The sequence below is a fragment of the Belnapia sp. F-4-1 genome (assembly GCF_000802185.1).
In the GTDB taxonomy this organism is placed as follows: domain Bacteria; phylum Pseudomonadota; class Alphaproteobacteria; order Acetobacterales; family Acetobacteraceae; genus Belnapia.
This window is the reverse complement of the sequence record NZ_KN676113.1, coordinates 5011982-5122314: the sequence shown is the minus strand read 5'-3', so window position 1 is coordinate 5122314 and position 110333 is coordinate 5011982. Positions and strand designations below refer to the sequence as shown.

Below are 110333 nucleotides of genomic sequence, written 5' to 3'. Positions count from 1 at the left end.
ACGCCTTCAGCGCCGAGATGTACAGCCAGGCCGGCTGGGACAGCGTCACCGTCGACATGCAGCACGGCGTGCAGGACTACCTTTCCTGCGTCGCCTGCTTCCAGGGCATGCAGCCCTCGGGCGTGCTGCCGATGGTCCGCGTGCCGTGGAACGAGCCGGGCATCATCGGCAAGGTGCTGGATGCCGGCGCCTATGGCGTCATCTGCCCGATGGTGAACACCGAGGCCGAGGCGCGCCAGCTCGTCCAGTACTCCAAGTATCCGCCGCGCGGCACCCGCAGCAACGGCCCGATCCGCGCCGGCGTCTATGGCGAGGCGGGCGGCTACCAGAAGACCGCGAATGACGAGATCCTCGTGATCCCGATGATCGAGACGCAGACGGCGCTCGACAACCTCGAGGCCATCCTCGACGTGCCGGGGATCGACGCGATCTATGTCGGCCCCTCCGATCTCGGCCTGTCGCTCGGCATGCCGGCGATCCTCGACCGCGAGGAGCCGGAAATCCTGAAGATCTACGAGCGGCTCATCAAGGAAACCTCGAAGCGCGGCATCGCGGCGGGGCTGCATAATTCCTCGCCGAAATACGCGAAGAAGATGATCGACATGGGCTTCAAGCTCGTGACCGTCGGCGGCAACGAGGTCGGGCTGATGGTCAATGCGGCGAAGGCCGCGATCAAGGAAACCCGCGGCGGTTAATCCGCGGGGAGCCTTCGCCCGGCCTGACGGGGAGTTGCCATGCTGCGCCTCATCGCCGGCAGGCTGGTGCAGATCGGGGTGGTGCTTGCCATCCTCTCCGCGCTGGTCTGGCTGGCGATGGGGCTGATGCCAGGCGATCCGCTCGACCTCGCCATGGCGGCCGACCCGCGGCTGACGGCCGCCGACGCCGCGCGCCTGCGCGCGCTGCACGGCCTCGACCGCCCGCTCGCCGAACGCTATCTCGCCTGGGCGGCTGCCGTGCTGCGGGGCGAATTCGGCTTCTCCCGCCTCTACGCCCTGCCGGCGACAGCGGTGCTCTGGCCGGCGCTGCGCTCCACCCTGGTGCTGCTCGGCTGGGCGCTGCTGCTTTCGGCCGGAATCGGCATCGCGCTCGGCGTGCTGGGTGCGACACGGCGGGGCATGGGCGCGCTCGCCGATGGCCTGGCGCTGCTGGCGCAATCCCTTCCAGGCTTCTGGCTCGGCATTCTCCTGGTCATCCTCTTCGCCGTCGAACTCGGCTGGCTCCCGGCGGGCGGGACGGGAGAGGGCGGCAGCCTCGCCGAGGCGGCGCGCTTCCTCCTGCTGCCCGTGGCGACGCTCGCCTTCGTCAACGTCGCCGCCTATGCGCGGCACAGCCTCGCCGCCATGCGGCAGGAGATGGCGCAGCCCTATATCCGCACGGCGCGAATGAAGGGCCTCCCGGAGCGGCAGGTGGTCTGGGGCCATGCTTTCCCCAATGCGGCGATCCCGGTGGTGACCGTTGCGGCGCTCGATGCCGGCAGCCTCGTCTCCGGCGCTTTGGTGACCGAGACGATCTTCGCCCGGCCGGGGATGGGCAAGCTGATCTATGACAGCATCATGGGCAACGACTACAACCTGGCGCTGCTTGCCCTGCTGCTGGCGGCGTTGGTGACGATGCTGGCGACACTCGCGGCCGATTGCGTGCAGCGGCTGATCGATCCGCGGCTGGCGCATTGATGCGGCTGGCGCTGGGGCTGCTGCTGCTCGGCCTGCTCGGGCTCGGGGCGGCGGGCGCGGGCTGGGCGCAGGGCTGGCTCGGCGCCGACCCCTTCAGCCCCGACCTGCTGGCGCGCTACGGCGAGGCCACCGCCGCCCACCCACTCGGCACCGACGAACTGGGGCGGGACCTCCTGCTGCGGCTGCTGCATGGCGCGCGGGTTTCGCTCAGCGTCGGGCTTGCGGTGGCGATCGGCGCGACGGGCCTCGGCACGGCGGTCGGCCTGCTCGCCGCGTGGCGCGGCGGCTGGGCCGATGCCGTGCTGATGCGGCTGGCCGATGGGCTGCTGGCCCTGCCGGCGCTGCCGCTGCTCGTCGTGCTGGCGGCGGTCGATACCGGGCGCTTCGGCCTGCCGCGCGGCGAGGCCGCCTTCGACATTCTCCGCATCGTCGTGATCCTCGTCGCCTTCGGCTGGGTCGGCACCGCCCGGCTGGCGCGGGCGGCGGCGCTGACCCAGCTCTCGCTCGACTACGTGGCGGCAGCGCGCGTCTCGGGCGCCAGCGAGGCGCGGGTGCTGCTGCGCCACGTGCTGCCGAATATCGCGGGGCCCATCGGCGTCGCCGCGGCGCTCGCCGTCGCCGGGGCAATCCTCGCCGAAAGCACGCTGAGCTTCCTGGGCTTGGGCATCCAACCGCCCGCGCCGAGCTGGGGCAACATGCTGTCCAACGCCCAGGAGATGGTCTTCTCCGCGCCGATGCAGGCGGTCTGGCCGGGCCTCTGCATCCTGCTCGCCGTCGCCGGCGCGACGCTGGTGGCCGACGGCCTGCGCCGGGGGTGAGCGCTGCCGCCTCGCAGCGGTCACGGCCCGGCTTTGGTGATCCGCCTCGACCCGGCCGGGGCTGGGCCGTCCGGCGACAGCGGCGTGCTCACGATGAAGCGGCGATGGCCATGGCCCGAGGTCATCGGGTGCTGCGCCGTCGTCTGCGCCTCCGATTTCGCGGAGACAATGAGGCAGACGCCGACGACGACGACGGCCGTGGCCAGCATCGCCTGCCAGGTGAGGGGTTCGGCGAAGAGCAGCCAGCCCAGCCCCAGCGCCACCACCGGGTTCACATAGGAGAAGGTGGTCGCCACCGAGGACGTCACATTGGCCGCGAGAAAGCCGAAGGCGGTGAAGCCGACCACGGCGGTGAGGATCAGCCAGCAGAGGCCGAGCCAGGATTGCGTCGAGACGGCATGCCAATCGAGCCCGGTCACGTCCCCCATCAGGCCGGCCGCGAGGAGCAGGACGGCGCCGCCGCAGAGCAGCTCCATCCCGGCCGCCAGGCGCGGGTCGTCCGGCAGGCCGGCGCGCGGCGCCAGCACCGCGCCGAGCGCCCAGGCGCACTGGCTGGCGATCAGCAGCGTGACGCCGAAGAGATCGAGATCGGCTCCAGGCCGGAGCAGCAGCCCGAGGCCTGCGATGCCGATCACCAGGCCGATCAGGGCGCGTCGGGCCGGGCGCTCACGGAAGAGCAGGTAGCCGAGGCAGGCGGCGACGATCGGCAGCAGGGCGGACATCACCCCGGCGATGCCGGAGGGCACGGTCTTCTGGCCGAAGGTGCCGCCCCCGGCGCCGAAGACGAGGATCAGCAGGCCGATCCCAAGCGCGGCCAGCCAGTGGCGGCGGGTCGGGCGAGGTCCGCCGGAGGCACGCGACCAGAGATAGAGGACCGCCCCCGCCACGATGCCGCGAATGCCGACGAGGAGCAGCGGCGGCAGCGTATCGAGCGCCGCCCGCGCGCCGGCCGGGCCGGAGCCGAAGCTTGCATAGGTGGCGGCGAGGGCGAGGGGGATGCGCCAGTCCATGGCGCGGGGCAGCAGTCGGGCGAGGGAGGCCGGGAAGCTCGCGCCGCTCAAGGCGTGGCGGCTCGGCCAGGGCCCTGCCGGGGTGGAGTGTTCAACCTTTGGGCCATCGGTGCCTCCGGCAGTCAGCGCAGGCAAGGGCGAACACGGGAGGCTCGGGAAAGTTCGGACCGCAAGCGGCGCGATGCGCCACCTGCAGCCTCCGATGTCGCTCTGAGCGCAGGGAGCAGCGAGGCCCTGGCGCCCACCGAAGACCGGCTTTCGAGCAGGCCAGGAAGGCTCTAACGCCCCTGTTCCTTCCGCCAGGCGGCAAAGAGCTCCCGGTTCTTCGGGTCGGTCATCGGGTAGAGGCCGCGGATGGTGTGGCCGGCGGCAACGCGCTCCTGCACGAAGTCCTCGCCGACCGTCTGCTCATGGGCCTCCTGCGCCACCTGGTCGGCCAGATGCGCGGGGATGCAGACCACGCCCTCGCCATCGCCCACCATGATGTCGCCGGGATAGACCGGCACCTCGCCGCAGGCGATCGGCAGGTTGAGGTCGACGGCGTGGTGGCGGATCAGGTTGGTCGGGGCGCTTGGCGCGGCGTGATAGACCGGCCAGGGCATCTCCGCGATCTCCGGCGTGTCGCGGAAGCCTCCATCGGTGATGGCGCCGGCGGCGCCGCGCGTCATCAGCCGGGTGAGCAGGATGCCGCCGGCGCTGGCCGCCCTGGGGTCGCCGCGGCTGTCGATGACGAAGACGCTGCCGGGCGGGCATTCCTCCACACCCTTGCGCTGCGGATGGTCCGGGTCGAGGAAGGCGTCGAGCGTGTCGAGATCCTCCCGCGCCGGGATGTAGCGCAGCGTGTAGGCCGGTCCGACCAGCCGTGGCGCCGCCGGGTTCACCAGCTGCGGCCCTTGCAGGAACAGGTTGCGGAAGCCGTGCTTGAACAGCGCGGTGGTGAGGGTTGCGGTGCTGACCTCGGCGAGCTTGCGGCGGGTGTCGGGGTTCATGGCTGTCCTGGCGCGGTGGTCGGGGCGGCGCAGTCTGGCGCCGGGCTGCCATGGCTGTCGAGGAAGGGCGCTAGTCAGGCGCCACCGGGCAGGCGCCACCGGGCAGCGCGGCGTCCGGCAGGCCGGGAGGATGGGCCGCTACCGGTCGGGGAGCCAGATCTCCAGCATGCCGGTGCTTGGCGCCGGCTCGAAATTGCGGAAGTCCTGGATCGCCCAGCCTCGCCCGAGGCGGCCGGCGAGGCGGGCGGCGGCCGGCGCATCCTCGCCATGGAAGTAGCGGACGACGCGCTGCGAGGGGGTGGCGGTGACGACGCGCGGCTCCCCGAGGTCGAAGCCGGCCTCGCGGAGCTGCGGGGCCAGCTCGGCCGCAGCGTTGGCGGCGGCCGAGGAACCGGCGCGGAGATGGATGTAGACGCGCGGCTGGCCGGGCGCGGCGGCCACCGTCTCCGGCAGGCGGAGCGGCCGGGGCGGTGGGGCGAGTATCTGTGGCGTGGGCGGCTGGGCTGCGGCAAGGTCGCGCCGACCAGAGGCGAGGTCGCGGCGAAGCGCGGCGAGCTCCGCCTCGGCGGCGGTGCGGGCCTGACGCAGGGTCGCCAGCTCGGCTTCGGCCGAAGCGCGGCCCTGGCGCAGCGTGGCCAGCTCCGCCTCCGCCGTGGCGCGGGCTTGGCGCAAGCTGTCGAGCCGGGCCTGCTCGGCGGCAACATCGGCCCGGAGGGCAGCGGCATCGGCTGCCGAAGGAGCGGCAGGGGTGGAGGTGGGGGCCGGCGCCACCGGAGGCGGGGCCGGCTGGGGAGCCGGCGCGAGGCTTGCCACGGGCGCCGCGGGACGCGGCGGCGCCCGCAGGCCGATGCCGATCGTGACGCCGCCTGCCAGCCCGGCCAGGGCCAGCACCAAGCCGGCCGGGGCCATCCAGGAATTGCGCTTCCGCGGACGCAGGAGCGGGGGGGCAGGCGGACGCCTCGACACGATCAGCAAGCTACCTCAAGCCGGAGAGAAGGCGCCTCAGTGGCGCTCTTCCGTCTCAACGGCCAGCTCGCGCTCCGGGTTCTCGGCCAGACTCTGGGCGGCCAGGGCCCGGGCCATCTGGCTCAGCGCCTCCTGGTGCTTCTCGTTGTCGATCAGCGCGAAATTGCGGGCCAGTTCCAGGCACATGCGCTGACGCGGGGAGATCTCGCTCGGCTCGCTCTCATCGGCCAGGCCCTCGAAGAACCAGGAGACGGCGACGTTCAGCACCTGGGCGATCTCGAACAAGCGGCCGGCGGAGATGCGATTCAGGCCGCGCTCATATTTGTGAGCCTGCTGATAGGTAACCCCGATCATCCGGGCGAGTTGCTGTTGGGAGAGGCCCATCATCACCCGCCTCTCCCGGATCCGGGCGCCGACATGGCGATCCGCCGCATTGGCCCGCTGACCCATCTTGGCGGCAGCGGGGCGCGGCGTACCGGTTTCGGTGCTGGCTGGCATATTGTATCCCTCGGAGCCCGTGGTTGTCTCACCTTGGGCAATGCCGTGGGATGGTCCCCGTTCCACCGCAGCGCGTGACGAACGCGTGATGGAGGCAGAACGGTCCGATTCACCCGGAGCGCGAGGAGTCCGTCTTGCCGCGTTGCAATTCGGTCAGTTGCTGGCGCAGGGATTCGACCTCGGCCTTCAGGGATTCAATGGTTTGACCGGAGGGGCCGTGCCCCGGGGCCTGGCCGGTGCCGTGCGGCGCGTCGCTGGGACGGAAAGGCGAGAAGAGGCTCATCGCCCGCTCCATCATCGCCATGTTCTGCTTGCTCACTTCCTCGATGCTTGGAAAAGGCATGAAGCCCCCCATCGCCTGTTCCATCGAACGGCGCATCTGCGACTGCTGGCGTGCGAAGCCGTTCATCGCCACGTCGAGGTAGCGGGGCAGCACGGTCTGTAGGCTGTCGCCGTAGAAACCGATGAGATGGCGAAGAAAGCCCTCGGGCAGCAGGTTGCGGCCCTTGGACTCTTCCTCGACGATGATCTGGGTAAGGACGGAACGCGTGATCTCCTCGCCCGATTTAGCGTCGTAGACCACGAAGTCGCGGCCCTGCCGGACCATTCCGGCCAGGTCTTCCAGGGTGACGTAGCTCGAGGACTCCGTGTTGTAGAGGCGGCGGTTGGCATATTTCTTCACCACCACCGGAGGGGCGGCGGGAAGCTCGGGCGCAGGTTCGGCGCGGGCGGTGCTGTCGGCCATGGCGTTTCCGATGCGGCTCTTGCGTGAAAGGCCGGACAGCGTAGCACGCCCGAATGGCCCGCGCGGAAGCGGGTTTTTGCATTGCACACAATCGCGCGCGGGGATGCGGCATGGCGGGAGGGGACGGGCTCGACCGGCTGGCGGAGGAATGGATCGGGCTTTGGCAGGAGGAGGTCACGGCGCTCTCCGCGGATGCCGACATGATGGCGGCCTGGCGGCTGGTGCTGGCCGGATGGCCAAGGGAATGGCCCGGGGGCGCGCCGCGTGAGGCGGGGGCCACGGCCGCTGCCGCTGCATCTCGGCCTGCTGGGGATGCGGCGGTGGCTGGCGATGACGGCGTTGCCGCTGGCCTCCTTGCCCGGATCGCCGAGCTCGAAGCCAGGGTGGCCGCGCTCGAGGCCGGCGCTGGAGAGCCTCGCCGGCCGGCTCGCCGCCGCCGGCCACCCGCCTGAGGCCTTCGCCCGCGCCGTCTGGCGCGCGCTCGACCGAGAGGATGCCGCGCTGCTCGTCGGGATCCGCGCCTATCGCCGGCATCCCTGGCAGCGGGAGGCGCCGGCGCTGTCGGTGCCCTGGGCCGAGGGCGGCAGCCGGCTGCTCGACTATGGCGGCGAGGGGCCTACGGTCCTCGTCGTGCCCTCGCTGGTGAACCGGGCGGATATCCTCGACCTGATGCCGGAGGCCTCCATGCTCCGCTTCCTGGCCGGGCAGGGGCTCAGGGTGCTGCTGCTCGACTGGGGCGAGCCCGGCCCTGTCGAGCGACGCTTCGCCCTCACCGACTATGTCGCCGGGCGGCTGGAGCGGGCGCTGGCTGCGGCCGGAGAGCCGGTGGTGCTGGTCGGGTACTGCATGGGCGGGCTGCTGGCGATGGCCGCGGCCCAGCGCCGGCCGGAACGGGTGCGGGCGCTCGGCCTGCTGGCGACGCCGTGGGATTTCTGGGCGGAGGATGCGGGCCGGGCGCGATCGCTCGGTGCGCTGCTGCCGGGTCTGGAGCCGCTGCTGGCGGCGACGGGGGCCATGCCGGTCGACGTTCTCCAGGCGCTCTTCGCCGCGCTGGATCCCTTCGCCGTCGCCGGGAAATACCGCGGCTTCGCGGCGCTCGACCCGGACAGCCCGCGGGCCCGGCGCTTCGTCGCGCTGGAAGACTGGCTGAACGACGGCATCGCGCTGGCCGCGCCGGTGGCGCGGGAGGTGCTCGGCCAATGGTATGGGGCGAATGCGCCGGCGCGGGGCGAATGGCGCATCGCCGGCGAGGCGGTGGAGCCGCGGCAGCTCGCCATGCCCAGCTTCCTCGCCATTCCGTCGCGCGACCGGATCGTGCCGCCGGCCTCGGCCCTGGCGTTGGCCGGGGCGCTGCCGGGAGCCCTGGTGCATGGGGCGGCGGCCGGCCATATCGGCATGGTGGCCGGGCAGGGGGCCGAGGAGGCGCTGTGGCGACCGCTGCGACGCTGGCTCTCGGGGCTCGGCTTGTAGCCAGGGCCGGTGTGGGTTCAGACTGCGCCGGATTGCATAAAACGGGTTAGGGAAGCCAGATATGACCGATATCGTCATTGCCGCCGCGGCGCGCACGCCGGTCGGCAGTTTCTCCGGGGCCTTTGCCAGCCTGCCGGCGCATGCGCTCGGCACCATCGCGCTGAAGGCGGCGATGGAGCGGGCCGGCGTGCGGCCTGAGGAGGTGGACGAGGTCATCCTCGGCCAGATCCTGACCGCGGGCGCCGGGCAGAACCCGGCCCGCCAGGCCGCCGTCGCCGCCGGCATCCCGGTCGAGCGGACCGCCTTCGGCATCAACCAGCTCTGCGGCTCCGGCCTCCGGGCGGTGGCGCTGGCGGCGCAGCAGATCGCGACCGGCGATGCGAGCATCGTTGTCGCCGGCGGCCAGGAGAGCATGACCCAGGCGCCGCACGCCCAGCAGCTCCGCGCCGGGCAGAAGATGGGCGACCTCCAGCTCGTCGACACCATGATCAAGGACGGGCTGTGGGATGCCTTCCACGGCTACCACATGGGCACGACCGCCGAGAACGTCGCGCAGAAGTACCAGATCACCCGCGAACAGCAGGACGAGTTCGCCGCCGCCTCGCAGCGCAAGGCGGGCGAGGCGATGAAGGCCGGGCGCTTCCGCGACGAGATCGCCCCGGTGACGGTGAAGACGCGGAAGGGCGAGGTGACGATCTCCGACGACGAGTACCCGAAGCCCGAGACCACGCTCGAGGTGCTGCAGAAGCTGCGGCCGGCCTTCAGCAAGGACGGCACGGTGACGGCGGGCAATGCGAGCGGCATCAACGACGGCGCCGCGGCGCTGGTGGTGATGTCGGCCGAGGAGGCGCGCAAGCGCGGCATCACCCCGCTGGCGCGCATCGCCTCCTGGGCAACGGCGGGCGTCGATCCCTCGATCATGGGCACGGGGCCGATCCCGTCGAGCCGCAAGGCGCTGCAGAAGGCGGGCTGGGACATCTCGACGCTCGACCTGATCGAGGCGAACGAGGCCTTCGCGGCGCAGGCCTGCGCGGTGAACAAGGACCTCGGCTGGGACACCTCGAAGGTGAACGTCAACGGCGGCGCCATCGCCCTCGGCCACCCGATCGGCGCCAGCGGCGCGCGCGTGCTCAACACGCTGCTCTTCGAGATGCAGCGGCGCGAGGCCAAGCGCGGCCTGGCGACGCTTTGCATCGGCGGCGGCATGGGCGTCGCGATGTGCCTGGAGCGGGTGTAAACTCGCGGCGGGGCCCGGGGGGAAGCTTTCCCCCCGGCGGGGTGCAGGGGCAGAGCCCCTGCAAGCCTTTCAGCAGAAATGCGCCCCCTTGGTCTCCACCGGCACCATGTAGAGCGACTGGCTCGCCGTCATATAGAGAAGGTTCCGCCGCGCGCCGCCGAAGCAGAGATTGGCGCAGATCTCCGGCAGCCTGATCTGCCCGATGCGCTGGCCGTCGGGGGCGAAGACATGCACCCCGTCGTAGCCGTCGCCGACCCAGCCGGCGCCGACCCAGACATTGCCCTGCTCGTCGCAGCGGAGGCCGTCGCCGAAGCCCGACTTCCCGTTGAGATCCATGTCGCAGAAGGTGCGCGGATTGGAGAGGCGCGGCCCGTCAACGTCGAACATCCAGATGATGTTCTTCGCCGCCTCGTAGTGGGACTTGCCGCTGTCGGCGACGTAGAGGCGGCGGTAGTCGGGCGAGAAGCAGAGGCCGTTCGGCTTGAAGGGCTCGTCGGCGACCTTCGCCACCTGCCCGGTCTGCGCGTCGATGCGGTAGATCGCTTCCTTGATGAAGGGGCGGGGGCTGTTGGCGGATTCGGGGACGCGCTGACCCTCGTAGTTCATCAGCGCGCCATAGCCCGGGTCGGTGAACCAGATCGCGCCGTCCTGCGGATGCACCACGCCATCGTTCGGCGCATTGAAGGCGCCGTCGGGGCCGCGCGCCGCGAGCACGGTGGTGCTGCCGTCCGGCTCGTAGCGCAGAACGTCGCGGTGGAAGTGGCGGAAGGCGATCTGCCGCCCCTCGCGGTCGAAGGTATTGCCGTTGGAGAAGCCGGAGGGGCTGCGGAAGCGCCGATGCACCGATTGGTCTTCCTCGACCAGCCGCAGGCATTCGTCGTTCGGGATGTCGGACCAGATCAGGAAGCGGCCGGTGGCGTGCCAGGCCGGCCCCTCGGCCCAGCCATAGCCGGTGCCGAGGCGGCGGATGGTGGTGTTGCCGAGCTTCGCGGTGAAGCGCTTCGGGTCGATGGCGACGATGTCGGCATCGGGGTAGCGGGTCGGCGCGGCGCCGCGGTCGTAGCCGCGCTGGGCCTGGGCCGGAATGGCGGCGCCGGCCGCGAGCGCGCCGGCGAGCGCGCCGAGCGAGCGGCGCCCGATGATGGGGTCTGCCATGGGTTTCCTCTCCCCCGCCGCTTCGGGTGCGGCGAGGGATCACGCTGGCACGGCCGCTGCCGCTCCGGGCTTCGCGATGGCGTGGTTACGCCAGCGTGGTGAGGTCCTGGAACCAGTGCTGCGCCTGGGTGTAGCCGCGCACCTTGCTCGTCGCGGCATGCGGGTTGGTGTCGTGGACGACGAAGACCAGCAGCGCCTCGTCCACCGCCTTCTCGTGGACCTTGGCCATCAGCCGGTCCACCTCGGCGGGGTCGAAGGTCTGCATCGCGGTCTCGATCAGCCGGTCCATCTCCGCATCGCGGTAATGGCTCCAGTTCACCCCGGTCGGGGCGATCTGCTTCGAGTGGAAGAAGCGGATCAGCGCATAGAGCGGGTCGCTCGTCACATAGGCGACGTTGTTGGCGGTGACGTTCCGCGCCAGCTCGCCGGCTGCGCCCTGGCGCCAGCAGGTGTAGAGCACCTCCAGCTCGACAGGCTCGAACTCCACCGCGATGCCGACCTCGCGCCAGCTCTGCTGGATGTACTCGTTCATCGGCATCGACAGCATCTGCCCGCTGCCGCCCGTGGCGACGAGGAAGCGCGTCCTCAGCGGGTTGCGCGGCGAGAAGCCGGCCTCCGCCAGCAGCCGCCGCGCCTCGGCCGGATCGTGCCGGATCTTGAAGCTCGGGTTGCCGAACCAGGGCGAGGAGGGATCGACCACGCCGACGGCGGGCTTCGCCAGCCCGTTCATCAGCGCCACCACCCCGTCGCGGTCGATGGCGAGGTTGGCCGCCTTGCGCAGCCGGATGTCGCGCCAGGGCGAGTTCTCCAACAGGCTCAGATGGTAGTTCCACACATGCGGCGTGACGTTCTCGATGATCCGCGCGCCGGACTGCTTCAGGCGCGGCACCAGGTCCGGCGCCGGCGTCTCGATGAAATCGACCTGCCCGGTCAGCAAGGCATTGGTCCGCGTCACCGCATCCGGCGCGCAGACCAGGATGACGCGGTCCGCCTTCGGGATGCGCTTGGGATCCCAGTAGCCGGTGTTGCGCGCCAGCTCGGCGCTCGCCCGCGGCGTCAGCTTCGCCAGGCGGAAGGGGCCGGTGCCGGAGGGCTCGGCGGCGAACCTTTCCCAGCTCCGCCCGAGCTTCTCGTACTGCGCCGGCGAGGAGATGAGGAACCAGAGCATCTGGTAGGGAAAGATGCTGTCGACGGATTTGGTGGTGACCTCGACCGTCATGGCGTCGAGCTTCCGCCAGCTGGCGACGCTGGGCAGGCGGGGGCGGACCTGCGCTGCCTGCCGGTTGTCGAAATGCGGCGCCTGCGGGTTCAGCACCTTCTCGAAATTCCAGATCACCGCATCGGCGTCGAAACCCGAGCCGTCGTGGAAGCGCACGCCCTCGCGCAACCGGAAGACCCATTTCGTGCGGTCGGCCGGATCGGCCTGCCAAGTCGTGGCGAGGCCGGGGACCAGCTTTCCGGGCCGGTCGGCGACGTCCATCTCCCAGGCGACGAGTGGGTCATAGATCGTATGGCCGGTGAACTGGTAGGCGCCGGCTCCGCGATCGGGCTGGCCGGTCGTCTGCGGGATATCGGCCATGGAGATGCCATAGCGGATCACGCGCTCGGCCTGGGCGGCGGCCGGTGCGACTGCCCAATCATTGGGCGCGAGGGCGAGGCCAGAAGCGCCGAGAAGGGCGCGGCGGGAAAAGGACATGCGGAAACCCCGGGCTTGCGTATCGCCCGGCAGCTGCAATTCGCGTGCCGGAAAGACCGGTCCGTGATCCTGCAAGCGGCCGGTGATTGGCCGCTAGTGTCCTGCCCGCGAAGTTCGCGGGTTTACCCACGGCTTCGTGAATAAGCAGGCCACTGAAATAATGGCGACTGGACTGAGAGCGAAATCCGCAGGATGTCGAGATCAGGACACTAGCAGCCTGTCGGATTTGCACTTGGTGTCAGGCCGAGGGTTGAGGCGCGATCAGGCTGCGAGCCGCAGGTTGTGGAGCCTGCGGCAGTTGTAGGCGAGGGCGACGAGGGTCCACTCGCTGGTGACCTTGGCGAGGCCGCGGAGGTGGAAGCGGGTGAAGCCGAGGGCTGACTTGATGGTGCCGAAGACGGGCTCGACGGTCTGCTTGCGACGGGCGTAGCGGGCTTTGGCATTAGGGGTTTCGAGCTTGGCCACCATGGCGAGGCGCCAGGGCTCGGTGATGCGGCGTGGCGTCCTGGGCTGGGGTGGCGGCCGGAAGTCGTAGGCGCGGTGCGGCTGGGTCCGGCCGATGGCGACCAGCGGCTCGATCCCGTGCGCCTCGAGGGCGGCAACTGCCTCGCCTGAGGCGAAGCCGGTGTCGGCGAGGACGGTCTGTGGCAGGCCGATGCCGCCCTCCATGCCGAGGATGGTTGCGGCAAAGCTCGGCGCATCGGCCGAGGTGGCGACGACGCCGGTGGCGAGGATCAGCTGCGAGCCCTCGGCGCAGACCACAGCCTGGGCGTTGTAGGCCTGGCGGTACTCATGGGCGTCGGAGCGGCGCATCAGCGCGCTGTCGGGGTCGGTGAGGTTGGACTGCCGCTCGGGCGGCGGATCGTCCTTGGGCGGCTTGGGCGGGCGGCCCCGCCGGCCCGTCTTGGCCTCGTAGGCGGCGCGCTTGGCGTCATACTCGGGTCGGGCGGCCTCGGCTTCGGCACGGGCCTCGGCCTCCAGCCGGGCGCAGGCGGCATCGAGCTTGGCCTTGAGCGCCTCGCGCCTGGCGATCTCAGCGGGCAGCGCCTGCGGGTCGGGCTGGGCCTCAGCGTCGGCCGCCTCGGCGCGGTTGGTCAGGTCGGTGATGTCGGCAGCGAGCCTGACGCGCAGCGCCTTGGCGCGGTCATACCGCACCGAGCGGATCTTGGAGGCGTTGGCGTCGAGCTTGGTGCCGTCGATCGAAACCGTCCCGAGCCGCAGCAGGCCGCTCTCGCGCGCCAGCAGCAGCACCTGCAGGAAGGCCGCCTCGAAGGCAGCGCGGTTGGCCCGGCGGAAGGCGGCAATGGTGTCGTGGTCGGGGTGCAGGTTCGCCGCCACGTAGCGCACCCCAATGTCGCGGTGGGTCGCCCGCTCGATCCGCCGCGAGGAGAAGATGCCGTTCGCATAGCAGTAGATCAGCAGCGCCAGCAGCAGGCGCGGGTGATACTGCGCCTTGCCGCCCGGGATCGGCCGCACCGCAAAGGCGCCGAGCGGCACCCGGTCCACCGCCGCCACTACGAAGTGCGCCACGTCGTCCGCCGGCAACCAGTCCTTGGCATCCGGCGGCAGCAGAAAGGCCTGCTCGCGGCTGAACGGAATGAACCCTGTCATGCCCGCCAGATTCGCCCATTTCAGGCCAGATGGGAATCCGACAAGCTGCTAGGCCGTCTCCGCCACCACGACGCGCCGCCGCCGGCCCACCGCGGGCACCGCCCCGGCCGGGATCAGCTCCGAGAAATCCTTCGTTGCCTCCATCAGCGTGACGCCGCCGAAGCCGGGGCAGAGCCGGCTGCCGAGCCGGTCCCAGGCGCCCGCGCCGCGCAACAGGAGGCGGGTGCGGAAGGGCGGGATGAAAAGCGCCGAGTCGCGCCGCGTCACCGCGAAAAGCTGGCGGCGCAGCAAACGCTCCAGCTGTCCCGTCGAATAGGGCTCGCCATGGCCGAAGGGCGTGCGCTCCAGATGCGCCCAGAGGCCGAGGCGGTTGGGCGCCACGATCAGCAGCCGGCCATCATCCTTCAGAACGCGCCAGGCCTCGCGCAGCAGGCGGCGGCCATTCTCGGCATGCTCCAGCCCGTGGACCAGGAGGATGCGGTCGAAGAACAGGTCGGGGAAGGGCAGGGCCTCGCCCTCGCCGATGGCGGTGCGGCTGCGGGCGCTGCGCGGCCAGCGCCATTCCGGCAGATGCGGCGGCAGCAGGCTGACACAGCGCGCCCCGCCTCGGTGCCAGATCCGCAGGAAGGGGCTGGCATAGCCGAGGCCGAGCAGCGCCGCCCCGCGCGGCAGGTCCGGCCAGGCCAGGCGCAGCCGCTCGCGCAGCAGGCGCGCGGCGACAAGCCCCGCCGGGGTGGCATAGAAATCCCGCAGGCCGTGGACCTCGTGGCGCATGGGGAGGATATAGGACGAATCGGCCCCGGAGTTCACGGGGCAGCGTGAAGGAGGTCCCCGCCATGCCGGTCTCGGCCACTGCGATTCCCTGCCTCTCCGACAATTACGCCTGGCTGCTCCGCGACGCGGCGACCGGGACCGTCGCCGTCTGCGACCCGGGCGAGGCAGCGCCGGCGATCGCTGCGCTGGAGGCGGCAGGGGGGCGCTGCGACCTCATCCTTCTGACCCACCATCATGGCGACCATATCGACGGCGTCGAGGAGGTCCGCGCCCGCTTCGGCGCCAAGGTCGTGGGCGCCGCCGCCGATGCCCACCGCCTGCCGCCCCTCGACCTCGCCCTCAAGCCCGGGGAGACGGTGGCGGTCGGCGCGACGAAGGGTGTGGTGATCGACACGCCCGGCCACACCGTCGGCCATATCGCCTTCCATTTCGCCGAGGGCGACGTGCTGCTCTGCGGCGACACGCTCTTTTCCCTCGGCTGCGGCCGGCTTCTGGAGGGGACGGCGGCGCAGATGTTCTACTCCCTCGAAGCCCTCGCCGCCCTGCCGGAGGCGACGCTCGTCTGCTGCGGCCATGAATACACCGAGAGCAACGCCCGCTTCGCCCTCACCGTCGAGCCGGACAACGCCGCCCTCCAGGCCCGCGCCGCCGAGGTGAAGGCCGAGCGTGCCGCCGGCCGCGCCACCGTGCCGACAACCATCGGCGAGGAGAAGGCCGCCAACCCGTTCCTCCGCGCCGACGACGTGGCTCGCCTCGCCGCCATCCGCACCGGCAAGGATAATTTCCGCTGAACCTCCGCGACCTGGGGCTGGAGGCTGCGGCGGTGATCGCCGCGCTTGGCCTCCGCCCGCATCCCGAGGGCGGGCATTACCGCGAGACCTGGCGCGATGCGCCCGGGGATGGCGCGCGCGGTGCGGGAACCTCGATCCTCTACCTTCTCGCCGCCGGGGAGCGAAGCCACTGGCATCGGGTCGATGCCGCCGAGGGCTGGCATTGGCATGCCGGCGCGGCCCTGGCGCTCGGCCTCTCGGCTGATGGCAGGGCCGTCGAGGAGATCGGCCTCGGGCCTGACCTCGGCGCCGGGGAGCGGCCTTTCGCCCTGGTGCCGGCGGGCTGCTGGCAGGCGGCGCGAAGCCTCGGCGCCTGGACGCTGGTCGGCTGCACCGTCAGCCCGGCCTTCCGCTTCGAGGGATTCGAGATGGCGCCGCCCGGATGGGCGCCGGGCTGACGGCCCGGCTGCTGGTGGCAAGGACGTTCCAGGCGGCGCCCGGCGCGGTTCGGCTGAGCTTCAGCCCGGCGCGGGATATTCGGTGGGCCTGCGCAACCGGCCCGGCGCGGCGGCCTTGGCTCTGTCCCGCTGGCGCAGCCCCTCGGCCCACATCTCGCCTACCCTGAGATCCTTCTCGTAGGAGCCCAGCGAAATCGAGGCGGCGCCGGTATAATGCGTCAGCTCGCCGAAGTAGGGGCGCCCGTCGATCAGGTAGAAATCGACGCGGACGGCATCGAAGGGCGCGGCGAGCCGGGCGGCAAGGTCGCAGAGCCCACGCGCTTCGGGCGGCGGAGGCGGGTCACTGGGGAAATCGGCCGGGTGGAAGGCGCCGAGGTCGAGCGGCTCCAGCGTCTGCGGGTCGTAGTAGAAATGCCGGTCGGCCGGGGTGAACCGACCATGGATCACCTTCAGCAGCCTGGGCTGGCCGCCGAAGCAGAAGAGCTTGTAGTCCTCGGGCACGCCGCCGTCGCGGCCGTGCAGGAACTCCTCGATCAAGATGCGGCGCGGGATGTCCCGGTAGCCCCATTCCCGTGCGCGCTCATAGTAATTCTCGGCCATCCAGCCATCGAGAGTGCGGATGGCCTCGGCACGGTCCTGCTTCGCCTTGTCGGGCACGATCAGGTTGTAGGCGCTGCCGTGGTTGGTCTTGGCAACGAAGCTGCCGGGCAGGTCGTCCCAGGGGATGTCCCGCGCCCGCTCCCAGATGCCGAGCAGCGGCACGAGGTAGTCCGGGCTGATGCGCTCCGCCACCCAATCGCGCACCCGCACCTTGTCGAGGGTCAGCGGGATCAGCGGGTTGCGGTCGTTCAGGATCTTGTGGGCGATGCGCTCGTTGAAGGTCCGTGGGTGACGGAAATCGGGCTCGTAGCCGAGCGAGGCGCGCAGCGCCCTACGCAGGCGCCGCTTCACGCGCAGGCGGTCAAGCCAGGGAATCCGGTCGGCCGCAAAATGAAGGGCAGGGCGCAAGGAGTGCGCCAGCCAGCCATGAATGCGGCTGGGCTTGTCGACGTGCAAAGCTCTCTCCCGAATCAGGGTGCCCGGCCCGCGCTCGCCGGGCCTGCGACCGCACCAACGGCCGGGGCTCCTCCCTGTTCCCTGACGGCCGGATTACGCCAATGCAGCCGAGGCGTCTGGCCAGCGCGGCGTGGCCGCGCCACCATGCGGGAAAGCGCCGGGAGGAATCGATCCGCGTGACCGCATCCGCGGCGGGAGAGCCGCAGCTCTTCGCCATGCCGGACTTCCGCCGACTCTGGTTCGTCGGGCTCGTCATCTTCCTGGTTCGCTGGCTGGAGACGCTGGCCGTCGCGCTCTTCGCCTGGCAGGCCACCGGCTCCGCCTTCCTCGTCTCGATGCTGGGGATGTTGCGCGTCCTGCCGATGGGCCTGTTCGGTGCCGTGCTCGGCGCGGTGGCGGAACGGGTCGAGGCCTGGACGGCGCTGCTCGGCATCGTCCTCGTCAGCCTGGTGACCTCGCTGGCGCTTGCCCTGCTGGCCCTGGCCGGGATGCTGGAGGTCTGGCACCTCGCCGTGGCCAGCTTCATCAACGGCCTCTCCTGGGCGGCCGACAACCCGGTGCGGCGCGTGATGGTGGGCGAGGTGGCGGGCGCGGCGCGGATGGGCGCCGCCATGTCGGCCGATGTCGGCAGCAACAATGCCAGCCGCATGCTGGGGCCGACGCTCTCCGGGCTGATCTTCGCCGCAGTCGGCATCAGCGGGACCTTCATCGTCTCGGTCGGGCTGTATGGGCTGGCGGTGGTGGCGATGCTGCGGCTCCGCTACCGCAGCGGCGTCCGCGCCGCGGACGGAACCGGCGTCGGCGCCCGCATCCGCGAGGGGCTGGCGGCGGTGCGGGCCGACCCGCGGCTGTCCGGCACGCTGCTCGTCACCGTCATCTTCAACATCTTCGGCTGGCCCTTCACCAGCCTGATCCCGGTGGTGGCGGCCGACCGCCTGCAACTCGGGCCGGAGGCGGTCGGCGTGCTCGCCAGCATGGACGGCGTCGGCGCCTTCCTCGGCGCGCTCGCCGTCGCCGCCTGGGTGCGGCCGCCGGTCTATGGGCGGTGCTATCTCGGCGGCATCACGATGTTCTTCCTGATGCAGATGCTCTTCGCGCTGGCGCCGCACCCCTGGGCGGCCGGGGCGGCGCTGCTGCTGACCGGCTTCGGCCAGGCGGGGTTCAGCATCATGCAGGCGACGCTGGTCTACCGGCTGGCGCCGATCGCGCTGCGCAGCCGCGTGCTCGGCCTGCTCTCGGTCTGCATCGGCATCGGGCCGGTCGGCTTCGTCCATATCGGCCTGCTGGCCGACTGGCTGGGCGCGCCGGTGGCGGCGGCGATCAGCGGGGCGGAGGGGTTGCTGGCGCTGCTGCTGACGCGCAGGCTTTGGCGGCACATCCCGAACGGGGAGGAACGACCTTGAACGACCTGACCATCCGCGCCCTGCGGACGACCCTGCTGCGCCTGCCCTGGCCGGAGGACCCCTGGCTGGCCGGGCATCCGCTCGGGCCGATGCGGGACCTGGTGGTGGTCGAGGTCGAGACCGCATCCGGCATCACCGGGATGGGCTACCTGCACCTGCTGACGCTGCCCCTGCAACGCACCATCGGCCTCTGCATCGAGGAGGCGATGGCGCCGCGCGTGATCGGCCGCAGCGCGACGGAGGTCGAGGGCATCTGGCAGGATCTCTGGCGGATGAGCGTCACCGGCGGGCGCGGCGGCGTGACGATGATGGCGCAGTCGGCCATCGACATCGCGCTCTGGGACATCCTCGGCAAGTCGGCCGGCCTGCCGCTGCACCGGCTCTGGGGCCATGTGCGAAGCACCATCCCCGTCTACGGCAGCGGCTGCTTCCGCGGCTCGCTCGGCGAGGGGATGGCGGCAAAGGCGCGGCATTTCGTGGAGGGCGGCTACAAGGCCATCAAGATGCAGGCCGCCCATATCGGCGACTGGCGGCAGGACGTGCGAAACCTGCGGATGGTACGCGACGCGGTCGGGCCCGACGTCGAGATCATGATCGACATCAATATGGGCTGGACGGCGGACCAGGCGATCATCGCCGGCCGCGCCTTCGAGGAGTACGACCCCTACTGGATCGAGGAGCCGGTGCTGCCGGACGACTTCGCCGGCTATCTCCGCTGCGCCGAGGCGCTGACGACGCGGGTGGTCGGCGGCGAGACGCATTTCGGCCGGGCCGACCTCAAGCCCGTGCTGGAGAATCCCAAACTTCCGATCCTGCAGCCCGATCCGATGCGCGGCGGGCTGACCGAGCTGCGCAAGATCGCAACCGTCGCCGACACTTGGGGGATGACGATCGCGCCGCATCTCTTCCCGGAGCTGAACGTCCACCTGCTGGCCAGCATCCCGAACGCGGCCTGGGCGGAGCAGATGGGGCTGCTCGACGACCTCTGGGTCGAGCATCCGCGGATCGAGGCGGGGATGATCCATGCGCCGGAAACGCCCGGGCACGGCCTTGCCTTCAGGCCGGAGGTGATGCGGGACTTCGTGCTGCGCTGAGGCGGGCTCCGTTGGCGCCGGCTCGCGCGCGCCGCTCCAGGTAGTCGTCCTGGCGGGCGATCGCTCCGATCGGATGATTCCCTCCGGTCGGCGTCTGCTCCAGGGCGCTTCCGCTCGGCTGTCGCCGGGCCGGCGACTTAGGCCCCGGGGGCTTCCACCGAGGGCGTTTGCGCGGTGGCGATGGGGCCGGCGGCATCGTCCTCCTTCCGAAGCTCGCCGATGGCCGTGGCGAGCGAGGCCAGGGCCAGCAGGCCGGTGGCGACGGCGCCGAGGATCAGTCCGAATTCGGCATCGCGGCTTGCCTCGGCGCGGTCCAGCAGCAGGGCGTGTTCCTCGTCCGCAAGGCGGTCGAAAACCAGCTTCACCTGGGCGACCTCGGCATCGAGCCTGGCCCAGAGGGTGCCCGCCTCCTCCCGGTCCACCTCGCCCGCATGGCGGCGGGCGACGCCCTGAGCGACCAGGCGCAGGGCGCCGTCGAGGACGGGGCGGCCCTCGGCGATGCTGGCCTGCTGGCGCGGGTTGTCGGCCGTGAGCCGCGCGATGGCGCTGAGGGAGGCGTGGAGGCGCTCGAAGGTCACGTAGAGCAGGGCGAGGGCGCTGCGGTCGCCGGTGAGGATGTAGTTCTGCTGCCGCCGCACCGCCTCGTCCAGGGTCTGAGTCGCCGCCGAGATCGACTGCAGGACCTCGTAGGTGTGCAGCTCCCACCGGCGCGAGGTGGAGAGGGCGATGCAGGCATGCACGAGGATGGCGGCGGACAGCACGGGGGCTGCCACCGGCTGCAGCAGCCGCGTCACGCGGCGCCGGATCGTTTGCTTCGCCGCCTGCCGCACCGGATCGGTCCCCAGCATCATAGTCACGTTGCTGTGAATAAGCTGGGATGGCTGGCTCGGCCAGCGAAAAAGCGGCGTCCCGCCCGCGGCCCGGCCGCAGGCGGGGGGCGGGGCCTATTCCGCCAGCGCCGCGATCGCCGCATCCACGCCGCCCGGCGCATGCGGCACGCCGGCCACCCGCATCGCCAGCTCGACCGTCGAGAGCGTGCCGAGGATCATTGGCTCGTTCAGGTCGCCGAGATGGCCGATGCGAAACACCTTCCCGCCGAGCGGGCCGAGCCCGCCGCCGAGCGAGACGTTGAAGCGCTTCAGCGCCACGCCGCGCAGGTCGTCGGCATTGAAGCCTTCCGGCATCAGGATGGCCGTCACGCTGTCGGAGTAGCGGGCGGGGTTCAGGCAGAAGAGCTGCGGCCCGTTGTTGCCCGACCAGTGCTGCACCGCCGCCCGCACCGCCCCTGCAAGGCGGTGGTGACGGGCGAAGACGTTCTCCAGCCCCTCCTCCTGCTCGATCAGGCGGAGGCTCTCCTGCAAGGCGTAGAAGAAGCTGACGGGCACCGTGCCGACGAAGCTCTTGTGCGGCCGGGCCAGCATGTTGGTCCAGTTGAAGTAGTGCTTCGGCAGGCGCGAGGCTTTGTGCGCCTCCATTGCCTTGGCGGAGACGCCGTTGAAGCTCATGCCCGTATGCAGCATCAGCCCCTTCTGGCTGCCGCCGACCGAGGCATCGACGCCCCACTCATCCATGCGGAAGTCGAGCGAGCCGAGGGAGGAGATGGTGTCGGCCAGCAGCAGCGCCGGGTGCCCGGCGGCGTCGATGGCGGCGCGGATCTCCTGCACCGGCAGCGTCATGCCCGTCGCCGTCTCGTTGTGGACGACGCAGACGGCCTTGACGCGGTGGTCGCGGTCGGCGGCCAGCGCCGCCTGCACCGCCGCCGGGTCGGCGCCGCGGCGCCAGTCGGCCGCCACGGTCTGCACCTCGAGGCCGAGGTCGCCGGCCATCTTCGCCCAGGACTCGGAGAAGTAGCCGCTCTCGACGATCAGCACCGTGTCGCCCGGCGAGAGCAGGTTGACGAGGCAGGCTTCCCAGGCCGCATGGCCCGAGCCGGTGTAGAGGAAGATGTTCTGCGTCGTCTTGAGGACGCGCTTCAGCCCGTCGATGCAGGCAGTGTAGACCTCGATGAAATTCGGGTCGTTGAAGTCGACGGTCTGATGCGCCCCGGCCAGCAGCACGGAATCCGGGATGTTGGTCGGGCCGGGATTGGCGAAGAACTGGCGGCCGCGGGGCTTCCGGGCAGGCTGCGTGGCGCTCATGGCGTCCTGATCCCCCAAGATGATGTTATCCCATGGTCATCCCATGACAGGGGGGCGGTTGCCCAGGGGGTAGATGGCGCCTCAGCCGGCCGGAAGCGGGAAGGCCTCCAGATACGGCTGGTAGCTCTCCTCCACATCGATCTCGAAGCTGGCGAGCAGCCGCACCACCGCGCAGTAGAAGCTCGCCGTCATCACCATGTCGGTGAGGCTGGCGGGATCGAGCTGCCCCGCCAGCTCGGCGAAGCTGGCGGGGGCGATGGCGCCGTCATACAGCTCGCGCGCCGCCCGCAGGCAGAGCCGCGCCAGCGGCTCCAGCGCCGAGTCCTCGCCCCGGCTCTCGGCGATCAGCCCCCTGATGTCGGCATCGGTGACGCCGAAGTCGTAGCCGATCTTGATGTGGTGCGACCACTCGTAGGGCGAGCGCGCCTGCCAGCCGATCTGCAGGATCACCAGCTCCCGCAGCCGGGCATCGAGCGTCGTGCCGTGCCGCAGGTACTGCCCGAGCGTGCCGAAGGCCCGCGCCGCCGCCGGGTTGTGCGCCAGGATCTTGTGCAGGTTGATGTCGCGGGCGAGCAGCGCCTGGTCGTCGGGCGCGAGGTCGGCCTTCTCCAGATAGGGCAGGCGGGCCATGCGCTTACTCCTTGAGGAAGTTGTAGTGGAAGCCGTCGGCCGCCGCCGTCACCCGCCCGGCGGTGCGGCCGGGGAAGTGGATCGGCAGCACCACGGTCGGCGTATCCGCCACCTCGGCGAGGAAGCCGCGGCGGGAGGCGATGCCCTGCTCGGCGTTCCAGTCGAAGATGGTCGACCAGGCCGGCTCGCGGATCTGCAGCGCGTGGTGCATCAGGTCGCCGGTGACGACGGCGCGCTGGCCGCCCGAGGTGATGTTCACGCAGCAATGGCAGGGCGAATGGCCCGGCGTCGGCGAGAGATGGATGCAGTCGTCGAGGGCGAAGTCGTCATCGACGAGCAGCGCCTGGCCGGCCTCGACCACGGGCTCGCAGTTCATCCGCCAGACCTGACCGGGCGGGCTGGCGCCGCGCCGCGTCGCCTCCTCCCAGGCGGCGTATTCGCCCTTGTGGAAGACATACTTGGCCTTCGGGAAGGTCGGCACCCAGCGGCCGTTCACCAGCCGGGTGTTCCAGCCGCAATGGTCGATGTGGAGATGGGTGCAGAAGACGTAATCGATGTCCTCGAAGCGCAGCCCCTCGGCGCGGAAGCCCTCCAGCCACGGCGCCTTCGGGAAGTCCATCGGCGGCGGGAAGCCCTTGTCCTCGCCGGTGCAGGTGTCGACGAGGATGGTGTGCTTCGGCGTCCGGACCACGAAGGTCTGGTAGGTGATGACCATCCGCCCGCTCGCCGGGTCGAAGACCACCGGGTCCATCCCGGCGAGGTATTGCCTGCCCCGCTCCGGGTCGTAGGCCGGGAACATGTCCTCCGGCCGCCGCCAGGGCCCGTCCCGCTCGATGATGCTGGTGATGGTGACGTCGCCGATCCTCAGGCTCTGCATGGCCGCGCTCCCCTCAGGCGTCGATATGGGCGGTGGCCTGCACGGCCGGGCGGGCGCTGAAGGCCGCATGCCAGGCGGCCAGCCGCGGGCTCGGGCCGCGCCAGTCGAATTCCGGCCAGCGGAAGTCGAGATAGGAGAGGCTGCAGCCTATCGCGACATGGCCGATGTCGTAGGGCGTCGCGTCCAGCTGCGGCACCAGCGCCTCGAGCGCCGGGATCACCGCGGCGCGCTTGATCTCGAAATTCTCGATGACGACGGCGGAGGGCTGCTCCCGCAGCACCTCGCCGCGCCAAAGCAGCAGCATCTCCATGAAGCCGGTGCCGAGCGCGTGACGCTGCATGGCGTCGATCCGCTTCGGGCCGGGCGCCGGGAAGAGCGGCGGCGCTTCGCCGAGCCCGTCCAGATATTCGCAGATGACGATGGAATCGAAGAGCACCCCGCCACCCGGCAGCACCAGGGTCGGGATGCGGCCGAGCGGGTTGCGGGGGAGGAGGCTGTGCTCCGTCTTCGTCAGCGCGACGACGGTCGGGATGCGCTCGATGCGGTCCGCGAGGCCACGCTCATGCGCGCAGACCATCACCTTCCTGACGAAAGGCGAGCGGCTGGACCAGTAAAGCTGCAGGCTGGGCGGCGGTGGCGCCATGGAACTCTCCCCCCCATTCGTTGAGGGGAGTGTGCCCTGACGCGCCGCGAATGCAATCCGGCGAACCGGATTTCGGGCTTAGAAGCCCTCGCGCTCCAGGCGCTTGCGCTCGACCTTGCGGGCGCGGCGGACGGCCTCGGCGGCCTCGCGGGCGCGGCGCTCGGACGGCTTCTCGTAATGGCGGCGCAGCTTCATCTCGCGGAACACACCCTCGCGCTGAAGCTTCTTCTTGAGCGCCTTCAGCGCCTGATCGATGTTGTTGTCACGAACGACGACTTGCACGCGGCCTTGCCTCCATGGGCTTGACGAAGGAAACAGGAATCGCCGCTCAGGGGGCGCAGTTGCGGGTGGCTCGGTCGAAACCGGCCACCCTCGCCATCCCCACCCTGATGCGGAGGGAGGCCTCCCTAGCACGGCGAGACCCATCGCGGGAAGCCCCCTCCCACTATGGCCCGCACGCCCCCAATTCGGGCGGTGAATGCCGGAGGAGGTCAGCCTTGGCCATATTGAAGATCGCCCGCATGGGCCACCCGGTGCTGCTGCGCGAGGCCGAGCCGGTGGACGACCCGACCCATCCCGAAATCCGCCGGCTGATCGCCGACATGGCCGAGACCATGCTGGACGCCTCCGGCATCGGCCTCGCCGCGCCGCAGGTCCATGTGCCGCTCCGCCTCTTCGTCTGGCGCGGCCCGACCGGCGTCGCCGCCTTGGTCAACCCGGAGCTGGAGCCCCTCGGCGAGGAGGCGGAGATGGCCTGGGAGGGCTGCCTCTCGATCCCCGGCCTCCGCGGCGCAGTGGAGCGGCCGCGCCGGATCCGCTATCGCGGCCTCGATGCCGAGGGCAACCCGGTGGAAGGCGAGGCGGAAGCGATGACGGCGCGGGTGATGCAGCACGAGACCGACCATCTGGACGGCATCCTCTATCCGATGCGGATGACCGACCACTCCCTCTTCGGCTTCACCGAAGAACTGGCCCGCGCCGCCGGGAGCCCCGCGCGATGACCGAGCGCAGCGACATCCGCGACGCCGCCATCCGCGCCATGCTGCCCATCGCCGCCGACGAGGGCTGGAACTGGGGCACGCTCCGCGCCGGCCTCGCCGCCATCGGCGAGGACCCGGCGCTCGCCGAGAGCCACTTCCCCGGGGGCCCGGTCGGGGCCGTCGCGCATTGGATCGACCTCGCCGACCGCGAGATGGAGGCTGCCGCCGCGGCCGAGGACCTGGCCGCCCTCCGCGTCCCGGCCCGCATCCGCCGCCTGGTGGAGCTCAGCCTGCGCGCCACGGCGCCGCACAAGCGGGCGCTGCGCCGGGCCTTCAGCCTGCTGGCGCTGCCCTGGAACACGCCGGTAGCGCTCCGCACCACGGCGAAGTCGGTGGATGCCATGTGGTACGCCGCCGGCGACACCTCGGCCGACTTCTCCTGGTACACCCGCCGGGCGACGCTGGCCGGCGTCTATGGCGCGACGCTGGCCTACTGGCTGCGCGACGACGACCCCGAGGTGGAGGACGCGCTCGACTTCCTCGACCGCCGGCTGGCCGATCTTGCCCGGCTCGGCAAGCGGCGCCGCGCCGCCTGATTGACCATGGGCACCGGGCATGGTGCGCTTCCCGCCAACAAAACGGAGGAAGGCGCCATGCCCATCGTGCCCAATCACGCGCGGCAGCGGATGCTGGCCGGCGAGGTCTCGCTCGGCTTCGGCGTCCACCACCTGCGCGGCAGCGCGGTCGGGATGATGGCCGCCGCCACCGGCTATGACTGGCTCTTCATCGACATGGAGCACGGCGCCGCTTCGGTCCATGAGGCGACGCAGATCGCCATCGCCGCGCTCGGCCAGGGCATCACCCCCATCGTCCGCTGCTGCAAGGACGCGCTCCACGAAGGCACGCGGGCGCTCGACAACGGCGCCATGGGCGTGGTCGTCCCGCATGTCGATACCGAGGCGGAGGCGCGGGCGGTGGCGGCCGCCTTCCGCTTCCCGCCGCTCGGCACCCGTTCCTGGGGCGGGCCGCCCTTCGCCTACAACTTCCAGCCGCCCCCGGTCGCCGAGGCGCAGGCCGAGCTGAACCGTGAGATCATCGTCGCCTGCATGATCGAGACGCCGGAGGCGGTGGAGAATGCCGAGGCCATCGCCGCCGTCCCGGGGGTCGACGGGCTGATGATCGGCACCTCGGACCTCACCGCCTCCATGGGCATCGCCGGGCAGATCGGCCATGAGCGGGTGCAGGCGGCTTATGCCAAGGTGGCGGCGGCCTGCGCGGCCTCGGGCAAGGTGCTCGGCATGGGCGGCGTCTACGACGAGACCTGGGCCGCCGCCTACATCAAGCTCGGCGCCCGCTTCATCCTCTCCGGCTCGGACCACACCCTGCTGATGGCCGCCGCCGCGGCGCGCAGCCGGTTCCTCCGCGGCCTCCGCCCGGCGGATTGAGCCAGATCAAGGCGGGGCGGAGGGTGCTGGGGCAAGTTCCCTCCCGTCGCGCTGCGGAAGTGACTTGCGAATGGTTCTCACTTCCATTATCAACGCCGCAGCGCCAGTCCGGAGAAGACGTCCGCATGCCTGCCCGTCCAACGCGACGCCTGCTTGCCCTCGCCGCCGCCGCCTGCTTCGCCGCCTGGTCCGGGCCGGCCGCCGCCGCCGAGGAGGTGAACCTTTATTCCTCGCGCCATTACGACAGCGACCGGGCGCTCTATCAGGAATTCACCCGTGAGACGGGCATCCGCATCCGCCTGATCGAGGGCGATGCCGACCAGCTCATCGAGCGCATCCGCAACGAGGGCGCCAACAGCCCGGCCGATGTCTTCATTACCGTCGATGCCGCCCGGCTGGCCCGCGCCGGCGCGGCTGGTATCCTGGCGCCGCTGCGCTCGGCGGTGATCGAGCAGCGCATCCCGGAGGGGCTGCGCGACCGCGACGGCCAGTGGTTCGCCGTCTCCACCCGCGCCCGCGTCATCATGTACGACAAGGAGAAGGGCGCGCCGCAGGGCCTCGCACGCTACGAGGACCTCGCCGACCCGCGCTTCCGCGGCCAGATCTGCGTCCGCACCGCGAGCCACCCCTACAACACCAGCCTCGGCGCCTCGATCCTCGCCGCCAACGGGCCGGAGCGGACGGAGCAATGGGCGCAGGGCTTCGCCGCCAACCTCGCCCGCCCGCCGCAGGGCGGCGACCGCGACCAGTTCCGCGCCATCCCCTCCGGCCAGTGCGGGCTCGCGATCGCCAACACCTACTACCTCGCCGCCATCGGCGCGTCGGAGCGCGAGGAGGACAAGGCGCTGTTCTCGCGCATCGGCGTCATCTTCCCGAACCAGGCGCCGGGCGACCGCGGCGCGCATGTCAACATCTCTGGCGCCGGCCTGGTGAAGACCGCGCCGAACCGCGCCGCCGCCGTGCGCTTCCTTGAGTACCTGACGAGCGGCTCGGCGCAGGAGCGCTTCGCCCTCGGCAACATGGAATACCCGGCCGTCGCCGATGCGCCGCTGCACCCCGCGCTGCGCGCCATGGGCAGTTTCCGGCCCGAGCCGGTCGATGCCGAGCGCACCAATGCGAATGCCACGCAGGCGCTGCAGATCATGCAGCGCGCCGGCTGGCGCTGAGGAGGCGGCGATGATCCTCTGTCTCTGCAACGCGCTCTCCGACAAGCAGGTCACCGAGGCGGTCGAGAAGGGCGCGAGCAAGCCGCGCGACGTCTATGCCCACTGCGCCTGCAAGGCGCAGTGCGGGACGTGTACGCGAATGATACTCAATATGATCCGTGACTTAGCCGCGCCTGCCGTGCAAACTCCGGCTTCCTGACGCCGCGTTCTGCTATACAAGTCGGCCCATCCTCAGCGCCCGCCAGGAGCCAATGGCACCTGGCGCCCTTTCGTGCCGGAGCCGCCATGAAGGCCGACCCCAAGGTCATCGAGCATCTGAACACCCAGCTCACCAACGAGCTGACGGCGATCAACCAGTACTTCCTGCACGCCCGCATCCTGCGCCATTGGGGTGTCACCAAGCTCGGCGCGCACGAGTACAAGGAATCGATCGAGGAGATGCGCCACGCCGACTGGCTGATCGAGCGCATCCTCTTCCTCGGCGGCCTGCCCAACCTGCAGCGGCTGAACCAGGTGCTGGTCGGCCAGACCGTGGAGGAGATCCTCCGTGCCGACCTCGCCATCGAGGAGAAAGCGACGGGCGACCTGCGCGAAGGCATCGCCTATGCCGAGAGCGTCCGCGACTTCGTTTCGCGCGACCTGCTGCTGAAAATCCTTGCGAACGAGGAGGAGCATGTCGACTTCCTCGACCGCCAGTTCGACCTCATCAAGCTGATCGGCATCGAGCGCTACATCCTGCTCAACAGCGCCGCCGCCCCGGACCAGCACGAGGCGGACTGACCGCAGCGCCCGGCCGATGGCCCTCCCGCCCGCCTTCCTCGAGGAGCTGCGGGCCCGGACGCCGCTGCCGGGCCTGATCGGCCGCAAGACCCGCCTCGCGCGGAACGGGCGGCAGTGGAAGGGATGCTGCCCCTTCCACAACGAGAAGACGCCGTCCTTCTACGTCTATGACGACCACTTCCACTGCTTCGGCTGCGGCGCGCATGGGGATGCGATCACCTTCCTCATGCGCGCCGAGGGCGCCAGCTTCCCCGAGGCCGTCGAGCGCCTCGCCGGCGAGGCGGGGATGCAGGTGCCGAAGGCGACGCCCCAGGCCGCCGAGCGCGAGCGCCGTGCGAAGGACCTGTACGGCGTCTGCGCCGCGGCCGAAGCCGCCTTCCGCCGCCGCCTGATGCTGCCCGAGGGCCGCGCTGGCCTCGACTACCTCCGCAAGCGTGGCCTCACCGAGGCGACCATCGCCCGCTTCGGCCTCGGCTGGTCGGGCGAGGGGAGGGGGGCGCTCGCCGCCGACCTCAAGGGCGAGGGCATCACCCCCGAGCAGCTCGTTGCCGCCGGACTGATGAAGCCGCGCGACCCGGACCGGCCCGAGGGGGGGCTGGTCGACATGTTCTTCAACCGCGTGATCTTCCCGATCCGCGACCGGCGCGGCCGGACCATCAGCTTCGGCGGCCGCATCCTCGGCGACGGCCAGCCGAAATACGTCAACGGCCCGGAGACGGAGCTCTTCTCCAAGCGCCGCAGCCTCTACGGCCTCGACCTTGCGCGCGAGGGCGCCTTCCGCGGCGCCACGGTCGTCGTCGTCGAGGGCTACATGGATGTCATCGCCCTGCACCAGGCCGGCTTCGGCGGTGCCGTCGCACCCTTGGGGACGGCGCTGACCGCCGAGCAACTGGACGCGCTGTGGCAGGTCTCCCCCGAGCCCGTGCTCTGCTTCGACGGCGACGCCGCCGGCGCCAAGGCCGCCTTCCGCTCCGCCGAGCTGGCCCTGCCCCTGCTCGCCCCCGACCGCAGCCTGCGCCTGGCGATGCTCACCGGCGGCGAGGATCCCGACACGCTGGTGGCGAAGGCCGGCCCGCCCGCCTTCGAGGCCGTGCTCGCCGGCGCCAAGCCGCTATCGGCCGCCCTCTACGACCTACTCGCCGGCCCGACCCCGCCCGCCACGCCCGAGCAGCGCGCCGCCTTCCGCCACCGCCTCGGCGCGGCGGCGAAGAGCATCCCCGACAAGACCCTTTCCAGCGAATACCGCCGCGCTTGGCTCGACCGCTTCTTCGCCGAGGGCCGCAGCGCCCGCCCGGCCCCGGCCGCGCGTCCCGCCTGGACGCCTCGCGGGAAGCCGGGCGAACTCGTCTCCATCCGCGGCCTGCAACGCGCCGCCATCGACCATGAGGCGATTCGTCTGGAGCGCGCCCGCAACCTTTTGGCGATCCTGCTCCACCATCCGGCCCTGCTGTCCGGGGTGGAGGAGGCCCTGGCCTCGCTCGACCTGCCCTCCGGCGACTGCTCGCAGCTCAGGGAGGCACTTCTCGCATGGCTTCCCGATGCCGATCACCTTGACTCGATGAGCCTGATGGACCACCTCCGACAGGCAGGATGGGAGTCTGCTGCTGCCTGGGTGACCAGGAAGCAAGGCCTCTCCCAGGCCGCCGATCCCGAGGCCCAGCCAAAGGAGGCGCTCGAGGCTTGGTGGCATTTTTTCAGCCTGCTGCGGGGCAAGGCGGAGTTGGACCACGATCTGGCCGAGGCTCGGAGAATGCTGGAAGAAACCAACGACCCGCAAGCCCAGCATCGCTACGTGCTGCTGCTCGAAGCGCAGCGCGCCCTGCTGAGCGGCGAGGCCGGGGATCAGGCCCAGCCGAATAGCATAATATAGAAGGATCGTCGCACGGGTGACCGCCCCCCACGGGCCGCCCGTCGCAGGCATGGAGCGCAGGCATGGCGAGCAAGGCCGCAGGTGGTACGGATACGGTCGAGACGCGCGACGAGGTGGTGGAGGGCGTCCTCCTCGACACCTTGACGGCCGCGGTCAAGAAGCTGATCGCCCGCGGCAAGGAGCGCGGCTACGTCACCTATGACGAGTTGAACGCGGCGCTGCCCTCCGACCAGGTTTCCTCCGAGATGATCGAGGACACCATGGCGATGCTGAGCGAGATCGGCATCAACGTGGTCGAGTCCGAGGAGAGCGAGGACGGCGAGGGCACCGCCGTCGCCAAGCCCGCCGCCGAGGACAAGGAAGAGAAGGACGAGGAAGAGGGCGGCGGCAACGTCGACGAGGAAAGCCTCGGCCGCACCGACGACCCCGTGCGGATGTACCTGCGCGAGATGGGCAGCGTCGAGCTGCTGTCCCGCGAGGGCGAGATCGCGATCGCCAAGCGCATCGAGGCCGGGCGCGACATGATGATCGGCGGGCTTTGCGAGAGCCCGCAGACCTTCAAGGCCATCATCGCCTGGCACGAGGCCGTCCGCGCCGGCAAGATGCTGCTGCGCGACGTCATCGACCTCGAGGCGACCGCCGCCGCCGACAGCCCCGAGGGCGCCGCCCCGCCCGACCCGGACGAGGAGTTCGAGGAAGGCGAGGAAGGCGAGGGGCTCGGCCTCTCCCTCTCCGCGCTTGAGGAGAAGCTGAAGCCCGAGGCGCTCGCTGCCTTCGAGGCCATCGAGCAGGGCTATTCCCGCCTGCACAAGCTGCAGGCGAAGCGCATGGAGGCCTATTCCGCCGGCGAGGACCTGCAGGGCCGCTCCGAGAAGACCTACGAGAAGACGCGCCAGGAGCTGGTCGCGCTGGTGCAGAAGGTCCACCTGCACAACAACCGCATCGAGGAACTGGTCGAGCAGCTCAAGACCATCAACCGCAAGCTCACCAGCCTCGAGGGCCAGGTGCTGCGGCTGGCCGAGGGCGCCAAGGTCAAGCGCGAGGAATTCCTCCAGCACTGGCGTGGCTCCGAGCTGGACCCCGCCTGGTTCGACCGCCTGACCAAGCTGACGGGCAAGCCCTGGAAGGCCTTCATCGCCCGCTCGCGCGACGATGTGGAGACGGTGCGCGCTCAGATGGGCGCCATCGCCAACGACACCAACCTGCCGATCGCCGAGTTCCGCCGCGTCTACGCCACCGTCTCGCGCGGCGAGCGCGACATGACGCAGGCGAAGAAGGAGATGATCGAGGCCAACCTCCGCCTCGTCATCTCGATTGCCAAGAAATACACCAACCGCGGCCTGCAATTCCTCGACCTGATCCAGGAAGGCAACATCGGCCTGATGAAGGCCGTCGATAAGTTCGAGTACCGCCGCGGCTACAAGTTCAGCACCTATGCGACCTGGTGGATCCGGCAGGCCATCACGCGCAGCATCGCCGACCAGGCGCGGACCATCCGCATCCCGGTCCACATGATCGAGACGATCAACAAGCTGGTCCGCACCTCGCGGCAGATGCTGCACGAGATCGGCCGCGAGCCGACGCCGGAGGAGCTGGCCGAGAAGCTCGGCATGCCGCTCGAGAAGGTGCGCAAGGTCCTCAAGATCGCCAAGGAGCCGATCTCGCTGGAGACGCCGATCGGCGACGAGGAGGACAGCCATCTCGGCGACTTCATCGAGGACAAGGCGGCGATCATCCCGCTCGACGCCGCCATCCAGTCCAACCTGCGCGAGGCGACGACGCGGGTGCTCTCCTCGCTCACGCCGCGCGAGGAGCGCGTGCTGCGCATGCGCTTCGGCATCGGCATGAACACCGACCACACGCTGGAAGAGGTCGGCCAGCAGTTCAACGTCACGCGCGAGCGCATCCGGCAGATCGAGGCGAAGGCGCTGCGCAAGCTGAAGCATCCCAGCCGCTCGCGGAAGCTCCGCAGCTTCCTCGACAACTAGGATGAGCGTCGCGGCGGAGCGGACGGCAGCGGTCGCCGTCGACGTCACCTTCCTGCGGATGGACCGGCGCCCTGCCGGTCCGCCGCCGCCGCTGCCGCTCGGGGTGCGCGTGACGCAGGCTACGCGCTGCACCACGGCCTTCTACCGCTACCTCTACGACACGGTCGGCCACGACTATGTCTGGTGGCTGCGGCGCACGCTGACCGAAGCCGAGCTCTCCCGAATCCTGGCCGATTCCGGCGTCACCATCCATGTGCTCTACAAGGATGGCGAGCCGGCCGGCTTCTACGAGCTCGACCGCCGCAACCGCCCGCTGGTCAACCTCTCCTATTTCGGGCTGATGCCGCATGCCATCGGCGCCGGGCTCGGCCGCGCCTTCCTCGGCCACGCGGTGGATGAGGCCTGGAGCCAGGGCACCCGCGCCCTCACGGTGAACACCTGCACGGCAGACCATCCCCGCGCGCTGCCCAACTACCTCGCCGCCGGCTTCGGCCGGTTGCGCACGGTGCGCGAGGTGTGGAATGTGCCGCTGCATCTCGGCCTTCCCATCCCGTCGCGCCTGCGGATCGGCTGACGCACCCCATTGCAATGTCGGCGGGATAGGCCCATATCTTAGGTGTCAACCCGTCTGGTTCGGCCCGTTTCGTTTGCTCCCCTGGGAGCCCGAGCCTGGTTTCCGTCCCTCAAAGGCAGATTGGCCCGCCCCGCGATGGCGTGGGACGGCACCCTTGCATGATGGGATTCCCCGCATGTCTACCGGCACTGTTAAGTGGTTCAACGCAACCAAGGGCTACGGCTTCATCCAGCCCGAGGACGGCACCGCTGACGTTTTCGTCCACATCTCCGATGTCCAGCGCTCCGGCCTCCAGGGCCTGCAGGACGGCCAGCGCCTCAGCTTCGATGTGCAGCGCGGCCAGCAGGGCAAGCTCTCCGCTTGCAACCTGAAGCTCGACTGAGCGACTGGGGCGGGCTTCGGCCCGCCTCTTTTTTGCGGTGGCAAGAGGAGGCCAACATGGCAACGCATCTCTACACCGTCGGCCAGAATGTCGAATTCATCGCCGGCCGCTTCGACGGCAATGTGCCGCGCGGCCTTTATACCGTGGTACGGCAGCTCCCTGGTCCGGCGAATGTCCGTGAGTACCGGGTGAAGCACCAGCAGGACGGGCATGAGCGCGTGGTGCCGGAGAACCAGCTCCGTGGCGGACCGCCTGCCGTCTTCAGCTGAGCCGACCACAGACGCTCATCGAAGCCGCTGCGGCATGATGCCGTCAGCCTAGAATCACGTCCGGGAGCAGCCGATGGCGCGCAGACCGAATTACGGCCAGCAGCGGGCCGAGGTGAATCGCGGCAAGCAGGCGAAGCAGGAAGCGAAGCAGCGCGAGCGCGAGGAAGCCGTCGCCCGCCGCAAGGCCGAGCGCGAGGCCCAGGGCCTGCCGCCCGAGGAAGAACCTGCGGAGCAGGAACGATAACCACCGCTGCGGCGGCATGAGGACAGTATCATGGCCAAGCGCCGCGATGACGGAAAATACGTGCTTTTCGATGTCGCCTATGCGGATGGCAGCCGTGCCTCCAACCGCAAGGTGCCGACCGAGCTGCTGGGTGGACTTGATGGCGACGAGCCGGCACGGGACGAAATCGAGGCGCAGGACCGCCGAATCGCCGAAGCCTCCGGCAAGCCCCAGCGGGCGATACTGACGCTGGCCCGGGCGGGCCGGTAGGTAGGAGAAGGGCCGGCGGAGCGATCCGCCGGCCCTTTCCGTTTCAGCTGTGGGCGAGGATCGCCAGCAGCAGCAATGCCACGATGTTGGTGATCTTGATCATCGGGTTCACGGCGGGGCCCGCGGTGTCCTTGTAGGGGTCGCCGACGGTGTCGCCCGTCACCGCGGCCTTGTGGGCCTCGGAGCCCTTGCCCCCGTGGTGGCCCTCCTCGATGTACTTCTTCGCATTGTCCCAGGCGCCGCCGCCCGTGGTCATGGAGACGGCGACGAAGAAGCCGGTGACGATGACGCCGAGCAGCATTGCCCCCAGCGCCTCGAAGCCCGCCGCCTTCCCGGCGATCGCCTGCACGCCGAAGTAGCAGACCAGCGGCGAGAGCACCGGCAGCAGCGAGGGGATGATCATCTCCTTGATCGCCGCTTTGGTGAGGATGTCGACGGCGCGGCCGTAATCCGGCCGGTCCGTGCCCTGCATGATGCCGGGCTTCTCGCGGAACTGCTTCCGCACCTCCTCCACCACCGCCATGGCGGCGCGGCCGACCGCCGTCATCGCCATGCCGCCGAACAGGAAGGGCAGCGCCCCGCCGAACAACAGCCCCATCACCACATAGGGGCTGGTCAGGCTGAAGGTGAGCGCGCCGATCCCGGCGAAGTAGGGGAAGGTCGCCGCATTCGCCGAGAAATAGGCGAGATCCTGCGTATAGGCGGCGAAGAGCACCAGCGCGCCGAGTCCCGCCGAACCGATCGCATAGCCCTTGGTGACGGCCTTCGTCGTGTTGCCGACCGCGTCCAGCGCATCGGTCGTCACGCGGATCTCCTTCGGCAGCCCGGCCATCTCGGCGATGCCGCCGGCATTGTCCGTCACCGGCCCGAAGGCGTCGAGCGCCACCACCATGCCGGCCAGCGCCAGCATCGTCGTCACCGCGATGGCGATGCCGTAGAGCCCCGCCAGGTTGAAGCTGAACAGCACGCCCGCGATGATGATGAGCGCCGGGATCGCCGTGCTCTCCATGCTGACGGCGATGCCGCGGATGACGTTGGTGCCATGGCCCGTCACGGAACTCTCGGCGATGGCCTTCACCGGGCGGTAGTCGGTGCCGGTGTAGTACTCCGTCACCACGATGATGAGGCCGGTGACGATGAGGCCCACGAGGCCGCAGAGGAAGAGCGAGAAGGCGGTGAAGTTGGCGCCCGCCGCGCTCAGCGTGCCGCTGCCGAAGACGAGGTAGCTCAGCGGCAACAGCACGACGAGCGAGAGGATGCCGGTGACGATGAAGCCCCGGTACATTGCCCCCATGATGGAGTTGTTGGCCGGCAGCTTGACGAAATAGGTTCCGGCGATGGAGGTGACGACGCAGACCGCGCCGATCGCCAGCGGGAAGAGCATGCCCTGCGCCAGCATGTCGGCCGGGAAGGCGATGGCGGCCAGCACCATCGTCGCCACCATGGTCACCGCATAGGTCTCGAACAGGTCGGCCGCCATGCCGGCGCAGTCGCCCACGTTGTCGCCCACGTTGTCGGCGATGGTGGCCGGGTTGCGGGGATCGTCCTCGGGGATGCCGGCCTCGACCTTGCCGACCATGTCGCCGCCCACATCGGCACCCTTGGTGAAGATGCCGCCGCCCAGGCGGGCGAAGATCGAGATCAGCGAGGCGCCGAAGCCGAGCGCCACGAGGGCGTCGATCACGGGCCGGCTGTTCGGCGCATGCCCAACCAGCACGACCAGGATGAAGAAGTAGATGGCGACGCCGAGCAGGGCGAGGCCTGCCACCAGCATCCCGGTGATGGCGCCCGACTTGAAGGCGACGTCGAGCCCTGCGGCGAGCGAGCCGGTGGAGGCCTGCGCGGTACGGACATTGGCGCGCACCGAGACATTCATGCCGATGAAGCCCGCAAGGCCCGAGAGCACCGCGCCGATCACGAAGCCGATCGCGACGCCGATGCCGAGCCACAGCACGATCGCCAGGAAGAGCACGATGCCGACGAGGCCGATGGTCATGTACTGGCGCTTCAGATAGGCCTGCGCGCCCTCCTGGATCGCCTGGGCGATCTCCTGCATGCGGGCGGTGCCCGGATCGAGCGCCATCACCTGCCGGGCGGTCACCACCCCATAGGCGAGGGACAGCGCCCCCAGCAGGATCACGAGCAGCAGCGACACTGTCATCAAGACGGAAGCCTCCCTGTGGTTCGCCGCGCCCTTCGAGGGGCGCTGGTGGGGCGAGGCTAGGCGGGCAGCGGTAGCGGCGCAACGGTATCCCTGTTGCATTCCGCTGGCATATCAGCGGTTGCGAGGCTTGCCGGCCAGGGCTGGCCCCGCCACCATGCGGCCAAGGCGAGTCCTTGGGGGAAACACGGATGATGCGGCGTGCTTTGCCGGCGCTGGCTTTGGCGCTCGGCCTGTTGGCGGGGCCGGCGATGGCGCAGGAGTTGGTCGAGAAGCGCGTCTTCGAGGGCGGCGCCTACCAGACCCGTGGCGGCGCCACGATCAGCAATCTTCGCATCGGCTACCAGACCATGGGCCGGCTGAACGCGGAGGGCACCAACGCCATCCTCATCTGCCACTTCTTCAGCGGCAACAGCCATGCCTTCGGCCGCCTCGCGGCCGGCGGCCCGGCCGGCTACTGGGACGCGATCATCGGCCCCGGCAAGCCGATCGACACCGACCGCTACTTCGTCGTCTCGGCGGATACGCTGGTCAACGTCAACGTGCCCGACGCGAACACGGTGACCACCGGCCCGGCCAGCATCAACCCGGATACCGGCCGGCCCTATGCCATGACCTTCCCCGTCGTCTCCATGCGGGACTTCGTCGAGACGCAGAAGCGGCTGCTCGACAGCCTCGGGGTGCGGCGCCTCGCCCTCGTCGCCGGCCCCTCCAATGGCGGGCTGCAGAGCATCGAGTGGGCCGCCGCCTATCCCGGCTTCGTCGAGCGGGTGATGCCGGTCATCGCCGCCGATATCGATGCCTGGATGCAGGGCTGGCTCGACATCTGGGAGGCGCCGATCCGGCTCGACCCGAATTGGGCCGAGGGCAACTATTATGGCCAGGGGCGGGAGGCGCCGCTGCGCGGCCTGGCCGAGGCCTGGAAGGTCGTGACGCTCCATGCCCGCGACCGGCTCTGGGCGAAGCAGTACGACCGCCAGCTGCCGGAGGGGCAGGACCCGGCGCGCCGCATCGGCGACCGCTTCGCCATCGAGCGCTGGCTCGACGAGGCGGCGATGGCGCGGGCCCGCACCTCGGACGCCAACGCCTTCATCTACATGGTGCGGGCCAACCAGCTCTTCCTCAACGAATACCCAAGCTTCGCCGCAGCCCTCGCTGGCGGCCCGGCACGTTGGCTGGTGGTTTCCGCGCCGACCGACCGTGTCTTCCTCGCCGATGGCGTCCGCGACTTCGTCGAGGTGCTGCGCGGCGCCGGCAAGCAGGTGGAGACGGCCGAGCTGGCCGGGCCGCTCGGGCACCTCAACGGCGTGGTCGGGATGGCGCCGGCCGGCGACCGGCTCCGCGCCTTTCTGGCACGATGAGGCGGCGGCTCCGCCCCAGCCGTCCGAAGGTATAAGCGGAATCGTAATGTTTGGCCCGCAGATTCCACCGCCGAGGCCAAGCGCAATCCGGCGCCGGCTGCCCAGCGTGGATGCAAGCAGTGCCGACACTCCAGTTCCGTTCCGTCCGCACCAGGATTGCCGCCCTCTCCGGCGTCTGCCTCCTCGCCACCGGGATGAGCCTGACCGGCTGGAACCTCTACACCGCCTTCCGCACCGCGGGGGTGGTCGAAACCCGGACGGAGGCCCTGCTCGACCAGGGTGCCGTCGACTATCTCGGCAGTGTCGCCGCGGTGCAGGCCAACCGCATCCGCCTCGAATTCCGCACCGCTCTCGATGCCGCCCGTGCCCTGAGCTCGACCTTCGCCGTCCTCGCCGCGCCCGACTCCGGCCTGGAGCCGGAGCTTCGGCGCAGCCAGATGAACCGCGTCCTCGCCTCCGTCCTCTCCAACGAACCCAACCTCAACGGCACATACACCGCCTGGGAGCCGGATGCGCTCGACGGGGCCGACGCCTTCTACCGCGGCCAGCAGAGGACCGGGACGGACGATACCGGCCGCTTCGTTCCCTATTGGAACCGCGACGCCACGGGCCGCATCGGCCTGCAGCCGCTCGTCGAGTATGAAAGCCGCGACCTCCACCCGAACGGCGTGATGAAGGGCGGCTGGTATCTCGGCCCGCGCGAGCATGGCCGCGAAAGCGTGCTCGACCCGCTGCCCTATGTGGTGCAGGGGCGCAATCTGCTGCTGGCGACCCTCTCGGTGCCGATCAAGCGGGAGGGTCGCTTCCTCGGCGTCGCCGGCGCCGATTTCAACCTCGCCTTCGTGCAGAAGCTGGCGACCGATGTGGCCGCCCAGCTCTATGGCGGCCGCGCCGCCGTCACCATCGTCAGCAACATGGGCCTCGTCGTCGCCAGCTCGAACCACCCGGCGCAGATCGGCCAGACCTTCGCGCCGCTGAGCCCCGACTGGCAGGCGGATCTCCGCACCGTGCAGGAAGGCCGCGCCGTCGCCGCCCTCGATCGCTCGACCGACTCGCTGCGCGCCTTCTCGCCCATCATCCTCGGCAATACCGGCAAGCCGTGGAGCGTGCTGGTCGAGGTGCCGCGCACCGTGGCGCTCGCCGCCGCCACCCAGCTCGGCACCGAGCTCGCGGCCCGCAACCGGACGGATGCGCTGCTGCAGCTCGCAGCCGGCATCGCGGTCGCGGCGTTCGGCATCGGCGCCATGGTGCTCGCCGCCGGCGGCATCGTCCGCCCGGTCCGCGACTGCGTCGCCTTCGCCGAGGGCATCGCGGGCGGCCACCTCGACCAGCGCCTTGCCGTCGCCGGCCGGGACGAGATCGCCAGTCTGGCCGCCGCGCTCACCCGCATGCAGACCGACCTGGTCGAGGCCCGCATCCAGCGCGAGCGCGACCAGGAAGCCACCGAAGCCGCCCGCCGCGCCGCCATGCTTTCCGCTGCCGAGGAGATCGAGGCCTCGGTCCAGCGCACCGCCCAGGGGGTGCTGCAGATCGCCCAGCGCGTGGGCGAGAGCGCCCAGGCGATGGCGGAGGCGACGGGCCGCACCGCTGGCCAGTCCGAGGCCGCCGGCCAGGCCGCCGATCGCGCCAGCGGCAATGTCCAGACCGTGGCCGCCGCCGCCGAGGAGCTGGCCTGCTCCGTCGCCGAGGTCGGCCGCCAGATGGACCGCTCGACCGAGATCGCCGCCGAGGCCGTGCGCCTTGCCCAGGAGGCGGACCGCCAGGTGATCGGCACCACCGCCAGCTCGGAGCGCATCGGCGGCGTCGTCCAGCTCATCCAGGACATCGCCGGCCAGACCAACCTGCTGGCGCTGAATGCGACGATCGAGGCGGCCCGCGCCGGCGAGGCCGGCAAGGGCTTCGCCGTCGTCGCCTCCGAGGTCAAGAACCTCGCCGCCCAGACCGCGAAGGCGACCGAGGAGATCGCTGCCCAGGTGACGGACATGCAGCGGGCCACCCAGGATACGGCAACGATGATCCGCCGCGTGGCCGAGGTGATCGGGCAGATGGACCAGGTGGCGACCGCCATCGCCGCAGCCATCGAGCAGCAGGGCGCGACGACGCAGGAGATCGCCCGCAGCGTCCAGAACGCCGCCGGCGACACCCGCTCCGTCACCGCGAATATCGGCGAGGTGAACGGAGCCGTCCTCGGCGTCGGCCGCAGCGCCGGCGAGCTGCGGGAGGTCGCCGATCAGCTCTCCCGCGACGCGACGGCGCTCGGCGGGGTCATCGACACCGTCCTCCGCCGCCTCCGTGCGGCCTAGCCCTCCGGCCGCATCGCGCTCTCGTGCCAGCGCCGGAGCAACAGATGCTGGACGAGGCCGAGCACGGCGAAGATGGCGATGCCGAGCGCCGAGATCAGCGCAAGGGCTGCGAACATGCGGGGGATCTTCAGCTGATACCCCGCCTCCAGGATACGGAAGGCGAGGCCGGAGCCCGTCCCGCCCGCACCCGCCACGAACTCGGCGACGACCGCCCCGATCAGCGCCAGCCCCCCCGCTACCCGGAGCCCCGCGAGGAAGAAGGGCAGCGCCCCCGGCAGCCGCAGCAGCCACAAGGTCTGCCACCGCGTCGCGCCATAAAGGCGGAACAGCTCCACATGGTTTCGGTCGGCGCTGTTCAGCCCGAGCACGGTGTTCGACAGGATGGGGAAGAAGGCGACGATCCAGGCGCAAATCAGCAGGCTGAGGGTGACATCGTCCACCCAGATCAGGATCAGCGGCGCGATCGCCACCACCGGCGTCACCTGCAGCACCACGGCATAGGGAAAGAAGGCCCGCTCCACCCAGCGCGACTGCGCGAAGATTACCGCGAGCAACCCGCCCAGCGTCACCGCCAGCAGCAGGGCGAGCAGTGCGATCCGCAGCGTCACCAGCATGGAGGAGCGGAAGAGCGGCCAATCCTCCGCCAACGCCCGCGCAATGGCTGCGGGCCCCGGCACTTGGTAGGCCGGCACCTCCAGCAGCCTGACGGCCGCCTCCCACCCCCCGAGCACGAGCAGCCCGACCAGGGTTGGGGCCAACCAGTCCGCCCATCGCCTCATGCCCGCATCGCCCCTTCCAGCGCCTCGGTCGCCCGTCGGCAGAGCGCCGCATAGCCGGCCGAGGTGCGGAACCCCTCCGGCCGCGGCGCCGGCTCGTCGAGGCGCACCTCCGCCGCCACCCGCCCTGGCCGCGCCGCCATGACGAGGATGCGCGAGGACAGGTAGACGCTTTCGAAGACCGAATGGGTGACGAAGACCACCGTCACCCCGCTTCCCGCCCAGAGCGCCAGCAGGTCGTCGTTCAGCCGGTGCCGCGTCAGCTCGTCGAGGGCAGCGAAGGGCTCGTCCATCAGCAGCAGGCTCGGCCGCGTCACCAGCGCGCGCGCGATGGAGACGCGCATCCGCATCCCTCCCGACAGCTCCCGCGGATAGGCCCGCTCGAAGCCGCCAAGCCCCACCTGCGCCAGCGCCTCCGCCGCCCGCGCCTCCTGCTCGGCGCGCGCCACGCCCGCCAGCCGCAGCGGCAGCCGCACATTGGTGATGGCATCCGACCAGGGCAGCAGCGTCGCCTCCTGGAAGACGAAGCCGACCTGGCGCGAGGCCGCCCGGGCGATCCGCCCACTGCTCGGCTCGGCGAGGCCCGCGATCAGCCGCAGCAGGGTCGACTTCCCGCAGCCCGAAGGACCCAGCAACGAGAGGAATTCCCCCGCCTCGATCTTGAGGTCGATGCCTCGCAGCGCCTCCGTCCCGCTGGCGAAGCGCTTGCCCACGCCATCCAGGGCGACGAGCGTCACGCGAGGGGGAAGGGCAGGGGCGGCATCGGGGCAGGATGAAGGGAGGAAGGCGCGGGCGGCAAGGGCGGGATACCCCTTACCTCCAAGCCTTCATTCGAGTTATAGGAAAATAATCAAATTCCTGCTTTGCGCCGCCGCGCCTCGATCACCCGCATCGCCTCCCACAGCACCTCCTTGGTGATTCCCTGCGGCGCGAACTGGCTTTCCACCCAATCGGCGGAGGAGGCGATGACCGGCCGCACCATCAGCACGCCGTTCTCCATCCGCAGCTCCGCCTGCCTAGTCTGGCCGAAGCGGGCGCGGAGCGCGGTGGGGATGGTGATTTGCCATTGCGGCGAAACCCGGACGAGCATGCGATCCTCCATCCCGGCCCCATGCCGGGACCAGCATAAAAGACTAAATTCCTAAAATTGTCAAACCAGAACGAGGTGCGGCAAGGGCTTGGCAGGGCCCGATCCTCAAGGATTTAGGCTTTCCCGATGCCCTTGTTGACCAGCCCCAGGTCGAAGGCCCGCCGCCATTCCATCCCCCGCGGCACCACGCCCACCTGCGTCGCCGCCTCGTGGAGCGCCGCCCAGCGCGCCTCCGTCATCGCCCCGATGCCGAGGGCGAGTGCATCGCCCGAGCGCACGATGCCCTCCCGGTTCATCATCTCCGTCCCATAGGCGATGAGGTCCTCGCCCATCTCCGGGTTCTGCTGGCGGATCAGACGGTTGGCGCCGTCGGTGTCGAAGCCGCCGGCCTTGCCCTTCAGGTACTGGTCCCAGCCCTGGAGGCTGGCCTCGACGAAGCGCCCGATCACCTCGCGCCGCTCGGCGAGCGTCTTCGCCCCGACATTGATGGTGGTGCCATAGTCCTGGAAGCCGCTGTCATGCACCAGCAGCACCACCGGCTCCACACCCTGCTGCCGGATGGAGAAGGGCTCGCTGCCCAGATAGCCCTGCTGCACCACCCGCTTGTCGGCCAGGAAGGGCGCCAGGCTGAAGGTATAGGGCCGCACCTGCTCGTCGCTCAGCCCGTACTTCTGCCGCACATAGGGCCACCAGGTGACTCGCGGCTCGGCGCTGATCAGCACCGGCCGCCCCTTCAGCGAGGAGAAATCCGTGATCCCCTGGCCCGGATGCCCGATCAGCACCACCGGGTCCTTCTGGAACACGGCGGCGACGCAGAGGAAGGGGATGCCCTCCCGCACGAAGCCCAGCGCCCCGAGCCCGTTGCCCATCGCCATGTCGACCCGCCCGCCGATCAGCAGCTGCGCCGGGTTGATCTGCGGCCCGCCCGAGCGCAGCTCCACCTCGAGCCCCGCGGCGCGGTAGAGCCCCGCCGCCTGCGCCTGGTAGAAGCCGCCATGCTCCGCCTGGGCCCGCCAGTTGGTGACGAAGCTCACCCGGTCGAGCCGCGGCTGCGCCCGCACCGGGCCCGCCGCCACCAGCAGCGGCCCCGTGGCCAGCCCCAGCGCCACCCGGCGCGAGACGATGAAGCGTTCTGCGGCCATGCCCTTCTCCCCCGGCTGCGCAACAGCCTGCCATGGGCCGCCCCATCTTGCCCACTGCCGCAAGCCCCTGCACCCTGCGCCCATCAAACGAGAGGACCGCGCCGTGAACGGAGCCGAAAGCCTGGTGAACACCCTCCTCGGGGGAGGGGTGGATGTCTGCTTCTCCAACCCCGGCACCAGCGAGATGCATTTCGTGGCCGCGCTCGACCGCATCCCCGGCATGCGCTGCGTGCTCGGCCTGCAGGAGAACATCGTCACCGGCGCGGCGGATGGCTACTGGCGCATCGCCGGCAAGCCGGCCTCGACCCTGCTGCATTGCGGCCCGGGCCTCGCCAACGGCCTTGCCGGCCTGCACGATGCCCGCCGCGCCCGCTCCGGCATCGTCAACATCGTCGGCGACCAGGCGGTCTACCACCGGCCTTTCGACGCGCCGCTGACCGCAGACACCGAGGGCTGGGCCCGCGGCGTCTCCGCCTGGACCCGCACCACGACCCGCTCGGAGGATGTCGGCGCCGATGCCGCGACGGCCATCCAGGCCGCCCGCACCTCGCCCGGCCAGATTGCCACGCTGATCCTGCCCTCCGACTCGTCCTGGAACGAGGGCGGCGTCGTCGCGCAGCCGCTGCCCGTCCCCGCCGCCCCCGTCGCCGACCCGAATGCGGTGAAGCAGGTTGCCCGCATCCTCCGCGAGCAGCGCGGCGTCCTGCTGCTGCTCGGCGGCCTCGCCCTGACCGAGGGCGCGCAACGGCAGGCCCACCGCATTGCCGCCGCCACCGGCTGCCGGCTGCTGGCCGAAGGGTCGAATGCCCGCACCCAGCGCGGCCAGGGCCGCCTGCCGCTCGACCGCGTGCCCTATGTGGTGGACCAGGCGCTGGCCGCGCTGGCGGACGTGCAGCACCTCGTGCTGGTCAATGCCAAGGAGCCGATCGGCTTCTTCGGCTATCCCGGCAAGCCGAGCCGCCTCTACCCGGCCGATGCCGCCGTCCACCTGCTGACCCGCTACGAGCAGGATGCGGAGGCGGCGCTTGCCGCGCTGGCCGACGAGCTGGGCGCCCCGGCGGCGGCCATCCCTGCAGCCGGGCCGCGGCCCGAGGCGCCGCGCGGCGCCCTGTCGCCCGAGGGCCTCGCCCGCGCCGTCGCCGCGCTGATGCCGGAGCATTCGATCGTGGTCGATGAGTCCGTCACCTATGGCCGCGGCTTCTTCCCCGAGACGGTGGCGGCGCCGGCGCATGACTGGCTGCAGAATTGCGGCGGCGCCATCGGCTACGGCATCCCCGTCGCGGTCGGCGCGGCGATCGCCGGCGGCGGCCGCCGCGTCATCGGCCTGCAGGCCGACGGCAGCGCCATGTACACGGTGCAGGGCCTCTGGACCCAGGCGCGCGAGAAGCTGCCGGTGACGACGGTGCTGCTCTCGAACCGCAAGTACCAGATCCTGCTCGGCGAGTACCGCAATGTCGGCGCCAATCCGGGGCGGACGGCGATGGACATGCTCGACCTCGGCAACCCCGATATCGGCTGGGTCCAGCTCGCTAACTCCATGGGTGTCGAGGCCGCGCAGGCGACGACGCTCGAGGCGCTCGGCGACCTGATGTCGCAGAGCTTCTCGCGCCCCGGCCCCTTCCTCATCGAGCTGATGATCTAGGGGATGGAGGGGCCGCGCCTCGAGACCGCGCGCCTCCTGCTCCGCCCGCCGCGCGAGGAAGACCTCGCCGGCTGGACCGAACTGATGGGCGACGAGGCGGCGGCCCGCTTCATCGGCGGGGTGCAGACCCCGCTCGGCGCCTGGCGCGGCCTCGCCACCGTCGCCGGCTCCTGGGCGCTGCACGGCTTCGGCATGTTCTCAGTGATCGAACGGGAGACGGGCCGCTGGATCGGCCGCGTGGGCCCCTGGCGGCCGCATGGCTGGCCGGGGCCCGAGATCGGTTGGGCATTGATCCGCGCCGCCTGGGGCCAGGGCCATGCCGAGGAAGCCGCCCGCGCCGCCATCGCCTGGAGCTTCGGCACGCTGGGCTGGACAAAGGTCATCCATGTGATCCGGGCTGAGAATCTACCCTCCAAGGCGTTGGCCGCGCGCCTCGGCTCCACCTTTCGCACCCTCGGCAGCCTCCCCGCCCCGCATGAGGGCGAGTACGAGATCTGGGGCCAGTCGCGCCGCTGAGGGCTCAGCGCGCGAGGAAACGCCGGGCCCCCTCGAACAGCACTTCCATCCCGAGCGCCAGGTCCTCCCGCTTGGTATCCTCCGCCCAGTGGTGGCTGATGCCGCCGATGGAGGGCACGAAGAGCATCGCCACCGGCATGACGCGGGCGAGGATCTGGCTGTCATGAATCGCCCCGCTCGGCATCTCCGTCCAGGCGCCGGGGCAGAGTTGCTCGGCCGCCCCGCGCAGCGCCGCCCGCATCGCCGGGTCGCAGGGGGAGGGGGCGGTGTGGCCGATCGGCTCCAGCACCGCCGGGCAGCGCTCGCGCCGGTTGCTCTCCTGCACCACGCGGCGGAGGCAGTCCTCCATCCGGTCCATGATCTCGGGCGAGAGGTCGCGGAAGGAGAAGGTGATCTCCGCCCGACCGGGGATGATCTGCGGCGCGTTCGGCTCCAGCAGGATGCGCCCGGTGGTCCAGACGCTGCGCGGGCCGGCCGCCATCGGCATCGCCTGGTCGAGCGCCGCCAGCAGCCGAACCGTTGTCAGCCCGGCATCGCGCCGCTCGGCCATGGTGGTGCCGCCGGTATGGTCCTGCTGGCCGGTGATGGTGATCCTCCACTGCCGGATGCCGACGATGCCGGTGACCACGCCGATACGCATCCCGGCCTGCTCCAGCTGCGTTCCCTGTTCTATGTGCAGCTCGAAGGCCCCCCTGTACCGCCCGGGCTCCAGCCGCAGCCGCTCGCGCCCGGCAAGCCCGGCCTCCCGCAGCGCCTCGCGCAGCGGGCGGCCGTCATGACGGTTGCGCGCCGCGTCCAACTCCGCCTCGTCCACCGCGCCGATGAGGCTGCGGCTGCCGAGGAAGTCGCCCCAATGCCCCTCCTCATCCGCATAGGCGCAGACATCGACCGGGAGGCCGGCGCGGGCAAGGGCGAGGGCGGCGACGACGCCGAGCACGCCGTCCAGCCAGCCTGCCTGGTTCTGCGTCTCGATATGGCTGCCCGCCAGCACATGCGGCCCTGGCCCGCGATGGCGGCCGAGGACATTGCCGATGCCGTCGATCCGCGCCTCCAGCCCCGCCGCCTCCATGGCCGCGGCGAGCCAGTGCCGACTTTCCATGTCCTCGGAGCCGAAGGTCGGACGGTGCACGCCGGTGCGGTAGGCGCCGATCTGCCGCAGTCGGTCTAGGTCGGCGAGGAATTGGGCGGCATCGAGAGACAAGGACGCTTTCCTTCACGGCAAGGGACGCGGCCATGTTACGCGCTGCGCCATGCCCTGCCGCAAGCCGTGTTTTTTAAGAGATTTTTCGCTGCTAAAACGGTTAAGAGATGGCCTAGGTTTCAGGTTTCCCCCCATGTGGGCGTAAGTTGAGGCAGTGCATGATGCATCGTGACGGAGCCGGACCAGCCCGGCCGCCAGGCGATCCCTAGGAGGGTACGCCAGGGGTTTAGACGGTTGACGACGCTTCGCCAGGTCCGGGAACACCATGAACGCCACTCATCTGCCGCCGCCAAAAGGGACTGATGGTTTCGCCTCGACGGTGGACGTCCTGAGTCTGCAGGCGGCTGCGACCCAGAAGCCCTTGCCGGGGGCCAGCGCCGCCGCCCAACCAGCCCAGGAACCAGGCGAGGCGCCGCCGCGCGGCCGTGGCAGGCTCTGGCTGGCGCTTGGCCTCGCCCTCGCCGCAGCGGCCGGCGGCTATTACTGGTACGACCAGTCGCGCAAGGCCGCCGAGGTGGTCCCGACCTCCCCCGCCGCCACCCAGACCGAGCCGCTCACCCAGGGCGAGTTCCGCCTCTCCGACACCGAGGTGCGGGCGCTGCGGATCGAGGAGATGCACTCCCGTGCCTTCCGCGCCGAGCGCATGGCCGAGGGGCGCATCGCCTATGACGAAGACCGCTCCACCCCCGTCTTCTCGCCCTACAATGGCCGCGTCGTCCGCGTGCTGGTCCGCATGGGCGACGAGGTGAAGGCGGGCGATACCCTGCTCGAGATCGAAACCACCGACCTCGCCGGGGCCGCCAACGACCTGCTCTCGGCCGCCGATGCCGCCAACAAGGCGCGTGCGACGCTCGATCAGGCGCGGCGCGAGGAGGCTCGGCAGATCAGCTTGTTCGGCGCCCGCGCCGCCTCGCAGCGCGATGTCGAGCAGGCCCGCACCGGCGCGATGACGGCCATGGCCGATCTCCGCAGCGCCGAGGCGACGCTTTCGGCCGCACGCGACAAGCTGCGCGTCCTCGGCCGCAGCATGGACGAAATCAGCCGGATCGAGCAGACCCGCATGGTCAATGCCGTGGTGCCGGTGACGGCGCCGATCGGCGGCACCGTGGTGCAGCGGCGCGTCGGCCCCGGCCAGTGGCTTTCGACCGGCGCCTCCGACCCGGTCTTCACCATCGCCGACCTGTCCACCATGTGGCTCGTCGCCGCGGTGCGGGAGCTGGACGCGCCGCTCATCAAGACCGGCCAGCCGGTCGATGTCAGCGTCGGCGCCCTGCCGGGCCACCGCTTCGAGGCGCGCATCGCCACGGTGGGCGCCGGGCTCGACCCGGCCACGCGGCGCCTCACCGTCCGCGCCGAGGTGAAGGACCCCGAGCACCTGCTGAAGCCCGAGATGTTCGCCACCTTCCGCATCTCGGTCGGCGAGGGCGAGCAGAATGTCGGCGTGCCGGTGAACGCCATCATCTACCGCGGTGCCGAGGCCAGCGTCTGGCTGGCCCTCGACGACAACCGCTTCATCCTCCGCCGCATCCAGCCCGGCATCCGTTCGGGCGACATGGTGGAGGTCACCACGGGGCTGAACCCGGGCGACCGGGTGGTCACCGGCGGCGCTCTCTTCATCGACCGGGCCGCGCGGATCGACTGAGGCACGGGCATCTGGCGACGGGCCGGGGTTCCGGGGCAAAATAGCACGCCGGCGATCCCGGCCATTCGGGAAGGCCAGCATGCGCCAGATCGTCGCCTTTTCTCTCCAGCGCAGGCCGCTGGTCATTCTCCTGTTCTTCACCTTCATCGTCGTCGGCCTGGCCGCCTTCACCCGGCTGAACATCGAGGCCTACCCCGACCCGGTGCCGCCCCAGGTGGTGATCATCACCCAGAATCCGGGGCAAAGCGCGGAGGAGATCGAGCGCTACGTCTCCATCCCCGTCGAGGTGGCGATGGCCGGGCTGCCCAACCTCACCTCGGTCCGCTCGACCAGCCTGTTCGGCCTCTCCGACGTCAGGGTACAGTTCAACTTCAACTACACCTACGACCAAGCCTTGCAGCAGGTGCTGAACCGGCTCGGCCAGCTCAACGGGCTGCCGGAGGGCGTGCAGCCGCAGATCAGCCCGCTCTCGCCGATCGGCGAGATCATGCGCTACCGGCTGGTCGGCCCGCCCGGCTATTCGCTGGCCGACCTCAAGACCCTGCAGGAATGGGTGCTCGACCGGCGCTTCAAGCGCGTGCCCGGCGTTGTCGACGTCACCTCCTTCGGCGGCCTCTCCAAGAGCTACAACGTGGTGGTGGACCTCCGGCGGATCGCCGCACTCGGCCTCACCCTGCCTCAGGTGATCCAGGCAGTGCGGGCCGGCAATGCGACGGTCGGCGCCGGGACGATCCGTATCGGCCCGCAGGCGGCCGTGGTGCAGGGGATCGGGCTGATCCGCGGGCTGGACGACATCCGCAACGTGGTGGTCTCGGCCGAGGGCGGCGTGCCGGTGCTGCTGGGCGACGTGGCGACGGTCGAGATCGGCAACCTGCCGCGCCTCGGCATCGCCGGCCAGGAGAACGACGACGACGTGGTGCTGGCCACCGTGCTGATGCGGCGCGGCGAGCAGACCCTGCCGACCATCCGCGGCGTGCAGGACGAGGTGGCGCGGATCAATGCCGGGGGCGTGCTGCCGCCGGGGGTGAAGATCGTCCCGCTCTACGACCGCGAGGACCTGGTGAAGATCACCACCCGCACGGTGGTCCACAACATCATCGAGGGCGTCGCCCTCATCCTCATCATCCAGTGGCTCTTCCTCGGAGACTTCCGCGGCGCGCTGGTGGTGGCGGCGACGGTGCCCTTCGCCTTCCTCTTCGCCATCCTGCTGATGATGGCGCGCGGCGAGAGCGCCAACCTGCTCAGCCTCGGCGCGCTCGACTTCGGCCTGCTGGTGGATGCGACCGTCATCATGGTCGAGAACATCTACCGGCATCTGGGGCTCAGCCGGAATCCGGCGCACCGCTACATCGCGCCTACTGGCTCGAAGGAACTGTCCGGCCTCTCGCTCACCGTGCTGCGGGCAGCGGGGGAGGTGGACAAGGCGATCTTCTTCTCGGCGCTCATCATCATCGCCGCCTTCATCCCGCTCTTCACCCTGGGCGGCATCGAGGGCCGCATCTTCGGCCCGATGTCGAAGACCTATGCCTATGCGATCATCGGCGCGCTGCTGGCGACCTTCACCATCACCCCGGCCCTGGCCGCCGCCTTGCTGCGCGAGGACAGCAAGGAGCGGGACACGCTGCTGGTGCGCGCCCTGCGCTGGGTCCACAGCCGGCTCTATGCCGCGGCGATGCGGGCGCGCGCCGTCTGCCTGCTGCTGGCGGCCGGGCTCTTCGCCGCTTCGCTCCTGCTGATGTCGCAGCTCGGCGCGGAGTTCCTGCCGACGCTGGAGGAGGGCAACCTTTGGGTCCGTGCCTCCATGCCGGGGACGATCAGCCTCGAGGAGGGCAACGACACGGTGAACCGCATCCGGCGGACGCTGATGGAGTTCCCGGAAGTCGTCACCGCCACCTCGCAGCAGGGCCGGCCGGATGACGGGACGGACAGCGCCGGCTTCTTCAATGCCGAGTTCTTCCTCCCCCTGAAGCCGCCGCAGCAATGGACCACGGCGCGGCACCGCGACGGGCTGGTGCGGGCCATGCACGAGCGGCTGTCGAGCCAGTTCGTCGGCGTCGAGTTCAACTATTCGCAGGCGATCAGCGACAACGTCCAGGAGGCGGCCTCCGGCGTGAAGGGCGCCAATGCGGTGAAGGTCTACGGGCCGGAACTCGACATCATCGCCCGCAAGGCGGAGGAGATCCGGCAGGTGATGGCGGGCGTCGAGGGCGTGGCCGACCTCGCCGTCTTCCGCTCGCTCGGCCAGCCGACGGTCGCGGTGCAGATCGACCGGGCGCGGGCGGCGCGCTACGGCCTGGCGGTGGACGACGTGAACGAGGTGGTGCAGGCGGCGATCGGCGGGCGCGAGGCGGGGCGGCTCTACGAGCCGGGCGGCGACCGCAATTTCCCGATCGTCGTGCGGCTGGACGCGCCCTACCGCGACAGCCTGGAGGCGATCGGGCGCATCCCCGTCGGCGGACCGCGCGGGGCGACGCTGTCCGACGTGGCGGAGGTCAAGCTGGTCTCCGGTGTCTCCTACATCTACCGCGAGGATGCCTCGCGCTACGTGCCGATCCGCTTCAGCGTGCGCGGGCGGGACCCGGCAAGCACCGTCGCCGAGGCGCAGGCGCTGGTGGCCGCCCGGGTGGAGCTGCCGCCCGGCTACCGGCTCGACTGGCTGGGTGAGTTCCGCAACCTGCAGGAGGCGATCGGGCGGTTGCTGGTGGTAGTGCCGGCGGCGCTCGCCTTGATCCTCGTTCTGTTGTACGTGCAGTTCAATACGCTGCGCGAGACGCTGCTCGTTTTTGGCATCGTTCCGATGTCGACTACTGGTGGGATCGCGGCACTGGCCGTGGCGGGGCTCAATTTCAGCGTGCCGGCGGCCATTGGCTTCCTCGCGCTGTTCGGCATCACCGTGATGGAAGGCATCATCATGCTCTCCCATTTCAACCATCTGCGGCTGGAAGGGATGCCCTGGCGCATGGCCCTCGACCAGGCCGGGCGGGACCGGATGCGGCCCGTCTTCATGACCTGCTTCGCCAGCTTCACCGGGCTGCTGCCGATGGCGCTGGCCACCGGCATCGGCGCCGATGTGCAGAAGCCGCTGGCGCTCGTCGTGGTGGGGGGGATCGGGCTGGTGCCGCTCTTCATCCTGGTGGTCTTCCCGGCGATGATCGACCTCTTCGGCAAGCCGCGGCATATCCGCCGCGCCGAAGCCGCGGCGCATGGTGCGGCGGTGCGGGCATGAGGCTGAGCTTCCGCGCGGCCCTGCTCGGCTGCGCGCTGATCGCCAACCTGCCGGCCCAGGCCCAGACGCAGGCCACCCCGCCGGCCGCCCCGCCGCCGGGGATGGCGCCGTTGCCGATCGGGCCGGGCGCGAGGCCGCTCTCGCTGGAGGAGGCGGAGGTGGCGCTGGTCGAGCGCAACCTCGCCGTCATTGCGGCGCGGCGCGGGGTGGACGTGGCGCGGGCACAGCGGCTGGTGGCCTCCTCGCGGCCCGCGCCCACCGTCTCGGTCGGCAATACCTTCGCCCAGTTCGGAGAGACGCGGAACGGGGCGCTGCGCGGGGCGCGCTACCTAAGCCCGGCGAAGAACATCAGCGTCGGGCTGACGGTGCTGGTGGAACGCGGCAACAAGCGGACGCTCCGCACCCGCTTCGCCGAGCGGCAGGTCGAGGGGGCGGAGGCGCAGGTGCTGGATGCGCTGCGCACCCAGCTCTTCCAGCTGCGCCAGGCCTTCCTCGGTGCGCTGCTGGCGCGGGCCAATCTCGAGGTCGCGCTCGGCAACCGGACGAGCCTCGACCGGACGGAGCAGCTGCTGCGCCGGCAGCTGCGCGACGGCGCCATTCCCGAGGGCGACCTGCTGCGCTTCCAGGCAAGCCGGCTGCAGTTCGAGGGCGACGTGACGACCAACGCCCAGGCCTATGCGGCGGGCGTCGCGGCGGTGGCGGCGCTGCTCTCGGCCGATCCGGCGGCGTTCCAGCAGGGGGCGGGGACGCTCTCCTCGCTCGGGATCAACCCGGCGGTGCGGGGCCCGCTGGCGCCGCCGCCGGGGCAGCAGGGGCGGACGGGGACGCCGGCGGGGCCGGCCAGCGCGCCGACCGCGGTGCGGACCATCCTTTCGCCCGTGGCCTTCGATGTGCGCGGGCGGTTCGACGCCATCCCCGATCTCGGAATCGGCCGGGAGGAGCTGGCCAGGGGCGTCGCCAGCCGGCCGGATGTGGTGGCGGCGGAGCGCCAGGCGGCCGCCGCGGGGGCCAACCGGCAGCTGGCCGAGGCGGGCCGCTCGCGCGACGTGACCGTGGATGCGGGCTGGAGCCGCTCGGCGCTCTCGCAGGACCTGCCGGATTCGCGCGACCGGCTGAGCGCGCTCAACAGCTTCGGCGTGCAGCTCTCGGTGCCGATCTTCACCTCGCGCATCGTCGAGGGGAATGTCGCGGCGGCGACCGCGCAGCAGGGCCAGGCGGATGCCGTGGCGCGGGCGACGGTGCTGCAGGCGCGGGCGGAGTTCGCCGCGGCCTGGGCGGCGGTGGAGCAGTCTCGCGCGTTGCTGAACCTTTATGCCGGCGGCGCGCTCGGCCGGGCGGAGGAGGCCTATCGCAGCACCGAGCAGGCCTATGTCGCCGGCGGGAGAACCCTGCTCGACGTGCTGGACGCGCTCCGCGTGCTGAACGTGACGCGCGTCCAGGCCAACCAGGCGCGCTATGCCTACCTGTTGGCTCTGTCCCAGCTGGAGCAGGCAAGCGGGGTGTCGGGCGTCGCGCCGCGGCTGTAGGCTTCCCTCCGTGAACGGGGGGACGACGTCATGGAGATGGGAATCGCCGGCAAGCGGGTGCTGATCACCGGCGGGTCGAAGGGGATCGGCCTTGCCTGCGCCGGGGCCTTCGCCGCCGAGGGCTGCGACCTGGTGCTCGCCTCGCGGGACGGGGCGGCGCTGGAGCGGGCGGCGGAAGGCATCCGCGCGCGGCACAACGTCGCCATCGCCATCCATGCCGGCGATCTCGGCGATGCCGGGGCGCGCGAGGCGCTGGCCGCGGCCCATCCTGAGATCGACGTGCTGGTGAACAATGCTGGCGCCATCCCGGGCGGAACGTTGGCCGACATCGACCTCGCGCGCTGGCAGGAGGCCTGGGCGCTGAAGGTCTTCGGCTACATCCATCTCTCGCGGCTCTATCTGCCGCGGATGGAGGCGAAGGGTGACGGCACCATCGTCAACATCATCGGCATGGCCGGGCGGGCGCCGCGGGCCGACTATATCTGCGGCGCCTCGGGCAATGCGGCGCTGATTGCGTTCACCGCGGCGCTCGGCGGCAAGTCGACGGACAAGAACGTCCGGGTGGTCGGCATCGCGCCGGGCGCGACGATGACGGACCGGATCATTACCCTTTCGAAATCGCGGGCGAAGACCAAGTTCGGCGACGAGAACCGCTGGGAGGAGATGCTGGCCGGCCTGCCGCTCGGCCGGGCGGGGAAGCCGGAGGAGATTGCCGACCTCGCGGTGTTCTGCGCCAGCCCGCGCGGTGGATATCTCTCCGGCACCACCATCGACGTGGATGGCGGGGCGCAGTTCAGGGGGTAGCGCGCGTCCCGAGCAGGGCGAAGAAGGCGCCCTGCGGGTCGAGGCCCTGGAGCACCCAGGCCTCGCCGGGAGCGGCCATCGGTCCGTTGATGACCTGGCCGCCAGCCTCGGCCACCCGCGTCCCGGCGGCGTCGATGTCGCCGACGGCGATGTAGAAGCACCAGAAGGGGCGGGGGATAGCCGCAGGCTTGTCGAACATCCCGCCCATTGCCGGGCCGCCGAGGCCGAAGGTCTGGTAGGTGCCCATCGGGCCGATATCCACCGCCTCCGCCCGTTGCCAGCCGAAGAGCGCGGCGTAGAAGTCGAAGGCAGCGGGCCAGTCGCCGGCCGCCAGCTCGTTCCAGCCGACATGACTGGGCGTGCCGATGGGCTGCGGCTCGGGCAGGGTGCCGGCGAAGATGGCGAAGACGGCGCCCTGCGGGTCCCCAAGCACGGCGAAGCGGCCGATCTCGACGCTGCGGGGCGGGACGTGGACCACGCCGCCGAGCGCCGTGGCGCGGGCGAGGGTCGCGTCCACGTCATCGACCAGGATGTGGCCAATCCAGCCGGGGAGGGCGCCTTTGGCCATATCCGCCGGCCGCAGCGGCAGCAGGCCGGCGGCGGGACGGTCGCCGGCGGTCAGCAGGGTGTAGGGCTGGTCCGGCGTCGAGGCGTCGCGGGTGCCCCAGCCGGTGACGGCGCCATAGAAACGGGCGGCGGCCTCGGGGTCGGGCACCATCAGCTCGTGCCAGGCGAAGTATCCGGTCACGGCGCGGCCTCCAGCGCCTCGACCAGCAGGCCGAGCAGGCGTGCGCCGAATTCACGCATGTTGACGACGCGGTCGCCATGGCCGGTCTCGACCGTGAGCGTCCGCGACACGGGGCCGGCGACGGCGAGGCAGGCATGGCCGGCCGGAAAGCCGTAGCGGTTGCCTGCGGGGCCCGTTGCCCCGGTTTCGCCGAGGGCCCAGACGGTGCCGAGGCGCTGGCGCATCCCCTCCGCCATCATCGCCGCATAGGCCTCGGTGGAGGGGGGAACGCCGTCCAGCCGCTCGGGCGGGATGGCCAGCAGCGCCTCGCGCGCCACGCGCGTGTAGACCACGGTGCCGCCAAGGAAATAAGCCGAAGCGCCAGGCACCGCGAGCAGCGCGGCCGAGACCAACCCGCCGGCCGAAGATTCGGCGACCGCGATGGTCTCACCGCGGGCCTTCAGCAGGGCGCCGGCACAGGCGGCGATGGGCAGCAGGGTTTCCATGGCGGTCCTCCTTAGCAGCAGGAAAGCGGCCGGGGTGGCGGGCGGCAAGTGAAGATTGACCACGGCGCCCGGCGCCATCACCTTCCCGCCGCGTCCGGGGGATATGCGTGCAGGATCTGGGCTCCGCCTTCATGGCCGCCATTGCGCTGGTCCGCGACGGGGATGCGGGGATGCTGGCCATCCTCGGCCTGTCGCTAAGGGTGAGCCTCGCCGCGCTCGGCATCGCGGCGGTGGTCGGGCTGCCGCTCGGGGCGCTGCTGGCCGTCGCGCGCTTCCCCGGGCGCCGGGCGGTGGTTGTCGCGCTGAATGCGCTGATGGGGCTGCCGCCGGTGGTGGCCGGGCTGTTGATCTACCTGCTGCTCTCGCGCTCCGGGCCGCTCGGGCATTGGGGGCTGCTGTTCACGCCGGGGGCGATGGTGATTGCCCAGGCGGTGCTGATCACGCCGATCCTCGCCGCCCTGTCGCGCGGGGTGCTGGAGGCGCTCTGGGAGGAATATGCCGAGGCGCTGCGCTCCTTCGGCGCCGGGCCGTGGCGAGCGGTGCCGACGCTGCTCTGGGACGGGCGCTTCGCCCTGCTCACCGTGTTGCTCGCCGGCTTCGGGCGGGCGAGTGCGGAGGTGGGGGCGGTGATCCTGGTCGGCGGCAATATCGAGGGCTTCACCCGGACGATGACGACGGCGATCGCGCTCGAAACCAGCAAGGGCGACCTGCCGCTGGCCCTCGCCCTCGGCCTGGTGCTGATGGTGATCGTGCTCGGGGTGAATGCGCTGGCGCAGGGGCTGCGCGACGTCGCGCTGCGCCGGGCCGGCTGATGCTGCCGATCCGGGCTGAGGCGGTGTCCTATGTGGCAGGCGGTGCGGCGATCCTCAGCGGGGTCTCGCTTACCATCACGCCTGGGGCGCCGATGCTGATCCTCGGGCCGAATGGCGCGGGGAAGTCGGTGCTGCTGCGGCTGCTGCACGGGTTGCTGCGGCCGGAGGCGGGGCGGATCACGCCGGCGGCCGCGATTCGCGGGGCGATGGTGTTCCAGCGGCCGGTGCTGCTGCGGCGCTCGGTGCTGGCCAATCTCCGCTATCCGATGGCGCTTGCGGGGGTGCCGAGGCCAGCACGGGTGCGGCGGGCGGAGGCGGCGCTGGCAGAGGTCGGGCTCTCGGCGCTCGCCGGGCGGCCAGCGCGGCGGCTGTCGGGTGGCGAGCAGCAGCGGCTGGCGCTCGCCCGGGCGGCGGCGCTGGAGCCGGAGGTGCTGTTCCTTGACGAGCCCTGCGCCAGCCTCGACCCGGCGGCGACGCGGGCGGTGGAGGAGATCATCCGCCGCATCGCGGCGCGGGGGACCAAGATCGTCATGACCACCCACGACCTCGGCCAGGCGCGGCGGCTGGCGGGGGAGGTGGTGTTCCTCCATCGCGGGCGGGTGGTGGAATGCGCGCCTGCGGAGCATTTCTTCGCCGGTCCCGCCAGCGTGGAGGGGGCGGCCTTCCTTCAGGGGGAATTGCTGTGGTGAGACGCCATCTGCGGCGCGGTCTGCTGCTGGCCGGCTTCGCCTTGCCGGCGGCGGCGCAGGAGCGCTTCATCACCCTCGCCTCGACGACCAGCACGGAGCAGTCGGGGCTGTTCGGCCATATCCTGCCGATCTTCACCCGCGACACCGGTATAGGCGTGCGGGTGGTGGCGCTCGGGACGGGGCAGGCGCTGGATGTCGGGCGGCGCGGCGATGCGGATGCGCTGCTCGTGCATGACCGGGCAGCGGAGGAGCGCTTCGTCGCCGAAGGCCATGGCGGGCCGCGTCGTCAGGTCATGTACAACGACTTCGTGCTGATCGGGCCGGCAGCAGACCCGGCCGGCATCGCGGGCATGCGCGACGTGGGCGAGGCCTTGCGACAGATCGCGGCGCGGCGGGCGCCCTTCGTCTCGCGCGGCGACCGCAGCGGGACCCATGCCGCGGAGCTGCGGCTCTGGCAGGAGGCGGGCATCGACCCGGTCCGGGGGCGCGGGCAGTGGTATCGCGAGATCGGGCAGGGGATGGGGCCGGCGCTCAACACGGCGGCGGCGCAGGAGGCCTATCTGCTGTCGGATCGCGGAACCTGGCTCGCCTTCCGCAACCGGCAGGCCCTCAAGCTCTTGGTGGAGGGGGATGCGCGGCTGCTGAACCAGTATGGCGTGCTCGCCGTCAGCCCGCAGCGCCATCCGGGCGTGAAGGTCAAGGAAGCGCAGGCCTTCATCGACTGGATCACTGGTGCGGCGGGGCAGGCGGCAATCGCCGGCTACCGGATCAACGGAGAGCAGTTGTTCTTTCCCAATGCCGCCCCACCGAACTGAACGCGAAGTCGGTTCAGTTTCGTGCAAGGGTCTGGCACTATTCCGTGAGGACTGCGGCGGTGCCGCCATGGTCTCTGTAAAGGTAGGTCGCCCCGTGGACACGCTGGCCAATTCATACGTTCCCCTGCCGGCCGAGGCGCTCGATGCCGACTCCCTGCGGGCGGCGATCGTGCGGAAGCTCACCTACGACCTCGGCAAGAGCCAGGCCGGGGCACGCGACCGCGACTGGTTCATGGCGACCGCGCTGGCGGTGCGGGACCGCATCATCGACCGCTGGCTGAGCGTGACGCGGGCTGCCTACGAGGGCGGGCAGAAGCAGGTCTACTACCTCTCCCTCGAATTCCTCATCGGCCGGCTGCTGCGGGACGGGGTGACGAATCTCGGCCTCGATCATCTGGTGGCCGAGGCGCTGGCGCCGCTCGGCGTCGATTTCGAGAAGGTGCGCCAGGCGGAGCCGGATGCGGCGCTCGGCAATGGCGGCCTTGGGCGGCTCGCGGCCTGCTTCATGGAGAGCATGGCGAGCCTCGCCATCCCCGCCTTCGGCTATGGCATCCGCTACGAGCACGGGCTGTTCCGTCAGATCATCCGCGATGGCTGGCAGCAGGAATACCCGGAGGACTGGCTGAATTTCGGCAACCCGTGGGAGTATGCCCGGCCGGAGATCGCCTACGACATCGGCTTCGGCGGCAGCGTCGAGGCGGTGATCGTCTCCGAGGCGCGGATGCGGCATGTCTGGCATCCGGCTGAGACGGTGCAGGCCGTCGCCTATGACACGCCGGTGGTCGGCTGGCGTGGCGAGCATGTGAACACGCTGCGGCTGTGGTCGGCGCGCGCGGCCGATCCGCTGAAGCTCGATGCCTTCAACTATGGCGACCATGTCGGCGCGCTGGCCGACCGGGTGCGGCAGGAGAGCATCTGCAAGGTGCTCTACCCGTCCGACGAGAGCCCGGCGGGGCAGGAGCTGCGGCTGAAGCAGGAGTATTTCTTCGCCTCCGCCGCGCTGCAGGACCTCGTGCGGCGGCATCTGCGGGTCTATGGCGACCTGAAGTCGCTGCCGGACAAGGTCTCGATCCAACTCAACGACACGCATCCGGCGATCGCGGTCGCCGAGCTGATGCGCATCTGCGTCGACCTCCACGGCATCGCCTGGGACGAGGCCTGGGAGATCACCCAGGGCACCGTCAGCTACACCAACCACACCCTGCTGCCGGAGGCGCTGGAGAGCTGGGCGGTGCCGCTGATGGAGCGGCTGCTGCCGCGCCACATGCAGATCATCTACCTGATCAACGCCTTCCACCTCGACCGTGTCCGGGCGAAGCATCCGGGCGACATGCGCCTGCTCTCCTCCGTCTCGCTGATTGAGGAAGACCATGGGCGCCGGGTGCGGATGGGGCATCTCGCCTTCGTCGGGTCGCACAAGGTGAACGGCGTCTCCGCGCTGCACAGCGACCTCTTGAAGAAGACGGTGTTCAAGGACTTCCACGCGCTCGAGCCGGGGAAGGTGGTCAACAAGACCAACGGCATCACCTTCCGGCGCTGGCTGCAGCAGTGCAACCCGGCGCTGACCGGGCTGCTGACGGAGGCGATCGGGCCGCGCTTCCTCGACGAGCCGGAGGCGCTGAAGGCGCTGGTGCCGCTGGCGGGCGATGCCGGCTTCCAGGCGAAGTTCCTCGGCGTGAAGCGGCAGAACAAGGAGGCGCTGGCGGCGCTGATCCGCAGCCAGCTCGACATCCGCGTCGACCCGCACGCCATGTTCGACGTGCAGATCAAGCGCATCCACGAGTACAAGCGCCAGTTGCTGAACGTGCTGGAGACGATCGCGCTCTATGACGCCATCCGCTCGCAGCCGACGCGGGACTGGGTGCCGCGCGTCAAGATCTTCGCGGGCAAGGCGGCGGCGAGCTACCACCGGGCGAAGCAGATCATCAAGCTGGCGCATGACGTGGCGCGGGTGGTCAACAGCGATCCGACGGTGCGGAACCTGCTGAAGGTCGCCTTCCTGCCCAACTACAACGTCTCGCTCGCCGAGATGATCGTGCCGGCGGCCGACCTTTCCGAGCAGATCTCGACGGCGGGGATGGAGGCGTCGGGCACCGGCAACATGAAGCTCGGGCTGAATGGGGCGCTCACCATCGGCACGTTGGACGGCGCCAATGTCGAGATGCTGGAGCATGTGGGCGCGGAGAACATCTTCATCTTCGGTATGACGACCGAGGAAGTGGAGCAGCGGCGGCGCGACGGCATCCAGGGTTCGGCGGCGGTCGAGGCCTCGCCGCGCCTGGCCGAGGTGCTGGAGGCGGTGCGCTCGGGCGTCTTCTCGCCGGACGACCGCAACCGCTACACGGACTTGGTGGATGCACTCTGCGGCAGCGACTACTTCATGGTCGCGGCCGACTTCGACGCCTATTTCGAGGCGCAGCGCGACGTGGCGGGGCGCTGGGCGGAGGGGGCGGCCTGGCAGCGCTCGGCCATCCTCAACACCGCGAATATGGGCTGGTTCTCCTCCGACCGGACGATCCGGGAATATGCCGAGGAGATCTGGCAGGTGCCGGTGCGGCGCTGACCGCCCGGATGGCGACGCGGGCGTGATCGCCGTGATGTCGATTCGCAACTGTCGCGCGGATCGATTTCCCGGCAATCTCCCCCCGCCGCCACCGGGGGAAAGACAGGCATGCCGAACAGCCGTGAGTATGGGCCCGAACGCGCTCATGGGCCGCTGGCCCGCACGGCCATGGCCTTCGTCCTCGCCGGCGGACGCGGCAGCCGGTTGATGGAGCTGACCGACCGGCGGGCCAAGCCGGCGGTCTATTTCGGCGGCAAGTCGCGGATCATCGACTTCGCCCTCTCCAACGCCATCAACTCCGGCATCCGGCGCGTAGCGGTCGCGACGCAGTACAAGGCGCACAGCCTGATCCGCCACCTGCAGCGGGGCTGGACCTTCCTGCGGCCGGAGCGGAACGAGAGCTTCGACATACTCCCCGCCAGCCAGCGTGTCTCGGAGCAGAACTGGTATCTCGGCACGGCGGATGCGGTGTTCCAGAACAGCGACATCATCGCCGACATGGCGCCTCGGCACATCGTGCTGCTGGCCGGCGACCATATCTACAAGATGGACTACGAGAAGATGCTGGCGCAGCACGTCGAGAGCGGCGCCGACGTCACCGTCTCCTGCATGGCGGTGCCGCGGCTGGAGGCGCGCGGCTTCGGCGTAATGAAGGTCGACCAGACGGCGCGCATCGTCGAATTCCTTGAGAAGCCGGCTGACCCGCCCGGCATCCCGGACCGGCCGGAACTCGCGCTCGCCAGCATGGGCGTCTACGTTTTCGAGACGCGCTTCCTGCTCGACCTGCTGCGGCGGGATGCGGAGGACCCGAACTCCGAGCACGACTTCGGCAAGGACATCATCCCCTGGCTGGTGCGGAACGGCACGGCCGTGGCGCATCGCTTCGAGCGGTCCTGCGTGCGCTCCTCCTCCGAGTTCCAGCCCTATTGGCGGGACGTGGGGACGGTCGATGCCTATTGGGAAGCCAATATCGACCTCACCGACATCGTCCCGCCGCTCGACCTCTTCGACCGCGACTGGCCGATCTGGACCTATGCTGAGATCAACCCGCCGGCCAAGTTCGTCCACGACGTGGTCGGGCGGCGAGGCGAGGCGATCTCCTCCCTGGTTTCGGGCGGGTGCATCATCTCGGGCGCCTCGGCGCATCGCTCGCTGCTCTTCACCGGCGTGCATCTGCACAGCTGGTCGAAGGTCGAGGGCGCGGTGCTGCTGCCGCAGGTCGATGTCGGGCAGTATGCGCGGCTGACCAATGTGGTGGTGGACCGCGGCGTCCGCATCCCGCCCGGCCTCGTCGTCGGCGAGGACCCGGTCGAGGATGCGCGTCGCTTCCGGCGGACGGAGAAGGGCATCTGCCTGGTCACCCAGGCCATGCTGGACAAGCTGCAGGGATGAGCCTGCGTATCCTGGCGGTTGCCTCCGAGTGCTTCCCGCTGGTGAAGACGGGTGGGCTCGCGGATGTGGTGGGTGCCTTGCCGGGGGCGTTGGCCGGGGAGGGGATCGGCGTCACGACGCTGCTCCCGGGCTATCCGGCGGTGATGGCGGCGCTTGAGGAAGCGGAGGCGGTCCGGGACTGGCCGGAGCTCTTCGGCGGGGCGGCGCGGCTGCTGCGCGGCCGGGCGGCGGGGCTCGACCTGCTAGTGCTGGAGGCGGCGCATCTCTTCGGCCGGCCGGGCAACCCGTATCTCGGGCCGGACGGGCAGGATTGGGCGGACAATGCGCTCCGCTTCGCGGCGCTCGGCCGGGCGGCGGCCGACGCGGCGGAAGGCTTCGATGCGGTCCATGCGCATGACTGGCAGGCCGGGCTCGCGGTGGCCTATCTGCGCGGGGCGCGTCCGGTGGTCTTCACCATCCACAACCTCACCTTCCATGGGCGCTTCCCGGCGGAGGTCTTCCCGCAGCTCGGCCTGCCGCCGGAGGCCTATTCGATTGAGGGGGTGGAGTTCTACGGCGGGGTCGGCTTCCTCAAGGCCGGCCTCTACCATGCCGACCGGATCACCACCGTTTCGCCGACCTATGCGATGGAGATTTGCACGCCTGAGGGCGGTTGGGGGCTCGACGGGCTGCTGCGGCATCGCGCAGCGGCGGTGAGCGGCATCCTCAACGGCCTCGACACCGCCGAGTGGAACCCGGCCACGGACCGGCACCTGGCGGCGCGCTTCTCGGCAGCGGAGCCGGAGAGGCGGGCGGGAAACAAGGCGGCCTTGCAGGCGCGATTCGGGCTGGGAGAGGGCGGGCCGCTCTTCCTTTTCGTCGGGCGGCTGGCCTGGCAGAAGGGGATCGACCTGGTGCTGGATGCGCTGCCGGCACTGTTGGCGGAGGGCGGGCAGCTTGCCATTCTCGGCACCGGCGACCGCGGGCTGGAGGCGCGCTGCCGCGAGGCGGCGGCGGCGAGTCCCGGGCGGGTCGGGGCGGTGATCGGCTTCGATGAAGGGCTGGCACGGCTCGGCTATGGCGGGGCGGATGCGGTGCTGGTGCCCTCGCGCTTCGAACCCTGCGGTCTCGCACAGCTCTGTGCGCTCCGCTACGGGGCGCCGCCGGTGGTGACGCGGGTCGGCGGGCTCGCCGACACGGTGATCGATGCCAACGAGGCGGCGCTGGCGGCCGGCGCGGCGACGGGAGTTCAGTTCGCCCCGCCTTCCGCCGAGGCGCTGGCGAGGGCGCTGCGACGGGCTGCGGCGCTTTGGCGCGATGCGCCGGCCTGGGCGGCGATGCGGCGGAACGCGCTGGCGGCCGATGTCTCCTGGGCACGCTCGGCCGTGCGCTATGCGGACCTGTTCAAGGAATTGGTGAATGGCTGAGCCGCAGCCGGGAGTCGTCGCCGACGGCGATGGGGTGCGTGTCGGCATCGTCGCACCGGATGCGACGGCCGTGGAGTTCTGCCTTTTCAAGGGCGAGCGGGAGATGGCGCGGCACCGTCTGACGGCGCGCACCGGGGCCTTGTGGCACGGGTATGTGCCGGGCGTCGGCCTCGGGGCGCGCTACGGCTTCCGTGCGGAGGGGCCGTGGGCGCCGGAGGACGGGCACCGGTTCAACCCGGCGAAGCTCCTGGTCGACCCTTGGGCGGTGGCGCTGGACCGGGGCTTCCGGTTGCATCCGGCGCTGCTCGATACGGGCGAGTGGCCGGATGGGACGGACAGCGCACCCTTTCTGCCGAAAGGGATCGTCGCCGGGCCGGCGGTGGCGCCGGTGCAGATGATGCCGCTGCCGGCAGGGCCGCGGGTGATCTACGAGGCGCATGTCCGCGGCTTCACCATGCGTCACCCGGCAATCCCCGAGGCGATCCGTGGCACCTTCGCCGCGCTCGCCCACCCGGCGGCGATCGCGCATCTGCACAGGCTCGGGGTGACGCATGTCGAATTGCTGCCGGTGGCGGCGGGGATCGACGAGCGACACCTGCCGCCGCTCGGGCTGACCAATTACTGGAACTACAACCCGGTCGCCTTCCTCGTGCCCTGCCCGCGCCTGGCGCCGGGCGGGATGGCGGAGGTGCGGGCCGCGGTCGCGGCGCTGCGGGCGGCGGGCATCGGCACCATCCTCGATGTCGTCTTCAATCACAGCGGCGAGGGAGATGCCGAGGGGCCGACGCTCTCGCTGCGCGGGCTCGGCAACCGCGCCTTCTACCGGACCCGCGGAGCCGGCTACGCGAACGATGCGGGAACGGGGAACACGCTGGCCCTCGACCGGCCCTGGCCGCTGCGGCTGGTGATGGATGCGCTGCGGCACTGGGCGGTCCAGGCGGGCGTCGCCGGCTTCCGGCTCGACCTGGCGGCGACGCTCGGGCGGCGGGAAGGCGGGTTCGACGCGCAGGCGCCGCTGCTCTCGGCCATGCGGCAGGACCCCGTGCTGCGCGAGTTGCTCATCATCGCCGAGCCCTGGGATATCGGCACCTATGAGCTTGGCCGCTTCCCCGCCGGCTGGGGCGAATGGAACGACCGATTCCGCGATACCACCCGGCGCTTCTGGCGCGGGGATGGCGGGCTGCTTGGGGAGTTGGCGACGTGCTTCGCCGGTTCGGCAGATGTTTTCGGCGCCGACCGCCCGGCTGAGGACAGCGTCAACTTCATCACCGCGCATGACGGCTTCACCATGGCCGATCTCACCGCCTATACCGCGCGGCGCAACTGGGCGAATGGCGAGGAGAACCGCGACGGCACGGGGGAGAATTTCTCCTGGAATCATGGCGTCGAGGGGCCGACCGACGACCCCGGCGTGCTGGCCCGCCGGGGCAGCGACGTGCGCGCGCTGCTCGCCCTGCTGCTGACCGCGCGGGGGACGCCGATGCTCTCGATGGGTGACGAGGCGGGGCGCAGCCAGGGCGGTAACAACAATGCCTACGCGCAGGACAACCCCATCTCCTGGTTCGATTGGGAGGAGATGGACGAGTGGCTGGTCGAGTTCACCGCGGCGCTCGTGCGGGCGCGGCTCGCGCATCCGGCGCTGCATGACGGGCGCAGGCTGACCGGCGCCGCCACCGATGCGAGCGGCATCCCCGATGTGGAGTGGCTGCGGCCGGAGGGCGGGGCGGCGGATTGGGGCGACGGCCGCGCGCTGGCGGTCGCGCTCTATGCCGAGGGGGACCGGGTCTTGGTGGCGCTGAACGGCGACGAGGCACCGGTGCCGCTGGTGCCGCCGGCGCCGCGGGACGGCTTCGCCTGGCGCTGCCTCGCCGACAGTGCCGGGGCGGAGGGTGACCTCGCCCCGCGCAGCATCCGCCTGCTGGCGGAGGCCGCGTCCGTATAAGGGCTACTTCGCCGCGACCGGCAGGCCGAGCGGCGCGGTCGCGCTGCGCCGCTTCCGCTCTGCGATGCCGACGATGCCACGCGGCAGGTAGATCATGAAGAGCACCAGCAATATGCCGTAGATCAGCGGCGCGCCGCCGGTGAACTCCGTGCCGAAGGCGATGCGCAGCACCTCCTCGAGGCCGATGGTGATGATGGCGCCGACGGTCGGGCCGAGCGGGGCATACATCCCGCCCGCGATGGCGCCGAAGACGATCTGCAGCGAGATGCCGAGGCCGGCCAGCGATTCCGGGTTCAGGTACATGCGGTACTGCGCCATCAGCGTGCCGGCCAGGGCGGCGAGCGCCGTCGAGATGAGGGTGACGCGCAGCTTCTCCCGCGTGACGCGAATGCCGATGGAGGCCGCGGCGTCCTCATCCTCGGAGATGGCGGCCAGCGCCTTCGAGGCCATGGAGCGGTCGAGCAGCCACCAGGCGAGCAGGCCGGCGGCCCAGGCGAGCAGCGCCAGCCACCAGAAGCCGGACTTGTCGAACTGCATCGCCAGCAAACCCTGTTCGGGCGGGACGCGGTCCGGCGTCATGCCGAGCGATCCGCCGGTATGGTCGCGGAGCGCGACGATGAGGATGCGGACGATCTCGCCGGCGGCGAGCGTCACCAACGCGAAGTAGTGGCCGACGACCTTCAGCCGGAAGCAGGGATAACCGAGCAGGACGCCGGCCAGGGCCGCCACGGTCACGGCGATGGGGATGCCGACCCAGGGCGTGAGCCCGGCCATGTTCCAAAGCAGCGCCATGGTATAGGCGCCGATGCCGAGGAAGGCGCCATGGCCGAAGGAGACGAGGCCGTAGCGCCCCATCATCGCCCAGCCCGTGCCGGCGACGGCCGTAAGCAGCACGGTCACGCCGAGATGGAGGAAGTAGTCGGGCGGCGACAGCAGCGGGACGCAGGCGAGCGCCAGCAGCAGGGGGATGGCGTATCTCATCGTGCGAAGAGCCCCCGCGGCCGGGCGAAGATGGTGACGATGAAGAAGCCGAAGGCGACGACATAGGAGAATTCGGTCGTGCCCCAGAAGCCGCCGACCGAGACGATGATCCCCATGATGAAGGCGGCGAGGAAGCCGCCCAGCATGTTGCCGAGCCCGCCCATGACGCAGATCATGAAGGTGATCGGCCCGAAGGAGAGGCCGACGAAGGGGTGGACGTCGAGCTGCACCACGAGGAGGCAGGCGGCGAGCCCGGCCAGCGCCCCGCCGACCGCGGAGGCGATGAGGTAGATGCGCTGCGGGTCGACGCCCATCAGCGGCATCACCTCCCGGTCGCGGGCGATGGCGCGGATGGCGGTGCCGACATAGGTGAATTTCAGGAAGGCCCAAAGCAGCGCCGCCCCCACCAGAGCGGCGCAGAAGGCGGCAAGCTTGGTGCCGCTGACGAAGATCTCGCCGACCTCCATCGGCGGCATGTCGACGCCGAGGCTGCGGAAGTCGGTGCGGAAGATGAGCGTCATCGCGCCTTGCAGCAGGAAGAGCACGCCGCCCGTCGCCAGCACCTGGTTGATCGGCGGCGCCGTGAGCAGCGGCCGCACCACGAGCAGGTGCAGCAGCAGGCCGAGCAGCGAGACCACCGGCAGGCAGGCGGCGAAGGCCAGCCACAGCGGCCAGCCGAGCTGGGTGTAGAGGAACCAGACGGCATACATGCCGACCATCACCAGCTCCGCGTAGCAGAGCCAGACCACGTCCACGACGCCGAAGACGAGGTTCAGCCCGAGCGCCGGCAGGGCGAAGACGCCGCCGAGGAGGATGCCGTTGACCAGTGCTTCGAGGAGAAAGGGATCCATGGCTCAGTGCCCCCCGAGATAGCTGCGGCGGATGACCGGGTCGGCGACGAGCTCGGCCGAGCGCCCCTCGGCGGCGACGCGGCCGGTTTCCAGCACATAGGCGCGGTCGACGACGCGGAGCACCTGGGCCACGTTCTGCTCGACGATCAGCACCGTCAGCCCCTCCTCGCGGATGCGGCGCACCAGGTCGAAGACCTGCTGCACGACGATGGGGGCGAGGCCGGCCGAAGGCTCGTCGAGCAGCAGGATGCGCGGGGCGCACATCAGGGCGCGGCCGATGGCGCACATCTGCTGCTCGCCGCCCGACATGGTGCCGGCGAGCTGGTGCCGGCGCTGCTTCATGCGCGGGAAGAGGTCGTAGACGCGGTCCCGCCGCTCGGCGAAATGGGCGCGGGCGGAGGGGGAGAAGGCGCCGACCTTCAGGTTCTCCTCGACGGTGAGGTGCGGGAAGAGGCGGCGGTTCTCCGGCACATGGGCGATGCCGAGCGAGGGCAGCAGATGGGCTGGTGTCGCCGCCAGATCCTGGCCGCCGAAGCGGAGGCTGCCGGCGGTCGGGCGGATCAGGCCGGAGATGACGCGGAGCAGCGTCGTCTTGCCGGCGCCGTTCGGCCCGACGACGCCCACCGCCTCGCCCGGCTCGACGCGGAGGCCGATGCCGAAGAGCGCCTGGAAGTCGCCATAGCCGGCATGGATGCCGGAGAGTTCCAGCGCGGCGCTCATGCGGCGCGGCTTTCGGGCGGGCCGAGATAGACCTCGGCGACGCGCTCGTCGGCCTGCGCCGCCTCCGGGGTGCCCTGGAAGATGACGGCGCCGTGGTCGAGCACCACGACCCGGTCCACGACCGAGAGCAGCACGCCCATGATGTGCTCCACCCAGACGATGGTGATGCCGCGCTCGTCGCGGATGCGCTTCAGCATGGCGGCGGCCTGGTGCATCTCGGCCGTGTCGAGGCCGCCGAGGCTCTCGTCGGCCAGCAGCAGCCGGGGCTGGGTGGCGAGCGCCCGGGCGAGTTCCAGCTTCTTCAGCCCCGCGGCGCCGAGGCCATGCGCCGTCGCATGCGGGTCGTCGGGAAGCTGGGCGAGGCGGAGGGCGTCGCGGGCGTGCCCCTCCGCCTGCTCGCGGGTGATGCTGCCGCCGGCGCCGTAATGCGCGGCGAGCGTCGCGTTCTCCAACAGCGAGAGGCCGCGGAAGGGGCGGGGGATCTGGAAGGTGCGGCCGATCCCGCGCCGGCAGGTCTCGTCCGCCGTCAGCCCGCCGATCTCCTGGCCGGCGAGCCGCACCGAGCCGGAGGTCGGGCGGAGCATGCCCGCGACGCAGTTGAAGGTCGTGCTCTTGCCGGAGCCGTTCGGACCGAGCAGGCCGAGGATCTCGCCCTTGCCGACCGCGAAGGAGACGTTGTCGACCGCGGTGAAGCCGCCGAAGCGCTTGGTCAGCCCGGCGACCTCCAGCAGCGGGGCCGTGTTCATCGCGCGGCGTAGGCGTTGCCGGCGGGCAGCGGCATGACGATCGGCTGCCCGAGCGAGGCCGGCCAGACCACCTTCGACTTGCCGTTCTCGAACTGCATGACCACCGCGATGCTGCGCTCGTTCTGCCCGGCCATGGGATTGCCGGGGGGTGCGAATTTCACGCCATAGCCCTGGATGGTGCCGCCGGTCGGCACGTCCACCTGGAGCGCCGCCTCGCGCAGGGCATCGGCGGTCATTCCCCCGGTCTTGCGGACGGCGGGCTTCAGCACATGCTCGAGGAAGATCCAGGTGTTGTTGAAGCCCATGGAGGCATGGGTGGGTGGGTCGCTGAGCTTATGCTTGGCCTGGAAGCGGTCCATGAAGGTCTTCGCCAGGTCGCCGACGCCGGGCTGCAGCTTGCTCCAGTCGAGCATCTGCGTCGCCGCCGGGTCCACGTTGCACATGAAGTTCACGTCCTGGCCGAAGGTCTCGGTCAGGCGGTCGATCTGCGACCAGCCGGCGCCGTGGCCGATCAGCATCTTGAAACGGAGGCCGCCCGACTTCGCCTGGCGCAGGAAGAGCGTGATGTCCGGGTTGTAGCCGACCTGGAGGACGATGTCGGGCCGCTCGCGCCGCAGCTTCGTCACCAGCGTCGAGAGGTCGGGCGCGGTCGAGGAATAGGCTTCCTTGAGGACGATCGGCATGTTGCGGTTCTTGGCATTCGCCTCGATCGCCGCGGCGACGCCGGTGCCGTAGGGCCCGTCCTCGTAGATGACGCCGAGCTTCACCTTGTCCGGCGCGATGCCGAGCTTCGCCTGGGCATTGTCGGCGATGGCGGAGATCGAGCCCTCGCCATACTGGTCGGAATGCACGGTGGGGCGGAAGACGTAGCGGAAATTCTTGTCCTTCAGCACCGCCGTTGCGATGGCCGAGGTGATCCACATCATCTTCTTCGACTGCTCGAAGCGGCCGGAGAGCGGCACGGCATGGGCGGAGGAGTAGATGCCCGTTACCACCTCCAGCCGTTCCTGGCCGAGCAGGCGCTCCATCTCGTTGATGGCGACATCAGCCTTGCTCTGGCTGTCGGCGGTGACGGCCTGGACGGGGCGTCCATCGACGCCGCCGCGCTCGTTGAACAGCTCGATCGCCACCTCGGCGCCCCAGAACAGCGGCTGGCTGCCGGCGCCGGCGAACGGGCCGGAGAGGTCGGTCATCACCCCCACGCGGAGCGGGTCGCCGCCGCGGGCCGGCCCTTGGGCGCGTGCGACGCTGGCGGGGATGGTAAGAGCGGCGCCGGCCCCCAACAGGCCGCGCCGGGTGATCCCGAATGCCGTCATCTGGCGTCTCTCCCTGGTGCCGCCGCCCTCTGTCGGGGCGCGTGCACCATGAGCCAAGCCGTCCTGCGCGGCGGCGTCAAGCGGGACCGTTATTCCAGCGGAATTCCCGCTTGCCTGATAATGTCGCGCCAAAGCGGCACCTCGCGGGTGATGCGCTCTGCGAGCGCTGCCGGACCGCGCGCCTCGACGCCGAACCCGGCGGCACGCAGCTTGGCGCGGGTCGCCGGCTCGGCGAGGGTGGCAAGGCTTTCCCGCGCCAGGCGGTCGACGATGGCGGGCGGGGTGCCGGCGGGGGCGAGGAGGGCCTGGAAGGTTTCCGAGACGAAGCCCGGATAGCCGAGCTCCTGCATGGTCGGCACGTCGGGCAGGTCCGGCCAGCGCGTGGCGCTGGTGATGGCGAGCGCCCGGACCGCGCCGGAAAGGATGTGCGGCTGCGCCGGCGGCAGCGCCGCGACGCCGACCGGGGTGATGCCGCCGAGTACCGACTGCACCGCGAGAGCGGCGCTGTTATGGGTGATCTGCACGAACTCCACCCCAGTGCGCAGCCGCAGCAGCTCCGCCGTGAGATGCGGGGTGGAGCCGGTGCCGGGATTTGCAATGTCGAGCCCGCCCGCGCGCGCCTTGGCAGCGGCCACCAGCCCGGCAATCGACGCGATTCTCGATTGTGCGCCGGCGATGACGACATTGGGCGAGGCGCCGAGTTCCGTGACCGGGGCGAAGTCCTTCACCGGGTCGTAGCCCGGGTTGCGGAACAGGCTCGGGTTGACGACGAAGCCGGTTGAGGCGACCAGCAGCGTATAGCCATCCGGCACGCTTCGGGCGACATGGGCGGCGCCGATATTGCCGCCGCCCCCGCCGCGGTTCTCCACGACGACCGGCTGGCCGAGCGCTGCCGTCAGCCCGGCCGAGAGGACGCGGGCCATGACGTCGGTCGGGCCACCGGGCGCGAAGGGGACGACGATGCGGACGGGGCGGTCCGGGTAGCGGTCTCCCTGGGCCCGTGCCGCGAAGGGCGCGGCGGCAAGCCCGAGGACCAGGCGGCGCGTGGCCCGCATGGCGGCGTTTCCTTCCCTTGGGCCCGGTCTGAGCAGGCCCTCGGCCGCAAGCTTGCGAAGCGGCGCGGCGCCCCGTCAAGGCGCCGCGTGGGTGTCGTCCGGCCGCTGCGGCGGCAGCTTGATGGCGATCGCCCGGAACCGGCCCGTGGTGGCGCGGGAGCCGGCATGAATGGTGCCCTTGGGGATGACGATGAGGTCGCCCGCCTTGATCTGCACCTCCCGGTCGCCGAGCCAGAAGGAGCCGGCACCATCCAGGATCAGCTGGATCTCGTTCGCATCGGCGTGGAAGTGGCGGAAGACATTGCCGCTCTGGACCGCGACCGTGCCGTCGGGCGTGGCGACGAGGGTGCGGCTGCGCAGGTCGGTGTTGCGGATGAGTGGCCCGATCTCCTCATCCGTCATGCTCATGACGTTGATGATCCGCGGCTCCAGCGGCGGCGGGGAGGACTGCGCCTCGGCCGAGGGCATGAGGCGGGCTGCGAGCAGGCCGGCCAGGAAGGCCCCTGCGAAGCCGGCATGGAGGAGGGGACGGCGCATCGGTTCTGCCTTTCTTGCTGGACGCAGGGGGATCATCGGCAGGCGGCCAGAGCGGCGCAAGCGGCGCCTATTTCCGGTTCCGCGCCAGGATGGTCACCGCCATCACCACGACGAGGATGACCATCCCCGTTCGGTGCTGGCTGATCCATTCGAGCGCTTGTTCGATCGGCATGCTGGTCCCCCCTCAGACGACGGCGGAGAGTGGCTTGCGTTGCGCCGACGGCCAAGGGCGGGCGAGACTGCCGGGCCGGGGAGGAGGACACACCATGGAACAGGTCGCCGGCGTCATCGGCCTCGGCATCATGGGCGGCGCCATGGCGCGCAACCTGCGGGAGGCCGGCTGGCAGGTCTCGGGCTTCGACACCAACCCGGCCCGGCGGGCAGAGGCGGCGGCGGCAGGCATCACCGTCATGGAGGATGCCGTGGCGGTGGCGCGGGAGGTGCCGCTGCTGCTCACCAGCCTGCCACGGCCCGGCTCGCTGCGCGACACGGCGGCCGCGCTTGCCGCGGCCGGGCTGCCGCCCCGGCTGGTGGTGGAGACCAGCACCTTCACGCTCGAGGACAAGCAGGCTGCGGCCCAGGTGCTGGCCGGGGCGGGGCACCGCATGCTCGATTGCCCGATCTCCGGCACCGGGGCGCAGGCGGTGCATCGCGACCTGGTCGTTTATGCCAGCGGCGACAGCGCGGCGATCGCCGGGCTTGGGTCCTTCTTTGCCGGCTTCGCCCGGGCGGTGCATGACCTCGGCGAATTCGGCAACGGTACAAGGATGAAATTCGTCGCCAACCTGCTGGTCGCCATCCACAACGTCGCTTCGGCCGAGGCCATGGTGCTGGCGCGGAAGGCGGGGCTCGACCCGGCCCAGGTGGTGGAGCTGGTGCGGGGCGGCGCCGGCAATTCGCGCGTCTTCGAGCTGCGGGCGCCGATGATGGCGGAACAGCGCTACTCGCCGCCCAGCATGCGCATCGCCATGTGGCAGAAGGACATGGCGGTGATCGGCGAATACGCCGCCTCGCTGGGCTGCCCGGTGCCGCTCTTCAACGCGACCCAGCCCTATTATGCCGCCGCCATGGCCCAGGGCCTCGGCGGCGAGGATACGGCGGCGGTCTGCGCCGTGCTCGAGCGGATGGCCGGCATCGAGCCGCCTGGCGCATGAGCGCCCTTCAGGTATGGATGCCGTCGAGCTCCTTTCCGGCATTCTCCGGGCTGCAGAACCAGACGACGGCGCCCTGCAGCAGCATGAAGACCGGGATCATCAGGAAGGCGGCGGCGAAGCTGCCGGTGCCCTCGCGCAGCCAGACGGCGACGAAGGGCCAGAGCACGTAGCCGACGAAGAAGGCGACGGCCCAGGAGAAGCCGTTGCCCACGCCGCGGATGCGCGTTGGGTACATCTCCGTCGTGTAGGTCGTGGCCGGGCCCCAGACGCCGAGGAAGCCGATGCTCCAGAGCAGGCCGTAGGTCCAGAGCATGGGCTTGCTGTCGGCATAGACCCAGAGGGCGAGGAAGAGCGCACCCTCGAGCAGCATCAGCAGGAAGCCGAGGCGCCTGCCGAAGCGGTCGATGATCCAGCCCGCGCCGGCGATGCCGACCACGCCGATCAGACCCCAGGCGATGTAGAAGCTGCCGTATTCCGCCGCGCTCCAGCCATGCGCCTCCTTGAGGAAGAGCGGCATCCATAGCCCTACGGTCGAGAAGGCGATGAGGTTGGCCGTGGCGACGAAGGTGGCGAGCGCGGTGTTGCGCCGCATGTCGGGCAGGAAGAGCTGGCGGACGCCGACCTTTTCGGCCTTGTCGATCCAGGCGCTGTCCTCCGCGCTCAGCCTGCCGCCGCCGGCGAGCTGGGCGCGGATGCGGCGCTTCCGGTCCATGGTGCGGACCCAGTAGGGCGATTCAGGGCAGAGCAGCCGGACATAGATCGCCAGCAGCGCTACCACGGCCGGCAGCACGAAGGCGGCGCGCCAGCCCCAGGTGCCGACCACGACCGCGGTGATCGTCCCGGCCAGCGCCGCACCGACGCCCCAGGCGGCCCGGTCGGCGCAGACGACGCGGCCGCGGAGCCGGGCCGGCCAGGTCTCGGCCACCAGCATGGAGCCGATCGCCCATTCGCCGTTGAGCGCGAAGCGGCAGAGCGCATAGGCGGCGACGAAGAAGCCCCAGGTCGGGGCGAGGGCCACCAGCGGCATCATCAGCGAGAACATGGCGATGTTGATGGCGAGCAGGTTCCGCCGCCCATAGCGGTCGGCGAGCCAGGGCCAGAGATAGAGGCCGACGATGCCGAGCAGCATGGAGAGCTGCAGGCCGGTACGGTACTCCGGCAGGGTGACGGCGAATTCCTGCATCACCTGTGGCGCGACCAGGGCGAAGATCGCCCCGTCCATGCCGTCGAAGCCCCAGCCCAGGCCGTTGGCCCAGGCGATGTGCCAATGCGTGCCGGTGAGCCGCCCCTCCTGTGCCACGTTGCGGTAGGCGGCGGAGCGCATGTGCTGCTCCTCGAGCGGCCCCCCGGCCTGCCCGGCCAGGGGCAGCGGTGGGGTTCCGGGTCCGATTGTCGTTGTGCTCATGCCGTTTCCTCCTGGCCTCGCGCGTTGCCCGCGCCTTTCCCGCACCTGGCGGTGTCGGGGTAACCATGGTGGTTCGCGATTGTGTGTCGCGCCCGGTCATGGTGGGCGCCGTCTGCCGCCGGCCGCAACGCTTCGGGGTAGACGAGGCTGGATGCGGCGTTGACGTGATCGCGAGACACGGTCGGGCGCCGATAAACCTCTGATAATGCTTGCGCCGGCCTTGCGGCGAACGCCAGCGTGCCCAAAAGGAAACGCCCCGCCTCCGATGCGAAGCAGCTGGTGTTACGAAACGGGTAAGGGCTGTATGCTGGGGGATCGAACCAGGAGCACCGAATGGGAGAGGCGCAAGGCCAGACGGCCCCTGCGCGGCGGCCATCCCCGCCGGAGGACCTCGCGGCGCTGTCCTTCGAGGACGCGCTGGCGGAGTTGGAAGACATCGTGAAGTCGCTGGAAGGCGGCCGGAGCACGCTGGCCCAGGCCATTGCCGATTACGAGCGCGGCGCCGCGCTTCGCCGGCATTGCGAGCAGAAGCTGGCGGAGGCCGAGGCAAAGGTGCAGGCGATCGTCGATGCACCCGGCGGCCCCACCCTCCGCGACGTGGAATGAGATGAGCATGACCACCGAGACCTTGGACCTCCGCCGCGCCATGGCGATGGCGGCGGAGGAGATCGATCAGGCCCTCGACATCCTCCTGCCGCCGGAGGAAGGGCCCGAAGCCCGGCTCTATGCGGCCATGCGCTATGCGGCTGTCGGCGGCGGCAAGCGGCTGCGCGGCTTCCTGGTGCTGGAAGGGGCACGGCAATTCGGCGTCTCCCGCCATGCGGCGCTCAGGGTCGCGGGCGCGATCGAAATGCTGCACGCCTACAGCCTCGTCCATGACGACCTGCCGGCGATGGACGACGACGACCTGCGCCGCGGCAAGCCGACCGTTCACAAGGCCTTCGACGAGGCGACCGCCATCCTCGCCGGCGATGCCCTGCAGACCCAGGCCTTCGCCGCACTGGCGCATGAGGACACCCATCCCGATCCGTCCGTCCGGGTGGAGCTGGTGCGCTGCCTCGCCCAGGCCGCCGGCGCGCGCGGCATGTGCGGCGGGCAGATGCTCGACATGCTGGCCGAGGAGAGTGGCGCCCAGCTCGACGAGGCCGCCATCGGCCGGTTGCAGACGCTGAAGACCGGCAAGCTGATCGAATTCTCCGCCGAGGCGGGGGCGGTGCTCGGCAAGGCCGCGGCCTCGCAGCGGCATGCGCTGCTCGGCTACGGCCGCGACCTCGGCGCCGCCTTCCAGATCGCCGATGACCTGCTGGACGCCACCGTCACCGCCGAGGAGGCGGGGAAGCGCACCGGCAAGGATGCCGAGGCCGGCAAGGCGACGCTCGTCTCCCTGCTCGGCCTCGAGCGGGCCCGGCTGCAGGCCGATCGGCTGGTGGCCCAGGCCAAATCCCATCTTGACGTCTTCGGAGAGAGGGCAGACCTCTTGCGTATGCTCGCAGATTTCGTGATCGAGCGGAGGAGCTGATGTCCGTCCCCTCCGCCACCCCGCTCCTCGACCGCGTCAAGATCCCGGCCGACATGCGCAACCTCTCCGCGGAGCAGCTGAAGCAGCTGGCGTCCGAGCTCCGGGCCGAGACGATCCATGCGGTCAGCCAGACCGGTGGGCATCTCGGTGCCTCGCTCGGCGTCGTCGAGCTGACGGTCGCCATCCACGCCGTCTTCGAGACGCCGCGGGACCGGCTGATCTGGGATGTCGGCCACCAGGCCTATCCCCACAAGATCCTGACCGGGCGGCGCGACCGCATCCGCACGCTGCGCCAGGGCGGCGGCCTCTCCGGCTTCACCCGCCGCAGCGAGAGCGAGTACGACCCTTTCGGCGCGGCGCATTCCTCGACATCCATTTCCGCCGGCCTCGGCATGGCGGTGGCGAGCGAGCTGAAGGGCGACCCGCGCAATGTCGTCGCCGTGATCGGCGACGGCGCGATGAGCGCCGGCATGGCCTATGAGGCGATGAACAACGCGGGCGCGGAGCGCTCGCGCCTCATCGTCATCCTCAACGACAACGACATGTCGATCGCGCCGCCCGTGGGCGCGATGAGCGCCTATCTGTCGAAGGTCGTCTCCTCGCGGCCCTTCCTGTCCATCCGAGACATGATGGCGAAGCTGGCGCGGCGCTTCCCGGCGCCGATCGAGCGCGCTGCCAAGCGGGCGGACGAGTATGCGCGTGGGCTGCTCACCGGCGGCACGCTCTTCGAGGAGCTCGGCTTCTACTATGTCGGGCCGATCGACGGGCACGACCTCGACCACCTGCTGCCGATCCTCCGCAACCTGCGGGACAGCGAGCTCGGCGAGCCGGTGCTGCTGCATGTGGTGACGCAAAAGGGCAAGGGCTACGCGCCGGCCGAGGCGAGCGCCGACAAGTACCATGGCGTCGTCAAGTTCAACGTCGTCACCGGCGAGCAGCAGAAGCCGCCGCCGGGGCCGCCGAGCTATACCAAGGTCTTCTCCAACGCGCTGATCGCCGAGGCGGATGCGGATGAGCGGATCGTCGCCGTCAACGCGGCGATGCCGGCGGGCACGGGGCTCGACGCCTTCGCGAAGAAATTCCCCAAGCGCAGCTTCGATGTCGGCATTGCGGAGCAGCACGCCGTCACCTTCGCCGCCGGCATGGCGACGGAGGGGATGAAGCCCTTCTGCGCCATTTATTCCACCTTCCTGCAGCGCGGCTACGACCAGGTCGTGCATGACGTGGTGCTGCAATCGCTGCCCGTCCGCTTCGCCATGGACCGGGCGGGGCTGGTCGGCGCCGATGGCGCCACCCATGCGGGCAGCTTCGACATCGCCTATCTCGGCTGCCTGCCGGGCATCGTGCTGATGGCGGCGGCGGACGAGCTGGAGCTGATGCACATGGTCGCAACGGCGGCCGCCATCGACGACCGGCCGAGCGCCTTCCGCTACCCGCGCGGCGAGGGCTTCGGGCTCGAACTGCCGAAGCGGGGCACGCCGCTCGAGATCGGCAAGGGGCGCGTCCTCCGCGAGGGTACGAGCGTCGCCATCCTCTCCTACGGCGCGCGGCTGCAGGAATGCCTGAAGGCGGCGGAGGAGCTGGGCGCGCGCGGTCTCTCCACCACCGTTGCCGATGCGCGCTTCGCCAAGCCGCTGGATACCGACCTCGTTGAGCGGCTGGCGCGCGAGCATGAGGTGCTGATCACCATCGAGGAGGGCTCGGTGGGCGGTTTCGGCAGCTTCGTGCTCCAGCACCTGGCGATGCGGGGGATGCTGGATCATGGGTTGAAGGTGCGGCCGATGTGCCTGCCGGACCGCTTCATCGACCATGAAAGCCCCAAGAAGCAATACGACGAGGCGGGGCTCAACGCAGCGCAGATTGTCGCCATGGCGGTCGCGGCGCTCGGCGCCGGCGCCGCGGCGCGGCCGGCGCGGGCCTGAGGCGACCATCGCCAAGGAACGCGCCGACCAGGCGCTGGTGGACCGGGGGCTGGCAGAAAGCCGAACCCGGGCGCAGGCCTTGATCCTCGCCGGCAAGGTTTATTCCGACACCCAGCGGATCGAGAAGGCGGGGCAGATGCTCCCGCCAGGCGCGCCGCTGGAGGTGCGGGGGCAGGACCACCCGTGGGTCTCGCGCGGCGGCGTCAAGCTGGACCACGCCATCCGGCACTTCGGGCTCTCGCCGAAGGGCAAGGTCGCCATCGATGTCGGCGCCTCAACGGGGGGCTTCACCCATGTGCTTCTGCATCACGGGGCGGCGCGGGTCTTCGCGGTCGATGTGGGGCATGGGCAACTCGCCTGGAGCCTCAGGAACGACCCGCGCGTCACGGTGATGGAGCGGGTGAATGCGCGCTACCTCGAGTCCGCGCAGCTCGATGCGGCGCCGGAGGTATTGGTCTGCGATGCGAGCTTCATCGGATTGCAGGTGGTGCTGCCGCAGCCACTCTCGCTTTGCGCAGAGGGGGCCTGGGCGGTCGCGCTGATCAAGCCGCAGTTCGAGGTCGGGCCGGCCGTTGCCAAGGGCGGCGTGGTGCGGGATGCCGCCGTGCATCGCGGCGTTTGCCGCAAGATCGAGGACTGGTGGAGCACACTGCCTGGCTGGCGCGTTCTCGGCGTGGAACCGAGTCCGCTGCTTGGCCCCGAGGGCAACCGGGAGTTCCTGATTGCTGCGGTGCGGGATAAGCTCCCGGCATGAACGATGCACCAACCCGTTTCGACCCTGCTGCGGCTGGCTGGAAGCCCCTGCGGCCGGAAGGCTACCCTGCCCTGATCGGGCCGTTCTGGTTCAAGCGGGAGGAAGGCGGCTTCCGCTACGGCTTTCCGGCGGAGCCGCGCCATCTCAACAATGGCGGCGTCGTCCATGGCGGCATGCTGATGAGCTTCGCCGACGACGTGCTGGGCATGACTGTCTGGGAAGCGGCGGGTCGTAAGCCCTGCACCACAGTGCAGCTCAGCACCCAGTTCATCTCGCCCGCGCGGGTCGGGGATTTCGTCGAGGGACGCGCTGAAATCCTGCGCGCCACGCGCTCCGTGGTGTTTGTGCGGGGGCTGGTGACGGTCGGCGACCGCACCGTGGTTCATGCGGATGGGATCTGGAAGATCCTCGGCGCCTGATACCACTCAGCTTGCGTCGTGGCCCGTGCGCCAATCGGCGACGGGCAGGGACGCCCCAAGCGGCCTTACTCGGCCGCGATCTGCGCCTCGGCGGCGCTGATCTCGGCCAGGAGGGTCCAGACCCGGTGCGGGTCCATCCGCACATCGGGGTCGTTCAACAGCTGGTCCAGCTCGTCGAGCTTGGCCTGGAACTCGCGGTCGGTCATGCGGCTCGATCCCCTTCTACCCTGCCAGCCTTGCCGGCAGAGGCAGCGTCGGTCAGTGCCGCAGGGAAACGTGGCAGAATGAAGACGGTTTCCTTGCGGTCCCCGATCAAGAAGCCGCTATACCGAGGAAAGTATGGCCGGCGCCAGCGCCTGGATCCTCGCTGCGGGATGGGAGGGGTTGCGGAAGCGGAGCACCGGCTCGGCCGCCGCATCGGGCGGGGCGGCGCCGAACATCTCGAAGCGCGAGGCGCAGGTGACGGCCACGACGCGCCGCGCCGGCGGTGTCGTCAGGAAGCGGCGGACGGCGCCCTCCAGCTCCAGCTGTTCACGCAGGCCGCGCCATTCCGTACGGTCCACATCCTCGAGGAAAACGGCCGCGATACCGGGCTTGCGGCCAGACAGGCGCTCCTCCGACACCAGCCCGAGACGGCGGGCGACCGCGCCGGCGATCTCGTTCTCCCGCCCGGCGCGGGCGGCGAGGACGAAGACGCTGCCGCTCGGGGCGTCGGACGTGATGGCGAGATGGGCTTCCGGCCCGAACTGGGCGCGAAGCCGGGTGGAAAGGCCCGCGAGGCCCTGTTGCGGGCCCGTGAGCACCAATGGGTCGAGCTTCAGCACCGCCTCGCTGCTGGCATCCTGCCGCTTGCCGGCAGACAGCATGGAGGAGATGCGAGCGCGTAGTTCGTCCAACTGCTCGGAGCCGGAGATGCCCTTCGGCAGGGTCATCTTCAGCAGGTAGCGACCGGGATGGTCGGCAAGCCAGGATTGAAGCTCAGGATTGAGACGGTCGACCAGCGCATACCAGTCGCCGCGATGGACCGAACGGCCTTCCTCGGCGGAGACTGTCTCGCAGATCACTTCTGCGCTGGCGCCGTCCCGCTCCACCACCAGGTCATGCGGCGTGCCCTCCGCCAGGCCGGTGAAGCGGACGGAGAAGCCGCTCTCGCGCAGCAGGGTTGCGGTCCGTAACAGGTGGAAGATGGGGATGAGCGTCGCCTCGCCGGTGAGGCCGGCGATGATCTGGTCGCGCATCCGGGCGCGAGGCCCATCCGGCAGGCTATCGGCGAGGCGGACGGCTTCCTCGGCGAAGGTGGAAACCAGGCGTTCGGCGCTGCTGGCGCGGGTCAGGGCGCGGCCGCCGGAAAGGCGGGCAAGGGCCAACTCCAGCGCATGGCGCTGCTGGGCGGCCCGGCCGGTGAGGGAGTTCACCTGGGCTCGGTTGCCGATATCGGCGAGGCGTGCGGCCCAGGTGGCTTCGCCACACAGCGCGACGAAGGCGTCGAGGCCGGGATTGGCGGCGGTGAGGCTGGGCGAGACGGGAAAGCTCATTCCCCTCGTCAGCTGCGCCGGCTGCGGATCGGCGAAGGTCATGGCTTCGTCTCACCCTATCTCGTTGTCTGTGGTAAGCGCCTCAACACGGAAATCGTCAAGGGGTCTGCGTCAGGGGCTGAAACCCCGTCCGGGTCTGCCGCGCTTCCCGCTCTGCTCGCGTTTCCGTTTACCGCAGGGATTTCATGGCCGATTTCGATCCACTTCTCTCTTATTTAGACGATCTACCCACGGCGCGGTGGAACTACCCGGACGCGATCGGCACGCCCGCCACGGTAACCTACAGCTTCATGCGGGGTGTCCCGGCCTATGATGCGCAGGCGGAGCACCCCGGCTTCGCCCCGCTCGATGGATCGATGCAAGCGGCGGCGCGGGCAGCGCTCGGGGCCTGGGCGTCGGTGGCCAACCTGACCTTCAGGGAGGTCTCGGATGCCGGCCAGGGCGGGGCGATCCGCATCGGCAGCTTCGACACCAGGCAGCTTGCCGCGGATGCGCCGCTGCACGGGGCAGGCGGCTATTCCTATTACCCGACCTTTGCCGGCGGGAAGCCGGTCGATCTCGCCGGCGACGTCTATCTCGGCCGCTATGCCGAGAATGGGCAGACCGCGCCGGGGCAGTACGGGCTCGAGACCCTGGCGCATGAGATCGGCCATGCCATCGGGCTGAAGCACCCCTTCGACAGAGGCCTGACGGTGCCGGCCGCAGAGCAGAACCTCCGCCACTCGATCATGAATTACGAGCCGCCCGGGAATGCCACCGTGGTCAGCGTCACGGGCACCGCGGATGACTACAGCTATGTATCGACGCCGCTCTATCCAAGCGGGCCGATGCTCGACGACATCGCAGCCGTGCAGGCGCTCTACGGGGCCAACATGGCGCATGCGGCGGGCAACGACAGTTATGCATGGGCGACGAACGCACGCTTCTTCCAGACCATCTGGGATGCCGGCGGGACCGATACCATCGACGCCTCCAACCAGGCGCTGGACTCGGTCATCGACCTGCGGGCGGGGCATTTCTCCAGCATCGCCATGCGCGACACCGTCGCGGAGAGGCGGCTGGAGATTCCAGCCTTCGCCACCGAGGCGCCGACCCCGACCTATGACGGGCATGACAACCTGGCGATCGCCCATGGCGCGGTCATCGAGAATGCCAGGGGCGGGGCGGGCAATGACCGCATCACCGGCAATGCGGCGGCGAACACGCTCGATGGCAGGGCGGGGAATGATTCGCTGACGGGCGGCGGTGGCGCGCTGGATCGGCTGCTGGGCGGCGACGGCAACGATATGCTGGACGGGGCCTCCGGCCGCGGCGAGGCCGATTGGCTGGCGGGCGGCGCCGGCAACGACGCCTATGTGGTCGACAGCGCGCAGGATGTGGTGCTCGAGGCGGCGGGGCAGGGGATCGACACGGTGCGGGCCCGCATCGCGGGCGGGGCCTATGCACTGCCGACCCAGGTCGAGACCCTGGTTCTCGAGGGCTCGACCCGCACCGGCCAGGGCAATGCGCGCGACAACCTCGTCACCGGCAATGCCGGGGCGAACTGGCTGATGGGTGGGGCAGGGGCGGATACGCTCGATGGCGGGCGCGGCAATGACGTGCTGGCCGGCGGGACGGGGGCGGATAGCTTCGTCTTCGCCAATGGCACGGGCGCCGACCGCATCGGCGACTTCGCGCCCGACGCCGACCATGTCCGGCTGGTGGGGTTCGCCGGGCTGAATGCCGGCAACATTCTCGGCCGGATCGCCGACCATGCCGGCGGCGCGGTGGTCGCCCTCGATGACGACGACAGCATTGTCCTGGCCGGGATCGCCAAATCTGCGCTTTCCGCGGGCGACTTCGTCTTCGCCTGACACGGGCGCCGGCCAGGTGGATTCACCTGACCGGAGTGGCCGCGCAGCGCGGTTTCACGCCGGGACGGCGGGCGAGGCGGCGCCCGCCTCCAGCCTGGCCAACAGCGCCACAAAGCCCGCCTGGCCCAGCAGGAAGACCCAGCCGAGCACATTGGGCGAGACCATCCCGATGACCGGCAGCAACAGGCTGACGGCCGCCCAGAGGACGTTGCCGGTGACGACCACCGTCACGGCCCAATGCGGCACGGCCGGTCCGCGTGCCAGCACCGCCATGAAGGCGGCGATCGGCAGTAGCGCCAGCCCCGCACGGGTCAGCAGCGCAGGCGGCAAGGCCATCCAGGCGCCGAGCGCCGAGGGCGCCGCGAGCAGCAGGGCGCCCAGGGCGGCACAGCTCAGCGCATCGACGAGAAGCAGGGTCCGCAGGGAGGTGAGGTGTTTCACGATGGGCCTCTTTCGCAGTCTCCGGCAACGCGGAAGGCGGGGCCGGTGACAGCAGGCTGAGCCAAGCGGGATGGGGGCGTCGATGACCTCGGAGGTCATTGCCCGGCGGCGAAAGCGCTGCCTAGGCTCAGCGCATGATGACGATGGAGCAACCCACCGCCGGCGCCCTGCTGCGCCGCTGGCGGCAGCAGCGGCGGCTGAGCCAGATGGCCCTGTCCCTGGAGGCCGAGGTGTCGCAGCGCCACCTGAGCTGCATCGAGGCCGGCCGCGCCATGCCGAGCCGGGCCATGGTGCTGCGCCTTGCCGAGCAACTCCGCGTGCCCCTGCGCGAGCGCAACGCCATCCTCGCCGCCGCCGGGTTCAGCGCCTCTTTCTCCGAACGCCCTTTGCGGGCGCCGGAGATGTCGGCCGCGCGGCAAGCCATGGAGCGCATCCTGCACGGGCACGACCCGCACCCCGCCCTGGCCGTGGACCGGCATTGGACCCTGATCCTCGCCAACGATGCCGTCTTCGCGCTGCTGGACGGCCTGTCGGGCCCGCTGATGCAGCCACCGGTGAACGTGCTCCGCCTCAGCCTGCACCCCGACGGGCTGGCGCCGCGCATCCTGAACTTTCCCGAATGGCGCGCACATCTCCTGGCGCGGCTGGCGCATGACGCGGAGGCAAGCGCGGATGCCGTGCTGGTGGATCTCCTGGCGGAGCTGCGCGCGCTTCCTGTACCCCCGCGCGCCCGGGGCACCTCCGCGGCGGCGCCGGATCACAGGGGCATCGCGGTGCCGCTGCAACTCGCCGGGGCGGGTGGGCCGCTCAGCTTCCTCAGCACGACGACGGTGTTCGGCACGGCGGTGGACGTGACGCTGGCCGAAGTCACCATCGAGGCCTTCTTCCCCGCAGATGAGGCAACGGCCGCCGCGATGAGGGCGCGGGCGGGCAGCGCCTAGTGTCCTGCCCGCGAAGCTCGTGGGTTTACTCACGGGCTTCATGGACAAGCAGGCCACCGAAAATGATGACGGGCAGGCTGAGAGCGAAATCAGTCGGAGTGGCCCGTCCGCTGAAACAACAAGCTAAAGGTAGAGAGGTCCGCGAGCCGCTGGGAACGGAGACCGCCTAGTTGCGCGGCAGGCGGGCCTCGGCCGGGGCGTCCGGGTTCTGGGCGCGGTGGCGGAGGAGATGGTCGGCCAGCACCAGGGCCAGCATCGCCTCGCCGACCGGCACGGCGCGGATGCCGACGCAGGGATCGTGGCGACCCCGGGTCGTCACCTCCACCTCCTGGCCGAAGCGGTCCACGGAGCGGCGGGGGGTGAGGATGGACGAGGTCGGCTTCACCGCGAAGCGGGCGACGATCGGCTGGCCGGTGGAGATGCCTCCAAGCACACCGCCGGCATGGTTGTCGCCGAAAAGCACGCGGCCGTCGGGGCCCATGCGCATCTCATCGGCATTGGCCTCGCCGGTGAGCGCGGCGGCGGCGAAGCCTTCGCCGATCTCGACGCCCTTCACCGCATTGATGCCCATCAGCGCCGCGGCGATGTCGGCATCGAGCTTGCCGTAGATGGGTGCGCCGAGGCCGGGGGGCACGCCTTCCGCCACCACCTCGACGACGGCGCCGAGGGAAGAGCCGGACTTGCGCGCCTCCAGCAGCCGCTGCTCCCAGCGGAGGGCGGCGGCGCGGTCGGGGCACCAGAACTCGTTTTCCTCGACGGCGGCCCAGTCCCAGGCGGCGCGGTCGATGCGGTCCTCGCCTATCTGGACGAGGGCGCCGCGGATAGTCACGCCTTCGAGCACGCGGCGGGCCACGGCGCCGGCGGCCACGCGCATCGCCGTCTCGCGTGCGCTGGAGCGGCCACCGCCACGATAGTCGCGGATTCCGTATTTCAGCTCATAGGCGATGTCGGCATGGCCGGGGCGGAAGCGGTCCTTTATCTCGCCGTAGTCCTTGCTGCGCTGGTCCTGGTTCTCGATCAGCAGGGAGATGGGCGTGCCGGTTGTCATCCCCTCGAAGGTGCCGGAGAGGATGCGGACCTGGTCCGGCTCCTGCCGCTGGGTGACGAAGCGGGAGGCGCCGGGGCGCCGGCGGTCGAGGAAGGGTTGGATGTCCGCTTCGGTCAGCGCCAGCCGGGGCGGGCAGCCATCGACGACGCAGCCGATGGCTGGGCCATGGGACTCGCCCCAGGTGGTGACGCGGAAGAGGTGGCCGAAGCTGTTGTGGGACATCGGGCGGAGCGGTCAGACCGTGCTGATGTCCGGCGCGTCCACCGCCTTCATGCCCACGATGTGGAAGCCGCTGTCCACATGATGCACCTCGCCGGTGACGCCGGCGGAGAGGTCGCTCAGCAGATAAAGGCCGGCGCCGCCGACCTCCTCGATGGTGACGTTGCGCTTCAGCGGCGAGTTGTACTGGTTCCACTTCAGGATGTAGCGGAAGTCGCCGATTCCGCTGGCGGCCAGCGTCTTGATCGGGCCGGCGGAGATGGCGTTCACCCGGATGCCGATGCCGCCGAGATCGGCCGCGAGGTAGCGGACGCTCGCCTCGAGCGCCGCCTTGGCGACGCCCATGACGTTGTAGTGCGGCGTGACGCGCTCGGCGCCGAGATAGCTCATCGTCAGCAGCGAGCCGCCCGGCTTCATCAGCGGCACCGCGCGCTGGCTGACCGAGACGAAGGAATAGGTGGAGATGTCGAGCGCCTGGAGGAAGGCATCACGAGGCGTATCGAGGTAGCGGCCGCGGAGATAGTCCTTGTTGGCGAAGCCGATGGCATGGACCAGGAAGTCGATCCCGCCCCAGGCCTCCCGGATCGCGGCGAAGGCGGCGTCGACGCTGGCATCGTCGGTCACGTCGCAGGGCAGGACCAGTCTGCTGCCGATGCTCTCGGCCAGGGGGCGGACCCGGCGCTCCAGCGCCTCGCCCTGATAGGTGAAAGCGACCTCCGCCCCCTGGGCGGCGATGGCGCGGGCGATGCCCCAGGCGATCGAGCGGTCATTGGCGACCCCCATGACGAGGCCGCGCTTGCCCGCCATGAGCGTGCCGGTGGGGGCTTCTGCGAGGGGCGCGTCGGACATGGTGCGTGGGGACCGGCTCTGGCAGTGTTGTGGTGGCCCTGGCGTGGTGGCACACCCCCGGCCAGCGGGCAAGCCTTAGCGCCCGCACCCCTCGTTACCCGGGATTTCCGCCATGGACAGCAGCGCCGCCGATCCTTTCGCCCGTTTCGAGGAGTGGATGGCGGAGGCCGCCAGATCCGAGCCGAACGACCCGAATGCGGTCTGCCTGGCAACGAGCACGCCGGAGGGCCGGCCTTCGGCCCGGATGGTGCTGCTGAAGGGCATCGACCCGCGGGGCTTCGTTTTCTACACCAACCTCGAGAGCCGGAAGGGCGGAGAACTGGCAGCCAACCCGGAGGCCGCGCTCTGCTTCCACTGGAAGACGCTGCAGCGAAGCGTCCGCGTCGAGGGGCAGGTGGAAGCGGTCTCCGATGCGGAAGCGGATGCCTATTACGCCTCCCGCGCCCGGGGCAGCCGGATCGGCGCCTGGGCGAGCCGGCAGTCGCGGCCGCTGGAGGGGCGCTTCGCCCTGGAGAAGGCGGTTGCCGAGTACACGCTGAAATTCGGCATCGGCGAGATTCCCCGCCCGGATTTCTGGTCCGGCTTCCGGGTGCTGCCGCGGCGCATCGAGTTCTGGCGCGACATGCCCTTCCGCCTGCATGACCGGCAGGTCTTCCACCGCGAGGGTGAGGGCTGGAGGGTGGAGGCGCTCTATCCTTGAGCCTGCCCCCCGACCAGGCCGGGGCAGGCGAGCTGCTCGCACGCCTCACCGGCGCGGCGCCGGTCGAGACGCATATCTCGGCGGTCTATGTCGGGCGTGAGCATGCCTGGAAGCTGAAGAAGGCGGTAGCGCTCGGCTTCCTCGACTTCACCCGCCTCGCCGAGCGCGAGCGGCTGCTGCGGCGGGAACTGGCGCTGAACGCGCCCTTCGCGCCGGGCCTGTACCGGGAGGTGGTGCCGGTCACGCGCGGTGCGGATGGCGGCCTCAGGCTTGGCGGAAAGGGCGAGCCGGTGGAGTGGGTGCTCCGCATGGCGCCGCTCCCGCCCGGCGACTTCCTCGACAAGCATGCGGCGGCTGAGTTCGATGCCGCGCGGCTGGATGCGCTGGCGGATGCGGTCTTCGCCATGCACGCCGCCCTGCCGCCGCAGCCAGCGCCCGGCTTCCGCGCCGTGATTGAGGGCAATGGGCGGGCGGCGCTCGGGGCCGGGCTGCCCGAGCATCGGGTCGGGGCCTGGGTGGAGGCGGCGCTGGGCTGGCTGCACCGGCTCGGGCCCCTGCTCGCCGGGCGGGCGGCCGAGGGGCGGGTGCGGCGCTGCCACGGCGACCTACATCTCGGCAATCTCTGCCTCTGGCAGGGACGGGTGACGCCCTTCGATGCTCTCGAATTCGACGAGGCGCTGGCGACCGTCGATACTGGCTATGACCTCGCCTTCCTGCTGATGGACTGCGAGCATCGCCTCGGCCGTGCCGCCGCCAACCGGGTGCTGAACCGCTATGCCGCCCGCTCGGGCGATGCGGGGCTGGTGGCGGCGCTGCCGCTCTGGCTTTCGCTGCGGGCGATGATCCGGGCGCATGCGGAGGCGAAGCGGGGCGGCGACGGCCTGGCCTATCTCGACCGGGCGGAGGCGCTGCTGCATCCGGCGCCGGCGCGGCTGGTGGCGGTCGGCGGGTTGCAGGGGACGGGGAAGACGCGGCTGGCGCGGGCGCTCGCGCCAATGCTCGGCCCGGCGCCGGGGGCGCTGGTGCTGCGCTCGGACGAGATCCGCAAGCGCCTGGCCGGGGTGCCGCCGGAGCAGCGCCTGCCGCCATCGGCCTATACTCCGGAGGCGAGCGCGGCGGTCTTCGCCGAACTCGCAGCGGAGGCGGAGGCGGCGTTGCGCGCCGGGCATGCCATGATCGCGGATGCCGTCTTCCTCCGGCCTGAGGAACGCATGGCGATCGAGGCGGCGGCGCGGGCGGCGGGGGTGCCGTTCGATGGAATATGGCTCACCGCCCCGCGCGCGGTGCTCGAGGCGCGGATCGCCGCCCGCACCGGCGACGCCTCGGATGCCGATCTGGCCGTGCTGGCGGCGGCGGCGGCGCGGGATGCCGGGCCGCTGGCCTGGCGGATGCTCGATGCGGCCGGGGATCCGCTGCCGGCCGCCTGCGAAGCCCTGGGCTGCAACGGTGCCGATCCGTGCTAGAACCGGGGCTTCCGCGCCGTTTGGGAGACGCGCCATGGCTTATCGTCGTCTGCTCCTGCCCCTCACCGGCACCGCCGCCGGAGAGGCCGCGCTCGCCACCGCATTGATGGTGGCGCGCATCTGGAATGCGCATGTCCATTGCCTCCATGTCCGGGTCGATGCCCGGGATGTCGCGCCGCTGGCGGGCGAGGGCCTGTCCGGCGCGATGATCGAGGAGATGATGGCGGCGACCGAGCGCGAGAGCGGCGACCGCGCCGGCCGCGTCCGCGCCCTGTTCGACCGCTTCGCCGGCACCTCGGGTGGCGTCGCCATCGCCGACAGCGCCGAGACCGCGCTCAAGACCGACGGGCCGACCCTTTCCTTTGAAAGCATCGCGGGGCGCGAGGAGGATGTGGTCGCCCAGCAATCCCGCCTCTACGACATGGCGGTGGTGCCGCACCCCGAGGCGGATGAGGATGTTTCCTCCTCCGATGCGCTGCATGCGGTGCTCTTCGATTCGGGCCGGCCGGTGCTGATCGCGCCGCGCGAGGTGCCTCGGGCCATCGGCACCCGCGTCTGCTGCGCCTGGAACGGCTCCGCCGAGAGCGCCGCCGCCATCGCCGCGGCGCTGCCCTGGCTGCACAGGGCGGAGGCCGCCCGCCTGCTCTATGCCGACGAGTACCAGCGGCGCGGGCCGAAGGTGGAGGGCATCCGCAGCTATCTCCGCTGGCACGAGATCGAGGCGGAGCCGGTGCTGTTCAAGCCGTTGACCAAGGATGTCGGCGCCGGTCTGCTGGGCGCGGCGCGGGACTTCCAGGCCGACCTGCTCTGCATGGGGGCCTACAGCCATTCGCGGCTGCGCCAGCTCATCCTCGGCGGCGTCACCCGGCATATTCTCGAGAACAGCGACATGCCCGTCCTGATGTGCCGGTGAAGCACGGTTGCGGCCGCGTTCCTGCAGCCGCATGATCCCGCCCCGGTTCCGGCTGGGAGAATGACGATGAGCCTGATCTGGACGCGGCGCAGCTTGGTCGGCGGCGCCTTGGCCCTGCCCTTCATCCGCACGGCGCAGGCGCAGCAGACGCTGGAATGGGTAGCGGGCTCGCTCGGCGGCGGCTGGTACACCATGGCCGCCGGCCTCTCGGCCCTCATCAAGGACGAGAACCCGGACGTGCAGATTCGCGTGGTGCCGGGCGGGGGACTCGCCAACTCGACGCGGGTGAACCGCGGCCAGTCGCCGATGGGCTGGGGCATCGATACCTTCGCCGCCGCCGCCCGCGCGGGAACGGAGCCTTACTCGGAGAAGCACGAGGCGCTGCGCTGCCTCGGCACCGGCTATTCGCCGACCGAGTTCCACTTCCTCCGCCGCACCGATGGTGGGCCGGAGGACATGCGCTCGATCCTCACGCAGAAGGGGCTGCGCATCGCCTGCCCGCAACGCTCCTCGACCGACGAGATGACGCTGCAGCGCATCCTGAAATTCCTCGGGACCAGCCCGGACAAGATCAGGTCCGAAGGCGGGCGCTACCTGAACGGCAGCTATGCCGATATCGGCTCAGCCTATTCGGACGGGCAGGTGGATTACCTCTTCGTCGCGCTGGCCAAGCCGGCGGCGATCTTCACCGAGATCGCGCAGGGACGGCGGGCGGGCAGGCTGGTGGAGTTCCCGGCCGACATCCGCAAGCATCTGATCGACCAGTACGACTATGCCGAAGGCGTGCTGCCGGCCGGGACCTACCCTTCGCTGCAGTCGGGCGAGGTGCCGGTGACCATGATGGACAGCGTGCTCATGCTGCATGAGAGCGTGTCGGAGGAGATTGCCTACAAGGTCGCCCGCACGCTGATCCGCAGCAAGGGCCAGCGGCTGGTCTCCATCCATGCCAGCATGGGCGCCTGGGATCCGGCGAAATCGGTGAAGTATCACGGCCTGCCGCTGCATCCGGGCGGGATCAAGGCTTTCAAGGAGGCGGGCGTCCTCTCCTGACAAGCCGGACCGGCAGGGTCCTTGCACAGCCTGAGGCCATGATGCGCGATCTTGCCGGCCCCCTGAAGCTGATCATCACCCTCTGGCTGGCGGCGGCCTCGGCCATCCACCTTTATTGGGGCGGCTTCGGCTTCCCCGAGCCGATCACGCTTCGCGCCTTCCACCTGCTGGTCTTCGTCCCGCCGCTCTTCCTGCTCTTTCCGGCGCGGCCCGGCCGGTCGCCGGCGCGGCGGCCGAGCCTCCCTGACTGGCTCTGGATGCTCGCCGCGGCGGCGCCACACGCCTGGGTGATGTGGCATTGGGCCGAGGTCTCGGACCGGATGGAATATGTCGATCCCTTCGGCACCGAGATGGCGGTGCTCGCCGTGCTCGCCATCGTCACCTTGCTGGAGGCGACGCGCCGGGCGGTGGAAGTGGGACTCGCCTGGATGATCCTCATCTCGATCGGCTACATGGCCTTCGGGCATTACATCCCGGGCATTTTGAACAGCCGGCCCTTCAGCCTCGCCGAAATCCTGGAGGCGTCCTGGCTGGTGCCGACGGCAGGCGGCGTCTACGGGCCGCTGACCGGGATCGTGGCGACGACCATCGCCGTCTTCATCGTCTTCGGCGCCTTCATGCAGGGCAGCGGCACCGGGCGGCTGTTCAGCAATCTCGGCGCGGCGGCGGCGGGGCGGTTTTCAGGCGGGCCGGCCAAGGTTGCCGTCGTCACCTCCGGCCTGTTCGGCACGATGAGCGGCAGCAGCGTCTCCAACGTCATCACCACGGGCGCCATGACCATCCCGCTGATGATCCGCATCGGCTACAAGCCTACGGTCGCGGCCGGGATCGAGAGCGCGGCCTCGGTCGGCGGGGCGCTGATGCCGCCGGTGATGGGTGCGGCGGCCTTCGTCCTCGCCGAGATCACCGGCATCGCCTATGGCGAGATCGTCGTCGCGGCGGCGATCGGCGCGGCGCTCTACTACTTCGCCATCCTCGCCGCGGTGCATTTCGAGGCGAAGAAGGCCGGCATGGCGCCGATGGCGCTGCGCGACATCCCCGCCTGGCGGGAGGTGGCGAAGGACGCGCACCTTGTCGTCCCGATCGCCGTGCTGGTCTGGCTGATGATGGACCGCTGGAGCGGCAATTTCGCGGCCTTCGTCGCAACGCTTGCCATGGTGGGCGTCGCGGCGCTCCGCCGCCGCAGCCGCATGGGCTGGCGGCAGGTGCTGGAAAGCCTGACCAATGCCGGCCTCACCATGGCGCCGCTCGCCGTCTCCATCGCAGGCGCCGGCATCGTCGTCTCGGCGCTGACGGCGACGGGGCTGGTCGTGGCGCTGGGCGGCATCATCAAGGACCTGGCGGCGGGAAATTTCGCGCTGCTGCTGATCCTGCTGGCGATCACCGTCCTCATCCTCGGCATGGGGATCCCGACAACACCGAGCTACATCATCGCCGCCGCCATCGGCGTGCCGCAGATCCTCGACCTCGGCAGCAAGGCGCTCGGTGTCCCGCCGGGAGACCTGCTGCTACCGGCGCATCTCTTCGTCTTCTACTTCGCGGTGCTGGCGGATGCCTCGCCACCGGTGGCGGCGGCGGCCTTCGCGGCGGCCGCCATCGCCAAGGCATCGCCGCTGGTCTCGAGCAACCACGCGACGCGGCTCGGCATCGCCGGCTTCACCGTGGGCTTCGCCTTTCTCTACGACCCGGGGATCATGCTGCGCGGCTCGCTCGGCGACATCCTGACCGCGACGGCGATCCAGGTGGGGGCGCTGACGGCGATCTGCGCGGCCTATGCCGGCTTCCTGCTGCGGCCGATGGGCTGGGCCTCGCGGCTGCTGCTGGGCGGAGCGGGGCTCTTCGCCGCCTTCTATCATGGCGTCCCGGACCTCTTGCGGCTGGCGGTGGCGCTCGGCGTTCCGGGGCTGATCGGCGCGGTGCAACTTGTGCGCCTGCCACGGCCGGTCCGGCCCTGATCCTGCGGAGAGTATCGATGTTGAGACATGCCCTTTTCACCCTGGCGCTGCTGGCGCCGGGGATCGCCGCCGCGCAGCAGGCATCGAGCCCGGGGCCGACGCTGACCGCCGTGCGGGCCCGTGGCGCGCTCTCCTGCGGCATCTCGACCGGCGACCCGGCCTGGAGCCAGCCGGATAGCCGCGGCGTCTGGCAGGGGATGGATACCGATCTCTGCCGTGCCATCGCCGCCGCCGTCCTCGGCAGCCCGGACCGCCTGGTCTGGCAGCACCTCACCGGGCAGAACCGCTTTCCGGCCCTCGGCTCCGGCCAGGTCGACGTGCTGACGCGGACGACGACCTGGACCTTCGCGCGGGATTCGATGCTGGGGCTCAATTTCACTGCGCCCAATTTCTATGACGGCCAGGGCTTCCTCGTGCATGCCGAGAGCGGCATCACCAGCGCCCGCCAGCTCGACGGCGCCGCCATCTGCTTCGTCTCCGCCAGCACCCATGAGCTGAACCTGCAGGACTGGTCGCGCACCCGGGGAATCCGCTTCACCCCGGTGATCTTCGCCGACAAGGACGAGGCGCGGCGTGCCTATGAGAGCAATCGCTGCGACAGCTACACCGGCGATGCCAGTCAGCTCGCCTCCGTGCGCAGCGCCTTCCCTGAACCGGCGCGCCATGTGCTGCTGCCGGAGCGGATCAGCAAGGAGCCCTATTCGCCCTCCGTGCGGCAGGGCGACGACCAGTGGTTCGATATTGTCCGCTATGTCGTCTTCGGGCTGGTCGAGGCGGAGGAGCTCGGTATTACCCGCGAGAATGCCTCACGCATGCTGGCGGAGAGCCCGAGCCCGGCGGTGCAGCGGCTGCTGGGGAAGACCGGCGATCTGGGACCGACGCTCGGGCTCGACCGGGCCTGGCTGCTCAATGCGATCAAGGCCGTGGGCAATTACGGCGAGATCTATGACCGGCATCTCGGCAAGGACAGCCCGGTCGGCCTGCCGCGGGGCCTCAACGACCTCTGGACCCGCGGCGGGCTGATGGTGGCGCCGCCGATGCGGTAGGAGGCCTACTCCCGCTCGTAGATCAGCCTTGCCCGCACCGTGCCGGGCAGGGCGCGCAGCTCGGCGAGGATCGCCTCCGCCTGGTCCCGCGCCTCGACGCTCTCGACCACGACGTAACCCAGCTCGGCCTGGGTCTGGTAGTACTGCGCGGCGATGTTGAGCCCGCGCCGGCCGAAGGCCTCGTTGATGCGCGAGAGCATACCCGGTGCGTCGCGGTGGACATGGATCCAGCGCGCGCCGCTTGCCCGGGCGGGCAGCTGCACCTGGGGAAAGTTCACCGCCCCCATGGTGGCGCCCGTGTCGCTGAAGTCGATCAGTGTCCGCGCCACCTCCTGGCCGATGCGGGACTGCGCCTCCTGCGTGCTGCCGCCGATATGCGGGGTCAGGATGACGTTGGGCAGGCCCTGCACCGGGCTCCGGAAAGGCTCGCCGTTGCGGGCCGGCTCCTCAGGGAAGACGTCGGCGGCGAAGCCGAGCAGGTGGCGGTCGCGGAGCGCCTGGGCCACCGCATCGAGATCGACCAGGGAGCCGCGGGCATTGTTGATGAGGATGGAGCCGGTCTTCATCCGGGCGACCTGGGCCGGGCCGATCATGCCGACCGTCTCCGGCGTCTCCGGCACATGCAGGGTGACGATGTCGGCCTCAGCCAGCAGGTCGCCGAGGCTGGCGCAGGGCCGGGCATTGCCATGCGGCAGCTTGGTGGTGTGGTCAAAATAGATCACACGCATGCCGAAGGCCTCGGCAAGCACCGAGAGTTGGCTGCCGATATTGCCGTAGCCGACGATGCCGAGGGTGCGGCCGCGCACCTCGTAGCTGCCCTCGGCCGACTTGTCCCAGCCGCCCTGATGGGCGGAGCGGGAGCGGTCCGGGATGCCGCGGAGCAGCATCACCACCTCGCCCATGACCAGCTCGGCGACGGAGCGGGTGTTGGAGAAGGGTGCGTTGAAGACGGGGATGGCACGAAGCGCCGCCGTTGCGAGATCGACCTGGTTGGTGCCGATGCAGAAGCATCCCACGGCGATCAGCCGGTCCGCCGCCTCCAGCGCCGCCGCCGTGAGCTGCGTGCGCGACCGGATGCCGAGGAGGTGGACGCCGTGCAGCGCCTTGATGAGATCGGGCCCGTCCAGCGCCTTCGGCATGCGGGTGACGTTCTCGTAGCCGGCGGCTGCCAGCAGCTCCACCGCGCTGTCGGAAATGCCTTCCAGCAGGAGGACGCGGATGCGGTCCTTGGGGAGGGAGAGGCGGTCGGACATCAAAGGCTCCCAGGGGGAAACGGGGGCGCTTCTTGCGCCCTTACGCGCCCGTCGCCAAGCCCGGCGCGCGGACGATCAGGGCCCGGGTCCGGTAGCGGGCGACGGATTGGCCAGGCGGGACCTTCTGGAAGACCAGGAAATAGCTGTGGTTCTTCCGCGCATGCACCTGGCGGAGCAGACGCGCCACCCCCGGCCGGTTGGGCCGGACCAGCACGAAGAGGTCGCGGGCATAGAAGCCGAGCTCGGCAAGGCCGGTGACGATCTGCACATGGGTCAGCTCCTGCCGGTTGGCGCTGACCTCGTCCTGGCATTTGACGATGAGGATGCCGTGGTCGCGGAGTACCCGCCGCGCCTCGGCGGCGGCGGCGAGGTAGAGGTCGAGCACTGCCTGATGCCAACGTCCGCCGCCCGGCGCCTCGCCCTCGCCGCCAGCGGCGTAATAGGTGCGAAGTCCGGCATGGCTGCCGAGCCCGCCGCGCGTAGCGGATTTCGGCCGGAGCAGCCCTTCCATATAGGGCGGGTCGAGCACCAGGGCATCCAGGCTGGCATCGGCGTGGGGGAGGGCGCGGCAATCCGTCCCGGTGGCGAGGTCGGAGGGCAGGACCCGGTAGAGCCCCTCCGGCACCTGCTGCCAGAAGACGCCCTGGCCATAGGTGACGTCGGCGATGAGCGCGCCGGGCGGGACGTGCAGCGCCAGGATGCGCGGGAAGAGGGCGGCATTCCCCCCGGCATGGGCGGAGAGCACCACATCCGCCGTCGCGCTGCCGCCCTGCACCCGCCTGGCGCGTGGCGGGGCCTCCGCCGCCTCATCCATGCGGGGCGGGGCGGAGGGTGCGGACCTCGGCTTCCAGCAGGCCGGGATCGGGGGCGATGTACCAGTCGGCGCGCATCGACACGGCCTGGGCGAGGCGGCGCTTGTAGTCGGCCCGGGGAATCTCGTGGGCGCCGAACTGGGCCAGGTGCTCGGTCAGGAACTGGCTGTCGAGCAGGACGAAACCGCCAAGGCGGAGGCGCGCGACCAGATGCACCAGCGCCACCTTCGAGGCATCCCGCGCCCGGCTGAACATGCTCTCGCCGAAGAAGGCGGCGCCGAGGACGACGCCGTAGAGGCCGCCGACCAGCCGCCCCTCCTGCCAGACCTCGATGGAATGGGCGTGCCCCTGCCTGTGGAGCGCGAGGAAGAGGTGCTCGATCTCCGGGTTGATCCAGGTGTCCTCCCGCCCCGGCGCGGCGGCGGCACAGCCGGCGATGGCGGCGGCGAAGTCACGATCGGCGGTGACCTCGTAGGGACCGGAAAGGACGGTGCGCAACAGCCGCCGCGGCAGGTGGAAGCCCTCATCCAGCGGGATGACCCCGCGCCGCTCCGGATCGAGCCAATAGAGCCGGTCGCCGCCGCGGCTCTCGGCCATGGGGAACAGCCCGGCACGATAGGCGCGGAGCATCAGCTCCGGCGTGATGTCGATATGGCGGCGGCTCATGCGGCGGCGACCGGCCGGGGCGAGGCGCCGTCGCGCGCAAGGCCGCCCTGGCCGATTCGATGGGGGAAGCGCTCCTTCGCCTCGGCGATGCTGTGGCGCGGCATTGGGGCAGCATAGCCAGCCGCCTCGCCCGTCGCCACCGTTTCCCTGTCAGCCCTGCGCGAGGCGGCGGGCGACGAAGCGCTCAAGCCAGTGGATGGTGTAGTCGCCTGCCTGGAATTCCGGGTCCTCCATGATCGCCCGGTGCAGCGGCAGGGTGGTGCTGATGCCGTCCACCACCATCTCGGCCAGCGACCGCCGGAGCCGGGCGATGGCCTCGGCCCGGGTCGCGCCATGGACGACGAGCTTGGCGATCAGGCTGTCGTAATGCGGCGGCACCGCGTAGCCGGAGTAGAGGGCGCTGTCGACGCGCACCCCGAGCCCACCCGGCGCGTGATAGGTGTGCACCCGGCCGGGGGAGGGAGCGAAGGTCTCCGGGTCCTCCGCGGTGATCCGGCACTCGATGGCATGGCCGTGGAAGCGTATCTCGGACTGGTCGTAGCCCAGCGCCTCGCCGGCGGCGACGCGGAGCTGCTCCTTCACCAAGTCGATGCCGCAGACCATCTCCGTGACCGGATGCTCCACCTGAAGGCGGGTGTTCATCTCGATGAAGGCGAACTGCCCGTCCTGCCAGAGGAATTCCAACGTGCCCGCATTACGGTAGCCGAGCTCGCGCAGCGCCCGCGTCACCTGTGCCCCCAGCGCATCGCGCTCGGCGGCGTTGAGCACGGGGGAGCCTGCCTCCTCGACCAGCTTCTGGTGGCGGCGCTGCAGCGAGCAGTCGCGCTCGCCGAAATGCACGACACTGCCATGGGTGTCGGCCAGGACCTGCAGCTCGATATGGCGCGGCCGGTCGAGGTATTTCTCGAGATAGACCTCGTCATTGCCGAAGGCGGCCTTCGCTTCGGTGCGGGCGACGCGCCAAGCCTCCTCCAACTCGTCCTCGGACCGCGCGACCTTCATGCCGCGCCCGCCACCGCCGGCGGCTGCCTTGATGAGGACGGGGTATTTCACCTCGGCCGCCACCTGCCGTGCCTCATCGATGGAGGCCAGCGCCCCGAGGCTGCCGGGGACGAGCGGCACGCCGAGCCGGCGCATCGCGTCCTTCGCCTGGATCTTGTCGCCCATCATGCGGATATGCGCGGGGGAGGGGCCGATGAAGGCGAGGCCATGCGCCTCCACCATCTCGGCGAAGGAGGCGTTCTCCGAAAGGAAGCCGTAGCCGGGATGCACAGCATCCGCGCCGGTGATGGCGGCGGCCGAAAGGATGGCGGCGACGTTCAGGTAGCTGTCGCGCGCGGCCGGCGGGCCGATGCAGACGCTCTCGTCGGCGAGGCGCACATGCATGGCGGAGGCATCGGCCGTCGAATGCACGGCGACGGTGCGGATGCCCATCTCCTGGCAGGCGCGATGGACCCGCAGCGCGATCTCGCCGCGGTTGGCGATGAGGACCTTGCCGAACATGGTTATTCGACGATCAGCAGTGGCTCGCCATACTCGACCGGCGTGCCGGTTTCGACGAGGATGCGGGTGACGGTGCCGGCGCGAGGCGCGCGGATCTGGTTGAAGGTCTTCATGGCTTCGATCAGCAGCAGGGTCTGGCCCTGGGCGACCTTGGCGCCGACGGTAACGAAGTTCGGCTGGCCCGGCTCCGGCGAAAGATAGGCGACGCCGACCATGGGCGAGGCGACGAGGCCCGGGTGCTTGGCATCCGGCATCTCGGCCTCGGCGGCGACCGTGGCCACGGTCGCCGCGGGGACGGGCGCGGCGGGCGGCAGCATGCCGGCCGGCCAGGCCATCGGCGCCGCGGCCTGCGGCGAAGCAGGGGGCTTCCGGGCCACGCGGATGCGGCTGTCCTTCTCCACCAGCTCGATCTCGGTCAGGTCGGTGTCCCGCAGGATCTGGGCCAGGGCGCGAATCGCCTCCGGGTCGAATTGGATGCCGTTGCTCATGCCTGTTCCTAAGCCTCGTCGTCCGGGTCGTCGGTGCCGACCAGCCCGGCCATCGCCTCGAGCGCCAGGGCGTAGCCCTGCACGCCGAGCCCGGCGATCACCCCGGTGGCGGCCTTGGAGACGAAGCTGTGCTGCCGGAATTCCTCCCGGCGGTGGATGTTGGTGATGTGGACCTCGATGACCGGCAGGTCGACCGCCAGCAGCGCATCCATCAGCCCGATCGAGGTGGTGGTATAGCCGGCGGGGTTGATGACGATGCCCGCCGCCCGGCCGCGGCATTCCTGCACCCAGGTGATGAGCTCGCCCTCGCCATTGGTCTGGCGGAAGTCGATGGCGAGGCCGAGCCCCTCCGCCACCTCGGCGCAGAGTGCCTCGACATCGTCGAGGGTGGCGGTGCCGTACTTGTCCGGCTCCCGCATGCCGAGCAGGTTGAGGTTCGGGCCATTCAGGACGACGACCAGCGGGGGCGACATGGTATGTATCCGGCGGAGATCGAGGCGGTTGCGCTAGCACGGAGGGGTTTCGGGGAGCAAGCGAATGGGCCGGGGCAGGCGCCTTGTCCTCGGCCCCGGGCTTCGCCACATTCCCCGCCATGGGCGCAGAGATCCAGATCACCGTGAATGGCGAGCCCCGGCAGGAGCCGGCGCCTGTCACCCTGGCCGAGTTGCTGGAGCGGATCGGGCTCGACACGCGCAAGGTCGCGGTCGAGCGCAATCTCGAGATCGTCCCCCGCTCCACCTATGCCGCGACGCGGCTCGCCGCCGGCGACCGGTTGGAGATCGTGCATTTCATCGGCGGAGGCTGAACCATGGACGGATTGCCACAGCCGGCTCTCGAGGAGAGCTGGGAGGTTGCCGGGCTGCGCTTCCGCTCGCGCCTGATCGTCGGCACCGGACGCTACAAGGACCTGGAGGAAACGGGGCGGGCCATCGACGCCTCCGGCGCCGAGATCGTCACCGTCGCCGTGCGCCGGGTCAATCTTGGCGATCCGAAGGCGCCGATGCTGCAGGATTACGTCGACCCGCGGCGCTACACCTACCTGCCGAACACCGCCGGCTGCTTCACCGCCGAGGATGCCGTCCGCACGCTTCGCCTGGCTCGCGAGGCAGGTGGGTGGAACCTGGTGAAGCTCGAGGTGCTGGGGCCGCCGCCCTTTCTCTACCCAGACATGCGGGCGACCTTCGAGGCGCTGGAGGCGCTGTTGAAGGACGGCTTCCAGGTCATGGTCTATTGCTCGGACGACCCGGTCGCGGCGCGGCGGCTGGAGGAGATGGGCGCCGTCGCCATCATGCCGCTCGGGGCGCCGATCGGCTCGGGCCTCGGCATCCAGAACCCGGTGATGATCCGGGCGATCATCGAGCAGGCGAAGGTGCCGGTGCTGGTCGATGCGGGCGTCGGCACCGCCTCCGACGCGGCCTTCGCCATGGAACTCGGCTGCGACGCGGTGCTGATGAACAGCGCGATCGCCCATGCGCAGGACCCGGTTCGGATGGCGCGCGCCATGAAGGCGGCGGTGGAGGCGGGGCGGCAGGCCTTCCTGGCCGGGCGGATGCCGCGGCAGCACGCCGCCGATCCGTCGAGCCCGCTGGCCAAGGGAATTATCGGGCGGAACTAGAGCCGGGAGGCACCCCGACCAACCGTTACCGATTCGTTGGCGGCAATTTTCCCTGCCCTTCCGCTTCCCGGCAAGGCGATCAGCGGCCAGTTCGCGAAGCTTCCGGCGGAGTTTCCGGCCACCTGCGAAGGTGGCTGGAAAAAAATCTGGGCCGGCCTGCATTTTCCGCTTTTCACCCCTGGGGGTGGGGCCTATATGCCGGCTCAGACGCAGTACGCACGTGCCTCTGGCCCCAGGCCCACGGAACCCGGCGCCCCTCCACAACGGCGCAGACTAAGGACGGTCACCGCGGCGCAAGGTTTACGCAACGACGTCAAGCGTTCTGGCAACCCCGTGCGGCACAAGCCGTGCGGTCCGTTTGGTCGCTGGTTCGTTCGACCGTTTCGTCAATCTGGGGCCGCCGCCCGATCGGGGCGGTCCTGCAGTCTGTAGGGATGAGTTGCGATGACCCCCAAGGTCTCCCGCTTCCTGCGCGACCACGCGCCGGCCACGCCTTGCCTCGTCCTCGATGTCGATCGGGTCGAACAGAACTACCAGCGGCTGACGGCCGCGCTGCCGCTCGCCCGCATCTACTACGCCGTGAAGGCCAACCCGGCCGCGCCGGTGCTGGAGCGCCTGGTCGGCCTTGGCTCCTCCTTCGATGCCGCGAGCTGGGAGGAGATCGAAGCCTGCCTCGCCGCCGGCTCGCGCCCCGAAGGAATCAGCTTCGGCAACACGGTGAAGAAGGAGAGCGCGATCCGCGCCGCCTATGCCGCCGGCGTCCGCATGTTCGCCTTCGACAGCGAAGCGGAGCTTCGCAAGCTGGCCCGCTCCGCCCCGGGCGCGCGCGTCTACTGCCGCATCCTGGTCGGTAATGTCGGCGCCGAGTGGCCGCTGTCGAAGAAGTTCGGCTGCGAACTGGAGATGGCACGGGAGCTGATGATCCTGGCCGGCGAGCTGGGCCTCGACCCCTTCGGCCTTTCCTTCCATGTCGGCAGCCAGCAGACCCGGACCGACGCCTATGAGGCGGCGATCGCCAAGGTCGCCATGCTATTCACCGACCTTCGCGACGCGGGCGTGAAGGTGCGCATGGTCAACCTCGGCGGCGGCTACCCAGTGCGCTACCGCTCCGAGGTGCCGGAGATCGACGATTTCGGCGCCGCCATCATGGGCGCGATGACCGAGCATTTCGGCAATGCCCTGCCGGAGATCGTCATCGAGCCGGGGCGCTTCATGGTCGGCGATGCCGGCGTGGTCAGCGCCGAGGTGGTGCTGGTTTCGCGCAAGGCGAAGGACGACCCGGTGCGCTGGGTCTATCTCGACATCGGCCGCTTCGGCGGGCTTGCCGAGACCGAGGGCGAGGCGATCAAATACGCCTTCCGCACGCCGCATGACGGTGAGGTTGACGGCCCCGTCACCATCGCCGGCCCGACCTGCGACAGCACGGACACGCTGTACGAGAAGGCCAACTACCGCCTGCCGCTTGCCCTCGATTGCGGCGACCGGGTGGAGCTGTTGGCGACGGGGGCCTATGTGACCACCTATGCCAGCCAGGCCTTCAACGGCTTCCGGCCGCTGGCAGAGCATTACGTCTGATTCTTTCCGTTCCCAAGGTAGCATCGGGCGCATAGTCTTGCGCCATGGACGAGATCGACCGGAACATCACCGTCGCGCTGCAACTCGATGGCAGCGCGGGGCTGGCAGAGCTTGCGAAGGTGGCGGGGCTTTCGGTCTCCGCCACGGCCGAACGGGTCAAGCGGCTGGAAGAGCGCGGCGTCATCCGCGGCTGGCGGGCGGATATCGACCCGGTGGCCGCCGGCTGCCCGCTGCTGGTGCACATTCTGGTCACCGTGGCGCCGGGGCGCGACGAGGCCGCCTTTCGCAAGGCCATGCGGCGGCAGGAGGCGGTGCTGGAATGCCACGCCATCACCGGCGACTGGACCTACCTGCTGAAAGTGCGGCTGGCCGATCTGCCGGCGCTCGACGCCTTCCTCAATGACGAGTTGCGCGCACAGTCGGGCGTGCAGCGGGTGGAAACGCTGCTCGCCATCGCCACGGTGAAGGAAACCTCCATCCTGCCGGTGGCGCCGGCGACGGAGGAGTAGGCTGCGTCACAAGGCCGGCTCGAAGCCGGCTTCGGCCGAACGCTCGGCGAGATCGAGACTTTCGGCGAAATTGTCGCGCCGGGCGAGGTTGCTGGCCGCCAGCCGCCGCAGCTCCGCCTGAGGCCCGGCGGCTGCCTCGGCGACGGGAGCGCGCCGCTGCTGCAGCACGGTGAAGGCACCGAGCTGGCCATAGCCCCAGGCCCGCAGCCCGCCATCGACGAGGCCGAAGCCGCCGGACGCCGGACGCAGCGACACCTCGGTCCCCGCCGGCACCCGACCGACCTCGGGTGCCCGGAGATCCGGCCGCAGCCGAAGGGCAACTGGGGCGGAGGCGACGGCGCGGACCGGTGCATCGCGTGCGGCCCGTTCGGCCAGCAGGGCGGCGGCGGTGCCGGGCGCGGCGCGCTCGACCGCGGCTTCGAGGCGGGCGCTGCGCTCGCTCAGGCCTTGGCGAAGCTGCTGTGCGCGCCGGAGGTCGGCGCGCAGCCGCCCCGACGCTGCGGCGAGCCGGGCCGAGGCTTCGGCCCTCGGGACGACATTGCTGGCGGCATCGGCGCGGATCACCCGCACTTCCGTCCAACGGCAGTAGAGCAGGGCGTCGAAGGCGATCTGGAGGCGATCGATCGCGGCATTCTCCTGCGCCAGCTCGCGGGCCAGGTCCTCGGCGCTCGGCGGCCCCTGGCGCCGTGGCGCCTCGCCGAGGAGGTCGCCGGCCGAGACGAAGACGACCACTTGCGGGCCGCAGGAATCGGCCGGATCGGCCGCCGCCAGCCCGGGCGGCGGCGGCTGGCGCGGCACGCAGCCCGAGGCCAGCGCCAGGGCGAGGCCGAGTGCGCGGAATCGCATCGCCCCTACCGCGCCGCTCGCACGGCCATCGCCGTGGTCCGCTCATCCATCCGCGCGTCGTAGGTGAGGCCCTTGCGCAGCGCCCAGCTGTTGACAAGCTGGAAGAGAGGGATGATGGCGCCGTCGTCCGTCGCCATCTTAACCGCCTCGCGCAGCAGCTGCTCGCGTTGCCGGTCGTCGATGGTGGCGGCGGCGCGGGCCGTGGCGGCGTCGAGCTCCGGGTTGGAATAGCGGCCGCTGTTGCTGGCGCCGGTGCGCCGCTCGCGGTCATAGGTGCCGAGGATGTTCACGAGGGCATAGCTCGCCTCGCCGGTCACGCTTCCCCAGCCCGAAAGGCGGATGGCGTATTCCTGCCGGTTGGAGCGCTGCGAGAAGCTGGCCCAAGGCACCGCCTCCACCTCCGTGCGGATGCCGATGCGGGTGAACATCTGCGCCACGCCCTGCGCCGTCTTGGCGTCGTTCGGGTAGCGGTCGTTCGGGCTGTGCAGGGTCATGCGGAAACCCTGCGGGAAGCCGGCCTCGGCCAACAGTCGCTTCGCCCCGTCCGCATCGAAGGCCGGCGGGCGGACATCCGGGTTGTAGCCGAAGGTGCCCTCAGGCAGCCATTGACCGGTCGGCTGGGCGGTGCCCTCCATCACCCGCTCCGCCAGCGCCTGGCGGTTGATCGCGAGAGAGAGGGCACGGCGCACGCGGACATCGTTGAACGGATTGGCAGCGAGCGGCTTGCCGTCGTTGTCGCTGGTGAAGGGCACATCGCGCTGCCGCGAATGGTCCATCACCAGGTAGATCATGCGGAGGCCCTGGATCTCGGAGATCGTCACCTTCGGGTCGCGCCGCATCCGCACCAGGTCGGTCGACGGCACTTGGTCGATCAGGTCCACGTCGCCGGCGAGCAGCGCCGCGGTGCGCGCGCCGTCATTGCCGATGAAGCGGTAATTCACTCGGGCCCAGGGCTCCGGCCCGCGGAAATAGGCCTCGTTCCGGGCCAGCTCGGTGCGGTCGCCGGAGCGGTAGGCGACCATGCGGTAGGGGCCGGTGCCGACCGCCGCGCGGCCGCTGTTGAAATCCTCCGTGCTCGCGCCTTCGACCGCATGGCGGGCGATGACGGCGACGGAGGCGAGCTCGGTCGGCAGCAGCGGATGCGGCTGCGCGGTATGGAGGCGGACGGTCAGCGGATCGATCACCTCGACACGCTCGATGGCACGGACGAAGCCGCCGAAGCCGCCCGGGCTGCCGGGAACGTTCGGCGCGCGCTGAATGGTGAAGGCGACATCCTCGGCGGTAAAGTCGCGCCCGTCATGCCACTTCACGCCGGGGCGGAGCTTGAACTCCCAGACCGTCTCGCCGATCACCCTCCAGCTCTCGGCAAGGCCGGGATAGGGTTGGGCCCGCGCATCCCGCTCCACCAGCCGGTCGAAGACGTGCATAGCGAGGCTGTTGTTGGGCGAGGCGTTGTAGAAATGCGGATCAACCGAGGTGACGGACCCGCCGATGCCGATATTCAGCGTGGCCTCGCCGGTCTGTGCGACGGCGGGGGCGGCGAGGAGCAGGACGGCGAGGCCGAAGCCGGTGGCGTTGGGTCGTGTCATGAATGTCTCCGGGATGGCGGGGAGACTACCGGCCGTTCCGTCCTCCGCCAACCGCTTGGCACCGGCTTTGCGAAAGGGCAGGGACAGGCCGCGAGACGGCCCCGGCTTGGCGCCCGGGTGCCCGTTCTCGCGGCAGGCCAGTCGAACCTTGCCGCGCCCCTGGGCGGGCCGCCTGCACACGATGCAGTGGCGATGCCGGGCTGCGGCGCCTCGGGGGAAGCTGGCGAGAGGATGACCGGAATGCTAACTTTCGCGCCGCTGGGGCTTCCGAGGGACAAGATGACAGTATTTCGTCACGCGGCCGGTTTGGCCGCCGGTCTGGCAATTGCCGGCCTGGCCCTCGAGCCGGCGGCGGCGCAGACCCTCACCATGGGCGTCGGCGCGCCCGTCACCTCGATCGACCCGCACTATCACCAGCTTTCGCCGAATACGGCGGTGGCCGAGATGATCTTCAGCGCGCTGACCGAAACGGATTCGCGTGCCCGCATCACGCCAGACCTTGCGGAAAGCTGGCGCCCGGTGTCCGACACGGTTTGGGAGTTCAAGCTCCGCCAGGGCGTCACCTTCCACAACGGCTCGCCCTTCACCGCGGAGGATGTGGCCTTCACCTTCGAGCGGGTGCCGAAGGTGCCGAACTCGCCCTCCTCCTACGCCATCTACACCCGGCCGATCACCCGGGTGGAGATCGTGGACAGCTACACGCTCCGGCTGCACACCGCCTCGCCCTATCCGCTGATGCCGACCGATCTCGCCAGCGTGATGATCCTCGACCGCGAGACGCATGCGAACGCGACGACCGAGGGCTTCAATGCCGGGCCGATGGCGGTCGGCACCGGGCCCTTCCGCATGGTCAGCCACCGCAACGGCGACCGCATCGAGTTCGAACGCAACGACAATTACTTCGGCCCGCGCCCGGCCTGGAGTCGCGTCACCTACCGCATGATCACCAACGATGCGGCGCGCACCGCGGCGCTGCTCGCCGGCGATGTGGACGTGATCGACCAGGTGCCGACCAGCGACCTCGCCAAGCTGCGCGGCGACCAGCGGCTGACGCTGGCCGAGACCACGGGCCTGCGGGTCATCTTCCTCAGCTTCGACCACGTGCGGGACGATGCCTCGCCCTTCGTCACGGACAATGACGGCAAGCCCATCCCGCGCAACCCGCTGCGCGACCCGCGGGTGCGGCGGGCGCTCTCCACCGCGATCGACCGCAACGCCATCACCGAGCGGGTGATGGAGAGCGCCGCCCTCCCGGCCGGGCAATTCCTGCCGGAGGGGAGCTTCGGCTATGTCCCTGGTCTCAACCCGCCCCGCTTCGACACGGAGGCGGCGAAGCGGCTGCTGGCCGAGGCGGGCTTCCCGGGCGGCTTCCGCATTACCCTGCATGGGCCGAACGACCGCTATCCGAACGATGCGCGCATCATCCAGGCCATCGGCCAGATGTGGACGCGGGCCGGGGTGCGCACGGCGGTGGAGGCGCAGCCCTGGACCACCTTCGTCGGCCGCGCGGCGCGGCAGGAGCTCTCGGCCTTCCTCATCGGATGGGGCACTTCCTCCGGCGAGGCCTCCAACCCGCTGCGCAACCTGACCGCGACCTTCGACCGCGAGAAGGGCTACGGCGCGTCCAATCGCGGCCGCTATTCCAACCCCGAGGCGGACCGCATCCTGGAGCAGGCCATGCGCGAATTGGACGATGCGAAGCGCGAGGCGCTGCTGCAGCAGGCGACGCGCCTTGCCATGGAGGATGTCGGCATCGTGCCGCTGCACATCCAGAAGAATGCCTGGGCCATGCGCCGCGGCTTCGCCATGGAGGCGCGGGCGGATGAGCTGACGCGGGCGCAGGACGTCCGTCCGGCGGCCGCGCGATGACCGCCTTCCTGCTCCGCCGCCTGATCCAGGCGGCCGCCGTCGTCCTCGTCATGTCCCTGCTCGTCTTCCTCGGCGTCTTCGCCGTGGGCGACCCGATCGAGATCCTCATCAGCCCCGAGGCCGACCAGTTCGAGCGGGAGCGTGCCGTCAAGGCGCTCGGCCTCGATCTGCCGCTCTGGCAGCAATACCTCGTCTTCCTCGGCAACGCGCTGCGGGGCGACCTCGGCCGCTCCTTCGTCTTCAACGAGCCGGCGCTGAAGCTGATCCTCGAGCGCATGCCGGCGACGCTCGAGCTCGCCATCGGCGCCACTGTCGCGGCGCTGATCATCGGCCTGCCGCTTGGCCTCTATGCTGGGCTTAAGCCGAACAGCCCGGTCAGCAAGGGCATCATGGCGACGAGCATCCTCGGCTTCTCGCTGCCGACCTTCTGGGTCGGGCTGATGCTCATCATGGTCTTCGCCGTACAGCTCGGCTGGCTGCCGAGCACGGGGCGGGGCGAGACGGTGACCATCCTCGGCATGCGCTGGTCCTTCCTGACGCGGGACGGCATCGCCCATCTCATCATGCCGGCGCTGAACCTGGCGCTGTTCAAGATCAGCCTCGTCATCCGCCTGACCCGCGCCGGCGTGCGGGAGACGATGCTGATGGACTACGTGAAATTCGCCCGCGCCAAGGGGCTCAGCCCGGCCCGGGTTACCTTCGTCCACGTCTTCAAGAACATCCTGATCCCGGTCGTCACCGTGGTCGGGCTGGAGTTCGGCGGGACCATCGCCTTCTCGGTGGTGACGGAAAGCGTCTTTGCCTGGCCGGGCATGGGCAAGCTCATCATCGACAGCATCAACGTGCTCGACCGGCCCGTGATGGTCGCCTACCTGATGATGATCGTGCTGCTCTTCATCACCATCAACCTCGTCGTCGACATCACCTATTCCCTGCTCGATCCACGTGTCCGGCTGGAAGGCAAGCAATGAGCAGCACCACGGCAACGACGGTCCCCGCACCGCCGAGGGTCGAGACCCCGTTCCAGCGATTCGTCTCGGAATTCGCCGCCTCGCGCATCGCGCTCCTCGGGCTGATGCTTTTCCTTGCCATCGTCGTGATCGCGGTGCTGGCGCCCTGGATCGCGCCGCAGAATCCCTACGACCTCGCCCAGCTCGACATCATGGACGGGCGGATGGAGCCCGGCACGGTCGGCGGCGCCGGCTTCACCTACTGGCTCGGCACGGATGACCAGGGGCGCGACATGCTCTCGGGCATCATGTACGGGCTGCGCATCTCGCTGATCGTGGGCGCGGGCTCCGCCATTATCGCCTGCCTGGTCGGCGCCTCGCTCGGGATGCTGGCCGCCTATGCCGGCGGGCGGACAGACAGCCTCATCATGCGGCTGGTCGACCTCCAGCTTTCCTTCCCGGCGATCCTCGCGGCGCTGATGATCCTCGCCTTCCTCGGCAAGGGCATCCTCAATGTCGTTTTCGCGCTGGTGATCGTCGAATGGGCCTATTACGCCCGGACGGTGCGCGGCTCGGCCCTGGTCGAGCGGCGGCGGGAGTATATCGAGGCGGCGCAGTGCCTCGCCCTGCCGACGCGGCGGATCATCTTCCGCCACCTGCTGCCGAACTGCCTGCCGCCGCTCATTGTCGTCGGCACCATGCAGGTGGCCCGCGCCATCGCGCTGGAGGCGACGCTCTCCTTCCTTGGCCTCGGCGTGCCCATCACCGAGCCTTCGCTCGGCCTCCTCATCTCCAACGGCTACGAGTACATGTTGAGCGGGAAGTACTGGATCAGCTTCTACCCCGGCATCGCCCTGCTGGTGACCATCGTCTCGATCAACCTGGTCGGCGACCAGTTGCGCGACGTGCTGAACCCGAGGCTGAAGCGATGAGCGCGCCGACCCTCGAGGTCCGCAACCTCCGGACGCATTTCTTCACCCGCGCCGGCGTGGTGAAGGCGGTGGACGACGTCTCCTTCACCGTCGAGGCCGGCAAGGTCATGGGCCTCGTCGGCGAGAGCGGCTCGGGCAAGACCGTGACGGGCTTCTCCATCCTCGGCCTGGTCGATGCGCCGGGGCGGATCGCCGGCGGGCAGATCCTGTTCAAGGGCCGCGATCTGGCGACGCTGCCGGAAGCCGAGATGCGGGGACTGCGCGGCAACCGCATCGCGATGATCTTCCAGGATCCGATGATGACCCTCAACCCGGTCCTTCGCATCGACACGCAGATGATCGAGACGGTCCTCGCCCATGCCAAGGTCAGCCGCGAGGAGGCCCGCCAACGGTCCCGGGACGCCCTGGGGCAGGTCGGCATCCCCAGCCCCGACGAGCGGCTCAAGGCCTACCCGCACCAATTCTCGGGCGGCATGCGCCAGCGCGTCGCCATCGCCATCGCCCTGCTGCACAAGCCGGACGTGATCGTGGCGGACGAGCCGACCACGGCGCTCGACGTCACCATCCAGGGCCAGATCCTCGCCGAGGCGCAGAAGCTCTGCGCGCAGTTCGGCACCGCGCTCGTCTGGATTACCCATGACCTCTCGGTCGTCGCCGGCCTCGCCGACGACATCGCCGTGATGTATGCCGGCAAGGTGGTGGAGAGCGGGCCGGTCACGCAGGTGCTCGACGCGCCGCTGCACCCCTATACGCTCGGCCTGATCGGCAGCGTGCCGAGCCGCAACCGCCGCGGCGAGCCGCTGCGGCAGATTCCCGGCATGACGCCCTCGCTGCTCAACCTGCCGGCGGGCTGCGCCTTCCGCTCCCGCTGCCCGCGCGCCGAGCCGGGCTGTGCCGAGCCGCCGCCCATGGCTGAGTACCGTCCGGGCCAGCATGCCCGCTGCATCCACCCGCATCAGGAGGCCGTGGCGGCATGAGCGAAACCCTGACCGCGCTCCCTGCCACGGAAACCCTCGCCGAGCCGATTATCGAGCTGCGCGGCGTCTCCAAGCGCTTCTCGAAGACGCTCGACTTCGCAGGGCGCATCGCCAAGCGCCTCGGCGCCAACCTCCGCGAGGAGGTGGTGCATGCCGTGGACGGCGTCGACCTGACCATCCGGAAGGGCGAGGTGGTGGGCCTCGTCGGCGAGTCCGGCTGCGGCAAGTCGACCCTCGGCCGCATGGTCGCCGGCATCATGCCGGCGAGCGAGGGCAGCATCCTCTGGCGCGGCCGCGACCTGAAGAGCCTCAACGCGGCCGAGGCGCGCGAGGCGAAGCTGCGGACGCAGATGATTTTCCAGGACCCTTATGCCTCGCTGAATCCGCGGCTGAAAGTGCAGGAGATCGTCGGCGAGGCGCCGCAATTCCACGGCATGGCGAGGCGCGGCGAGATCGACACCTATGTCGACGAGCAGCTTCGCCGCGCCGGCCTCGACCCGGCGCTGAAGGCGCGGTACCCCCACCAGTTCAGCGGCGGCCAGCGCCAGCGCATCGGCATCGCCCGCGCGCTCGCGGTGCAGCCGGAATTCCTGGTCTGCGACGAGGCGGTGGCGGCGCTCGACGTTTCCATCCAGGCGCAGATCCTGAACCTCTTCATGAAGCTGCGGCGGGAACTCGACCTCACCTATCTCTTCATCAGCCACGATCTCGGCGTGGTGGAGCATCTCTCCGACCGCGTCGTCATCATGTATCTCGGCCGCGTCGTCGAGGAGGCGCCGGCGGAGGAGGTCTTCCGCCGTCCGAACCACCCCTACACCAAGGCGCTGCTTGCCGAAGTGCCACGGATCGAGGCGCGGAAGCGCGCCTTCGCCGGGGTGAAGGGCGAGATTCCCTCGCCACTGGACCCGCCTTCCGGATGCCACTTCCATCCGCGCTGTCCCTTCGCCTTCGACCGCTGCCGGGTCGAGCGGCCGGCGCTCCGGCAGGTCGGCCCGGCGCATCGCAGCGCCTGCCACCTGAACGACGTGGCATGAGGGGTCTGGTCCTGCTCGCCCTGCTGCTGCTGGCCGCCTGCCAGCAGGACGGCGCGAGCGGGCCCTATGTCGGCGGCTCGGTCGGCACCAATCTGCGCGGGGATCAGCGGTTGCGCTGAGCCGCCGCCATGGCGAAGCAGCCGGCGCCGACCGCCCCGATCCCGGCCAGGAGCCACGGCACCGGCCCGTAGCCGCCGGCGCCCTCGGAGATCAGCGCGATCAGCACCGGCGCGAGCGTCCGCGGCAGCACCGTCACGGCGGTAAGCGCGCCGGTGATGGCGCCATAGCCCTCCCGCCCCAGGATCTCGGCGACACCGGCGGCGCGCACGATCGTCATCAGACCATCCGCCATCGCCCAGCCGAGGACGTAGAGCAGCAGCCAAGCGAATTCCGGCGGCGCCAGGCCGAGTGCCAGCATGGCGACGGGCGCAAGCAGGGAGGCCAGCCTGCCGACGCCCCGCATCGTCACCCGCCGCCCGAGGGCGAAGAGCGCCAGCCGCGCCGCCACCTGAAAGGGCCCGTGCAGCGAGACGAGGACGATGATCGAGGCCTCGGCCAGCCCCCGCTCGCGCAGCAGCGGAATGGCATGGGCGCCGAGCCCGACGCCGATGAAGGCATGCGCCGCCAGGGCGCCAGCCAAGCCGAGGAAGGCCGGCCTTCGCATCGCCCGGCCGAGGTCGAAGCCGCTGCCGCCGCGCACCTCCGTCCGCGGCCGGTCGGGCGGCAGCAGCCCGAGCGCCAGCAGGCCAGGAATCGCCTGCAATCCCGCCAGCGCCAGCAGCGCGTCGCGCCAGCCGAGGCGCTCGATCAGCAGCGCGGTCAGCGGGATGAAGAGCGTTGCGGTGAAGCCGGTGATGAAGGTGATGCCGGTGATTGCGCGCACCGGGTCCCGCGCCTGCGCCACCACCACTGCCATGGCCGGGCTCCAGAGCGCCGTCGCCTGGGCGAGGCCCATCGCCGCCCAGATCGCCCAATAGGCGGGAAGGGCGGACACCTGCGACCAGGCCACCAGCAGCGCCGCCCCGCCCCAGGCGCCGAGTGTCAGCAGCCATCGTCCGCCGCGCCGGTCCACCCATCGGCCGGCCGGCACGGCGGCAAGGCCGGAAACCAGCAGGGCGAGGGTCAGCCCGGCATTGAATTCGGTGCGGGTCCAGCCGAGCTCCGCCTCCATCGGCGCGCCGAAGAGAGGGAAGGCGGAGAAGAGCGTGCCCCAGCCGATCAGCTGGCCGATGGCGATGCAGAGAATGAGGCGGCGATCCGAGGCGGGTGGGCTGCCTTTCATGAGCCTGGGCGAGCCGATGCTGTCAGACCGTGAACTGCTCGGCGATGATCCGCTCGCTCAGCCCGTGGTCCGGGTCGAAGAGGAGGGTGAGGGCGAGGCTGCGGTCCTCCCGCACCTCGACCCGGCGGACATCGCGCACCTCGGTATAGTCGGCGACGGCGGCCACCGGGCGCTTCGGGCCTTCCAGGATCTCGAAGACGACCTCTGCATCGCCGGGCAGCAGGGCGCCGCGCCAGCGCCGCGGGCGGAAGGCGGAAATCGGCGTCAGCGGCATGAGGTTGGAGCCGAGCGGCACGATCGGCCCATGCGCCGAAAGGTTGTAGGCGGTGCTGCCAGCCGGCGTCGCCACCAGCACGCCATCGCAGATCAGCTCCGGCAGCCGCTCCTTGCCATCGACCAGGATGCGGATCTTGGCGGCCTGCCGGGTTTCGCGCAGGAGCGAGACCTCGTTGATCGCCGGGGCCTCGCGCACCGTGCCATCGGCCGAGGTGGCGCGCATGCGCAGCGGGTGCAGCATCGCCGCCTGGGATTCGGCCAGGCGCTCTGGCAGTACGTCCTCGCGGTAATCGTTCATCAGGAAGCCGACGCTGCCGCAGTTCATCCCATAGACGGCGAGGTTGCGGCCGAGCAGGCGGTGCTGCGTCTCCAGCATGCAGCCATCGCCGCCGAGCGAGACGACGGCCCGGGCGCGCTCCAGCGGCGCATCGCCATAGCGGGCAACGAGCCGGGCCTTGGCGGCCGCGGCGACTTCGGTGGCGGCGGCGAAGAAGGCGATGCACCCGACGAAATCCGCGGCGTCGAGGCGCACGGGTTGGGGGAAGGAGGCCGGCGGAAGCTCGCTCACGCGCCGCGGGCCGCGGCGTCGAGGTCGATGCGCCGTGCGGTTCGGTGCTCCATCACCGGCATGTCGCGGCGGAGGCGGGCGGTGAGGGCGGGGTCGATCCGGGCCGTCGCCCAGCCGGTGCCGTCGGAGGCGCGGGCGACGACATGCCCCCAGGGATCGGCCACCAGCGAATGCCCGTAGACGGAGCGCGGCTGCCCACGCTCCAGATACTGGCCGGTCGAGGCGGCGGCGATGATCCAGCACTGGGTTTCGATGGCGCGCGCCTTCAGCAGCGGCTCCCAGTGATCCTTACCGGTC

At 70.4% G+C, this 110333-nt stretch carries 109 protein-coding genes (2 of these 109 running past the window's edge); 61 read left to right on the top strand and 48 right to left on the bottom strand.

The window, feature by feature from the left end:
* The 3 genes in view from LH62_RS24155 to LH62_RS24145 are tightly spaced (at most 39 nt apart) and all read left to right on the top strand, a layout consistent with a single transcriptional unit that may run on beyond the window.
* Positions 1-695, top strand: partial view of an HpcH/HpaI aldolase/citrate lyase family protein gene (locus tag LH62_RS24155; protein ID WP_043364657.1) — the 3' portion only. 70 nt of this gene lie to the left of the window's left edge; only the last 695 of its 765 coding nucleotides appear in the window; its start codon lies off the left edge, out of view; its stop codon occupies positions 693-695.
* A 39-nt stretch (positions 696-734) separates the two neighbouring features.
* On the top strand, positions 735-1673 hold the full coding sequence (locus tag LH62_RS24150; RefSeq protein WP_043364656.1) for an ABC transporter permease: 939 nt from the start codon (positions 735-737) through the stop codon (positions 1671-1673).
* Positions 1673-2491, top strand: coding sequence for an ABC transporter permease (locus LH62_RS24145; RefSeq protein WP_236552620.1), 819 nt, complete (start codon positions 1673-1675; stop codon positions 2489-2491). Before LH62_RS24150 ends, LH62_RS24145 begins: the two co-directional genes overlap by 1 nt.
* A 20-nt stretch (positions 2492-2511) precedes the next feature.
* Here LH62_RS24145 and LH62_RS24140 read toward each other — a convergent pair whose 3' ends face one another.
* The 5 genes from LH62_RS24140 to phaR form a co-directional block, all read right to left on the bottom strand.
* Positions 2512-3552 (bottom strand): EamA family transporter, encoded by a 1041-nt coding sequence (locus tag LH62_RS24140; RefSeq protein ID WP_043364654.1) that lies wholly within the window; start codon positions 3550-3552, stop codon positions 2512-2514.
* Between the two features lie 227 nt (positions 3553-3779).
* Positions 3780-4490, bottom strand: a complete 711-nt coding sequence (locus LH62_RS24135) for a ribonuclease activity regulator RraA (protein WP_043364653.1) — start codon at positions 4488-4490, stop codon at positions 3780-3782.
* 138 nt (positions 4491-4628) lie between these two features.
* A complete protein-coding gene (locus LH62_RS28690; protein WP_052214868.1) occupies positions 4629-5399 on the bottom strand; it encodes a hypothetical protein in 771 nt (256 codons plus the stop codon).
* Positions 5400-5492: 93 nt separating this feature from the next.
* Entirely contained in the window at positions 5493-5954 is a 462-nt protein-coding gene (locus LH62_RS24125) for a helix-turn-helix domain-containing protein (RefSeq protein WP_369796810.1), read from the bottom strand.
* 109 nt (positions 5955-6063) lie between these two features.
* Complete coding sequence (gene phaR / locus LH62_RS24120; protein WP_052214867.1) at positions 6064-6699, bottom strand: polyhydroxyalkanoate synthesis repressor PhaR; 636 nt, start codon at positions 6697-6699, stop codon at positions 6064-6066.
* A gap of 264 nt (positions 6700-6963) precedes the next feature.
* Here phaR and LH62_RS24115 point away from each other — a divergent pair, with 264 nt between their 5' ends.
* A complete protein-coding gene (locus tag LH62_RS24115; RefSeq protein WP_043364652.1) occupies positions 6964-8169 on the top strand; it encodes an alpha/beta fold hydrolase in 1206 nt (401 codons plus the stop codon).
* Between the two features lie 61 nt (positions 8170-8230).
* Positions 8231-9406: an acetyl-CoA C-acetyltransferase gene (locus LH62_RS24110; RefSeq protein ID WP_043364651.1), complete on the top strand. Its 1176-nt coding sequence runs from the start codon at positions 8231-8233 to the stop codon at positions 9404-9406.
* Between the two features lie 69 nt (positions 9407-9475).
* On the opposite strand, the gene LH62_RS24105 is transcribed toward LH62_RS24110, so the two are convergent.
* From LH62_RS24105 to LH62_RS24090, 4 genes are all read right to left on the bottom strand, one after another.
* Positions 9476-10561 (bottom strand): SMP-30/gluconolactonase/LRE family protein, encoded by a 1086-nt coding sequence (locus LH62_RS24105; RefSeq protein WP_043364650.1) that lies wholly within the window; start codon positions 10559-10561, stop codon positions 9476-9478.
* A gap of 85 nt (positions 10562-10646) precedes the next feature.
* Positions 10647-12257 (bottom strand): ABC transporter substrate-binding protein, encoded by a 1611-nt coding sequence (locus LH62_RS24100; protein ID WP_043364649.1) that lies wholly within the window; start codon positions 12255-12257, stop codon positions 10647-10649.
* 261 nt (positions 12258-12518) lie between these two features.
* Complete coding sequence (locus LH62_RS24095) at positions 12519-13868, bottom strand: IS1182 family transposase (RefSeq protein WP_043359747.1); 1350 nt, start codon at positions 13866-13868, stop codon at positions 12519-12521.
* A gap of 48 nt (positions 13869-13916) precedes the next feature.
* Entirely contained in the window at positions 13917-14642 is a 726-nt protein-coding gene (locus LH62_RS24090) for a class I SAM-dependent methyltransferase (RefSeq protein ID WP_043364648.1), read from the bottom strand.
* Between the two features lie 62 nt (positions 14643-14704).
* On the opposite strand from LH62_RS24090, the gene gloB reads away from it, so the two are divergent.
* Both gloB and LH62_RS24080 read left to right on the top strand, forming a co-directional pair.
* Positions 14705-15433: a hydroxyacylglutathione hydrolase gene (gene gloB, locus LH62_RS24085; RefSeq protein ID WP_043366513.1), complete on the top strand. Its 729-nt coding sequence runs from the start codon at positions 14705-14707 to the stop codon at positions 15431-15433.
* 32 nt (positions 15434-15465) lie between these two features.
* Positions 15466-15870: a cupin domain-containing protein gene (locus tag LH62_RS24080; protein WP_236552619.1), complete on the top strand. Its 405-nt coding sequence runs from the start codon at positions 15466-15468 to the stop codon at positions 15868-15870.
* A 60-nt stretch (positions 15871-15930) separates the two neighbouring features.
* On the opposite strand, the gene LH62_RS24075 is transcribed toward LH62_RS24080, so the two are convergent.
* Entirely contained in the window at positions 15931-16878 is a 948-nt protein-coding gene (locus LH62_RS24075; protein WP_160299880.1) for an ATP-grasp fold amidoligase family protein, read from the bottom strand.
* 224 nt (positions 16879-17102) lie between these two features.
* On the opposite strand from LH62_RS24075, the gene LH62_RS24070 reads away from it, so the two are divergent.
* Complete coding sequence (locus tag LH62_RS24070; RefSeq protein ID WP_160299879.1) at positions 17103-18329, top strand: MFS transporter; 1227 nt, start codon at positions 17103-17105, stop codon at positions 18327-18329.
* On the top strand, positions 18326-19423 hold the full coding sequence (locus tag LH62_RS24065) for a mandelate racemase/muconate lactonizing enzyme family protein (RefSeq protein ID WP_052214866.1): 1098 nt from the start codon (positions 18326-18328) through the stop codon (positions 19421-19423). The genes LH62_RS24070 and LH62_RS24065 overlap by 4 nt, the downstream gene beginning before the upstream one ends.
* A gap of 137 nt (positions 19424-19560) precedes the next feature.
* Here the strand turns inward: LH62_RS24065 and LH62_RS24060 are convergent, their stop codons facing one another.
* The 6 genes from LH62_RS24060 to rpsU all read right to left on the bottom strand — a co-directional run bounded on the left by LH62_RS24060 (position 19561) and on the right by rpsU (position 23993).
* A complete protein-coding gene (locus LH62_RS24060) occupies positions 19561-20274 on the bottom strand; it encodes a CHASE3 domain-containing protein (RefSeq protein WP_043364644.1) in 714 nt (237 codons plus the stop codon).
* Positions 20275-20367: 93 nt separating this feature from the next.
* Positions 20368-21561: an alanine--glyoxylate aminotransferase family protein gene (locus LH62_RS24055; RefSeq protein ID WP_043364643.1), complete on the bottom strand. Its 1194-nt coding sequence runs from the start codon at positions 21559-21561 to the stop codon at positions 20368-20370.
* An 81-nt stretch (positions 21562-21642) separates the two neighbouring features.
* Complete coding sequence (locus LH62_RS24050) at positions 21643-22191, bottom strand: carboxymuconolactone decarboxylase family protein (RefSeq protein WP_043364642.1); 549 nt, start codon at positions 22189-22191, stop codon at positions 21643-21645.
* 4 nt (positions 22192-22195) lie between these two features.
* On the bottom strand, positions 22196-23068 hold the full coding sequence (locus tag LH62_RS24045; RefSeq protein WP_043364641.1) for an MBL fold metallo-hydrolase: 873 nt from the start codon (positions 23066-23068) through the stop codon (positions 22196-22198).
* Between the two features lie 13 nt (positions 23069-23081).
* Complete coding sequence (locus tag LH62_RS24040; protein WP_052214865.1) at positions 23082-23711, bottom strand: glutathione S-transferase family protein; 630 nt, start codon at positions 23709-23711, stop codon at positions 23082-23084.
* Positions 23712-23789: 78 nt separating this feature from the next.
* Entirely contained in the window at positions 23790-23993 is a 204-nt protein-coding gene (gene rpsU, locus LH62_RS24035; protein WP_007006360.1) for a 30S ribosomal protein S21, read from the bottom strand.
* A 215-nt stretch (positions 23994-24208) separates the two neighbouring features.
* Here rpsU and def point away from each other — a divergent pair, with 215 nt between their 5' ends.
* From def to LH62_RS23970, 13 genes are all read left to right on the top strand, one after another.
* The gene (gene def, locus LH62_RS24030; protein WP_043364640.1) at positions 24209-24712 is read left to right on the top strand and encodes a peptide deformylase; all 504 of its coding nucleotides are present in this window, start codon (positions 24209-24211) and stop codon (positions 24710-24712) included.
* A complete protein-coding gene (locus LH62_RS24025) occupies positions 24709-25287 on the top strand; it encodes a COQ9 family protein (protein ID WP_043364639.1) in 579 nt (192 codons plus the stop codon). Before def ends, LH62_RS24025 begins: the two co-directional genes overlap by 4 nt.
* A gap of 57 nt (positions 25288-25344) precedes the next feature.
* Positions 25345-26136, top strand: a complete 792-nt coding sequence (locus LH62_RS24020; RefSeq protein ID WP_043366509.1) for an HpcH/HpaI aldolase/citrate lyase family protein — start codon at positions 25345-25347, stop codon at positions 26134-26136.
* A 125-nt stretch (positions 26137-26261) separates the two neighbouring features.
* Positions 26262-27302: a Fe(3+) ABC transporter substrate-binding protein gene (locus LH62_RS24015; protein WP_043364638.1), complete on the top strand. Its 1041-nt coding sequence runs from the start codon at positions 26262-26264 to the stop codon at positions 27300-27302.
* 10 nt (positions 27303-27312) lie between these two features.
* Entirely contained in the window at positions 27313-27501 is a 189-nt protein-coding gene (locus LH62_RS24010) for a bacterioferritin-associated ferredoxin (protein ID WP_043364637.1), read from the top strand.
* Between the two features lie 86 nt (positions 27502-27587).
* On the top strand, positions 27588-28082 hold the full coding sequence (gene bfr, locus LH62_RS24005; RefSeq protein ID WP_043364636.1) for a bacterioferritin: 495 nt from the start codon (positions 27588-27590) through the stop codon (positions 28080-28082).
* 16 nt (positions 28083-28098) lie between these two features.
* Positions 28099-29952, top strand: coding sequence for a DNA primase (gene dnaG, locus LH62_RS24000; RefSeq protein ID WP_043364635.1), 1854 nt, complete (start codon positions 28099-28101; stop codon positions 29950-29952).
* Between the two features lie 62 nt (positions 29953-30014).
* Positions 30015-31940, top strand: a complete 1926-nt coding sequence (rpoD, locus tag LH62_RS23995) for an RNA polymerase sigma factor RpoD (protein WP_043364634.1) — start codon at positions 30015-30017, stop codon at positions 31938-31940.
* Between the two features lies 1 nt (position 31941).
* A complete protein-coding gene (locus LH62_RS23990; RefSeq protein WP_043364633.1) occupies positions 31942-32514 on the top strand; it encodes a GNAT family N-acetyltransferase in 573 nt (190 codons plus the stop codon).
* A 175-nt stretch (positions 32515-32689) separates the two neighbouring features.
* Positions 32690-32896: a cold-shock protein gene (locus LH62_RS23985; RefSeq protein WP_043337870.1), complete on the top strand. Its 207-nt coding sequence runs from the start codon at positions 32690-32692 to the stop codon at positions 32894-32896.
* A 56-nt stretch (positions 32897-32952) separates the two neighbouring features.
* A complete protein-coding gene (locus LH62_RS23980) occupies positions 32953-33165 on the top strand; it encodes a hypothetical protein (protein ID WP_043364632.1) in 213 nt (70 codons plus the stop codon).
* A 73-nt stretch (positions 33166-33238) separates the two neighbouring features.
* Positions 33239-33409, top strand: a complete 171-nt coding sequence (locus LH62_RS31645) for a hypothetical protein (RefSeq protein ID WP_201445576.1) — start codon at positions 33239-33241, stop codon at positions 33407-33409.
* A gap of 30 nt (positions 33410-33439) precedes the next feature.
* Positions 33440-33658 carry a hypothetical protein gene (locus tag LH62_RS23970; protein ID WP_043337876.1) on the top strand — a complete coding sequence of 73 codons (219 nt, stop codon included), beginning with the start codon at positions 33440-33442 and terminating at the stop codon, positions 33656-33658.
* 43 nt (positions 33659-33701) lie between these two features.
* On the opposite strand, the gene LH62_RS23965 is transcribed toward LH62_RS23970, so the two are convergent.
* Positions 33702-35819, bottom strand: a complete 2118-nt coding sequence (locus tag LH62_RS23965; protein WP_043364630.1) for a sodium-translocating pyrophosphatase — start codon at positions 35817-35819, stop codon at positions 33702-33704.
* A gap of 191 nt (positions 35820-36010) precedes the next feature.
* Between LH62_RS23965 and LH62_RS23960 the strand changes: the two genes are divergently transcribed.
* Both LH62_RS23960 and LH62_RS23955 read left to right on the top strand, forming a co-directional pair.
* Positions 36011-37180 carry a homoserine O-acetyltransferase gene (locus tag LH62_RS23960; protein ID WP_043364629.1) on the top strand — a complete coding sequence of 390 codons (1170 nt, stop codon included), beginning with the start codon at positions 36011-36013 and terminating at the stop codon, positions 37178-37180.
* A gap of 119 nt (positions 37181-37299) precedes the next feature.
* Positions 37300-39483, top strand: coding sequence for a methyl-accepting chemotaxis protein (locus LH62_RS23955; RefSeq protein ID WP_236552618.1), 2184 nt, complete (start codon positions 37300-37302; stop codon positions 39481-39483).
* Here LH62_RS23955 and LH62_RS23950 read toward each other — a convergent pair.
* From LH62_RS23950 to LH62_RS23935, 4 genes are all read right to left on the bottom strand, one after another.
* Complete coding sequence (locus LH62_RS23950) at positions 39480-40262, bottom strand: ABC transporter permease (RefSeq protein ID WP_043364627.1); 783 nt, start codon at positions 40260-40262, stop codon at positions 39480-39482. The two genes, LH62_RS23955 and LH62_RS23950, sit on opposite strands and share 4 nt — an antisense overlap.
* The gene (locus LH62_RS23945) at positions 40259-40996 is read right to left on the bottom strand and encodes an ABC transporter ATP-binding protein (RefSeq protein ID WP_043364626.1); all 738 of its coding nucleotides are present in this window, start codon (positions 40994-40996) and stop codon (positions 40259-40261) included. Before LH62_RS23945 ends, LH62_RS23950 begins: the two co-directional genes overlap by 4 nt.
* Positions 40997-41109: 113 nt before the next feature.
* The gene (locus LH62_RS23940; RefSeq protein ID WP_201445575.1) at positions 41110-41349 is read right to left on the bottom strand and encodes a hypothetical protein; all 240 of its coding nucleotides are present in this window, start codon (positions 41347-41349) and stop codon (positions 41110-41112) included.
* A 113-nt stretch (positions 41350-41462) separates the two neighbouring features.
* The gene (locus LH62_RS23935; RefSeq protein ID WP_043364624.1) at positions 41463-42491 is read right to left on the bottom strand and encodes an ABC transporter substrate-binding protein; all 1029 of its coding nucleotides are present in this window, start codon (positions 42489-42491) and stop codon (positions 41463-41465) included.
* A gap of 103 nt (positions 42492-42594) precedes the next feature.
* Between LH62_RS23935 and LH62_RS23930 the strand changes: the two genes are divergently transcribed.
* Both LH62_RS23930 and LH62_RS30565 read left to right on the top strand, forming a co-directional pair.
* On the top strand, positions 42595-44133 hold the full coding sequence (locus tag LH62_RS23930; RefSeq protein WP_043364623.1) for an acetolactate synthase large subunit: 1539 nt from the start codon (positions 42595-42597) through the stop codon (positions 44131-44133).
* 3 nt (positions 44134-44136) lie between these two features.
* Positions 44137-44649, top strand: coding sequence for a GNAT family N-acetyltransferase (locus LH62_RS30565; RefSeq protein ID WP_043364622.1), 513 nt, complete (start codon positions 44137-44139; stop codon positions 44647-44649).
* Between the two features lie 4 nt (positions 44650-44653).
* Here LH62_RS30565 and LH62_RS23920 read toward each other — a convergent pair whose 3' ends face one another.
* Positions 44654-45850 carry a Zn-dependent hydrolase gene (locus LH62_RS23920; protein WP_043364621.1) on the bottom strand — a complete coding sequence of 399 codons (1197 nt, stop codon included), beginning with the start codon at positions 45848-45850 and terminating at the stop codon, positions 44654-44656.
* A 265-nt stretch (positions 45851-46115) separates the two neighbouring features.
* On the opposite strand from LH62_RS23920, the gene LH62_RS23915 reads away from it, so the two are divergent.
* The 4 genes from LH62_RS23915 (at position 46116) to LH62_RS23900 (ending at position 53048) form a co-directional block, all read left to right on the top strand.
* Positions 46116-47492 (top strand): efflux RND transporter periplasmic adaptor subunit, encoded by a 1377-nt coding sequence (locus tag LH62_RS23915; RefSeq protein ID WP_082012753.1) that lies wholly within the window; start codon positions 46116-46118, stop codon positions 47490-47492.
* A 79-nt stretch (positions 47493-47571) separates the two neighbouring features.
* Positions 47572-50718, top strand: a complete 3147-nt coding sequence (locus LH62_RS23910; protein ID WP_043364620.1) for an efflux RND transporter permease subunit — start codon at positions 47572-47574, stop codon at positions 50716-50718.
* Complete coding sequence (locus LH62_RS23905; RefSeq protein ID WP_043364619.1) at positions 50715-52244, top strand: TolC family protein; 1530 nt, start codon at positions 50715-50717, stop codon at positions 52242-52244. The genes LH62_RS23910 and LH62_RS23905 overlap by 4 nt, the downstream gene beginning before the upstream one ends.
* Positions 52245-52274: 30 nt before the next feature.
* Positions 52275-53048: an SDR family oxidoreductase gene (locus LH62_RS23900; RefSeq protein WP_043364618.1), complete on the top strand. Its 774-nt coding sequence runs from the start codon at positions 52275-52277 to the stop codon at positions 53046-53048.
* Here the strand turns inward: LH62_RS23900 and LH62_RS23895 are convergent.
* Together LH62_RS23895 and LH62_RS23890 are read right to left on the bottom strand one after the other, a co-directional pair.
* Positions 53038-53796 (bottom strand): VOC family protein, encoded by a 759-nt coding sequence (locus LH62_RS23895; RefSeq protein WP_043364617.1) that lies wholly within the window; start codon positions 53794-53796, stop codon positions 53038-53040. The genes LH62_RS23900 and LH62_RS23895 overlap by 11 nt on opposite strands.
* Positions 53793-54281 carry a CinA family protein gene (locus LH62_RS23890; protein WP_043364616.1) on the bottom strand — a complete coding sequence of 163 codons (489 nt, stop codon included), beginning with the start codon at positions 54279-54281 and terminating at the stop codon, positions 53793-53795. The genes LH62_RS23895 and LH62_RS23890 overlap by 4 nt, the downstream gene beginning before the upstream one ends.
* A gap of 107 nt (positions 54282-54388) precedes the next feature.
* On the opposite strand from LH62_RS23890, the gene LH62_RS23885 reads away from it, so the two are divergent.
* The 7 genes from LH62_RS23885 to glgX all read left to right on the top strand — a co-directional run bounded on the left by LH62_RS23885 (position 54389) and on the right by glgX (position 63900).
* The gene (locus LH62_RS23885) at positions 54389-55093 is read left to right on the top strand and encodes an ABC transporter permease (protein ID WP_236552617.1); all 705 of its coding nucleotides are present in this window, start codon (positions 54389-54391) and stop codon (positions 55091-55093) included.
* On the top strand, positions 55093-55782 hold the full coding sequence (locus tag LH62_RS23880; protein WP_043364615.1) for an ATP-binding cassette domain-containing protein: 690 nt from the start codon (positions 55093-55095) through the stop codon (positions 55780-55782). The genes LH62_RS23885 and LH62_RS23880 overlap by 1 nt, the downstream gene beginning before the upstream one ends.
* A complete protein-coding gene (locus tag LH62_RS23875; protein ID WP_236552616.1) occupies positions 55779-56597 on the top strand; it encodes a substrate-binding domain-containing protein in 819 nt (272 codons plus the stop codon). The genes LH62_RS23880 and LH62_RS23875 overlap by 4 nt, the downstream gene beginning before the upstream one ends.
* Before the next feature lie 67 nt (positions 56598-56664).
* Positions 56665-59160 carry a glycogen/starch/alpha-glucan phosphorylase gene (locus LH62_RS23870; protein ID WP_043364614.1) on the top strand — a complete coding sequence of 832 codons (2496 nt, stop codon included), beginning with the start codon at positions 56665-56667 and terminating at the stop codon, positions 59158-59160.
* 108 nt (positions 59161-59268) lie between these two features.
* Positions 59269-60552 (top strand): glucose-1-phosphate adenylyltransferase, encoded by a 1284-nt coding sequence (gene glgC / locus LH62_RS23865; protein WP_043364613.1) that lies wholly within the window; start codon positions 59269-59271, stop codon positions 60550-60552.
* Positions 60553-60554: 2 nt separating this feature from the next.
* Positions 60555-61958, top strand: coding sequence for a glycogen synthase GlgA (glgA, locus tag LH62_RS23860; protein WP_043366503.1), 1404 nt, complete (start codon positions 60555-60557; stop codon positions 61956-61958).
* Complete coding sequence (gene glgX / locus LH62_RS23855; protein ID WP_043366501.1) at positions 61951-63900, top strand: glycogen debranching protein GlgX; 1950 nt, start codon at positions 61951-61953, stop codon at positions 63898-63900. The genes glgA and glgX overlap by 8 nt, the downstream gene beginning before the upstream one ends.
* Before the next feature lie 3 nt (positions 63901-63903).
* Here glgX and LH62_RS23850 read toward each other — a convergent pair whose 3' ends face one another.
* The 7 genes from LH62_RS23850 to LH62_RS23820 all read right to left on the bottom strand — a co-directional run bounded on the left by LH62_RS23850 (position 63904) and on the right by LH62_RS23820 (position 70106).
* Positions 63904-64881, bottom strand: coding sequence for a branched-chain amino acid ABC transporter permease (locus tag LH62_RS23850; protein ID WP_043364612.1), 978 nt, complete (start codon positions 64879-64881; stop codon positions 63904-63906).
* Positions 64878-65732 (bottom strand): branched-chain amino acid ABC transporter permease, encoded by an 855-nt coding sequence (locus LH62_RS23845; protein WP_043364611.1) that lies wholly within the window; start codon positions 65730-65732, stop codon positions 64878-64880. The genes LH62_RS23850 and LH62_RS23845 overlap by 4 nt, the downstream gene beginning before the upstream one ends.
* A gap of 3 nt (positions 65733-65735) precedes the next feature.
* Complete coding sequence (locus LH62_RS23840) at positions 65736-66452, bottom strand: ABC transporter ATP-binding protein (RefSeq protein ID WP_043364610.1); 717 nt, start codon at positions 66450-66452, stop codon at positions 65736-65738.
* A complete protein-coding gene (locus LH62_RS23835) occupies positions 66449-67198 on the bottom strand; it encodes an ABC transporter ATP-binding protein (RefSeq protein ID WP_236552615.1) in 750 nt (249 codons plus the stop codon). The genes LH62_RS23840 and LH62_RS23835 overlap by 4 nt, the downstream gene beginning before the upstream one ends.
* Positions 67195-68514: an ABC transporter substrate-binding protein gene (locus LH62_RS23830; protein WP_043364609.1), complete on the bottom strand. Its 1320-nt coding sequence runs from the start codon at positions 68512-68514 to the stop codon at positions 67195-67197. The genes LH62_RS23835 and LH62_RS23830 overlap by 4 nt, the downstream gene beginning before the upstream one ends.
* An 89-nt stretch (positions 68515-68603) precedes the next feature.
* Positions 68604-69569, bottom strand: coding sequence for a tripartite tricarboxylate transporter substrate binding protein (locus tag LH62_RS23825; protein ID WP_043364608.1), 966 nt, complete (start codon positions 69567-69569; stop codon positions 68604-68606).
* Positions 69570-69644: 75 nt separating this feature from the next.
* Positions 69645-70106 carry an AraC family ligand binding domain-containing protein gene (locus LH62_RS23820; RefSeq protein ID WP_043364607.1) on the bottom strand — a complete coding sequence of 154 codons (462 nt, stop codon included), beginning with the start codon at positions 70104-70106 and terminating at the stop codon, positions 69645-69647.
* Between the two features lie 266 nt (positions 70107-70372).
* Between LH62_RS23820 and LH62_RS23815 the strand changes: the two genes are divergently transcribed.
* On the top strand, positions 70373-71260 hold the full coding sequence (locus tag LH62_RS23815) for an NAD(P)-dependent oxidoreductase (RefSeq protein ID WP_043364606.1): 888 nt from the start codon (positions 70373-70375) through the stop codon (positions 71258-71260).
* A 7-nt stretch (positions 71261-71267) separates the two neighbouring features.
* Here LH62_RS23815 and LH62_RS23810 read toward each other — a convergent pair whose 3' ends face one another.
* A complete protein-coding gene (locus tag LH62_RS23810) occupies positions 71268-72665 on the bottom strand; it encodes an MFS transporter (protein WP_043364605.1) in 1398 nt (465 codons plus the stop codon).
* Between the two features lie 333 nt (positions 72666-72998).
* Here LH62_RS23810 and LH62_RS23805 point away from each other — a divergent pair, with 333 nt between their 5' ends.
* Genes LH62_RS23805 through LH62_RS23785 form a run of 5 tightly spaced genes read left to right on the top strand, consistent with a single transcriptional unit; the run spans position 72999 to position 77279 of the window.
* Positions 72999-73271 (top strand): exodeoxyribonuclease VII small subunit, encoded by a 273-nt coding sequence (locus tag LH62_RS23805; RefSeq protein WP_052214863.1) that lies wholly within the window; start codon positions 72999-73001, stop codon positions 73269-73271.
* A gap of 1 nt (position 73272) precedes the next feature.
* Positions 73273-74184 (top strand): polyprenyl synthetase family protein, encoded by a 912-nt coding sequence (locus tag LH62_RS23800; protein WP_043364604.1) that lies wholly within the window; start codon positions 73273-73275, stop codon positions 74182-74184.
* The gene (gene dxs, locus LH62_RS23795) at positions 74184-76106 is read left to right on the top strand and encodes a 1-deoxy-D-xylulose-5-phosphate synthase (protein WP_043364603.1); all 1923 of its coding nucleotides are present in this window, start codon (positions 74184-74186) and stop codon (positions 76104-76106) included. Before LH62_RS23800 ends, dxs begins: the two co-directional genes overlap by 1 nt.
* A gap of 7 nt (positions 76107-76113) precedes the next feature.
* Complete coding sequence (locus LH62_RS23790; protein ID WP_043366498.1) at positions 76114-76860, top strand: TlyA family RNA methyltransferase; 747 nt, start codon at positions 76114-76116, stop codon at positions 76858-76860.
* Positions 76857-77279 carry a PaaI family thioesterase gene (locus LH62_RS23785; protein ID WP_043364602.1) on the top strand — a complete coding sequence of 141 codons (423 nt, stop codon included), beginning with the start codon at positions 76857-76859 and terminating at the stop codon, positions 77277-77279. Before LH62_RS23790 ends, LH62_RS23785 begins: the two co-directional genes overlap by 4 nt.
* A gap of 65 nt (positions 77280-77344) precedes the next feature.
* On the opposite strand, the gene LH62_RS23780 is transcribed toward LH62_RS23785, so the two are convergent.
* Together LH62_RS23780 and LH62_RS23775 are read right to left on the bottom strand one after the other, a co-directional pair.
* The gene (locus tag LH62_RS23780; protein WP_043337910.1) at positions 77345-77485 is read right to left on the bottom strand and encodes a hypothetical protein; all 141 of its coding nucleotides are present in this window, start codon (positions 77483-77485) and stop codon (positions 77345-77347) included.
* A gap of 117 nt (positions 77486-77602) precedes the next feature.
* Positions 77603-78856, bottom strand: a complete 1254-nt coding sequence (locus LH62_RS23775) for a hypothetical protein (protein WP_052214862.1) — start codon at positions 78854-78856, stop codon at positions 77603-77605.
* A gap of 143 nt (positions 78857-78999) precedes the next feature.
* Between LH62_RS23775 and LH62_RS23770 the strand changes: the two genes are divergently transcribed.
* Positions 79000-80667, top strand: coding sequence for a M10 family metallopeptidase (locus LH62_RS23770; RefSeq protein ID WP_043364601.1), 1668 nt, complete (start codon positions 79000-79002; stop codon positions 80665-80667).
* Between the two features lie 54 nt (positions 80668-80721).
* Here the strand turns inward: LH62_RS23770 and LH62_RS23765 are convergent, their stop codons facing one another.
* The gene (locus LH62_RS23765; RefSeq protein WP_043364600.1) at positions 80722-81108 is read right to left on the bottom strand and encodes a hypothetical protein; all 387 of its coding nucleotides are present in this window, start codon (positions 81106-81108) and stop codon (positions 80722-80724) included.
* 143 nt (positions 81109-81251) lie between these two features.
* On the opposite strand from LH62_RS23765, the gene LH62_RS23760 reads away from it, so the two are divergent.
* The gene (locus LH62_RS23760; protein ID WP_236552614.1) at positions 81252-82049 is read left to right on the top strand and encodes a helix-turn-helix domain-containing protein; all 798 of its coding nucleotides are present in this window, start codon (positions 81252-81254) and stop codon (positions 82047-82049) included.
* A 166-nt stretch (positions 82050-82215) separates the two neighbouring features.
* On the opposite strand, the gene aroC is transcribed toward LH62_RS23760, so the two are convergent.
* Both aroC and fabI read right to left on the bottom strand, forming a co-directional pair.
* Complete coding sequence (gene aroC / locus LH62_RS23755; protein WP_043364598.1) at positions 82216-83319, bottom strand: chorismate synthase; 1104 nt, start codon at positions 83317-83319, stop codon at positions 82216-82218.
* A gap of 12 nt (positions 83320-83331) precedes the next feature.
* Complete coding sequence (gene fabI / locus LH62_RS23750) at positions 83332-84165, bottom strand: enoyl-ACP reductase FabI (RefSeq protein WP_043364597.1); 834 nt, start codon at positions 84163-84165, stop codon at positions 83332-83334.
* Positions 84166-84277: 112 nt separating this feature from the next.
* Between fabI and pdxH the strand changes: the two genes are divergently transcribed.
* From pdxH to LH62_RS23720, 6 genes are all read left to right on the top strand, one after another.
* Positions 84278-84865, top strand: coding sequence for a pyridoxamine 5'-phosphate oxidase (gene pdxH, locus LH62_RS23745; RefSeq protein WP_043364596.1), 588 nt, complete (start codon positions 84278-84280; stop codon positions 84863-84865).
* Positions 84862-86328, top strand: coding sequence for an AAA family ATPase (locus LH62_RS23740; RefSeq protein ID WP_052214861.1), 1467 nt, complete (start codon positions 84862-84864; stop codon positions 86326-86328). Before pdxH ends, LH62_RS23740 begins: the two co-directional genes overlap by 4 nt.
* A 34-nt stretch (positions 86329-86362) precedes the next feature.
* Entirely contained in the window at positions 86363-87241 is an 879-nt protein-coding gene (locus LH62_RS23735) for a universal stress protein (RefSeq protein WP_043364595.1), read from the top strand.
* A gap of 66 nt (positions 87242-87307) precedes the next feature.
* Positions 87308-88291: a TAXI family TRAP transporter solute-binding subunit gene (locus LH62_RS23730; RefSeq protein WP_043364594.1), complete on the top strand. Its 984-nt coding sequence runs from the start codon at positions 87308-87310 to the stop codon at positions 88289-88291.
* A gap of 38 nt (positions 88292-88329) precedes the next feature.
* Positions 88330-90246, top strand: a complete 1917-nt coding sequence (locus LH62_RS23725) for a TRAP transporter fused permease subunit (RefSeq protein WP_043364593.1) — start codon at positions 88330-88332, stop codon at positions 90244-90246.
* Between the two features lie 17 nt (positions 90247-90263).
* On the top strand, positions 90264-91292 hold the full coding sequence (locus LH62_RS23720; RefSeq protein ID WP_043364592.1) for an amino acid ABC transporter substrate-binding protein: 1029 nt from the start codon (positions 90264-90266) through the stop codon (positions 91290-91292).
* 5 nt (positions 91293-91297) lie between these two features.
* Here LH62_RS23720 and serA read toward each other — a convergent pair whose 3' ends face one another.
* The 6 genes from serA to aroQ form a co-directional block, all read right to left on the bottom strand.
* Positions 91298-92545: a phosphoglycerate dehydrogenase gene (serA, locus tag LH62_RS23715; RefSeq protein WP_043364591.1), complete on the bottom strand. Its 1248-nt coding sequence runs from the start codon at positions 92543-92545 to the stop codon at positions 91298-91300.
* Positions 92546-92585: 40 nt separating this feature from the next.
* Positions 92586-93359 (bottom strand): hypothetical protein, encoded by a 774-nt coding sequence (locus tag LH62_RS23710; RefSeq protein ID WP_052214860.1) that lies wholly within the window; start codon positions 93357-93359, stop codon positions 92586-92588.
* Complete coding sequence (aat, locus tag LH62_RS23705) at positions 93352-94023, bottom strand: leucyl/phenylalanyl-tRNA--protein transferase (protein WP_043364590.1); 672 nt, start codon at positions 94021-94023, stop codon at positions 93352-93354. Before aat ends, LH62_RS23710 begins: the two co-directional genes overlap by 8 nt.
* 150 nt (positions 94024-94173) lie before the next feature.
* Positions 94174-95526, bottom strand: a complete 1353-nt coding sequence (accC, locus tag LH62_RS23700) for an acetyl-CoA carboxylase biotin carboxylase subunit (RefSeq protein WP_043364589.1) — start codon at positions 95524-95526, stop codon at positions 94174-94176.
* A 2-nt stretch (positions 95527-95528) separates the two neighbouring features.
* Positions 95529-96014 carry an acetyl-CoA carboxylase biotin carboxyl carrier protein gene (gene accB, locus LH62_RS23695; protein ID WP_043364588.1) on the bottom strand — a complete coding sequence of 162 codons (486 nt, stop codon included), beginning with the start codon at positions 96012-96014 and terminating at the stop codon, positions 95529-95531.
* 8 nt (positions 96015-96022) lie between these two features.
* The gene (gene aroQ / locus LH62_RS23690) at positions 96023-96487 is read right to left on the bottom strand and encodes a type II 3-dehydroquinate dehydratase (protein WP_043364587.1); all 465 of its coding nucleotides are present in this window, start codon (positions 96485-96487) and stop codon (positions 96023-96025) included.
* 83 nt (positions 96488-96570) lie between these two features.
* On the opposite strand from aroQ, the gene thiS reads away from it, so the two are divergent.
* The 4 genes from thiS (at position 96571) to LH62_RS23670 (ending at position 99713) form a co-directional block, all read left to right on the top strand.
* Positions 96571-96819, top strand: coding sequence for a sulfur carrier protein ThiS (gene thiS, locus LH62_RS32780; RefSeq protein ID WP_236552613.1), 249 nt, complete (start codon positions 96571-96573; stop codon positions 96817-96819).
* 3 nt (positions 96820-96822) lie between these two features.
* Positions 96823-97629, top strand: a complete 807-nt coding sequence (locus tag LH62_RS23680; RefSeq protein WP_043364586.1) for a thiazole synthase — start codon at positions 96823-96825, stop codon at positions 97627-97629.
* 444 nt (positions 97630-98073) lie between these two features.
* Positions 98074-99204, top strand: coding sequence for a type III PLP-dependent enzyme (locus LH62_RS23675; protein ID WP_043364585.1), 1131 nt, complete (start codon positions 98074-98076; stop codon positions 99202-99204).
* Between the two features lie 44 nt (positions 99205-99248).
* Positions 99249-99713 (top strand): Lrp/AsnC family transcriptional regulator, encoded by a 465-nt coding sequence (locus tag LH62_RS23670; RefSeq protein WP_043364584.1) that lies wholly within the window; start codon positions 99249-99251, stop codon positions 99711-99713.
* Positions 99714-99719: 6 nt separating this feature from the next.
* Here LH62_RS23670 and LH62_RS23665 read toward each other — a convergent pair whose 3' ends face one another.
* Positions 99720-100559: a hypothetical protein gene (locus LH62_RS23665; RefSeq protein ID WP_043364583.1), complete on the bottom strand. Its 840-nt coding sequence runs from the start codon at positions 100557-100559 to the stop codon at positions 99720-99722.
* A 5-nt stretch (positions 100560-100564) separates the two neighbouring features.
* The gene (locus LH62_RS23660) at positions 100565-102148 is read right to left on the bottom strand and encodes an ABC transporter substrate-binding protein (RefSeq protein WP_043364582.1); all 1584 of its coding nucleotides are present in this window, start codon (positions 102146-102148) and stop codon (positions 100565-100567) included.
* A 279-nt stretch (positions 102149-102427) separates the two neighbouring features.
* On the opposite strand from LH62_RS23660, the gene LH62_RS23655 reads away from it, so the two are divergent.
* Genes LH62_RS23655 through LH62_RS32450 form a run of 6 tightly spaced genes read left to right on the top strand, consistent with a single transcriptional unit; the run spans position 102428 to position 108029 of the window.
* Positions 102428-104017 carry an ABC transporter substrate-binding protein gene (locus LH62_RS23655; RefSeq protein WP_043366491.1) on the top strand — a complete coding sequence of 530 codons (1590 nt, stop codon included), beginning with the start codon at positions 102428-102430 and terminating at the stop codon, positions 104015-104017.
* Positions 104014-104988, top strand: a complete 975-nt coding sequence (locus tag LH62_RS23650; RefSeq protein WP_043364581.1) for an ABC transporter permease — start codon at positions 104014-104016, stop codon at positions 104986-104988. Before LH62_RS23655 ends, LH62_RS23650 begins: the two co-directional genes overlap by 4 nt.
* The gene (locus LH62_RS23645) at positions 104985-105899 is read left to right on the top strand and encodes an ABC transporter permease (protein WP_043364580.1); all 915 of its coding nucleotides are present in this window, start codon (positions 104985-104987) and stop codon (positions 105897-105899) included. The genes LH62_RS23650 and LH62_RS23645 overlap by 4 nt, the downstream gene beginning before the upstream one ends.
* On the top strand, positions 105896-106876 hold the full coding sequence (locus LH62_RS23640) for an ABC transporter ATP-binding protein (protein WP_043364579.1): 981 nt from the start codon (positions 105896-105898) through the stop codon (positions 106874-106876). The genes LH62_RS23645 and LH62_RS23640 overlap by 4 nt, the downstream gene beginning before the upstream one ends.
* On the top strand, positions 106873-107910 hold the full coding sequence (locus LH62_RS23635) for an ABC transporter ATP-binding protein (protein ID WP_043364578.1): 1038 nt from the start codon (positions 106873-106875) through the stop codon (positions 107908-107910). Before LH62_RS23640 ends, LH62_RS23635 begins: the two co-directional genes overlap by 4 nt.
* Positions 107907-108029 carry a hypothetical protein gene (locus tag LH62_RS32450; RefSeq protein WP_255360008.1) on the top strand — a complete coding sequence of 41 codons (123 nt, stop codon included), beginning with the start codon at positions 107907-107909 and terminating at the stop codon, positions 108027-108029. The genes LH62_RS23635 and LH62_RS32450 overlap by 4 nt, the downstream gene beginning before the upstream one ends.
* Here the strand turns inward: LH62_RS32450 and LH62_RS23630 are convergent.
* The 3 genes in view from LH62_RS23630 to LH62_RS23620 are tightly spaced (at most 32 nt apart) and all read right to left on the bottom strand, a layout consistent with a single transcriptional unit that may run on beyond the window.
* Positions 108014-109192: an MFS transporter gene (locus tag LH62_RS23630; RefSeq protein WP_043364577.1), complete on the bottom strand. Its 1179-nt coding sequence runs from the start codon at positions 109190-109192 to the stop codon at positions 108014-108016. The two genes, LH62_RS32450 and LH62_RS23630, sit on opposite strands and share 16 nt — an antisense overlap.
* Before the next feature lie 22 nt (positions 109193-109214).
* Positions 109215-110000, bottom strand: a complete 786-nt coding sequence (locus LH62_RS23625) for an NAD kinase (protein WP_082012898.1) — start codon at positions 109998-110000, stop codon at positions 109215-109217.
* 32 nt (positions 110001-110032) lie between these two features.
* A protein-coding gene (locus LH62_RS23620; RefSeq protein WP_043364576.1) for a carbon-nitrogen hydrolase family protein crosses the window boundary here: on the bottom strand, positions 110033-110333 show its end. 575 nt of this gene lie beyond the right edge of the window; the window shows 301 of its 876 coding nt (coding positions 576-876); its start codon lies beyond the right edge, outside the window; it ends in the stop codon at positions 110033-110035.

What these genes read in the sequence shown, in the direction of transcription:
- LH62_RS23940 (WP_201445575.1), bottom strand. Translation starts at nt 41,349, where the DNA reads ATGCTCGTCCGGGTTTCGCCGCAATGGCAAATCACCATCCCCACCGCG.
- LH62_RS23840 (WP_043364610.1), bottom strand. Translation starts at nt 66,452, where the DNA reads ATGAGCGCCGCGCTGGAACTCTCCGGCATCCATGCCGGCTATGGCGAC.
- LH62_RS31645 (WP_201445576.1), top strand. Translation starts at nt 33,239, where the DNA reads ATGGCGCGCAGACCGAATTACGGCCAGCAGCGGGCCGAGGTGAATCGC.
- glgX (WP_043366501.1), top strand. Translation starts at nt 61,951, where the DNA reads ATGGCTGAGCCGCAGCCGGGAGTCGTCGCCGACGGCGATGGGGTGCGT.
- LH62_RS23680 (WP_043364586.1), top strand. Translation starts at nt 96,823, where the DNA reads ATGGACGGATTGCCACAGCCGGCTCTCGAGGAGAGCTGGGAGGTTGCC.
- LH62_RS23990 (WP_043364633.1), top strand. Translation starts at nt 31,942, where the DNA reads ATGAGCGTCGCGGCGGAGCGGACGGCAGCGGTCGCCGTCGACGTCACC.
- LH62_RS23785 (WP_043364602.1), top strand. Translation starts at nt 76,857, where the DNA reads ATGAACGATGCACCAACCCGTTTCGACCCTGCTGCGGCTGGCTGGAAG.
- LH62_RS23835 (WP_236552615.1), bottom strand. Translation starts at nt 67,198, where the DNA reads ATGAACACGGCCCCGCTGCTGGAGGTCGCCGGGCTGACCAAGCGCTTC.
- LH62_RS24150 (WP_043364656.1), top strand. Translation starts at nt 735, where the DNA reads ATGCTGCGCCTCATCGCCGGCAGGCTGGTGCAGATCGGGGTGGTGCTT.
- LH62_RS23960 (WP_043364629.1), top strand. Translation starts at nt 36,011, where the DNA reads ATGATGCGGCGTGCTTTGCCGGCGCTGGCTTTGGCGCTCGGCCTGTTG.
- LH62_RS24045 (WP_043364641.1), bottom strand. Translation starts at nt 23,068, where the DNA reads ATGCAGAGCCTGAGGATCGGCGACGTCACCATCACCAGCATCATCGAG.
- rpoD (WP_043364634.1), top strand. Translation starts at nt 30,015, where the DNA reads ATGGCGAGCAAGGCCGCAGGTGGTACGGATACGGTCGAGACGCGCGAC.
- LH62_RS23915 (WP_082012753.1), top strand. Translation starts at nt 46,116, where the DNA reads ATGAACGCCACTCATCTGCCGCCGCCAAAAGGGACTGATGGTTTCGCC.
- LH62_RS23805 (WP_052214863.1), top strand. Translation starts at nt 72,999, where the DNA reads ATGGGAGAGGCGCAAGGCCAGACGGCCCCTGCGCGGCGGCCATCCCCG.
- LH62_RS23760 (WP_236552614.1), top strand. Translation starts at nt 81,252, where the DNA reads ATGGAGCAACCCACCGCCGGCGCCCTGCTGCGCCGCTGGCGGCAGCAG.
- LH62_RS24010 (WP_043364637.1), top strand. Translation starts at nt 27,313, where the DNA reads ATGATCCTCTGTCTCTGCAACGCGCTCTCCGACAAGCAGGTCACCGAG.
- bfr (WP_043364636.1), top strand. Translation starts at nt 27,588, where the DNA reads ATGAAGGCCGACCCCAAGGTCATCGAGCATCTGAACACCCAGCTCACC.
- LH62_RS24135 (WP_043364653.1), bottom strand. Translation starts at nt 4,490, where the DNA reads ATGAACCCCGACACCCGCCGCAAGCTCGCCGAGGTCAGCACCGCAACC.
- fabI (WP_043364597.1), bottom strand. Translation starts at nt 84,165, where the DNA reads ATGTCCGACGCGCCCCTCGCAGAAGCCCCCACCGGCACGCTCATGGCG.
- pdxH (WP_043364596.1), top strand. Translation starts at nt 84,278, where the DNA reads ATGGACAGCAGCGCCGCCGATCCTTTCGCCCGTTTCGAGGAGTGGATG.
- LH62_RS23845 (WP_043364611.1), bottom strand. Translation starts at nt 65,732, where the DNA reads ATGGATCCCTTTCTCCTCGAAGCACTGGTCAACGGCATCCTCCTCGGC.
- LH62_RS23735 (WP_043364595.1), top strand. Translation starts at nt 86,363, where the DNA reads ATGGCTTATCGTCGTCTGCTCCTGCCCCTCACCGGCACCGCCGCCGGA.
- LH62_RS23665 (WP_043364583.1), bottom strand. Translation starts at nt 100,559, where the DNA reads ATGCGATTCCGCGCACTCGGCCTCGCCCTGGCGCTGGCCTCGGGCTGC.
- LH62_RS24145 (WP_236552620.1), top strand. Translation starts at nt 1,673, where the DNA reads ATGCGGCTGGCGCTGGGGCTGCTGCTGCTCGGCCTGCTCGGGCTCGGG.
- LH62_RS23910 (WP_043364620.1), top strand. Translation starts at nt 47,572, where the DNA reads ATGCGCCAGATCGTCGCCTTTTCTCTCCAGCGCAGGCCGCTGGTCATT.
- LH62_RS23880 (WP_043364615.1), top strand. Translation starts at nt 55,093, where the DNA reads ATGCTGCCGATCCGGGCTGAGGCGGTGTCCTATGTGGCAGGCGGTGCG.
- LH62_RS23645 (WP_043364580.1), top strand. Translation starts at nt 104,985, where the DNA reads ATGAGCAGCACCACGGCAACGACGGTCCCCGCACCGCCGAGGGTCGAG.
- gloB (WP_043366513.1), top strand. Translation starts at nt 14,705, where the DNA reads ATGCCGGTCTCGGCCACTGCGATTCCCTGCCTCTCCGACAATTACGCC.
- LH62_RS23890 (WP_043364616.1), bottom strand. Translation starts at nt 54,281, where the DNA reads ATGGAAACCCTGCTGCCCATCGCCGCCTGTGCCGGCGCCCTGCTGAAG.
- LH62_RS24020 (WP_043366509.1), top strand. Translation starts at nt 25,345, where the DNA reads ATGCCCATCGTGCCCAATCACGCGCGGCAGCGGATGCTGGCCGGCGAG.
- dxs (WP_043364603.1), top strand. Translation starts at nt 74,184, where the DNA reads ATGTCCGTCCCCTCCGCCACCCCGCTCCTCGACCGCGTCAAGATCCCG.
- LH62_RS23710 (WP_052214860.1), bottom strand. Translation starts at nt 93,359, where the DNA reads ATGGATGAGGCGGCGGAGGCCCCGCCACGCGCCAGGCGGGTGCAGGGC.
- LH62_RS23720 (WP_043364592.1), top strand. Translation starts at nt 90,264, where the DNA reads ATGTTGAGACATGCCCTTTTCACCCTGGCGCTGCTGGCGCCGGGGATC.
- LH62_RS24090 (WP_043364648.1), bottom strand. Translation starts at nt 14,642, where the DNA reads ATGCGCCACGAGGTCCACGGCCTGCGGGATTTCTATGCCACCCCGGCG.
- LH62_RS23900 (WP_043364618.1), top strand. Translation starts at nt 52,275, where the DNA reads ATGGAGATGGGAATCGCCGGCAAGCGGGTGCTGATCACCGGCGGGTCG.
- LH62_RS23650 (WP_043364581.1), top strand. Translation starts at nt 104,014, where the DNA reads ATGACCGCCTTCCTGCTCCGCCGCCTGATCCAGGCGGCCGCCGTCGTC.
- aroQ (WP_043364587.1), bottom strand. Translation starts at nt 96,487, where the DNA reads ATGTCGCCCCCGCTGGTCGTCGTCCTGAATGGCCCGAACCTCAACCTG.
- LH62_RS24100 (WP_043364649.1), bottom strand. Translation starts at nt 12,257, where the DNA reads ATGTCCTTTTCCCGCCGCGCCCTTCTCGGCGCTTCTGGCCTCGCCCTC.
- LH62_RS23640 (WP_043364579.1), top strand. Translation starts at nt 105,896, where the DNA reads ATGAGCGCGCCGACCCTCGAGGTCCGCAACCTCCGGACGCATTTCTTC.
- LH62_RS23635 (WP_043364578.1), top strand. Translation starts at nt 106,873, where the DNA reads ATGAGCGAAACCCTGACCGCGCTCCCTGCCACGGAAACCCTCGCCGAG.
- LH62_RS24105 (WP_043364650.1), bottom strand. Translation starts at nt 10,561, where the DNA reads ATGGCAGACCCCATCATCGGGCGCCGCTCGCTCGGCGCGCTCGCCGGC.
- LH62_RS30565 (WP_043364622.1), top strand. Translation starts at nt 44,137, where the DNA reads ATGGAGGGGCCGCGCCTCGAGACCGCGCGCCTCCTGCTCCGCCCGCCG.
- LH62_RS23670 (WP_043364584.1), top strand. Translation starts at nt 99,249, where the DNA reads ATGGACGAGATCGACCGGAACATCACCGTCGCGCTGCAACTCGATGGC.
- LH62_RS23815 (WP_043364606.1), top strand. Translation starts at nt 70,373, where the DNA reads ATGGAACAGGTCGCCGGCGTCATCGGCCTCGGCATCATGGGCGGCGCC.
- aroC (WP_043364598.1), bottom strand. Translation starts at nt 83,319, where the DNA reads ATGTCCCACAACAGCTTCGGCCACCTCTTCCGCGTCACCACCTGGGGC.
- LH62_RS23800 (WP_043364604.1), top strand. Translation starts at nt 73,273, where the DNA reads ATGAGCATGACCACCGAGACCTTGGACCTCCGCCGCGCCATGGCGATG.
- LH62_RS23905 (WP_043364619.1), top strand. Translation starts at nt 50,715, where the DNA reads ATGAGGCTGAGCTTCCGCGCGGCCCTGCTCGGCTGCGCGCTGATCGCC.
- LH62_RS23965 (WP_043364630.1), bottom strand. Translation starts at nt 35,819, where the DNA reads ATGACAGTGTCGCTGCTGCTCGTGATCCTGCTGGGGGCGCTGTCCCTC.
- accB (WP_043364588.1), bottom strand. Translation starts at nt 96,014, where the DNA reads ATGAGCAACGGCATCCAATTCGACCCGGAGGCGATTCGCGCCCTGGCC.
- LH62_RS24025 (WP_043364639.1), top strand. Translation starts at nt 24,709, where the DNA reads ATGACCGAGCGCAGCGACATCCGCGACGCCGCCATCCGCGCCATGCTG.
- serA (WP_043364591.1), bottom strand. Translation starts at nt 92,545, where the DNA reads ATGTCCGACCGCCTCTCCCTCCCCAAGGACCGCATCCGCGTCCTCCTG.
- LH62_RS23775 (WP_052214862.1), bottom strand. Translation starts at nt 78,856, where the DNA reads ATGACCTTCGCCGATCCGCAGCCGGCGCAGCTGACGAGGGGAATGAGC.
- LH62_RS23780 (WP_043337910.1), bottom strand. Translation starts at nt 77,485, where the DNA reads ATGACCGACCGCGAGTTCCAGGCCAAGCTCGACGAGCTGGACCAGCTG.
- LH62_RS23675 (WP_043364585.1), top strand. Translation starts at nt 98,074, where the DNA reads ATGACCCCCAAGGTCTCCCGCTTCCTGCGCGACCACGCGCCGGCCACG.
- LH62_RS24040 (WP_052214865.1), bottom strand. Translation starts at nt 23,711, where the DNA reads ATGGCGCCACCGCCGCCCAGCCTGCAGCTTTACTGGTCCAGCCGCTCG.
- phaR (WP_052214867.1), bottom strand. Translation starts at nt 6,699, where the DNA reads ATGGCCGACAGCACCGCCCGCGCCGAACCTGCGCCCGAGCTTCCCGCC.
- LH62_RS23655 (WP_043366491.1), top strand. Translation starts at nt 102,428, where the DNA reads ATGACAGTATTTCGTCACGCGGCCGGTTTGGCCGCCGGTCTGGCAATT.
- LH62_RS23870 (WP_043364614.1), top strand. Translation starts at nt 56,665, where the DNA reads ATGGTCTCTGTAAAGGTAGGTCGCCCCGTGGACACGCTGGCCAATTCA.
- glgC (WP_043364613.1), top strand. Translation starts at nt 59,269, where the DNA reads ATGCCGAACAGCCGTGAGTATGGGCCCGAACGCGCTCATGGGCCGCTG.
- LH62_RS23850 (WP_043364612.1), bottom strand. Translation starts at nt 64,881, where the DNA reads ATGAGATACGCCATCCCCCTGCTGCTGGCGCTCGCCTGCGTCCCGCTG.
- LH62_RS23660 (WP_043364582.1), bottom strand. Translation starts at nt 102,148, where the DNA reads ATGACACGACCCAACGCCACCGGCTTCGGCCTCGCCGTCCTGCTCCTC.
- LH62_RS24110 (WP_043364651.1), top strand. Translation starts at nt 8,231, where the DNA reads ATGACCGATATCGTCATTGCCGCCGCGGCGCGCACGCCGGTCGGCAGT.
- accC (WP_043364589.1), bottom strand. Translation starts at nt 95,526, where the DNA reads ATGTTCGGCAAGGTCCTCATCGCCAACCGCGGCGAGATCGCGCTGCGG.
- LH62_RS24055 (WP_043364643.1), bottom strand. Translation starts at nt 21,561, where the DNA reads ATGAGCGCCACGCAGCCTGCCCGGAAGCCCCGCGGCCGCCAGTTCTTC.
- LH62_RS23630 (WP_043364577.1), bottom strand. Translation starts at nt 109,192, where the DNA reads ATGAAAGGCAGCCCACCCGCCTCGGATCGCCGCCTCATTCTCTGCATC.
- LH62_RS32450 (WP_255360008.1), top strand. Translation starts at nt 107,907, where the DNA reads ATGAGGGGTCTGGTCCTGCTCGCCCTGCTGCTGCTGGCCGCCTGCCAG.
- dnaG (WP_043364635.1), top strand. Translation starts at nt 28,099, where the DNA reads ATGGCCCTCCCGCCCGCCTTCCTCGAGGAGCTGCGGGCCCGGACGCCG.
- LH62_RS23985 (WP_043337870.1), top strand. Translation starts at nt 32,690, where the DNA reads ATGTCTACCGGCACTGTTAAGTGGTTCAACGCAACCAAGGGCTACGGC.
- LH62_RS23810 (WP_043364605.1), bottom strand. Translation starts at nt 72,665, where the DNA reads ATGAGCACAACGACAATCGGACCCGGAACCCCACCGCTGCCCCTGGCC.
- LH62_RS23830 (WP_043364609.1), bottom strand. Translation starts at nt 68,514, where the DNA reads ATGACGGCATTCGGGATCACCCGGCGCGGCCTGTTGGGGGCCGGCGCC.
- aat (WP_043364590.1), bottom strand. Translation starts at nt 94,023, where the DNA reads ATGAGCCGCCGCCATATCGACATCACGCCGGAGCTGATGCTCCGCGCC.
- LH62_RS23950 (WP_043364627.1), bottom strand. Translation starts at nt 40,262, where the DNA reads ATGAGGCGATGGGCGGACTGGTTGGCCCCAACCCTGGTCGGGCTGCTC.
- LH62_RS23770 (WP_043364601.1), top strand. Translation starts at nt 79,000, where the DNA reads ATGGCCGATTTCGATCCACTTCTCTCTTATTTAGACGATCTACCCACG.
- LH62_RS24050 (WP_043364642.1), bottom strand. Translation starts at nt 22,191, where the DNA reads ATGGCCCGCCTGCCCTATCTGGAGAAGGCCGACCTCGCGCCCGACGAC.
- LH62_RS28690 (WP_052214868.1), bottom strand. Translation starts at nt 5,399, where the DNA reads ATGGCCCCGGCCGGCTTGGTGCTGGCCCTGGCCGGGCTGGCAGGCGGC.
- LH62_RS24125 (WP_369796810.1), bottom strand. Translation starts at nt 5,954, where the DNA reads ATGCCAGCCAGCACCGAAACCGGTACGCCGCGCCCCGCTGCCGCCAAG.
- LH62_RS23730 (WP_043364594.1), top strand. Translation starts at nt 87,308, where the DNA reads ATGAGCCTGATCTGGACGCGGCGCAGCTTGGTCGGCGGCGCCTTGGCC.
- LH62_RS24060 (WP_043364644.1), bottom strand. Translation starts at nt 20,274, where the DNA reads ATGATGCTGGGGACCGATCCGGTGCGGCAGGCGGCGAAGCAAACGATC.
- LH62_RS23820 (WP_043364607.1), bottom strand. Translation starts at nt 70,106, where the DNA reads ATGCGCCGTCCCCTCCTCCATGCCGGCTTCGCAGGGGCCTTCCTGGCC.
- LH62_RS23935 (WP_043364624.1), bottom strand. Translation starts at nt 42,491, where the DNA reads ATGGCCGCAGAACGCTTCATCGTCTCGCGCCGGGTGGCGCTGGGGCTG.
- LH62_RS23825 (WP_043364608.1), bottom strand. Translation starts at nt 69,569, where the DNA reads ATGCGGGCCACGCGCCGCCTGGTCCTCGGGCTTGCCGCCGCGCCCTTC.
- LH62_RS23980 (WP_043364632.1), top strand. Translation starts at nt 32,953, where the DNA reads ATGGCAACGCATCTCTACACCGTCGGCCAGAATGTCGAATTCATCGCC.
- LH62_RS24015 (WP_043364638.1), top strand. Translation starts at nt 26,262, where the DNA reads ATGCCTGCCCGTCCAACGCGACGCCTGCTTGCCCTCGCCGCCGCCGCC.
- LH62_RS23970 (WP_043337876.1), top strand. Translation starts at nt 33,440, where the DNA reads ATGGCCAAGCGCCGCGATGACGGAAAATACGTGCTTTTCGATGTCGCC.
- LH62_RS23725 (WP_043364593.1), top strand. Translation starts at nt 88,330, where the DNA reads ATGATGCGCGATCTTGCCGGCCCCCTGAAGCTGATCATCACCCTCTGG.
- LH62_RS24095 (WP_043359747.1), bottom strand. Translation starts at nt 13,868, where the DNA reads ATGACAGGGTTCATTCCGTTCAGCCGCGAGCAGGCCTTTCTGCTGCCG.